This is a genomic window from Haloarcula salinisoli (assembly GCF_019599405.1).
In the GTDB taxonomy this organism is placed as follows: domain Archaea; phylum Halobacteriota; class Halobacteria; order Halobacteriales; family Haloarculaceae; genus Haloarcula; species Haloarcula salinisoli.
On sequence record NZ_RKLQ01000001.1, the window covers coordinates 1,436,733 to 1,542,809 of the forward strand.

The window sequence follows — 106,077 nt, forward strand, 5'->3', positions numbered from 1 at the left end:
CCAGCGTCGTACTCCTCGGCCGCGATGAGGATTGGCTGGGTGTGTTCCGTCTCGATGAGCACGGGTGCGCCGTGGGCCAGCTGGAGCGCTCGTGCGCCCAGTTTGCGGGCCTTCTCGTATCGGCTTTCCTGTGCGTTCATTGATAGGGAGCGACGATGTCGACCAGGTCTTTGTGCGAGACGAGCATCCGGCGACAGCAGTGTCGCTCGACGCCGAGCTCGTCGAGGACCATCTCGGGGTCCTCGGGCTCTTCGGCCTCGCGGGTGCGGGCCTTGAACTCCTCCCAGTGCTCGCCGACAACGTTACCGCACGTGAAACACCGGACCGGTACCATCATATCCTGATCACCTCAGCGGTAGGATTTCTGGTAGCGGGCCCGAGCGCCGGGACCGCCCCACTTCTTGGGTTCGGACTGGCGCACGTCGTTGACCAGCAGCGAACGGTCGAACTCCATGAACGCGTCGCGGAGTTCGGCGTCGTTGGTGAAGTCGACGAGGCCGCGGGCGATGGCGGTGCGGGCCGCGTCGGCCTGCCCCATCACGCCGCCACCCTCGACGGAGACATCGACGTCGATGTCGTCGCGAAGGTCCTCGTCTGCGATGCGGAACGGCTCCAGCATCTTCAGCTGAGCCAGCTCCGGATCGACCAGTTCGACCGGCTGGGAGTCGATACGCACGCGACCCTCGCCCTCGCGAATCGTGGCGCGAGCGACGGCGGTCTTCTTTTTGCCAGACGTGTTCGTTACCATGTCTTGTTCGCTCCGAGTGTCTCGCTCACTTCCGCGAGCGTGACGAATTTGATGTTCGAGAGTCGGTCCAGCGACGTTCCCGAAAGCACTTCGCCGTCCTCGTCGTGGTGGTTACCCACGTAGACACGGACGTTCTCGAACGCGTCACGGCCACGCTGCTTCTTGTGGGGCAGCATGCCGCGGATGCAGCGTTTGAGGATGCCGTCCGGTCGCTTGGGGTAGAAGTACGCGTTGTCGTCGCCGATGTCGACGCGCTTCTTGTACTTCTCCTTGATCTGCTCTTCGCGGCCAGTGATGACCGCGCGTTCGGCGTTGATGACGGCCACGGTCTGGCCGTCGAGCGCTTTCTCGGCCACCTGCGAGGCGACCCGGCCCATGATACAGTCGCGGGCGTCGACGACGACGTCGGCGTCGAACTCGGCGACGCTCATCGAATCACCCGGACGTGAGAGCCTTCTGGGTTGTTCTCGATTGCCTGTTCTAGCGATACAGCCTCTCCGACCTTGTCGATCTTCGTCTCGGCGGTTCCGGAGAAGTCGACGGCGGCGACGGTGACGTCCTTCTGCAGGACGCCGGAGCCGAGCACCTTGCCCGGAACGACGACGGTCTCGTCTTCCTGTGCGTACCGCTCGATGCGGCCCAGGTTGACTTCGGCGTGTGTACGCCGCGGCTTCTGCAGCCGTTCGGCGACGTCGCCCCAGACTGCGCCGCCCGAGTTGCGGGCGGCCGACTTCAGGTCGGCGATGAGACTACTGAGTCTCGGATTCGTCTTGCTCATAGGGTTCCTCCTTGGGAGTAAAAGTGCAGGGAGCAGGATTTGAACCTGCGGACCCCTACGGGACAGCGCCCTGAACGCTGCGCCGTTGGCCAAACTTGGCTATCCCTGCTCGCATTAGTTGGTTCTTGATGCCCCGTAAAACCCCTTTCGGTCCTCGCGCTCGGGGAGCGGGCGGTCATCGGCGTCGAAGGGGTGTTTCGGGACATTGGCGTTACAGTTGGACCGCGTCTTTCAGCTCTGTCGCACGGTCACGTAGCGTCTCGACCGCGCGAAGCAGGAGTTCGTCGGTGGTAAACGAGCCGTCGGTCTCGACGTGGAACACGAACGCGTTCTCGACGTCGGTGACCTCGACCTCCTTGCCCGGATACCGCTGGGTGAGGTCGTTCCCGAACTCGTCGGTCGGGACGAGGTCACCGTCCGCGGCGTCGGGGTCGGCGGCGTGCTCGGCTGCACCCTCCTCGATGACGCCCCGAAGGATGTTGGGTTCCTCGTCCTCGAACTCGCCCGTGTCGCCGACGACCTCGACGCGCTGAAGGTGTCGGTAGCCGACGGCCACGCCGCCCTGGTGTTTGGCGTGTTCCTTCCCCGTATCGAGGACGGCGTCGGCCTCGACTTCGAGGCGCTGGCCGTCTTTCAGGTCGATGATGGGGATGTTGTCGTCGGCGGGTTCCACCAGCGCGTCACCGGAGACGAGGTCGCTGGAGTAGGCCGTGTTCGGCCCGTCGACGGACAGCGACAGCGTCACCTCGTCACCGAGCTCGAAGTCGTCGAGGTCGGTGGAAAGCGGGACCAGCCCCAGTCGGAGGCCGATCTGCTCGTTGAACATCACGCTGGTGTTCTCGATGACGCGGACGGTGTCGATGCTGAACGTGGGCACGTCGGCCACCATCGCCCGGCGGATACCGTTGGCGAAGGCCGGCGTGATGCCACGCACGAGCACGAGCGACTCCCGCTCGCCGCGTTCGACGAACTCAACCTCGTAATCCTGTGTCATTGGTTAGAACCCGGAGTTCTTGGGTGCGCGGGTGCCGTCGTGGGGCGTCGGGGTGACGTCCTCGATGCGGCCGATTTCGAGGCCGGCGCGAGCCAGCGCTCGGATGGTGGCCTGTGCGCCCGGCCCGGGGGACGTCTGCTGGTTCCCACCGGGACCACGGACGCGGACATCGACACCTTCGACGCCGCGGTCGAGAGCCTTCTCGGCGACGACCTCGGCCATCTGCATCGCAGCGTAGGGCGACGCTTCGTCGCGGTTCTGCTTGACGACCGTCCCGCCGGAGCTCTTCGCGAGCGTCTCCGCGCCGGTCTGGTCGGTGATGGTGATGATGGTATTGTTGAACGATGCGTGAACGTGGGCGATACCCCAGATGTCGTCAGGTGCTTCGCTCATTCTTGGGCCTCCGCGCGCTCAGGATGCAGTTCGTCCGACAGCGAGCTGTTCTCGTCGAAACCGACCGAGCTCTCGACGGCGACGTCGACCTTCATCGACGGTCGGGTGACGCGTGCGTCGTCGAGCTCGATGTGGCCGTGGACGATGAACTGTCGCGCCTGCTCGGGCGTGTTCGCGTAGCCCTTGCGGTAGACGACCGTCTGGAGCCGGCGTTCGAGGACGTCGGTGACGTCAAGCGACAGGACGTCGTCGAGCTGGTCCTGCTCGTTCAGGATGCCGTAGCGCTTGAGTCGGGCGAGGAACTCCTCGGCCTCGAGGTCGGTCCCCTCGGTGCTACCCAGCAGTTTCCGGGCCTCGCGGCGGTAGCCACGCAGCTCGGACTGGGCGCGCCAGAGCTCTTCCTTGTTCTTCAGGCCGTAGCGGCCAAGCAGGTTGCTCTCGTCGGCGATTCGCTCGCCCTGGTAGGGGTGGTTCGGCGTCTCGTAGAACTTCGTGTTGGAACCGAGCGCCATTATTCGTCATCCTCCTCTGCGGCGGCTTCCTCTGCCTGTTCTTCCTTGATGGCCTCGACGTTGACGCCGATGGTCCCCTCGGTACGACCGGTGGACTTCGTGCGCTGGCCGCGGACCTTCTGGCCGCGTTTGTGGCGGACACCGCGGTAGGAGTCGATCATCTTCATGCGGTTGATGTCCTGCCGACGGGTGAGCTGGAGGTCGTTACCCGTCTCGTGGGTGGTCTCACCGGTGAAGTAGTCCTTCTGGTGGTTGGTCATCCACTCGGGGACGTTGTCGGCGAAGTTCTGCACCTGGTCGACGACCTCGTCGATGACGTCGTCGTCCAGCTTGCCGAAGACCGCGCGGCGGTCCACGTCAGCGCGCTGGGCGATGATGCGGGCGGCGCGGTGGCCGATGCCGTTCAGTTCTGTCAGTGCTCGCTCGACGGACTTCGTGCCGTCGAGGTCTGTCTGTCCGATGCGAACGAAGTAGCGGATGTCCTCCTCCTCATCCACGTCCTCGCCCGCGTCTGGGTCTTCTGCACTCATATGTTGGTGGTTGGGTGAGCGTCGTGGCTGGGATTCGAACCCAGGAGGCTGTACGCCACAGAGTTAGCAACCCTGCGCCTTGGGCCAGGCTTGGCTACCACGACACGCTTGCTTGATACTCGCGCCCGCAGCACACGGACTCGGGAGCCGGTCCCCCTACACGAGTCTGTTCGTACGTATCTCGGGGTTGTATTTAAACGCAACGAAGGGCCGCGGGCGCGTCAGGGCGGGCCATGAGTCACCGTGTCAAAACCCAGTTGTGGGCGACGGACCTACCGGACGTATGGACGACAGTGCGACGGTCGACCCGACCGACAGGGAGACACTCCGGGGGCATCTTGAACGCTTTGCCACCCCCGATAGCGTAACAGCGGACGCTGATGGGACCCTGACCGCCCGCTTCAGTTCGTCAACGTACGTCTCGATAGACCCCGAGGGACACGTTCGAACCGGGATGCCGCTGCACGCCTTCGACGGGCCCGCCGAACGACTGCATTTCGACCACGGTGATGGCGAACTGCACGTCGCGACGGCCGAGGAAGCTATCAGTTACACGTTCCGGCGACCGTAGTCGAGAGACGACCCGGGAACGGTGTACTGAGTGCCGACCCGGGCCGGCGTAGACGGCTAGCAGTCGGCCGAAACCGACTCGAACACCGCAGTCAGGGGTGCTGTCTCCGATGGCTCACACACCTTGATGCGGCCATCCCCCGAGACAAAGACGTTCCAGCCAGAGAGACGGAGACTGAGAACGCCACAGGTGTCCGGCGCCGAATTCGATAACAATCGGTCGAACGCTTCGAAGTCAATTTCCTCGGAAAGCGGTGTGAGTTCCATCGGGTCGACGCCCTCGGCGGCAGCCACCGCCTCGACAATCGCCATCGACGGCGGTTGCCGACTGCCCGTCCACTCGGTTTCATAGACAGGCGTGCATCTGCACTGAGCGGGGTCATTATCTGTAGTCATAGCTACCTGTTCGTCGGTCGCCATATAAAAACTCTCCTCCATTCTAATCGAGTATGGCAGCTGATAGCGGTGGGCACGGTAGCCCTCGACCAGCTGTTGTCTGGCCCACTAGCGTCGGCGACACCGCCCGTCTCAGTCGTCGTCCGCGGCCAGCGGTTCCTCGACCGGCCCACGCTCTATGTACTCCTCGTTGACGACCCACTCACCGTCGTCGTTCTGGACCATGTACTCCCCGTAATAGGGCACCCGGTTGGCGACGGTCTCGCGGAACGTCTCGCGGATTTCGGCTTTCGTCATCTCACCCATCGACCGGAGGTCGTCCGTGCGATTGAGACACCCCTTCAGTTTGCCGTCGTGGGTCACGCGCACGCGATGGCAGTTGTCACAGAAGTCGGTGTTCTCCACGGGGTCGACGATTTCGACCATCCCCTCGCCCGACCCGTCGTCGGCGCTCACCCAGTAGCGCTTGCGGTCGTGCATCTCCCGTACCTCGATGCGGTCGGCCTGTTCGGCCAGCCAGTCGTGGACCCGCTGGATGTCGATGGCCCACTCCGGGCGGCCGACGAGTTCCGGCATGTATTCGATGAGCTGGAGCCGGAGCCCGTCGTTTTCGGCGACGTGGTCGACCATCTCCGGAACGTACCCCGCGGTGGGTTCGAAGACGACCATGTTCAGTTTCACCGGGTCCAGCCCGGCATCGAGGGCCGCCTCGACGCCCTCGATGACCTGCTCGTAGGCGCCACTCTTCGTTATCTCGGCGAAGGCCTCCTGGTCGATTGCGTCCTGGGAGACGTTCACCCGGTCGAGTCCCGCGTCGACGAGGTCCGGCGCGCGCCCCGGCAGGAAGGTGCCGTTCGTGGTCATCGACACCTCCATCGCGTCTGGCGTCCGGCGGATTATCTCCTCCAGGTCGCCCCGGAGCATCGGCTCGCCGCCGGTGAACTTGACGGCCTCGACGTCGAACTCACGGGCGACCTCTAAAAAGGCGACCACGTCGTCGGTCTCCATCTCGTGGTCCTGGGCCTCCATCGGCCCGCGCGTGTCCCCCAGCCCCTCGTTGTGACAGTAGACACAGTCGAAGTTACAGCGGTCTGTCAGGGAGACGCGGACCTGTGACACCTCCCGCCCGTGGTCGTCCTCTAGCACACTCGCCCGTACTGCGCCCAGCGTCATAAAACGTCACAACAGTACCAAATCTGTCCCCACTCCCACGTGGCGGCCACGACCGCTCGCTTGTTCGTGAACCATTACCCTGCGGTCGGAGCCGTCTCACTGTGTTCGACGGCTCCCTGCTCGCGGGTCGTTCCTCCCCGCTCGCATTGACGAGATGACTCCCTGCGGTCGTCATCTCGCTTCCCACGTCACAATCCTTATCGCACCTCCACGGCCTACCGGAGGTATGAACGAGCAGGACGTCCGTGAGCGGCTCCGGGCGGTCGAGGACCCGGACCTGGGCGACGACATCGTGACGCTGGGCCTCGTGAACAGCGTCGAGATAGATGACGAGGAGATACGCATCGACCTCGCGCTCGGTGCGCCCTACTCACCGACGGAGACGGGGATGGCCAACGCCGTCCGCGAAGCGCTGGGCGACCTCGACCGGCGCATCGACCTCTCGGCGAGTGTCGACCGCGGGGTCAGCGAGGAGGAAGACCCCCTGCCGAACGTCAGGAACGTCATCGCCGTCGCGTCCGGGAAGGGCGGTGTCGGCAAGTCGACTATCGCCGTGAACATCGCGGCCGGACTCTCGCGTCTGGGCGCTCGCGTCGGCCTCTTCGACGCCGACGTCTACGGACCGAACGTGCCGCGGATGCTCGACGCCGACGAGTCCCCCCAAGCCACCGAAGAAGACGAGATAATCCCGGTGGAAAAGTACGGGATGAAGCTGATGAGTATGGACTTCCTCGTCGGCAAGGACGACCCGGTCATCTTCCGCGGGCCGATGGTCGACAACGTCCTCACACAGCTCTGGTCGGACGTCCTCTGGGGGACCCTGGACTACATGATAGTCGACCTGCCGCCGGGCACCGGCGACACGCAGCTGACGATGCTCCAGCGGGTCCCCGTCTCCGGGGCCGTCATCGTCACCACGCCACAGGAGGTCGCGCTGGACGACGCTCGAAAGGGGCTCCGGATGTTCGGGCGCCACGAGACGCCGGTGCTTGGAATCGTCGAGAACATGTCCACGTTCGTCTGTCCCGACTGTGGCGGCAGCCACGACATCTTCGGCAGCGGCGGCGGCCACGACTTCGCCGACGAGACCGACATGCCGTTCCTCGGCGAGGTCCCGCTCGACCCCAGCGTCCGCGAGGGCGGTGACAGCGGCGAACCCCTGGTACTCGACGACGAGAGCGCGACCGGCGACGCGTTCCGCGAGATAGCCGCCAACACCGCCAACATGCAGGGTATCATCCACCGCAAGCGCCAGTCCGACAGCCGGACCACCCCGGACCAGGCGGCGAAGGCAGACCAGACGGACGAAGAGAGTCAGGCCGAGCAGTAGCCGTCGCTACGGGGGTTCGAGAACTGGATAGAAGACCGATTACGCTTCGACCGGGCGGTTGTACTTGCGCGTGACGTAGCCTGCGATGCGGTTACGGACGCCCTTGGACTCGATGTTCGTGACCTCGGTGACGACTTCCTTGTTGTGCTCGAAGTCGGCGCCGAAGGCGTCTGGGTACTTCTCCATGATGAGTCGCCCTGTCTTCTTGACGTAGGCGGGTTTGATTGCCATGCGCCAATGTTGCCTGCTGGCCTTCAAAAAGGGTTCGACTTCGTGACCGGGCGCGAACGTTTATCACCGGGAACGGGACCAGACGGCCCCATGCGCTGACCAGACGGGTGGCGTGTCCCGCGGTTGTGCGACACCGCACGCCACCGAGCGCCGGTGTCTTACTCCGACACCGCGGTGTCGCCTGTTCGCTACCACTCCGCGTCGACCAGCTCGCGAACGCGGTCGAAAGCCGCCCGTTCGGGCTCGCTCCCGGCCGTCTCGACGACCGACTCGAAGTACGCGAGCCGGGAGAGCAGCTCGTCGCGGTCGTACGCCGGCACGTCCAGTCGCGATGCCGCGACGGTCGCCTCGACGACGGCGGCGTGGCCGCGGTTCGTCGTCGGGACCACGCGCCGTTCGACCCGCGATTCCTCGGGCACGAGCGCCCACTCGACCCACTGTGTCCCGTCGTCCTCGCCGTCGGCCAGCCGCTCGACGCGCACCCGGACCCAGGCGTCGGCACTCGTAAGCACCGGCTCGGACTCCTCGCGGACCGACAGCGCCGCCTCGGCGAAGTCGACCGGGTCCCGCGTGAACTGGACGTACCCCTCGCCGCGCTCGTCGAAGTTCCGCCAGGTTCGGGTTCGTCCCCACGTCGTCGCCGTCACCGGGCCGTCGTCTTCGGGTTCGTGCAGTCCCAGGGCGGCAACGTTCCACAGCTCGTTGGGCCCCAGTGTGGTCACCACGGATTCGGTGACGCCAGCGAGGTCAACGGGCCAGGCCGCTTCGCTCGCGCCAGTCATACCACCAGCCCCCGTTCAAGCGCGACGAACAGTGCGCCGGCCACGAGGTCGGCCGTCGTCCCGGGGTTGATGTCGCGGGCGACCAGTTCCTCCGCCAGCTCGGTGGCATCTTCCTCGCCGTCGAGCACGGCTTGAGCCCGACGCTGTACCTCGGCCGCAGCGTCGGGACTGTTGCGCGTCACGACGAAGGTGTCGACGTCCTCGGCCAGCAACTTGAGGAAGACCCGGGAGGCACGGTCGGGGACCGGCCCGTCGTCGGCAAGCAGCGCCTCGGCAGCTTCGAAGACACGCGCGAACCCACCGGCCCACTCGGCGGCGATACCGTCGACGTCGGCACTCTCGGCCATCACATCGAACAGCGTGAGCCCTTGCGCTTCCAACTCCGGAATCGCATCACTCCCGTGGCGGACGTCCAGCGGCTCCATCCCCTCGGGCGGGTCGTCGACGGCGACGTCGACGTGTTCGAAGGCCCGGTAGAAGGCCGCGGCGTCCGCCACAGTAGTCCCTCGGACCACGCGGTCGACTCCGGCAGGAGTCAGGTCGCCCTCGCCCGCGGCGGCGACCAGCGGCGCGAGCAGGAGCAGTGCGCCAAACTGCGTATTGCCCGCCGACTGGTCGGCCATGCCGGCGACGGCGTGCTCGAATGCCCGCCCCACCGGCTCGCCGTCGGCCGCTAGTCCCAGGCCGGGCCGGGCGCCGACGGCGCCGGCCATGAAGTGCTCGAAGCGCAGGTCGGCGAAGTCCCGTTCGCGGTCGACGTTGCCGGGCTTGGGCGTCCCGGTGACTTCGAGCAACAGCGCCAGTTCGGCGTTCTGGACCGGCGTTCGGTCGCTCATCGCGTGACCTCCTGTGTGAACCAGTCGTCGGTCGCCTCGCGGACGGCGGCCAGCACGGCGGGGTCGTCGCTCGCCCGGCCGACACTCACCGCATCAGCCCCGTATTCGAGATACTCGCGGGCCGTATCGGGCCCGCGGACACCGTTGTTCGCGACGACGAACAGGTCGGTCGCGGTCGCGATATCGTCGACGACCGACTCCGAGTCCATCGCGTCGACGTGGATGGCGTCGGCGCCGGCCTCGTCGATGCAGCGTGCCAGCCGAGGGAGGTCGACACCGGGGACCTCCGCCCGGACCTTCACCGAGACCGCGGCACCGGTATCGGCGGCGGTCCGGACCTGCTCGGCGAGCCTATCCGCGTCCCGCAACAGCGACTCGCCGCCGCCGACGGCGCACATCTCGTCCTGTCGGCAGTGGGCGTTCAGTTCCAGGATAGCGTCGTGGTCCCGGCAGACGCCAGCGGCACGCTCGAGGGGGGCAAGCGTCGTGGAACGGACGTTGAACGCGCCACGGAGCGGGGACTTGTCGAGCGCCCCGAGCTGGGTGTCGACGAATGCTATCGGGTCCGCGGGCAGGAACTCCGAGCGGTCGCGGTCTGTCAACGCTTGGGCGGCCTCGCGCGAGGCCTCGTCGAGCGCGATACCGCCCAGGAAGGCACAGCCGACGTGGTCGGTGGCGGCCCGCGCCCAGTCGGCGTCGGCCTCGCCGCTGAGACTCGCCAGGGCGACCCGCGGGCGGAACATCAGGCCACCTCCGCGAGCGCGTCGGCTACCGTTCGGGCTACGCGCTCGGCGTCGCCCTCGGTCTCCATCGTCGTGTCCGTCCGGACCACGGGACGGTCGAGGGCGGTATCGTCCTCGCCGTCGAGGACGAACGCGTCGGCGAAGGGGTACGCCTCGGCGACCCCGGCCGTACTGGGCTCCCGGCCCACCCCGGCCATCAGGTCGGCGGCAGGTCCGGAGAACACCTCGTTCTCGACGAACGGCGAGACGGCGACGACGGGGGTGTCGGCGAGCGCTCCGGCGACCCCGTCGACGGCGAGCATCGGTCCCAGCGACGTGACTGGGTTCGACGGGCCGACGACGACGGGCTCGGAGAGGGCATCCAGCACGGCCTCGGTCGCCGAGGCCTGGTCGCCGCCGCGGAACTCGACGTCCTCGACGGGTGGTTCGCCGTTGCGACCGACCCACCACTCCTGGAAGTGCATCGGTCCCTGGGGCGTGTGAATCATCGTCGCCACGGGGTCGTCGCTCATCGGCAGGAGCTCGCGGTCGAGCCCGAAGGCGTCTGCCAGCTGCCGGGTCACCTCGGTCAGGGAGTAGCCAGCGTCGAGCAGCGAGGTCCGGGTGACGTGGACCGCGCGGTCCCGGTCCCCGATGTGCATGAACTCCGCGACGCCGGAGAAGCGTCTATATCGGGCGATATCGCGCCCGCTGGTCTGGGCGTCCTCTGGGAGATATTGGGGGCCGGTCGGGAGGTCGGCCGCCGCCGCCAGCCGGTGGAGTTCGTCGTGCGTTGCCGCCGTATCGTCCGCGATACCCCACCACGTCTCCCGGTCGAGTTCGCCGCCGTCCAGAAACAGCACCGTGTCGAGGTCGGGACAGACCAGGTGTCCGCCCAGCTCGATGTCGTCGCCGGTGTTGGCGACGACCGTGGTTCGCTCGGGAGCGAACACGTCGCCGGCACCGGAGAGCAGCTTCGGCGTGCCGGTCCCGCCGGCGAGGAACGTAACCATACGCCGACGTAGGGGAGACGGGCGGTATAAACGTGGCCCTGTGTCACGGGGTTCGTATCAACCGCCTGAGAATCACTGCTGAGAACTGCGCGGGTACACTCAATAGTGTTCACTCTGAGGATGACCTGTTGGGGTCAATCAACCGTGAACGCACACCGATTCGCGCCCGCAGCCCCGGACGAAGCCTACGTCTACGGGGCCTGCACGCCGGGCTGGCACTCGGCCGCCGGCCGCGACGCTGCCATCGACGACTGGGTCGAATTTATGCGATCGGAGGGTATCGAGCGGGTCTGTTGTCTGCTGACTGGCTGTCAACTGGACGACTGCGGCGCCGTGCTGGACCGCTACGCGGCGGCATTCGGTGAGGGGAACGTGTTACACGCACCGGTCCGGGACCACCACCTGGTGCCCGAAGACGTGCTCGTCGAGGAGATACTTCCGTTCCTGGCCGAGAGCCGCGATGTCGAGGAGCCGGTCGTCGTCCACTGTCTGGCGGGTATCGGTCGGACCGGACAGGTACTGGCCGCCTGGCTCGTCTACAACCGAGATTACGGCCCGGAGCGCGCCATCGAGACGGTCACGGACAACGGCCGGGACCCGACGGACGCCGTCAGGATGGGCAACGCGACCGAAGACGAACTGGTGGCGCTGCTGGAGACCGTCGCGCGGCTGTAGGCGGGCGGCATCGGCAGTCGGGAGTACTGTTTTGCCCGCTGCAGGCCAACGGGGAGTATGACCACTATCAAGGACAGTGTCCACGACCACATCGCGGTCGAGGGCGTCGCCGCCGACCTCCTGGAGACGCCACCGGTCCAGCGGCTCCGCCGGGTCAAGCAGCTGGGGACGGTGACGATGGTCTACCCCTCGGCGAACCACACGCGCTTCGAGCACTCGCTGGGGGTCTACCACCTGGCCGACCGCGCACTCTCCCACCTCGGCATCGAGGGACGACAGGCCGAACGGGTGCGGGCGGCGGCCCTGTTGCACGACGTTGGCCACTCTCCCTACAGCCACAATATCGAGGAGATAGTCCACCGGAAGACGGGGAAGTACCACGACGACGTGGCCGAGCTGCTGGACAGGGGTGAGGTCGCTCGTGTGCTGGCGGACCACGACCTCTCCCCGTCGAAGGTCGCCGGGCTGGTCGGGGGCGAGGGGGAACTCGGCCAGCTGGTCTCGGGCGAACTCGACGTCGACCGGATGGACTATCTGGTGCGGGACGCCCACCACACCGGCGTTCCCTATGGCACCATCGACCACGAGCGGCTGGTTCGAGAACTCCGCTTCGTCGAGGGCGACCTGGTGCTCGACGAGGGGAACGTCCAGACGGCCGAGTCGCTGCTGCTCGCGCGGGCGCTGATGAACCCGACCGTCTACGCCCACCACGTCGCCCGCATCGCCAAATCGATGTTGCGTCGCGGGACCGAGCGGCTGCTGCGGGAGACGGACGTGACCGCCGAGAAACTCAGGCGGTGGGACGACTGTGACCTGCTGGTCGGGTTGCGCGAGAGCGACGCCACGAGCGAGTACGCCCGGCGGCTGAGCGAACGCGACCTGTTCAAACGGGCGGTGTGGGCCGAACGGCCGGCCGTGCCCGACGAGCTACTGGCGGCCGACCACGACGATATCCGCGAACTGGAGGAAGAGATAGCCGACGCCGCGAACGTCTCGCCGGCGGCCGTCGTCCTGGACATCCCCGCGGCGCCCTCGATGACGGAGTCGTCCAGTCGAGTGCTCGTCAACGGGGCGGTCCGCCGGCTGGGCGAGCAGTCGACGCTGGTCAACGCCATCCGGGCCGCCCAGACGGACCAGTGGCGGCTGGGCGTGTACGCGCCGTCGGCCGACAGCGAGCGGGTCGGCGAGGCCGCCGTCCGCGAACTCGGACTGGACCTGGACGGGACGCGCGTCCGCGACGTGCGACGCGGTATCCACGCCACCCTCGACGAATTTAACTGAACCAGGCGGAGAGATACGTGTATGATTATCGAGGGTATCGTCCTCCGCGGGCGCGAGTTCGAGCCTGTCGAGGGCCGCGTCGTCGTCGAGGACGGTGAGATAGCCGCCGTCGAGGAAGCCAGCGTCGACGGGACCGCCATCGTCTGCCCGGCCTTCGTCAACGCCCACACCCACATCGGCGACTCCATCGCGAAGGAGGCCGGCGAGGGGCTCTCGCTTTCGGAACTGGTCGCCCCGCCAGACGGGCTGAAACACCGCCTCCTCCGGGCGGCCGACCGCGAGGAACTGGTCGCGGCGATGGCCCGGTCGCTGTCGTACATGGAGCAGTCCGGGACCGGCGCGTTCGTCGAGTTCCGCGAGGGCGGTGTCGACGGGGTGGAAGCCATCAGGGCCGCGCTGGAGGGGCCGGACCTGGAGAGCGTCGTCCTCGGTCGGGAGACGGTCGAGGCGATGGAGCGGGCCGACGGGTTCGGGGCCAGCGGTGCCAACGACGCGGATTTCGTCGCGGAACGCCGGGCGACACGAGAGGCCGGGAAGCTCTTTGGCATCCACGCGGGCGAGGTCGACAGCTCCGACATCAACCAGGCGCTGGACCTCGACCCGGACTTCCTGGTCCACATGGTCCACGCCGAGGAGCTACACATGGACCGGGTCGCCGACAGCGAGATACCCGTCGTCGTCTGCCCGCGGTCGAACTGTACCACCGGCGTCGGCCAGCCGCCCGTCGAGGCGCTGACTACACGCACGACGGTCGCGCTGGGGACCGACAACGTCTTTCTCAACAGCCCGTCGATGTTCCGCGAGATGGCCCTGACCGCGCAGCTGTACGACCTCTCGGCTCGCGAAATCCTCCGGATGGCGACGGTCAACGGCGCCGAAATCGCCGGGATAGACGGTGGCCTCGTCGAGGCGGGCCAGCCCGCTCGGCTCTGCGTGCTCGACGGCGATTCGGACAACCTCTGTGGCGTCCACGACCCGGTGCGGGCCGTCGTCCGCCGGGCTGGGACCGCCGACGTGGAGCGGGTCGTGCTGGCTGGGTAAAGAGTGGTGTGGTAGCACATACCAACTACTATGCTGTCGGCCGGCCTACAGTAGCGTATGTACGACCGGATACTGGTGCCGACGGACGGGTCACCCAGCATGCAGTCGGTCGTGGACCACGCGACGGAACTCGCCGCCGTCCACGACGCGACACTCCACGGGCTCTACGTCGTGGATACCGGCAGCTTCGCCACGCTCCCGGTCGAGACGACGTGGGACGGCGTGACGGAGATGCTGCGGGAAGAGGGCGAACTGGCGCTGTCGGAGTTCACCGAGCGGGCCGGTGACGCACCCGTCGAAACCGCAATCATGAACGGCAATCCGAGCAGCGAAATCGTCGAGTACGCCCGGGAACACGACTGTGACACAATCGTCATGGGAACCCACGGGCGGGGTGGCATCGACAGACTGCTGCTGGGGAGCGTCGCAGAGCGCGTCGTGCGCGCCGCCCCGATTCCGGTGGTAACGGTGCCGATCAGCGAGGGCGAGACGGACGTCGAAGCCGCTCGCTCATAACGGTCGAAGGTGGTCGCAGTCGCCTGCTGCGACGGTGACGCGTTCCTCGCCGGTGTCGACGACGAGCGAGCCCGGATACTCGATGTCGACGGCCTCGCCGACGACCTCGCCGTCCGGGGTGTCGATGCGGACCTCGCGACCGAGTGTCGAGGCGTACTCGCGCCACTCGTCGAGGATAGCCTCGGGGTCGGTGCCGACAGTGTCGAACGTCTCCAGCACCCGCTGGGTGAACCGTCGTCGGTCCACTGGCTCGCCCCGGATCGCCGAGAGACTCATCGCGTCGGCCTCGCTCGGCAGGTCGTCGGGGTCGACGTTGGCGTTGATACCGATGCCGACGACCACCCACGAGACGCGGTCGGCCTCCCCCTCCATCTCCGTGAGGATACCCACCAGTTTCCGCTCCTCGCCGTCGACCTCGACGAGTACGTCGTTAGGCCACTTGATGACCGCTTCGACGCCGGCCTCGCGGGCCGCACGCGTGACCGCGACGGCGGCCGCCAGCGTAAACACCGGCGTCCCCGCCATCGGCACGTCGGGGCGAAAGAGGACCGACAGCCAGATACCGCCACTGGGTGAGTGCCAGGTCCGGTCGAGCCGGCCGCGCCCGCCTGTCTGTTCGTCGGCCAGCACCACGACGTCGGTCGCGCCCTCGCCAGCGAGTTCCCGGGCGCGCGCGTTCGTGCTCGGGATGGCGTCGTGGTACTCTATCTCGAAGGGTGCGTCGAGTTCGTACGCCACGGCCGGCCCGCCGAAATCTGGGACCCCACTGAGGAGGTACCCGTCGTCCTCGCTCGTGATGGTAAACCCCGCCTCCCGGAGCGCCTCGACGTGTTTCCAGACCGCCGCGCGGGAGACGTCGAGTCGCGACGCGATATCCGGCCCGGAGACCGGCCCGTCGGCGATAGCAGAAAGCACCTGCTCGCGTGTCTCGTGCATAGCCCCCACTTTTTCCGGTGTCCTAAAAAACGCGTGTCATCGCGTGCCGGTGTGGCCCCGTTTATGCTCGACCCTGCGGACGAGGGCGTCGGTGTCACCGTCCGTCGCCGAGAGCTCGGCCCCGTTCATCCCCCGGATACCGATGGCGACGACGTAATCCCCCTCGTGTTGGACTTTCGCGACGCTGACGACCACGTCGTGACTGGTCTCGTTATCGTCGACCATCGTCGCGTTGAACACCCGCACGTCTGCCTCTTTCCCGAGCATCGTGACCTGTCGTGTCTCCCGTTCTTCGACGTCGGTCAGGTTCTCGTACTGGTCGAACTGCCCCGAGAACTCCGTCAGGAGGTCCCGCTGTGACCAGTCCGCGACCGGATTCATCTCCTCCCCGAACAGCCGGACCTGGGGCGAGCTGACGACGGCGAAGGCGGCCCCCGGCGAACCGTCCGCGGTCCGGTTGACGTACAGCTCCGCGTGGTTCGAGACCGTCACTTCCCGCTCCTGGCCGGCGGCTTCGACCGACCGTGTGACGTTCTGTGTCTCGGTGGTGTTGTGGGTGTAGGCCAGTTCGTCCGCCTCGTTCACGCTCGCCTCACCAGCGACGAATCTCGTCTCCTCCTGCAGGAGCAACCCCGTACAGCCCGCAACCGACAGGAGCACGCAGACCGCGAGGACCGCACCGGTCCGTCTGAGTCTCATCTTCAGGAACTCTACCGGTGACTGTTATAGGGTTTTTGAGACGCAGATGGAATCGCAGGACGTGACAGCGAGAACGGGTGAACGCGAGGGCGCTACTCGGAGCCGATGACAAAGAGCAGGTCGCCCATGTCGACGGAGTCGCCCTCGCCGATGGCGACCTCGTTGACGACGCCGCCGCGTTCGGCGACGATGTCGTTTTCCATCTTCATCGCTTCGAGGACACAGAGCACGTCCCCGGCCCCTATCTCGTCGCCCTCGTCGACGCTCACTTCGAGGATGGTGCCCTGCATCTCCGCGGTGACCTCCTGGCCCTCCGCGCTGGAGCCGCCACCGCCACCGCCGCCACCGGAGCCGCCACCGCCGGCGCTTGGCCGCTGCGGGCCGTCGCCGCCCGACGTGTCGACGTCGCCGACGTTTATCGGCGGGGCGCCGTGTTCCTCCAGGTCCACGTCGAAGCGCTTGCCGTTGACCTCGACGGTGAACTCCCGCTCGACGACCTCCTCCTCGTCGCCCTCGCTGGGTTCGGTCTCCGTGCCCCACTTCTCCTGGGCGGCCTCGATGCGGGACTTCTCCAGGGTCTCGTCGAGGTACTTCGTCGTGTGGGTGGAGTTGACGAACTCCTCGTCGGTGAGCATCAGCCGGTGGAAGGGGATGACGGTGGGGAACCCCTCGACGTCGAACTCCGCCAGCGCGCGTTTCCCGCGGGCGATGGCCTCGTCCCGGTCGGCGCCGTAGACGATGAGCTTCGCTATCATCGAGTCGTAGTCGGTGACGAGTTCGTCGCCCTGGCGCAGGGCGTCGTCCATCCGGACGCCGATGCCACCGGGTGGGTCGTACACCTCCAGCTCGCCGCTCTGTGCCGGCGCGAAGTCCTTCGCCGCGTTCTCGGCGTTGATGCGGAACTCCATCGCGTGACCCTCGATTTCCACCTCGTCTTGCTCGAATGACAACAGCTCGTCCTGGGCGACCCGTATCTGCCACTTGACGATGTCGATGCCCGTTATCTCCTCCGTGACGCAGTGTTCGACCTGGATGCGGGTGTTCACTTCGAGGAAGTAGAAGTTCGTGTCGGGGCCCAGTACTTCGTCGGGCCCGCGCTCGGGGTCCTCCTCTACGAGGAACTCGACGGTCCCGGCGTTGTAGTACTCGGCCTCCCGAACTCCTCGACGGGCGGCCTCACCGATCTTCTCGCGGAGCTCGTCCGAGAGGGCGGCCGACGGGCCTTCCTCGATGACCTTCTGGTGGCGCCGTTGCAGCGAGCAGTCACGCTCGCCGAGGTGGCGGACATTGCCCTCGTGGTCGGCGATAATCTGGACCTCGATGTGGCGTGGGTTCTCCAGGTAGCGTTCGAGATAGACCGAGTCGTTCGAGAAGTACGCCTCGCCCTCGCGTTTGGCCGATTCGAGTTGCTCCTCGGCCTCGTCGGGGGTGTGGACGATCTTCATCCCACGGCCGCCACCGCCGCCCTCGGCTTTGATGGCGACGGGGTAGCCGTTCTCTTCGCCGAACTCTTTGACCCGCTCGGGGTCCTCGATTGGGTCGGTCCCGGGGACGATCGGCACGTCGGCCTCCTGCATAATCGCCCGGGCTTTCGTCTTCTCGCCCAGCTTCTCCATGGCGTCGCCGGCGGGGCCGATCCACGTGAGGCCGTCGGCGGCTTCGACCTTGCGGGCGAAATCCGCGTTCTCGGCGAGGAAGCCGTAGCCGGGGTGGATGGCGTCGGCGTCGGCCTGCTGGGCCGTCTCGATTATCTGGTCCTGATCGAGATACGAGTCGGCGGCCCGTGCCGGCCCCACGTTGTACGCCTCGTCGGCGTAGCGAACGTGGCCGGCGTGTTTGTCCGCCTCAGAGTAGACCGCAACTGTCCCGATGCCCAACTCGTCGCAGGCCCGCATGACGCGCACCGCGATTTCCCCGCGGTTGGCGACGAGCACCTTATCAAACATACACGCTCATACCGAGACTCGCCTCATAAAACTAGGCGGATTCACAGCCGACCCGGCGACCCACGAGGGTAGCGACCGCCCGGCCGGACACTCACTACAGCGGGATGTTGCCGTGTTTCCGGTCGGGCTGGTCTTTGCGCTTGCCCCGCAGGAGTTCGAGGTCCGAGATGAGCCGCGGCCGGGTCTCAGCGGGTTCGAGCACGTCGTCGACGAAGCCCCGTTCGGCGGCGATGTAGGGGTTGGCGAAGGCGTCGCGGTACTCGTCGATGAGCTGCTGGCGGCGGGCCTCGACGTCCTCGGCGTCTTTCAGCTCGTCGCTGTAGAGGACGTTGACCGCGCCCTGGGGCCCCATCACGGCGATCTCGGCCATCGGCCAGGCGTAGTTCATATCCGCGCCGATGTGTTTCGAGGCCATCACGTCGTAGGCGCCGCCGTACGCTTTCCGGGTGATAACTGTCAGTAGCGGCACCGTCGCCTCGCTGTAGGCGTAGAGTAGCTTCGCGCCGTGGGTGATGATACCGTTTTTCTCCTGGTCCTTGCCGGGCATGAAGCCGGGCACGTCGACGAAGGTGACGATGGGGATGTTAAAGGCGTCACAGAAGCGGACGAACCGGGCGCCCTTCTTCGAGGCGTCGATATCGAGCGTCCCGGCGTTGACCCGTGGCTGGTTGCCGACGACGCCGACCGAGTGGCCGTCGAGTCGAGCGAAGCCCGTGACGATGTTCCGGGCGAAGTCCTTCCCGACCTCGAAGAAGGAGTCTTCGTCGAGGACGCTCCCGATGACCTCGGTCATATCGTAGGGCTTCTGTGGGGCGTCGGGGACGGTGTCGACCAGGCTCTCGTCCCGCCGTTCGGGGTCGTCCCAGGGCTCGACGCGGGGCGGGTCCGCGACGTTGTTCGGCGGGAGATAGGAGAGCAGGTAGCGGATGTCGTCCAGCGCATCCTTCTCGTCGGCCGCGGTGAAGTGTGCGACCCCCGACTCGGTGGCGTGGGTCGTGGCCCCGCCCAGTTCGTCGAAGCCGACCTCCTCGCCGGTGACCGTCTCGATGACGTCCGGCCCGGTGATGAACATGTGGCTGGTCTCCTCGACCATGTAGACGAAGTCGGTGATGGCCGGGGAGTACACCGCGCCGCCCGCACACGGTCCCATGATGGCCGAAATCTGGGGGACGACGCCGCTCGCTTGCTGGTTTCGATGGAAGATATCGGCGTAGCCCGCAAGCGAGTCGATACCCTCCTGGATTCGCGCGCCCGCGGAGTCGTTGAGCCCGATGATTGGCGCACCGTTCTCGATGGCCTTGTCCATCACTTTGCAGACCTTCTGGGCGAAGGCCTCACCGAGCGAGCCGCCGAAGACGGTGAAGTCGTGGGCGAAGACGTAGACGCGCTCGCCGTTGACCTTCCCGTAGCCGACGACGACGCCGTCGCCGGGGACGTGGTTGTCCTCCATGTCGAAGTTCGTCGAGCGGTGCTCCCGCAGCGCGTCTATCTCGACGAACGAGCCGTCGTCGAGGAAGTAGTCGATACGCTCGCGTGCGGTGAGTTTCCCCTTCTCGTGTTGGGACTCGATACGCTCCTCGCCACCGCCCTTCTCGGCCGCTGCCTTGCGCTCGCGGAGGTCCTCGATGCGGTCCTCGTGGCTCATCTGGTATCACCGTACTGGGACCTGTTCATGTCCCTTCCGTAGGGGCCGGGTGAGAAAAGCGTTGCCCGGGGTCGGAATCGCTACTCGGTCCCGAAAAACGGGCTGCGTGGGTGGGTGAGCGCGAACACGAGCACCGCAGCGACGACGAACGCGGCTCCCAGCACAGGCAGTTGCCCCCACGGGAGTTCGACCGGCTCGGGGCCGAAGCCGAACGCGGGGTCCGCCCGGGTCTGACCCAGTAGCAGCCAAACGCCGATTGTGAAGAGGACTGTCGGGACGTATCTGTGTGCTATCTCTCCGGGCCCCGAAGTCCGGGTCGGTGTCTGCGTCACGGGGTCAGCCGCGCTGGTCTCGGATTCCGAGTCGGACCCCTCGTACCACCCGGCGTACCACCCAACATACAGCACCACGACACCGAGTGCAGCGACGGCGATTCCGGCCTGTCGGTTCCCAACGGGGAGGTCGAGCCACGCGGAAGGGACAAAAGACAGCACAATTCCGGCAATGATGAGGAGTGAGGGGAGGTTACCGAGCGCCGAATCGAGGACCTTCATACCGCAGGGTTTCGCGCGGATTAATGTAAATTGTGCGATAGTACTTGGACGGGCCGGACGAGCGTCTCTCCAGCGTCGAACTGTAGCATCGAAGCGGAACAATGGCCGAAACCGTCGGAGTTTTGCCGACCTCCCCCCTCACACCGTCCGTGAAGAACATCACGGCAACACTGCACAACCCCTTTGGCTTCGAGGCGCCGTGTGAGCCGTTCGTCCCGGGGTACGGTGACGCCAACGCCGACTTCCACGTCATCGGTGACAACCCCCGCGTCCACGGCGGGACCGACTCCGGCATCCCCTTTACCGGGACACCGGCCGCCGAGCGGCTCCAGGGGGCGCTCGTGGCGGGCGGCTTGCTCTCCGAGACCGGCACACCCCCGACCGTCGAGAAGACGTACCTCTCCTATCTGTACATGTGTGGAGACCGCGACCCGACCGAGGGCGACTACGCGGACCACGAGCCGCTGCTGGATACAGAAATCCGGGCCATCACCTCCCACGTCCTGTTCCCGGTCGGCGAGCGGGCGACGAGACACGTCTTCGCGAACATGACCCCCGAGCGCGCCGACGACGTCGATATGGAACGGCTCCACGCGACGGAGGTCCGGGGCAGCGGCTGGCTGGTCTACCCCATCAAGGAGCCGGCCGACTGGACCGACGCCGACGAGGACGCGCTGGTAGCCGCGCTGACGGCCCTGCTGGCGACGGACTACCGACAGGAGGCGGAGCTCGGACGGTTCCTGCCCAACGACGACGTCTGGCGGGTGCGGTGAGCCAGGGTCACGGCTCGAGGGCGTCTGGGGTCAGCGGCTCCGAGTGCACGCGGTAGTGTTCGTAGCGCCGCTCGGCCCACTCCCTGACCGCGTCGTCGGTCGTATCGACCGAGGCCTGCACCACGCCCCGGTCGTCCCGGACCAGAATGTTGACCACGTCGTCAGCGATGGTAACCGCCACCGGGATGTCGTCCTCGGCCACCCGGACGCCGGCCGACGGGGCCGAGACCACGCGGCGAAGACGTTCCCGGAGCGTATCGTCGGCGACCAGTGAGTCGACGGCGCCCCGCGTCAACACTGCCTCGAACTCCTGGTCTCCGAGCCGGTCCGCGACGACCGAGAGGCTCTGGTCGTTGAGGGCATGGGAGAAGGCCGTCACCGACGCCGCCTCCCGCATCAGTCCGAGCAGTCGCTGGAGCGGCGCGTTCGGCCGCGTCTCGGAGGGCGTGACGATTGTCGCCTCGGCCAGGTGGCGGAGGTCGAAATCCATCGACTCGGTCGGCAGGTACGCGACCACGTCGCGCAGCTCTCGCTCGGCCGCCATCACGTCAAGGAGGGCCCGAAACCCCTCGGCGACGAGTCGACCGGTCGCCGTCGCAGCGTAGGCCCCCTCGGTCCGCCGGACCCACTCGCGGTCCTCGAAGTCGCCGAGAATCCGACCCAGCGTCGCCTGTGAGGCCCCCGTCGTCTCGGCCAGCTCGGACCGACTCCGGCGACCCTCCGCGAGGGACTCGAGCACGGTGACCCGGTTGGGCGAGAGCGCGAGGAACTCTATCTCGGAAAGCGTCTCCTCCATACCGCTCGGTGACCGGCCCGATACAAACCGTTTTCGTGTCGTGAAATCCTTGCACGCCATGAAATCGAGGGGGTAGGCTGTTAGTTCTCGGTCGACGTGTAAGGATTTCTGAACGGACCTATACCGTTGCCCACCGTAGGAGGAAGTACAATGGAACAGTCGCCCTCACTCGGTTTCCTGGTGAAGTATCCCAGCCCTTCCACCCACATCCTGGAGGTAGTATAATATTGGTATCACGAAAAACCATCCTGCTCGGTGCGCTGGTGAGCGTCCTCTTTGGCGGGACCTTCGTCGCAACGAAAGCGGGATTGGCACAGTTCCCGCCGCTGCTGTTCGTTGCGCTTCGTTACCACGTCGCCGCGGTCGTACTGGGAGCCTACGTCCTCCTCACGCGCTCGGGCGCAGCGCTGCGTCCGGGGCGAGACGATATCGCCGGCATTCTCGCGACCGGCCTCGTCGTACTCGGCCTGACGAACGCGCTCCTGTTCGTGGGCCAGGCGGACGCGACCAGCGCCGTCGGTGCCATCCTCTTCAGCCTCAACCCGATTCTGACGCCCGTCTTCGCCGCCGTGTTGCTGGCCGACGAGCGGCTCTCCCCGCGGGGCGCGGTCGGGCTCGCCGTCGGACTCGTCGGCGTCGCACTGGTCGTCGACCCCGACCCGGCGATGTTCACCGACGGTGGCATCGGCAAGCTGTTGCTCTTTGGCGGCGCGGTCACCGGCGCGCTGGGCAGTGTCCTCATCCGCCGGAGCGGCGGGACCCTCGACAGCACCGTCCGAACGGCGTGGGGTCTGCCGGTCGGTGCGGTGTTCTGTCACGCCCTCAGCCTCGGCGCGGGCGAATCCGTCGCCGCGATTCAGTGGGGCCTCCCGGCCGTGCTCGCACTCGGGTACGTCGGCGTCTTCGCCGGGGCCGTGGCCTACGTGGCCTACTTCGGGCTGCTCGACCGCGCCGGCGCGACCCACGGCAACCTCGTGTTCTACGTGGTCCCCGTCGTCTCGACGCTGGGCGGGTGGGCGCTGCTGGGCGAGACTATCGCACCGATGGCCGGCGTCGGCTTCCTGGTCGTCTTCGCCGGGTTCGCTATTCTGGGCAGCGAGTCCATCTCCCTGCCGTTCTCGGACGAACCGCCCCGTCGTAACACCGACTACGTCGACGCCGACTAGTCAGCCGGGCGAACCTTCTTAGTATTGGCCAGTGAACATACTGCCATGGACTGCAGAGTTGTCGTCGAGGCTGCCGTCCCGGTTTACGACGTGGGCACGGCCGACGAGGCCGTCCGCATCGCCATCTCGAAGACTGGCGAGATGCTCAACCCGGACCTGAACTACGTCGAGATCAACATGGGTGAGCGCGTCTGTCCCCACTGCCACGAGCAACTCGAACCGGCCTTCATCGCGGCCGACGAGAGCCTCGTCGCGCTCGAACTGGAGATGACGGTGTTCAACGTCGAGCGCGACGAACACGCGTCCCGCATCGCGCGCAAGGAGATCGGGCAGCGACTGACGAACATCCCTCTCGAAATCGTGGAGATAGAGCGGCTACCCGACGAAGAAACGGACACGAGCGAGGAAAGCGAGGCGTCGAAAGGGGACGTACTCCCCGAGTTCGAGGAGCTTATCGACGAGTGACCTCTGGCTACGCGGGTAGCTGACGGAAGTGGAGAAATCGAATCTTAGTCCGCGGCGGCAGAAACCGGCTCTTTCTCCTCGGCGGTCATCTCCGAGGTGATACCGTTCGCGATAGCAAAGACGGCGGCCTTGTGGTCTGTCTTCGACTTGTGAATCGATGTCGGCTTGACGCCCAGTTCGGCGTACTCGTCGTGTTCCACCTCGGAACCCGACTCCGCTTCGTAGTGGTTCTGTACTTGTGCAAGCAGGCCGTGAAGGTGAATAAGCTCCTGCTTCTTCATGGTCACCCTCTGCTAGAAACCGAGGGGTTATAGTACTACTCTGAGGAGGGTTAACACACTTCCCCAACATGATAGAACGTGAAGAACAGGGCCGGAGATGCCGGAAATCAGGTGCCGGCTGGGAACCCCCTCCGAGCCTGAAAGGTTTTTCAGGACTGCCCGACGACCCCCGTGTATGGACTACGACGACATGCTCGACAGAGCGGCCAGCGAGACCTCCGAGGTTACCGGCACGGACGAACGACTCTCCGTCCCTGACCCGGACGTCCGTCAGGAGGGGTCGGTCACCGTCGTCGAGAACTTCCAGACGCTGTGTGACCGCCTCGGCCGGGAACCGACGCATCTGTTGCAGTTCTTCCAGCGGGAGGTCGGCACCAGCGGACACATCGACGAGAGCGGGCGTGCCCGGATAACCGGCGCCTTCGACGCGGGCCGCATCGGCGACGCTATCGAGGCGTACGTCGATGGGTTCGTCCGCTGTTCGGAGTGTGGCCTGCCCGATACGCGACTGGAGAAAGAAAACGGCGTGACGGTGCTGCGATGTGAGGCCTGCGGTGCCCAATCGGCCACGCCGAGCGAGGACTAGAAGCCGACTTACTGCAGTCCTTTTAACGTCTGTAGGTCGTGGTCTGTCCGGGTGAACACGGCGAGCCGACGGCTCGCGTGACAGTTCGGACAGTGGTAGACAGTGTCGTGGGTCGGAAGCTCCGAAGGGGCCGACTCCCAGTCCTTGTCACACTCCGGACAGCGCAGTCGCACATAGGCTTCTTCCATGTGTAACATTGACACTCACGGGAAATCACTAAAAGATTCCGTCGGCAGCGGTACCGAGACTACGCCGGAACGTCGTCGGCTTCGAGCAACTCCTTGTAGCGGTTCCGGATCGTGACCTCGGAGATGTTGGCTACGTCGCTGACCTCGCTCTGGGTTACCTTGTCGTTGGTGAGCAAGGCGGCCGCGTAGACGGCTGCGGCAGCGAGCCCGACCGGCGACTTGCCCGAAAGCAGGCCGGCCCGACGGGCTCGCTCGATGAGTTCCCGGGCTCGGCGCTCGGTCTCGTCGGTGAGGTCGAGGTCTGACACGAATCGCGGGAGGTACTGCTCGGGGTCGGCGGGCTGGACCTCGAGGTTCAGCTCCCGGACGATGTAGCGGTAGGTCCGTGTAAGCTCCATCTTATCGACCCGTGAGACGACGGCCATCTCGTCGAGCGACCGGGGGCTGCCTGCCATCCGTGCGGAGGCATACAGTGCAGCCGTCGCCACGCCCTCGATAGAGCGCCCCGGGAGCAGGTCGTCTCCCAGCGCCCGGCGGTAGATGACGCTCGCGGTCTCGCGGACGTTCTGGGGCAGCCCCAGCGCCGAGGCCATGCGGTCGATCTCGCCGAGGGCCTGCTTGAGGTTGCGCTCCTTGGAGTCACGGGTGCGGAACCGCTCGTTCCACGTGCGCAGGCGCTGCATCTTCTGACGCTGCTCGCTGGACAGGGAGCGCCCGTAGGCGTCCTTGTTCTGCCAGCCGATGTTGGTCGAGAGCCCCTTGTCGTGCATCATGTTCGTCGTCGGGGCGCCGACGCGGGACTTGCGGTCGCGCTCGGCGGAGTCGAAGGCGCGCCACTCCGGGCCGCGGTCGATGCTGTCCTCTTCGATGACGAGCCCGCAGTCCTTACAGACCGTCTCGCCGTGCTCGGTGTCCGTCGCGACGTTACCGCTGCACTCGGGACAGACGTCCTGCTGTTCTGTCTCCTGCTCGCTGGTCTCCTCGTTGACCTTCTCGTTCTGTGTTCGTTCCCTCGTGTTGCTGCGTACTGGTGATTCACTCATGATGGTTGGGGACCGGTCTTGCCTTATCCGTAATGTTCAAACATCGCTTACCGATTCTCTCTTACCTTTAGTTAGTCCGAAAAGTATATAAAGATTTCGTAGGTCGTGGTACCGAATCGCACTGCCAGCGACCGGTGGTTCCGAGGCTATCGCTGGCTGCGAACGGCGAGAAGCGCCGCGGCGACGAGCGCCATTAGCGCGACGATACCGGTGAAGCCGGGCCCGGAGCCGCCGGTCGTCTGGACCGCCGTGCCCTCGGTCATCGTCTCCGTCATCTCCTCGGTCATCTGGTCGCCGTCCATCTCGTTACCCATGTCACCGCCGTCCATCGTCTGGACGGTCACCGGTGCGGAGGCCACGACTGCGCCGGGTGCGAAGCTGGTCGCGTACGGACCGTCCGCGCTCCCGCCGCTCTCCTCGAAGGTGTAGGCCTCGTCACCGTCGGTGTCTCGGTGGGCCATCGGGACGAGCGTCGTGTTCTCGGAGAGGGGCTCGTCGAGGGTCACAGTGACGTTCTCGTGCGTGCCCGGGCCGAGGTACATCGACGTGCCGCGGATGCTGTCGAAGGTCGCACCCTCGAGCAGCGTCGCGTCGTGAATCGTCACGAAGCCGCCGTCCTGTAGCGTGACCGAATCGATGGTCACGCTCTCGCCGTCGCTGGACTGGGCCGCAAAGTCGATGTTGGCCTCGACGACGACCTCGGCGCTATCGACAACGGCGCCGTCGGCGTCGGTGTACGGACCGTCGTCCGCGCCGTCACTGGTCACGAAGTCGTACGTATCGTCGCCGTCCGTGTCGAAGTGTGGCATCGCGGTGAGTGCCTGGCTGCTGGTCAGTCGCTCGTCGAGCGCCACCGGGACGTCCTCGTGGACGCCCGCGGCGAGGTACTCGGAGGAGCCAACGACAGCGCCGGTCGGCCCGTGGATGGCGACGAAGCCGCCCTCGCTCATGTCCACGCTGTCGACCACGACGGCGTTCCCGCCGCTGAGCTGGGAGTCCATCGAAACGGTCGCCGAGACCGTCACCGCAGCGTTGTCGGTCACAGCACCGGTGCCGTCGGTGTATGGACCGTCAGCGCTGCCGTCGCTCTCGACGAAGGTGTAGCTCTCGTCCCCGTCGGTGTCCTTGTGGGGCATCGCGACGAGCGTGGTGTCGTTGGTCACCGCGCTGTCGAGCGAGACAGTCACGTCCGTGTGGTAGCCGGCTTCGAGGTACGTCGAGGTACCCCGAACGCTGTCGAAGGTCTCGCCGTCGTTCAGCGAGCTGTCGTGTATCGTCACGAAGCCGCCCTCGGGGACGTAGACGGAGTCGACCGTCACGGCGTTGCCGCCGGTGACCTGGTCGTTCATCGACGCCATGGCATCCTGACCCACCGTCACGGCGGCCGTATCGACGACGGCGCCGTCAGCGTTCGTGTAGGGTCCGTCGGTGGACGTGTTCTCCGGGAAGGTGTAGGCCTGGTTGTCGTCAGTATCCATGTGAGCCATCGGGACCAGCGTGGTGTTCTCGGTCACGGGGTCGTCCAGCGAGACGCGTACGTCCTCGTGGACGCCCGCGGAGAGGTACGTCGACGTCCCGCGGATGCTGTCGAGGACTGCACCCTCGTTGACCGAGGCGTCGTGAATCGTGACGAAGCCGCCCTCGCTCAGGACGACGCGGTCGACGACGACGCTGTCGCCGGTGGTCGGCTGGTCGGACATCGAGACGGTCGCCGACGGGGTGACGGTCGCGCTGTCGACGACCGCGCCGTCAGCGTTCGTGTAGGGACCGTCGACCCCGGCGTTCGAGGCGACGAACTCGTACGTCTGGTCACCGTCGGTCTCCTGGTGGGCCATCGCCGTGTAGCTCCCCTCGCTCACGGGGTCGGTGAGCGTCACGGTGACGTTCTCGTGCGTGCCCGGGCCGAGGTACTCGGAGGTACCCGCGACGCTGCCGAGCGTGTCACCGTCGGCCAGCGACGGGCCGTGGATGGTGACGTAGCCGCCCTCCGGCAGCGTCACCGAATCGACGGTGACGGTGTCGCCGCCGGTGGTCTGGTTCTCGAACGTGACACTCGCTGCGTCGGCCTGCTGTGCCAGTTCGGCGTCGGTTCCGGTCTCGGCCGCAGTCACGCCGGCGAGGCCGGAGGTGACGACGGTGAGTGCGATCAGTGCTGTAAGGATGCGTTTCCGCATACACTCATTTACCGATAGGTTGTAAAAAGGGATTTACCTAACTAGGGCCGGACTGTCACCCAATTTGCGCCAGATTTCCCCAGACGTGTAGCGATTTTTCCGAGCGTGCCGATGGGAAGGTAGACGCTCGGTATCGGATTGGAGTATAAAAATACGAGCGGACGTGGCGACGCGAATTCGGTATCGTTGTCCGTCGGCACTGCTCAATCCTGCGAGCCGCTTCGCGCCCACTGACCATCGCAGCGGCAAGGCCGCTGCTCAGTCCTGCGAGACGCTCCGCGTCTCGCAACCCTCGCGAACGCTCCGCGTTCGCTCAGTCCCAGTGGCCGCTTCGCGCCCACTGACCATCGCAGAGCCTTCGGCTCTGCTCAGTCCCACGTGATCCAGGCCAGAACCGCGAGCGCCACCGTTTCGAAGACGTGCAGCGCCATCATCGCCTGCCAGGCCGGGTCGGGGACAGCGGTGCTGAACCACGCCGAAAGCAGCGGGTCCAGCGAGTAGAAGTACATCGCGATAGCGTTCTCGCCGAGCAACAGCAGGGCAAAGAGGAGGAGCCCGAGCGTGTGCTTCGAGCGGATGTGGTAGTAGTTCCGACCCCACACGTAGATGAGCGCCAGCAGGAGGAGCATATTGAGCCCGACGGCGGCTCGTGCGAGGTCAATCCAGGCGACCATTGTTTCCTCCTTTCCCCCTCCCCCGGATATACTCTTTCCCAAATTCAACCATACTCACACGGATTTCTGTGGCGATTTCCCGAGCGTCGACAGTCCCTCTCATTCCGTACTCTCCATTATCTGTTCGACGGTGTCCCAGTAGTTGCGGACGCGGTCCGTCGGGAGGTACACCGCGCCGTAATCGTCCCCGCTGTCTGTGAGAATGTCGTTTTCCTCCAGCACGTCGAGGTGGTGTCGGACCGTCTTGTAATCGAGGTCCAGCTCCTCGGCCAGTCTGTTCGCGTTACGCGGCCGTTCGTCCAGCGCCCGCAGAATCCGGATGCGGTTCGCTCCGCCCCGCGTACTCGTCAGCACGTACCACAGGACGGCCTCCATCGGTGAGGGCAACTCGGGGTGGCCACGTAAGCCCACCGCCTCTGGGTCGAAACGGACAGTGACACCACACGATGGCCGGAGATATGGGTCGGTTCGCTCCCGCTTCTCACCCAGCGCAGCCACTGTGAACCACACCCGGTAACCAGATTTTAATTCCTGGCGTCTGTCACTTCGGTCGAGTGTCTTCTGCTATGAACAGGAGAGCGTTCCTGACCACGGGCGTCACCGTGACGCTGTTGGCAGGGTGTCTGGAAGGGGACAGCGGGTCCGCTGAAATCGCTATCAGTGGGGGATACGTCGAGCGACAGTCGAGTGGCGTTTTCGAGGTCGTGCTGGAACTGGAGCGAACAGGCGCGAGCGGCGAATACGCCATCAGTATCCAGCTCAGTGACGAGAGTGGAACCATCGTCAGGCGGCAGCTGTCGGACCAGGTAAACGAGGGGACTGACCGATGGAAGGCGACAAAGCGGATAGACCTCGCCGATATCGACGGAGTCAGTGAACTCGGAGCGGCGTACGAGGCGACCGCACAGGTGAAAGACAGTGACGCCGACACAGTGGAGTTGGAGAGACGCGAATCGTACGGAACCAGTTCGTCGGCCCGGCAAAGCGCGACGAGTGATGAGTAGGTGCGCCTCAGTCGGTGTCCAAGCCCGGGAGTGCGCTCCGTACGCTCTCGTACCAGTAGAGAAGGCGCCGCCAGCGTGCCGACGGCGTCCGCCCCTGAGGGAAAAGGCGGACAGTGGCGGAACTCTCAGGCGACCCGTTGGCCGCTTGCACCCCGGTCGGGCGACGACTGGCAGCCAGCCACACCCAGCCGTCTCAGTGGTCGGCGTCGTCGCTACGCCCGGCGTCTTCGGGCGGTCCGCGTCCCTCGCCGTCACCACGGCCGAACGGGGCGGCTTCTTCGTAGGCGGTCACCAGCTCGAACTCGGCATCGTCGGTGATAAAGCCCATGGCGAACACCGTCAGCACCTCGCCGTCACGCACTTCGACGTCGGTGGGACCGAAGACGGCCTCGTCGAGGTCCTCGTCGGCACCGGCCGGGAACACCGCGACCGAGTAGGTCCCTGCCTCGGCCTCGACGTTCTCGCCCGCCTCGCCGAACTCGATGTCCTCGGCGAGTGTCAGCACCGTCGCCCCGTCGTCGTCGACGACCCGCACGTCGACAGCGGGGGCGTCGGGCGACGCGTGGACGATACGGACGCGCCCGGTGTCCTCGTCGAGAACGCCGAGACTGTCCTCGTAGATAGCCACGCGGAACTCCTCGTCGCTCACGTCAGGGTCCAGTTCGCCGATAGCCGCGACGGTGTAGTCCTCGCCCTCGAAGGTGACGTCCTCTTGGAAGACGACCGTCTCGGCGTCGTCCGGGTCCTCCGCGTCGCTGGCGCCCGCGATAGTCACCTCGTAGGTGTCCGCGGGCAGTTCGAGGTAGCCGCTCACGGTCGTATAGGGCACGTCGGCGAGGACCTTCTCGTCGTCGACGAACACGTCGACGTTCGGCGCGTCCGGCGAGGCGTGGGCGACCCGCACCTTCGCGTCACCGTCGTCGCCCTGGGCGGCTGCGGTCCCGGAGCCGACCACCAGTACGGCTGTTCCCGCCCCGATACTCCGCAGTACACCGCGTCTTGTTGGCTTCATGATATAACCCAGGAGAACCAAAGGACTGATAGTACGTAAATCATTCCTAGATTCTAACTAGAATTGAGCTCCGTCCGCTCACTGCGTAAATAGGTGTCCCTCGGTCGGCACGTCGAAGAGGCCGATGCGGGCGCCCGCGTCCAGCCACGCGTGCCCGTAGGAGAACGCGGCCAGGGCGTTGACGAGGTCCTCTTCCTCGCGGAAGTGGCGGCCGTCCTCCAGATACGACGTCGCCATCTCCGCACACTCCATGGCGGCGTCGTGCATCGGCGTCCCCTCGGGTGGCGCGATATCGGCGGCGTCGACGGCCTCGGCGAGCAGTCCCTCGTAGCGGTCGGTCTTCTCATCGATGTCGGCTGGCATACGGGAAAAACCCGCGGCGGCGGCCTAATTCTACCGACTCGGCGCTCGTCTGTGCGCCCTCGCCACGACAGCGCAACCTACAAACCGAATCGTACCTAACCGGGAGCCATGACCGACGACGCTATCGAACACCGCCGACTCATCGTCGCGGGGACCGGTATCGCCGGACTCACCGCAGCCATCTACGCGGCCCGCTCGAACAACGACCCGCTCGTCCTGGAGGGCGACGAGCCAGGCGGCCAGCTCACACTCACGAGCGAGGTCGAGAACTACCCCGGCTTCCCGGAGGGACTGTCGGGGCCGGACCTCATCAACAAGATGAAAGAGCAGGCCTCGCAGTTCGGGTCGGACCTGGAACACGGCATCGTCACGGCCGTCGAGGGCGACGAGCGTCCGTTCCGCGTCGAACTCCGGGACGGCACCGTCTACACCTGTGACGCGTTCATCGCCGCCTCCGGCGCCAGTGCCCGCACGCTAGGGGTTCCCGGCGAGGACGAGCTGATGGGCTACGGCGTCTCGACCTGTGCGACCTGTGACGGCGCGTTCTTCCGTGGCGAGGACATGCTCGTCGTCGGCGGTGGCGACGCGGCCATGGAGGAGGCCCACTTCCTCACGAAGTTCGCCGACACCGTCTACATCGCCCACCGCCGCGAGGAGTTCCGCGCCGAGGACTACTGGATCGACAAGGTCGAGAAGAAGGTCGAGTCCGGCGAGATAGAGATTATGCGCAACACCGAGCTGCTGGAGATACACGGCTCCGCCGAGGACGGCGTCGACCACGTCACGCTCGCGCAAAACAACGATGGGTACCCCTCCGAAAACCTCGACGAGGACGGGACCGAGACGTTCGACTTCGACGTCGGCGCCGTCTTCATGGCTATCGGCCACACGCCAAACACCGACTATCTGGAGGGCACGGATGTCGAGCTGGACGAGACGGGCTACATCGTCGCGAAGGGCGGCAAGGGCGGCGGCCAGACCGCGACGGACGTGGAGGGTATCTTCGGTGCCGGCGACGTCGTCGACTACCACTACCAGCAGGCCGTGACGGCCGCTGGGATGGGCTGTAAAGCCGCTATCGACGCCGACGAGTACCTCGAAGACCTGCCCGAGGTCGAGGCGGAGTCCGAAGCCGCCGCGGAAGCCGACGACTGATACTGCAGTTGTAGCCTCGCTTTTCCGCAGGAGCGGTGTACGCTGTGCGTTCTGCTACGATTGGAGTGCGAGACACAGAGCGCGTCGTCGGCACTGCGAAACGACCAGTGTGACGCCCGCTGCCGGCAAGCGACAGTAATAACCGCTTTTATTTCATATTTGAGCCGCCAAAAAATTAATGTGTGCATGAACTGAGTACAACCCGTATGGCACATTGTCCCGGCTGTGGGAACACAGTCTCGACCGCTGGAGACGTTACGTTCACGGAGATGAATGAAGACGAAGGGCTTTCCATTACTTTTGGAATGGATAGCAGTTACTTCATCATGAGTTGCGGACAGTGTAACCGAATGTTGGGTGGCGGCGTCGGATCCTATGGTGCGGGGTAATAATGCACAGTAACGAAACTACGTGTCCCAGTTGTGAGGCGTCAATCACGGCCGACAACGATGTCGAGTTTATCGAAATAGATACAGAGGGGACGGAAATGTTTTCGCTCGGCGCGCCGACGAAGATGTACGTGATTGCCTGTGGGAACTGCGAGGTTATACTCGGCGGCGGCGTCGGTATTGCGAGCTAACCGGCGCAATCGGCCCCTCGGGTGGTACGTACCGCACGAGCGCGGGTCAGTCGGCGCCGCGGCAGTCCACCCACCCACAGGCCTCACAGACCGGGGCGCCGTCCCGGGGGTGCATACGCGCCTCGCAGCGAGCACAGACGGTGACGGTTTCAGTCATCGTCCTCGGTGATGATATCGGCCGACAGCCCCTGGGCCATCTGAATCTCCTTTGAGTTGTTCAGCGTCCAGGCGGTCCGGTCGGTGACGGCCTCGATTATCTCGCGGGCCGAGGGGTAGCCGTTGCCCGATTTCTTCACGCCGCCGAAGGGGAGCTGGACCTCCGCGCCGATACACGGAAGATTCCCGTAGGCCAGCCCGAGTTCGGCGTGGTCGCGGTAGTAGTTTATCTGGCGGTAGTCCTCCGAGACGATGGCCCCGGCCAGCCCGTAGTCGGTGTCGTTCTGAATCTCGACGGCGCGCTCGATGTCGCCGTCGTACGGAAGCAAGGCGACGTGGGGGCCGAAGACCTCCTCTTGCGTACAGCGGAGGTCGGCGTCGGGGTCGGCCTCGTAGACGAACGGGCCGACCCAGTGACCGTCCTCGTGCCCGTCGGGAATCTCGTCGGCGTCTAGCTCTGTGCGGTCGACCAGCACCTCGACGCCCTCCTCGCGGGCGAGGTCGCGGTACTCGGTCACTTTCTCCTTGTGCTCGCCCTCGATGAGCGGCCCCATGAACGTGTCCTCCTGCAGGGGGTCACCCACGGCGACCGAACTCGCCGCGTCGACGAACCGCTCCTTGAACTCGTCGTAGACGTCCCTGTGGACGATGATGCGCTCCGAGGAGACACAGCGCTGGCCGGTGGTCTTGAACGAGGACATCACGGCCGAGTGGACGGCGATGTCCAGGTCGGCTTCCTCGGTGATGACGACGGCGTTTTTCCCACCCATCTCGCAGGCCGCGCGCTTGCCTGACTCGCCGCCGACCGAGTCGGCTATCTGGTGGCCGACTTCGGCCGACCCGGTAAAGAGCACCGTGGGCACGCGGTCGTCGTCGACGATAGCGGCCCCGGCGTCGCCGAAGCCCTGGACCATGTTGAACACGCCCTCGGGGATACCGGCGTCTTCGAACATCTCCGCGACGATCTGGGCACACCAGGGCGTCTGTTCGGCGGGCTTCCAGACGACGGTGTTGCCCTCGACCAGCGCGACAGCCATGTGCCAGTAGGGGATGGCGATGGGGAAGTTCCACGGCGTGATACAGCCGGTGACTCCCCGTGGCTTGCGTCGCATATAGGCGTCCTTGGCTGCGATTTCGGATGGGATGATGTCGCCGCTCGGGTGGCGGGCGTCGCCGGCGGCCCACTCGACCATGTGGGCGGCCTCGACCACGTCGGCTTTCCCTTCGCTGATCTCTTTCCCGCACTCCTTGGTGACGATTTCGCCCAGTTCGTCGGTCCGCTCCCGGAGTTCGTGGTAGACGTCCCAGAGGTACTCCGCGCGGTCGATGCGGGAGAGTTCGCGCCACTCCCCGTAGGCCTCGTCAGCGGCCGCGATGGCCTCGTCGACATCCGCCGGTGTCCCTCGCTGGAACTCGCCCAGTGACTCGCCCGTCGCCGGGTTCTCGCTCTCGAACGTCTCGGTGCTGTTGCCGGTCACCCACTCACCGTCGATGTAGTGTTGGTACGTCTCTGCCATTGGTCCACATACGAACGTCCCAGTCCAAAATACCCGTCCGACCATGGACGGGAACCGAGAATAAGGGGGCATTCGGGCCCACAGGGACCGTTTTTCGGCCCACCCGACCATGGTCGGGTGTAATTTGGTAGACCAACACATGGAAGCACTTACAACGTGAATTGTACCTATGGCCGCGATTGACCAGACCACCACGACGTGGCTCACCCTCGACCTGTGGCATCCGAACTGCTGGGCTATCAAGGCGACCGGAGAGACTACCGGTGGCGTGCTGGCCCACTCCATCTACACCTCGCCGAAGACAGACGGGAACCACAGCGGGAAGGTAAAGGGGCTGTTCACCGCGTTCGCCGACGACGAACCGGCGGTAAACGACCTGCTGGACGCGATTCGGGACTCCGAGCACGCCGGCGAGCTCTCCGAGCTCCAGGAACGCTTCGGACGCGAACGCAACGCCCCCGGGAACGTGGTCCGGGAGTTCTTCCTCGAGTACGACCCCGACGACATGGTGTGTCCGACCCTGCTGGAACACGGCTTCGTCCACAACGCCCCGGTCCGCATCGAGAACGGGCGCGAGGAGTGGCAGGTCTGTTTCGTGGACGAACGCTCCCAGATAGACGACGCGCTGGAGCGGGTTCGCGAGCAGGCCGGCGCGGAGGTCACCGTCGACTCCATCACCACGGGCGAGGCCGCCGCAACCACCGCCCGGGACCAGCGACTCGACACGCTCACCGCCAAACAGCGGGACGTGTTCGAACACGCACGCGAGGCGGGCTACTACGAGTGGCCACGGCAGTGTGACACGCGCGAACTGGCAGACGACCTCGGCGTCTCGAAGACCACGCTGCTGGAACACCTCAGAAAAGCCGAAGCGAAGCTGCTGGACCCGTAGATCAGGAACCGACCACGGCACGGAGCGCGAACAGCGCGTTCTGCTTGCGCTCGCGGATACGCCGGTAGAAGTAGGAGAACCATTTGCTGCCGTAGGGGATGTACTGGTACACCTCGTACTCCTCGGCCAGTTCGAACTGGGCGCTCTCGCGTACGCCCGTGAGCATCTGAATCTCGAAGGGGGTGCCGTGTTCCTCGTGGAGCTCCCTGGCGAGGTCTGTCATCGCGGGGTCGTGGCTCCCGACGGCGATACCGTCGTCGAATTCCTCGAACATGTAGGTCAGGTACTCCCGATACATCTCGTCGACTTTCGACTTCTCCGTGTAGGCAATCTCGGCCGGCGGGTCGTACGCTCCCTTCACGAGTCTGACCTTCCCCGGACAGTCGGCCAGCCGTTCGAGCGTCTCGCCGGTCCGCCTGAGGTTCGCCTGCACGCAGACGCCGACGTTTCCGTCCGTCTCGCGGGCGTGGCGCTCGAAGGCGTCGAGGGTCACGTCGACCGTGTCGTGGTCCTCCATATCGACCCAGACGAAGCAGTCGGCGGCCTCGACGATGCGTGCGAGGTTCTCCTCGAAGGCGTCGTCGCCCACTTCGAGCCCGATCTGGCTCGGCTTGACCGAGATACACCCATCGAGGTCCCGGCGGGCCAGCCCCTCGGCGAGGTCGATGTACGCCTCGGCGTCGGCGTCAGCGTCCGCGCGGTCCTCGTAGTGTTCGCCCAGCAAATTGAGGATGCCTTTCACGCCCCGTGCGTTCAGCTCCTCCACGTGGTCCAGCGCTTCCGCGGCAGTCTCGCCGGCCACGAAGTTGTTCGCTATGGGGGGTATCATACACTGTCACACGCGCCAGACCATCGTATATCCGGACCCTACCAAATATTTCTGACATTTTGTGTTCGAAACCAACGGACAAAGGCCGGAAATCCTCATGAAATTATGCCCGACCGACCATGGTAGGGGCACCATTGAGGCGCATCTATGATGACCATTGAACTACCCATGCGAGAATATACCACGAACGGGATAGACCGACGGACCATGCTGAAACTGACCGGCGGTGTCGGAATCGCCGGCCTGGCCGGCTGTAGTGGTTCCTCAGGTGACGAGGCGTACAACATCGGGATGGTCGACGCCCAGACGGGGTCGCTGTCGGCTTTCGGCGAGCGCAACCAACGCGGGAAAGACCTCGCCCTCTCGGCGGTCAATGAGGTCGGTATCGGCGGCAGCGAGCTACAGGTCACCGTCGAGGACTCCGGCAGCGAGAACCAGGGTGGCATTTCGGCCGCCCAGAAGCTCGTCAACCAGGACGGCGTCCCGTTCCTCATCGGAGCCGTCGGCTCGGGCGTCTCGCTGGCTATCTACGAGAGTGTCGTGGAAGGGACCGACGTGGTCCAGCTTTCCCAGAACTCTACCGGCCTCGGACTGACCGACTTTCCGGAGCTCCTCCGAATGTCACCGCCGGGGAGCACGCAGGCGACCGCCCTCGCGGACATCATCGCCGAGGACGGCTACGACAGCGTCGCGCTCACGTACGTGAACAACAACTACGGCCAGAGCCTGGCCGAGGCCTTCACGAACGCCTGGGACGGCGATGTCGCCTACAACAACTCTCACGACCAGGAACAGCAGTCTTACTCCAGTGTTATCTCGGAGATGAACAACGCCAGCGCGGACGCATGGCTGTTTATCACCTACCAGGCGGAGTTCTCCACGATGGTCAACGAGATATTCTCGAGTGGCTACGAGGCCCAGCTCTACGGCGCGGACTCCGTCTCGGGCGAGAACGTTCTCGAGAACACCCCCGACGGGAGCATGGAAGGGATGAAAATCGTCGTTCCCTCGGCCCCCGTAGAGGAGCAGAACTACCAGGACTTCGCCTCGACGTTCGAGGAGGAGTACGGTCAGGCCCCGACCTCGTGGGCGGCCTACGCCTACGACTGCGTCATCAACGCGGCGCTGGCCATCCAGGCTGCGGACTCCTTTACCGGGGCCGCGCTTGGCGAAGTCGTCCGCGACGTCAGCCGGCCGGAGGGTGAGCAGGTCACCTCCTTCGAAGCGGCGAGCGATATCCTCTCGGACGGCAGTCCGAGCGACGTGGACTATCAGGGCGTCAGCGGTCCCATCGACTTCGACGAGAACGGTGACCCAGTCGGCTTCCTGCAGGTTCTCGAGGTCCAGGACCACAGTTACCAGGGCGTCGACTTCATCAGTTCCTGACCGACCGATGGTACTCGACCTACTCGCCAGCGGGCTGGTCTTCAGCAGCATCATCGTACTCGGCAGTATCGGTCTGTCGCTGGTGTACAGCATCGCGAACTTCGCGAACTTCGCCCACGGCGACACGATGACCATCGGCGCCTACACGTCGCTGGTCACCTTCGGCGCCGTCGGCGGGCTCGGCGGGTCGGTCCTCGGATTGCCCTTCGGCTTTTTCGTCGCGTTGCTCGCCGGCATAGCCGTGGCCGCACTCGTCGCGGTCGTCACGGAGAAGCTCGTCTACGACGGGATGGACCTGGACTCCATCGGGCTGCTCATCGTCTCTATCGGGCTGGCTTTCATCTACCGCGCGGTCATCCAACTGGGCTTTAGCGCCCAGTCCACACGGTACGGGATTCAGGCACTCCGCCCCATCGAGGCGTTGCTGCCGTACGGGGTTCGGGTCACCCAGCACGACGTGGCCATCGTCGTCTCCGCCGCCGTGCTGGTCACCGGCCTGCACGTTCTCCTGCAGTACAGCGACCTCGGCCGGAAGATGCGAGCGATGGCCGACAACCCGGACCTGGCCCGCGTCAGCGGTATCCGGACCGACCGTATCAAGCTGTGGACCTGGGTCATCGGCGCCGGACTCGCCGGTGCCGGCGGTGCGTTCCTCGGGCTGTACAGCCAGCTCACGCCCCGAATGGGCTTTAACCTCCTCTTGCTCATCTTCGCCGCGGTCATCCTCGGCGGCATCGGCTCCGTCTACGGCGCGATGCTCGGCGGCTTCCTCATCGGGGTTATAAACCAGATGACGCCGCTGTTGTCCCAGATAGGCATCCCCATCGGCATCGAGTACGCCGACGCGATAGCCTTCGTCATCATGGTGGTCGTGTTGCTGTTCCGACCGAACGGTATCGCCGGGGAGGCGACCTGAGATGTCGCTCACCACTGACCCGAAAGGGTACTGGACCGACCTCACCGTCGCCGAGAAAGGAGTCTCCGTCGGCGTCGTCCTGTTTGCCGCCGCGCTACTCTTTAGCCTGCTCACCGGCGGGCTCGCACCGACGTACTTCCTCTATCTCGTCGGCCTCGCGGGGATGTACGCGCTGCTCTCGCTGGGCCTGAACTCCCAGTGGGGCTTTTCGGGGCTCATCAACTTCAGCGTCGCCGCCTTCTTCGGCATCGGTGCCTACGGCACCGCACTCGCCAGCGCGAGCGGCTCGCCGATAGCGGGCGGCCTGCCCCCGGTCGTGGGACTGCTCGCCGCGCTGGCGCTCGCGACGATGCTGGCGCTATTTATCGGTATCCCGACGCTCCGGCTCCGGGCCGACTACCTCGCCATCGCCTCTATCGGGCTGGCCGAGGTCGTTCGTATCATCGTCCGTAACCAGGACGACTGGACGAACGGCAGCGCCGGCGTCCGCGGCATCCCGAGCTTCTTCGAGGGGTGGCCGGTCCTGGAGACGCTCCCGGAGACGTTGCCGACGCTCGTCTTTGGCTCCGGGCCCGGTGCCACGGTGCTCAACGCGCCGTTCTGGCAGGCACTGCTGAACGTCGGGCTGGTGCTCGCGTTCGTCGGTCTGTGCTACCTGGTCCTGCGCAGGGCCCACCGATCGCCGTGGGGGCGCGTGCTCCGGACGATTCGCTCCGACGAAGACCTCGCACGCGCGCTGGGCAAGAACACCTACGGCTTCAAGATGCAGTCGTTCGTCCTCGGGAGCCTCATCATGGCGCTCGCGGGCGTCTTCTACGCCCACCTGAACCTCTATGTCAGCCCCGGCGACTTAGACCCCATCACGACGTTCTACGTCTGGGTCGCGGTCATCCTGGGCGGGAGCGGTTCCAACCGCGGCGCGCTCTTTGGCGGCGTCGTCATCGTCGCGATTCGGGAGGGGACGCGAGCCCTGCCAGTGGATGCCGCCCCCATGCGACTACTGTTCATCGGGCTCATCATCGTCTTCCTGATGCGGTTCCGTCCGCAGGGCGTCTTACCCCCACAGAAGGAGCTCATCTGGCCTGGGACCGTCGACGAGACGCCCCAGCAACCGGACTCCGGCGTGCGAGAGACGAAAGCAGGTGAACAATGAGCGAACAGACCACCGACACCCAGACTGCGGCAACGATGTCTAAAGACGACGTGGTGTTGCGCGTCGACAACCTCGTGAAGACCTTCGGCGCGCTCGTCGCTACCGACCACGCCACCTTCGAGGTCGAACGCGGCACCATCACGGGACTTATCGGCCCGAACGGGGCCGGGAAGTCGACGCTTTTCAACCTCATCTCGGGGTTCTACGAGGCCGATTCGGGCAGCGTCTCGGTCAACGGGACCGACGTCACGGGCCAGGAGCCCTACGAGATAGCCGACCACGGGCTGATTCGGACCTTCCAGACGCCCCGCAAAGTCGAGGGGATGACAGTCCGGGAGGCGATGCTCGTCGGGCCGCGCAACCAGCCCGGCGAGTCGTTCCTGAAACTGTTCACCGCCCCCGGTGAGGTCGGCGAGGCCGAATCGAAGAACATGGACGACGTCAACCGAATCCTAGAGGAGTTCGAAATCGACCATCTGGCCACCCAGCCCGCGACGAAGATATCGGGCGGCCAGATGAAACTGGTCGAACTGGCCCGTGCGATGCTCTCTGAGCCCGAAATCCTGCTGCTGGACGAGCCGGCCGCGGGCGTGAACCCCACCCTCAGGAACAAGCTCGCCGAGCAGATTCGCCGGCTCAACGAGCAAGGGACGACGATGTTGCTCATCGAACACGACATGGAGTTCGTGATGAGCCTGGCCGACCCGGTCATCGTCCTCGACCAGGGGTCGGTCCTGATGGAGGGACGCCCCGACGAAGTCCAGAGCGACACCCGTGTCATCGACGCGTACCTCGGATAACCATGACCGGAGACACTACTACGACCCAGGAGACCGCGAGCGCCGAACCGACCGACCACGTCGTCGAACTGTCGGGCGTCGACAGCGGCTACGGCGAGGTACAGGTACTGGACGACTGCTCGCTGCATCTCGACGCCGAGGAGATCGTCTGTCTCATCGGCCCCAACGGTGCCGGGAAATCGACCGTCCTCAAGACGGTGTTCGGGATGTTGACCCCCTGGGAGGGGTCGGTCACGTACCACGGCGAGGACATCGGCGGGATGGCCCCCGAAGAGATCGTCCGCGAAGGCATCGGGTACGTCCCCCAGACGGACAACGTCTTCGGCTCGCTCAGCATCGACGAGAACCTCCGGATGGGCGGGGTCGCCCGCGAGAGCGGCCTCGAACCGGTCATGGACAAGCTCTACGACCGCTTCCCGCTGCTCGACAAGAAGCGCACAGCGAAAGCCAGGACCCTCTCGGGCGGCCAGCGGCAGGTGCTCGCCTTCGCTCGGGCCTTGGTCATGGAACCCGACGTGTTGCTCATCGACGAGCCGTCGGCGGGGCTGGCCCCCAACACCGCCAAAGACGTCTTCGGCCACGTCGAAGCCGTCAACGACCTCGACACGGCCATCCTGATGGTCGAACAGAACGCCACGGAGGGGCTCGGTATCTCCGACCGCGGCTACGTCCTCGACCAGGGGACCGTCCGCTTTGGCGGCGCGGCGGACTCGCTGCTGGACAACGAAGAGGTGTCGAAGCTATATCTCGGCGGATGACCGTCGCTCAGTAACCGTGAGCGGGCTCAGACGATACGCCTTCGCCCTCGGCCCGCTCGCCGCGGCCGCCCTCTGGGGCGTGATGTTCGTCGTCAGCAAGTGGAGCTTCGCGCTCGTCCCGCCGGTGACCCTCGGATTCTTCCGTGTCGCGCTCGGCGCAGCGGCGCTGTGGGTCGGCCTCCGACTCGTCGGCGACCCGGCGACACCCGGTCGCGAGGACTGGCCGGCGCTCGTCGGCCTCGGCGGCTGGGTGACCGTCACCATCGTGGCCCAGTTTCTCGGCACCGAGCTCACGAACGCGAGTCAGGGCTCGCTACTGACGGTGCTGACACCGATTTTCGTGGTCCTCCTCTCTGGGGCGCTGCTGGGCGAGCGCGTCACGAAGACGAAGGCGCTCGGTATCGCCCTCGCTGCTGTCGGGACCGCCGTCGTCGTCGCCGGCCAGTACCACCTGCGTCGTATCGCCGTCGGCAACGCCGCCGGGGTGGCACTGCTCGTCGTGGCGAGTTTCGCGTGGGCCGGCTACACCGTGTGGGGCGTGGCAGTCGTCCGGAAGTTCTCGGCGCTGACCGCCGCGACCTACTCGACCATCGCCGCCACCCCGATGCTCGGGGTACTCGCTGTCGCCGAACTGTGGTATCTGGGTCGCGGTATCGCCACGATACCGCTCAGCGGGCCGTCCCTGCTCTCGGTCGCGTTTCTCGGGTTCGGGTCGACGGCCGCGGCCTGGTACCTCTGGTACAAGGGCCTGGAGTACGTCCCGGCCGGGACCGTCGCCGTGTTCTACTTCCTCCAGCCGGTCGTCGGCACGGCGCTCGCGGCGGCGCTGCTCGACGAGCAGGTCGGCGCGTGGTTCGTCGCTGGGAGTCTCACTATCGGCGCCGGCGTCTGGGTCGTCAGCCGCGAGCGGGCCGACGAGCCAGCGCGGAACCGACACGGCGACGGGAGTGAACTGCGTGAGTGACCCCGAAGGAAGCTGGATGCCCGGACCGTTCGCGACACTCGATAAGTCGGTGCCACCCGGCGTCGGACTCGCCGTCGCCGTCGTCGCCGTCAGTACCGGGGCCATCCTCGTCCGCCTCAGCGACGCTCCCTCGACCGTCGCCGCCTTCTACCGCGTCCTGTTCACGACGCTCCCGCTCGCGGTGATTGCAATCTGGCGCTACCGGAGCGAGTTCGGCCACATTGGCCGTCGTGACCTGCTGTTCGCGACGCTGTCGGGCGTCGCGCTCGCGGTCCACTTCGCCGCCTGGTTCGAGAGTCTGAGCTGGACCAGTGTGGCCGCGAGCGTCACCCTCGTCCAGTCCCAGCCGCTGTTCGTCGCGCTGGGGGCGTGGCTCCTGCTCGACGAGCGGCTGAGTCTCCGCATCGTCGGCGGCATCCTCGTCGCCGTCGCCGGCATGGTGACGATGGCACTCGGCGACCTGCTCACCGGCGTGCTCGTCGGGCCAGCGCCGTTATACGGCAACGCCCTCGCGCTGCTGGGCGCGGTGATGGCGGCCGGCTACGTCCTCGCCGGTCGGTCACTGCGCCAGCGCGTCTCGCTGGTGCCCTACGTCGTGGTCGTCTACAGCGTCTGTACCGTCGTTCTGCTCGCCATCGTCCTGGCACAGGGAGCGCCGCTGACCGGCTATCCGACCCGGGAGTGGCTCCTCTTTGCCGGCCTCGCGCTGGGCCCCGGCATCTTCGGCCACACGGTCATCAACTGGGCGCTCGCGCACCTCCGGTCGAGCGTCGTCTCCGTCTCACTGCTCGGTGAACCCGTCGGCTCGACCCTGCTTGCGTTCCTCCTGCTGTCGGAGGCGCCGACGCTGTTCACCGTCGGCGGCGGCGTCGCCGTCCTCGGGGGTATCGCGGTGACCGCGACAGACAAATGAGCGTCCCCGAGCAGGCTGTCGAACCGGTCCCTCAGCGGGTCGCTTGGCGGCCACGGGGCCGTGTTGCAGCCCCTGGACACGAACCCGACAGACCCTTCTGTCCGGTGGGCGAATCGGGGTGCATGGCAAACGACACTGTCACACTCACCATCGAAGGCGAGGATGACGAAGACGAACTGACCGTGCCGACCGAGCTACTGGACCTCCTGCGAGAGAACGACGAGACGGACCCGGCCGTCGTCGGTGACATCGCGATGTTCGGACTGGCCCAGCGAATCCACGGCGCCGTCCACCACGGCCAGGGCGAGGCCGACCAGGGAATCCAGGACCTCGAAGAGCTCACGCTCGACCTCTTCGAGGAGCGATTTGGCGCCTCCTTCGCCGAGCTGACCGGCCACGACCACTAACTGTCGCTTTCTTCTACGGTCCAGGTCAGCAAGACGCCGTCGTCGACCTGTTCGACCGACTCGAGGGCGAGTTCAGGGAACGACTCGACGAAGCCATCGCCGTCGGCCAGCGTCGGCGCGTCCCGACCCCCGAGTACCTTCGCGCCGATGTAGACGCGGAGTTCGTCGACCAGCCCGGCCTCGAAGAGGCTGAAGATGAGTTCGCCGCCGCCCTCGACCATCAGCCGCTCGATACCCTCACCCTCTAGCTTTGCCAGCGCCGTCGTCAGGTCCACGCGGTCCTCACCGGCCGCCAGGACGTACGCGCCGGCCTCCTCCATCTGTTCGATGAAATCGGTCGGGGCGGCCTCGCTGGTGAGCAGGTACGTCTCGGCGTCGTCGTCCAGTACTGTCGCGTCCGGCGGCGTCCGGATACGCGAGTCAGCGACGACGCGGGCCGGGTTCTTCGGCTCGCGGCGATCGAGTCGCGCCGAGTGACGGTCGGCGTCCTTGACTGTCAGCGACGGGTCGTCTGCCAGCACCGTCCCGACACCGACCATGACGGCGTCGCTGTCGGCCCGGAGCTGGTCCACGCGGTCGAAGTCCTCGCGCCCGGAGATGGCCAGCTGTTCGCGCCGGCGAGAGGCGAGCTTCCCGTCCGCGCTCATCGCGGCATTGACGACGACGTGCATACAGTGGGCCCAGGGAGGTAACGGGAAAACGGGTTTCGGTTCCGCTCGCCTACGCAGTCTCTCGGTCGGGACGCGTGGCCAGTTTCCGGGTGTCGACCGACTTCGTCTCGCCGTCTGCCGTCCGGAGCTTCAGCGTCGCGCCGTCGACGACCAGCTCGTCTACGTCCAGTGTCGCCTCGGTCGTCCACCCCTGGAGGCGGAGCATTCCCGCCTCGTCGATTTCGACGAACGTCCGGGGTTTCTCGACGGCGCCCATGTCCCAGGACTCCCCGCCCAGCGATACCGCCGTCTGGTCGCCCCGCGTCCGTGCGAACACACAGACGTGCTGGCGACGGGGCTCGTCGCCACGGGCGTGGTCGACGCGTTCCCACTCCTCGTAGTCCGCACCGAAGTGAGCGGCCCACAGCTCCAGATACTCGAAGTCGAACCGCTTCTTGCCGTCGTTGTCCCGACCGCTCCGCCAGACGACGTGTGCGTCGGAGGGCTTGGACCCGAACAACCCACCCACGCTATCTCACCCGCCGAGTATCACCGTCTGAAGCCACGGCCAGCGGTCCCCCTGACGCCCGAGACCGCGGACCATCGCTACCAGTAGCTCCCCCCGTCGGTATGTGACCCATACACACGGAATCCGCAGTATCGGATATAAAAACACGGGCTTCCTCAGAGTGGACTGACAGGAGGGACACTGAGCCTTATCGTATATTTGTCAATCTGTAATCCGAGACCGCCCGTACATATTAATGTATTATAGGTATTTTGGGCCATATGCACGAAATAGTTTACACATCCTCCGTCGTGTGGCAAAGTATGCTCACTCTCCACACATCGGACGGCTGAGACAGACCGCCGTCCGCTCGGGCCCCGATGACGGTGGGCCGAGCACGAAAACAGCCGCCGAGACAGACGCAGCCAGTCGGTCAGTCGCAGGGCGCACCGACACCGAACGATATCGCACGTGGTGGCACAGACGCCACCGATACCGCACGCACCGTGTCCGAATCCCAATCCGAACCGATACGACGGAGCATCGAGGTCGAATACTGGGTCGTCGACAGCGACGGGCGACTCACAGAACCGGGTCCGCTCGTCGCTGCCGCCCCGGGCGTCGAACGCGAGTTCGTCGAACCGGTCCTGGAGATAAAGACGACACCCTGTGAGACGACGCCACAGCTCCGGGCGGAACTGTTCGAGCGCATCGGCAAGGTGCTCGCAGTCGCCGACGAACACGACATGGGGTTGGTTCCGCTGGCGACGCCGCTGAACCACGACGAGATAGCGGACCTGCCCAGCGAACGCACCCGGATACAGCAGGAGATTATCGGCTCGGACTTCGAGTACGTCCGCCACTGTGCGGGCACACACATCCACGTCGAACAGATACCGGGGCGTGCCATCGACCAGCTCAACACGCTGGTCGCGATAGACCCCGCGCTGGCGCTCGTCAACTCCGCGCGTCGGTTCCGGGGCCGGCCACTGGCCGACGGCGCCCGGTCGAAGCTCTACCGATGGATGGCGTACGACGGACTGGCCCATCAGGGACGGCTCTGGCGGTACATCGAATCGCGGGAAGACTGGGACCGCCGGCTCCAGCGGCGATACGAGGAGTTCGAGCGGGCGGCACTGGAGTCGGGTATCGACCGGCAGACGTTCACGTCCTCGTTCGACCCCGAGAGCGCGGTCTGGACGCCCGTCCAGCTCCGTTCCGAGTTCGGGACCGTCGAGTGGCGCTCGCCGGACACCGCCCTGCCCAGCAGCGTCGTCGAACTGGCCGACACCGTGGCCAGGACGGTCGAACACCTCAGGGACACCGAGATCCGCATCGAGGGCGACACCGGCCGCGTCACCGACAGCCAGATCGTCCTCCCGGAGTTCACCCACGTGCTGGAGTACGTCAACGCCGCCATCCGCGACGGGCTCGCGTCCGAATCGCTGTGTGGCTATCTCGAACGGATGGGGTTCGACGTCGAGGCCTACGACCCCATCTCCCGCCAGGGGGACGACCGTGGGATGCTGTCGGTGGCCCAGGCACGAGAACGGCGACTCAGCTACGCGGAGCGGCTCGAACGGGACGTGACGGAGGCCCAGTCGATGCGCGCCGACTGACGTCGCTACTCCCGAGTCAGTTGGATGAGTCCCTCCCGCAGCGCCGCCTTGAACCGCTCGTCCAGCGGCATCGACTCCCAGCCCTCGGGCAGTTCCTCGACCGGCAACGAGTCCAGCGACTCGACCAGCGATTCGTGCAGAAACCGGCCGTTCTCGTCGCACTCCCCGCAGGTCCTGATTATCGACCGTATCTGGAAGGGGCGGGTGACGGTCGATTCACAGTGCGAACAGACGTACGTCTCGGTCACTGTGGCACAATACTGTCCCAGCGTACTCCTATGTTGCGCATCCACCTTTTTCTTCGTCGCCTTTCCTCGCACCACGTAGCGGTGCTGCGGGAAGGCTCCTCGAAAAACGTGGGCGAAAAAGGCCGGAATCTCGCTACGCTCGATTCCGGTGAAACCGCGCCTGCGGCGCGGTATGCTACGTTTTCACTCCCACTTCGCGCCGGGGTTCGTCACCGCGCCGTTGGCCGCCGAGCCGAAGTCCCGATGATACTTCGCGAGGATGCCGTTGTCGTACTGCGGTTCGGGGTCGTGGTCCGCCAGGCGCTCCTCTAACTCCTCGTCGGTGAGGTCGACGGAGAGCTCCAGTTCGTCGATGTCGATGGTGATGGTGTCGCCGTCCTCCAGCGCGGCGATGGGGCCGCCGGCGAAGGCCTCGGGCGCGACGTGGCCGATGGAGAACCCACGCGTGGCCCCGGAGAACCGACCGTCGGTAAACAGCGCGACGTCCTCGGCGTGGCCCTGACCGGCGACGGCCGAGGTCACACCGAGCATCTCCCGCATCCCGGGCCCGCCCTGTGGGCCCTCGTTGCGGATGCCGATGACGTCGCCGGACTCGACCTTGCCTTCCTGGACGTACTGCATCGCGCTCTCCTCGTCGTCGAAGATTCGGACGGGCCCCTCGTGGTGGAGGTGGTCCTCGCCGGTGATCTTGATGACCGCGCCGTCAGGGGCGAGATTCCCGGTGAGGATGCGGATGGCGCCCTGTTCGTTCTTGGGTTCCTCGACAGTGTAGAGGAAGTCGACGTCGAGGTCCTCGATGGCCGGCGGGTCGATACGTTCGAGACCCTCGGCCAGCGTCTCGCCGGTGACGGTCATGGCGTCGCCGTGGAGCAGGTCCGCATCGAGCAGTGCCTTGAGGACGACCGGGATGCCGCCGACCTCGAAGAGGTCGTTCATCACGCGAGTCCCGCCCGGCTGGAGGTTGGCAATCTTTGGCGTCCGCTTGCTTATCTCGTTGAACGTCTCGATGTCGAGGTCGACGTCGGCCTCGGCGGCCATCGCCAGCAGGTGCAGGACGGCGTTGGTCGACCCGCCGGTGGCGACCTGGAGCGCGATGGCGTTCTCGAACGACTCCCGGGTGAGGATGTCCGAGGGCTTCCGGTCGTTCTCGATGGCGTCGATGGCGACGGCGCCGGCCTCCTCGGCGATCTCGTAGCGGGCCTCGTGTTCGGCGGGCGCGCCCGAGGAACCGAGCGGTGCCAGGCCGATGGTCTCGGAGATGGAGGCCATCGTGTTCGCGGTGAACATTCCGCCACAGGAGCCCGCCCCGGGACAGGCGTGGCGTTCCATCTCGTCGAGTTCGTCCTCGGTCATGTCCCCGTCGGCGACGGCGCCCACGCCCTCGAAGACGTTCTGGATAGTTATCTCGCGGCCGTCGTGCTCGCCGGGCATGATGGAGCCGCCGTAGACGAACACACTCGGCAGGTCCGTCCGGATAGCGGCCATCATCATCCCGGGCATGTTCTTGTCACAGCCGCCGATGGTGACGAGGCCGTCCATCCGCTCGCCGAAAGAGACCAGTTCGACGGAGTCGGCGATGACCTCTCGGGAGATGAGCGACGCCTTCATCCCCTCGGTCCCCATCGAGACGGCGTCGGAGATAGTGATGGTCCCGAACTCGATAGGCATCCCGCCGGCGTCGTCGATACCCTCGTAGGCCGCGTCGGCGACATCGTCGAGGTGGACGTTACAGGGCGTGATATCCGCGGCGGGGTTGGCGACGCCGACCATCGGCGAATCGAGGTCCTCGTCGTCGTAGCCCATCGCCCGGAACATCGCCCGGGAGGGCGCCTGGTCGGTCCCCTCGGTGACTTCGCTGCTCCGCAGGTTCGGGTCCTTGCCCGACTCCTCGCGGCGTTCCTGCTTGCTCATACACCGTCGAAGGCTACGCGGCGTCTTAAGCGCCGTGACTGACCCGTCGAGATTCGACGTTACTGCGACGGGTGAGGAGTGGCGAGACCATCGCAATACGGAGGCCTATATTGCTGCCCAGAATGTCAAATATTTATCTAGGTGGGCGAGCTACCGCTCGTTACGTGCCGCCCTCCCTTCGCTCAGCCTGGGCCATCGGGACAGCTATCGGTGGGGCCACTGCGCTGGTCGGGGTCTTCCTCACCGGCGCCTTCCTCTCGGCCGTTACTGCGGGGGCCCCTGGTTCAACAGCGCCGTTTACAGAGCTCACAGCGAGAACTGTTAGTCCGCTGCAAGCCACCGTGTGGACCTATTTCGAGCTCAAGGGTGTCCAACCAACCGTTCAGTGGGAGAGCGCGACCATAACCAGGAGTGTTCTCTACGCTTTGACGGGAGAATCGGACACCTACGCCGCTCTGAGAGTCCTCCCGCCTGTACTACTCATGCTCGCCGGGAGCCTGACGGTCGTACTCACAGGGCGGTTATCGGACGGCCCTTCGGATTCGGTGACACCGCTCAGTGGGGCCTACATACTGCTCGGCTACGCACCCCCGCTGCTCCTGTTGCTCTGGGTGGCATCCGTCCCGGTGGTGGGGCCGGATGCGTCCAGATGGGTTCATGTCGGTAATTCAGTGGTCGATGCGGCGTCACTGGCTGGCGTTACCGCTGGACCGGCACCGGTCCCTGCGACGCTGGTCGCGCTCACCTTTCCGGTGTTTTTCGGAGTACTCGGCGGTATCGTGGCCGAAGTCGTCTCGAACACGGTCGAGCGCGAACAGGGGCTATCGACGGAACGGTGACCACGCTCCGAGACGACAAGTCGGGTTCGCTGAACTGACTGGCGCCGCGGTTTGGTACACCAGCGGAGAACGGCTGGCGAAAGCCTCCGGTGACGGTAGGTTCTTTTCCGCGCCACCGCGAACCTCCGGTAATGGCGACGGTCACGACCGCGGCGAGACTGCACTTTGGCTTCCAGAACCTCTCGCTGGCCCACGAGCGACTCTACGGCGGTGTCGGGCTCGCACTCGACGAGCCCCAGCTGGTCGTCGAGGCCGAGCCGGCCGAGAAGCTGGACTGTGACGACGAAGCGGCCAAGCCATACGCCCAGCGGGTGGTGGACGTGCTGGACGTGGCCGGTGCGAAAGTACGGGTCCACGAGCGCTTCCCGCGCCACGTGGGCCTGGGCAGCGGCACACAGCTCGCGCTTGCGACGCTCATCGCCGTCGCACGTGCCCACGACCTGACGGTCGACGCGCGGACGGTCGCACCACAGCTCGGTCGTGGCGGGCGCAGCGGCGTCGGCGTAGCGACCTTCGAGGCGGGCGGGTTCGTCGTCGACGGCGGCCATCCGACCGAGCGGTTCACACACAACCCACCGGCCGAAGGAGACTGGGACGTGCCGCCGGTGGTGGCGAGCCATCACGTCCCAGCCGACTGGCGGTTCCTCCTCGTCGTCCCGGACACCGACCCTGGTCAGAGTGGGAGCGACGAGGACCGCAGCATGCGCACCGCCATCGAGCGGGCCGACCCCGGTATCGCCGACCAGATATCTGCACTGCTCACCCGCCGGTTGTTGCCAGCAATCGCGACGCGCAGCCGGCGTGATTTCGGTGGGGCTGCAGCGCGGCTCGGCCGACTCAACGGCGCGTGGTACGCCGACGAGCAGGGGGGCGTCTACCGGCCACCCGCGGGCAGTATCGTCGAACACCTCGCGGATGCGCCGACTGTCACCGGCGCGGGCCAGTCCTCCTGGGGACCGACGGTGTGGGGCCTGACCGACACCGACGGGATGGGGAAGGCGAAGGAAGCGGGCTACCGGGCGCTGGAGGCCGCGGGCGTCGGCGGCGAGGTCCACGTGGCCGCCCCGCGAAACCGCGGGGCGACGCTCGACGACAGCGGATAACTGTCCCACGGGAGAGAGTGCCGATTATCGCCGGCCAAAATCCGGGCCAAGCGTTTAAGCAGTCACAGTAGCGAAGGCGTGTATGGACCGCATCCCCTTCGGTGTCAAGCAGCTTGATTCCATCATCAACGGGGGCGCGCCGACGGGGAGCGTCGTGTTGCTGTCGGGCCAGGCCGGTGCCGGCTCGCGGGAGTTCATGCACACCAGCGCGATAATCAACGGGATGGCCGAGGAGGACCCCGAACTGTTCGACCTCTACTACGGTGACCCCGCAGAGAAGGCGATACTCCCCGAGGGGGTCCACTACCTCTCCTTCACCGCGAGCGAAGGCCAGCTCGCCGACGAGATGCGGCTGGCGATGGACGACGAGGTGCTCGACGCGGGACTCACCGGTGTCGAGTTTCACGACATGTCCGAGCGGTACTTCCACATGAGTCCGGTGCCCAGAGAGTGGTACGCCGACGAGACGCCGTCGATCAAGGACCTCAGGGCGCGCCACGAACGCGAAGACCTGCTGGGCGCACTGGGGAATCGACTCAGCAACATCGCCCCGAACAACCTCGTCGTCATCGACTCCCTGTCGGACCTGGTGGCGGCGATGGGCGAGGACATCGACTGGGCCGACATCACCTTCCTCGTCTCGGGCATCCAGAAGGCGGCCCACCAGTGGGGCGGGCTCATCCTCCTGCATCTCAACCACGAGACCCTGTCCGCGACGCGGACGGGCCAGCTCTCCGAGGCCGCCCACGGCACCATGGAGTTCGCCTGGGAGTCCGGAGGGTCGACCCGGGCCCGGACGCTCGTCGTCAAGCAGTTCCGCGGCGTCCTCTCCCAGATAGAGGACGAAGATATCGTCCAGTTCGAGACCGAACTCGGCGACGCCGGCTTCGACATCAGCGACGTCCGGAAGATACGCTAGAGGTGCCAGTCTCGTCTCCTGAAATTGGCAGCAAACCCTTAACTATCTCGTCCGTAGAAGGGCACGTAATGGCCAGTGAGTCGACCGACGAGGGGGTGGTCGCCGTCGAACTGCCGCCGGAGCTCGACGAGTGGCTCGACGAGCGCGCGCGGGAACTGGGCGAACCGCGCGAGGAGCTCGTCACGCAGTTGCTGGCGGCGTACCGCACGACGACGGAGCGTGACGGGGGCGACCTGGCGACCGCGCTCGACGTCGAAGCCCGCGTCGAGGACGCGATGCAGGACGAACTCGACGCCGCCGTCGCGGCGGCCGTCGACGACGTCCTCGAAGAACGCGTCGACTCGACAGTGCGTGACCGGTTGCCCGATATCACCGACGCCGTCGAGTCCCGCGTCGAGGGGCGGCTGGACGCGGTCGAGGACGACTTCACCGAGAAGATTACCGACGTTCGCCAGCGGGTCGTCCAGCTCAAACGCGAACTGGACGGCAAGGCGCCCGCCGACCACGACGCCTTCGAGACGGTCGAGGAACTGGACGGGAGCGTCGCCGAACTGAACCGCGAACTCGTCGCGGCCCGTGACGAGTTCGAGGACGATATGACCGCCCAGACAGAGCGCGTCGACGACCTGGAGACTCGCTTCGACGAGTTCGAGCAGCGACTCGACGACACCGAGGAGAAGCTCAAACGTGTCGCCTGGGTCGTCAACGACCTGCGGGACGACCAGGGCGGCCGCGACGCCCACCAGAAGGCCGTCGACCGCATCAAACGCGCCGCCGCACAGGAGGGTATCTCGTCGGCGTCGTGTCAGAGCTGCGGCGAGAAAGTCGAGATCGGACTGCTCACCGACCCGCAGTGTCCCCACTGCAGCTCGACGGTCTCGGACGTCCAGCCCGAGGGCGGTATCATCCGCAAGAAGGCGTCGCTCGTCACCGCCGCACAGCTAGAGGCAGGGCCGACAGATGAGTGACGACGAGCGCGACGACCCGTTCGAAAACCTCGAGGACCCAGCGGACCGCGAGGGCGACCCGTTCGAGCGCCTCGGCGATACCGGGCCGGACGAGACGGCGGGGGAGAGCGACGCCGAGCAGGCAGATGGAGACAGTACGCCAGACGCGCCAGCCGGGACCGGGGGCGACTCGACTACGGACGCCGACGACGAGCCCGCTTTCGAGGAGGAGTTCATCGACGAGGGCGACCCCTTCGAGAGCGGCCCGGGCACGACACCCAGCCCGTCGCCCGCGGGCGGCAGCGGTGCCAGCGAGCCAGTGGAAGACGACACGCTCGGCGGTGACGACCCATTCGCGGGGATGGACGGTCGCGAGGGGGACCCGTTCGGCGAGGGCGAGAGCGCCTTCGAGTCGGTCGACGTCGAGAGCGTCGACGCCGACGAGGTCTGGGAATCGCTGAACGAAGAGCCCGAAACCGCGACTGTCGAGGGCACCCGCTACACCGACGTATCGAAACACCGCTTCTGCGAGCAGTGTGAGTTCTTCTCGAGTCCGCCCAACGCCCACTGTACCCACGAGGAGGCCGAGATAATCGAGTACCTCGATATGGAGACGGTCCGGCTGCTGAACTGTCCCGTCGTCGCCGAGCAGCGCGAGCTCGAAGACGAGGGGTAAGACACTTTTGCGGGGGTCGTCGAATACCGCATATGCAGTTCTGTGACGAGTGCGGGTCGATGATGAAAAAGCAAGACGGCGTGATGCAGTGTACGAGCTGTGATTATACGGCAGACCAGGACAGCGACGGGGATTTCGTGAGCACGGAGGAACAGTCAGGCGACGAGCTCATCGAGACCGAGGAGGGCGACAATTTCGAGGGTAAACCCACTGCCGACGACGTCATCTGTGACGAGTGTGGCCACACCAAAGCGTGGTACACCATCAAACAGACCGGCGCGGCCGACGAGCCGCCGACTCGATTCTTCAAGTGCCAGGAGTGTGGCTACCGCTGGCGCGAGTACAACTGACGCTCCAGCCGGGGTCGAAGTCACCTGAAAGCTTTTACATGTCTCGCCGGTAGCGCCAGCCATGCAGCGCCGCCGCCTCCTCGCGCTCGTCGGGTCGCTGGCCGCCGGCAGTGGCTGTACCGGCTCCGGCGACGACCCGTCGGTCGACAGCACCGTGACGCCGGCCCCGGTCCCGACGGCGGGCGGGACCCGGACCCCCACGCTGGACGGGGACGTCCAGATAACGGCGGCCATGGTCCAGCCAGGCGTCGTCACGGCCGGCGACGACTCCCTCAGCGTCGTCGACGACGCCGGCCAGTACCTTTTCTTCAATCTCGAAGGTGGTGTCCCCGACCGCTCGGCCGTCGAGTTCCGGTTCAGCGGGGCGAGCTACACCCCCGAATCGTTCTACGGCCGGCTCTACCGCGGTGATTTCGACGGTGAGGAGTACGGCGAGAACGGCGGCCCGCTGGTGTTCGCACTCCCGCAGACCGGCGACGGGACCGACGCCGAACTCGCCTGGGGAGACGGGTCGTGGACGCTACCGGAGACCGTGGTCCAGCGACTCGAAGACCCGCTCCCGTCGTTCTCGGTGTCCCTCGATGGGCCTGAGACGGCCGGCGACGGGTCGGACCTGGAGATAACTGTCGGCGTGACGAACGAGGGTGACAGCGCCGGCCGGTACGTCTTCGCGCTCAACCGTCAGGGGCCGCAAATAGCGTCCACCCCGGTGGGTCGTATCGCCGGAGAGCTGGAACCCGGAGCGAGCGAAACGCACACGTTCGACGCTGTCCCGCCCGACGACCGGAACGGGACGGGGTACTTCCTCCAGGTCCCCGGCGAGCGGGATAGCCTGGACCACTACATCGAGCCGGCCGACGACAGCTGAGCGCGGCCGTCCGGCTCACGACGAGACGGCGTCGTCGTCCTTTTTTACGACCTCGTCGCGCTTGCGGTCGACCCAGAGCGCGACGGGCCAGTCCTCTATCCGATAGGGAGCGGCCCCGTCGAGCATCTCCACGCGGGCGACGGGGTCCGACGGCATCGTGACGAGACCCTCGTGGCGCTCGTCGCCGACGGCGTCTATCTTGTGGCGCGCGCCACCGGGGATGTACACTGATTCGCGCGGCTCCGCTTCGAGGACCTGGTGACTCCCGTCCTCGCGTTCGAGCGTGAACCTGGCTTCGCCGGCCAGACAGAGACAGACCTCGTCGAAGGCCGGCGTGTGGGTGTGCCAGTCGATGGTCGCGCCGGGGGCCATCTCGAAGTAGAGCAGTTTAAAATCGTTGGTGATAGCGATCGGGTAGGTCTCGATGTCCTCGCCGCCCTGCTCGAAGTGGTTCGCGGCGTCGGCGTCGATTTTGTACATCGTCTGGTCGGGGAGATGGGTATGGTCGAGCTCCGGTGGTGTGAGGTCCCGGTCGGTCATGACACTGCGAAGATGTTCGAAGACAGTTGACAATTCTTTGGTCGGAGCCATCGGCGAAAGTAATATTCGATAGAGTCCCGAGTGAAACGAACGATGGCAACAATCGAACTGACAACGGGGGACGTCAGAAGTCACGAGCGCATCGAACTCAGGAGCGGTTACGTCGTCGCCTACGAGGGCGGTGACGGACGACACTGGGGTGAGATAGAGCGCGTCTACCCGGTAAGCAGTGTCCTCGAGATAGACCCAGGCGAGAGCAAGATACAGGGCGGGCCCCAGCCGGGAGACGGCATGTCGTTCGTGCCGGAGTGACTCGTCGTCTCAGGCCGAGATAGCGACCCACGCCAGCACGACGATAGCCGCGCCGAGGACAGTCGAGGCGACGCCGTGGGTCCGGAGTTCGTCCAGCAGGTCGTGGGAGTGCTCCTCCAGCGAGCAGACCTCGTCTATCTCGCTGCCGGCCTCGCAGTTGGGGAGGAAGTCCATCGCGACGTGGAGGAAGATACCGGCAGCGAAGCCGAAGATGATAGCGTTGGCAGCCGGGTTGGCCGGGACTGTCACGAGCGCCGACGGGATAGCCGTCAGGCCGACACCGGCTGCGGGGACCAAGAGCGCGGTCGCGGAGTTGTTCTCACGGACCAGTCGGCGGGCGGCGGCATAGCCCGCGGGCCCCTTGTGAGAGACGATAGCCAGCCCGAGCAGGAGGCCGAGCGTCGGCATCGAGGCGTACACCAGTCCAATGATGAGCCCCGCCGATAGCGCGTGGGCGGTGATTGCCGCCGTCGTCGTGTCGAAGCTCGTCTCGACGTGCGTGAGTCGGTGGCCGATGGTGTGGGTCCCGTAGCCGGCGACGATACCCGCGGCGATACCGATACCGCCGATTCGGGGGGTACCGGCGGCGGCGCCCAGCCCCATCGCCTGCGGGACGAGGAACATCGCCGCCGAGGTGACCATCGCGCCGCTCGCGAGGCCGTACCCCCACACGAGTCGATACGGGCTCGTCTCCGTGGCACGGGCGCCCAGCCACGCGCCCAGCCCCATCGCCACGAAGGCGACCCAGGAGATGACGAGCACCTTCCCGGCGCCCCCGGTGACCGCGAGGCCCGACAGGACGAGCAGGACGACGACACTCGCGAACCCGAGAAGTGAGTACTCCCCCGGGTTATTAAAAATAGAGTGGTCGTTAATAGCCATTAATCGATACAACCCTGTTGTTACTAATAAGCCCGTCGGTCCTCGCAGGCCACTGTATCTCGGTGGCCCGGGGAGACGCCTCGTTAACGCGTCGCTTTCCGGTAGTCGCCCCAGTCGAGGACCGTGCCGTCGAGGGTCTCCGCGGATGCGTCCTCCAGCGCCCATAGCACCATTCCGGCCACGTCCCCGGGGTTGCGCCCGCCATCGCCCGAGAGGTCGGTGTCGACCTTTCCGGGGTCGACAGCGCCGACGGTGGCGTCGAGGTCGGCCGCGAAGCCCCGAACCAGCGCCTCCGCAGCGGCCTTCGAGACGGCGTAGGAGCCGTAACCGGGCATCCCTTTCCGAGCGACGGCGCCCGTGGGAACGACCACGCGCGCGCCCTCGGCGAGATGTGGGGCTGCCTCGCGGACGGCGGCGAACACGCCGCGCCCGTTCGTCCGCAAGTGGTCGTCGAACGCGGCGTAGGATTCCTCGTGTAGCGGCGTCTCGCCCGCTGGGCCATGATAGACCCCCGCGCTGGCGACGACGCCGTCGATGGCACCGCCGACTGTCGTCGCCCGCTGCATGAGGTGTTCGACGTCCAGTTCGTCACGCACGTCGGCTCGGACGGCGGTGACCGCACCGCTCCCCTCGTCGATATCGTCTGCGACGGCGTCGAGGGCGTCCGCGTCCCGGGCACAGACGACCGCGTGGCCGCCCGCGTCGGCGACCGCTCGCGCAACCTGTTCCCCGATGCCCCGGCTGGCGCCCGTCACGACAACTGTCGCGTCGTCCATACCGGCGCGTAGGGCTCCAGAAGTATCGCCGTTGTCCCTGCCTGCCCCCGGGCCGGGAGCGAGTTCCCTGTGTCGATTTCACACACCAACCCTGTTTGGCGCGCCTTTATTGTCGCTCCGGGCCCGAGAGAAGGATAATGAGTGACCTGTCCGGAGACGAGGTTGTCGTGGTGGGCGGCGGTTTTGGCGGCCTCTCGGCGGCCTGCTATCTGGCCGACGCCGGTGCGGATGTCCGAGTACTGGAGAAAAACGAGCAGGTCGGCGGCCGTGCCTCCCGGCTTGAGGCCGATGGGTTCACCTTCGACATGGGCCCGTCGTGGTATCTGATGCCCGACGTCTTCGAGCGCTTCTTCGCGTACTTCGGCAAGGAGCCGGGCGATTACTACGACCTCGAACGGCTGGACCCCCACTACCGTATCTTCTTCAAGGACGGCGACCAGCTCGACGTGACCGGGAACAACGACGAGATGCGCGAGCTGTTCGAGTCCTACGAACCCGGGGCCGGTGAGGCCTTCGATGAGTACCTCGAAACGAGCGAGACCCATTACGAGACGGCGATGAACAAGTTCGTCTACGAGGACCGCTCGCGGCTGCGGGACTGGGTCGACCTGGACGTGATGACCGCCGCGCCCATCGGCCTCCAGTTGCTGGGGTCGATGCAGGGCCACGTCGAGGACTACTTCACCCACCCCAAGCTCCAGCAGATAATGCAGTACACGCTCGTGTTCCTCGGTGGCTCTCCGAAGAACACGCCGGCGCTGTACAACATGATGAGTCACGTCGATTTCAACCTCGGCGTCTACTACCCTGACGGGGGTATCGGGGCCGTCGTCGACGCGCTCGTGGAACTCGGCAGGAGCTTGGGCGTGACCTACGAGACCGACAGCGAGGTCACCGAAATCAGCCGGCGCAAGGAGGGGTTCCTGGTCGAGACGGTCACCGGAGACACGTACCACCCCGACGAGGTCGTCGTCAACGCCGACTACGGCCACGCCGAGCGGGAACTCCTGCCCGACCACGAACGGCAGTACGACGACGACTACTGGGAGAAGAAAACGTACGCGCCCTCTGCCTTCCTGCTGTACATGGGCGTCGAGGGCGACGTCGACCCGCTGGCCCACCACACGCTCGTGCTCCCGACCGACTGGGAGCCACACTTCGACGACATCTTCGAGGAGCCCGACTGGCCCGACGAACCGGCGTACTACCTCTGTGTGCCAAGCGAGACCGACCCCTCCGTCGCACCGGAGGGCCACTCCAACCTCTTCGTGCTGGTCCCCATCGCGCCGGGGCTGCACGACGGCGACGCCGTCCGCGAGGAGTACCGCGAGAAGATTCTGGCCGACATCGCCGAGCACACCGGCGTCGACCTGCGCGACCGCATCGTCTACGAGAAGCAGTTCGCCGTCTCCGACTTCGGTGAGCGGTACAACGCCACGGAGGGCACCGCGCTTGGCCTGGCCCACACGCTGCGCCAGACGGCGCTCTTGCGTCCGAACAACCGCTCGTCGGCCGTCGACGGGCTCTACTTCACCGGCTCCTTCACGACCCCCGGCGTCGGCGTCCCGATGTGTCTCATCAGCGGCGAACACACCGCCAAGCGCCTCATCGACGACCACGAATGAGTACCGTGACGGACCGACTCACCAGTGTGCTCCCGGGCGAGGAGAGCCGCCCCGGCTACCTGTTCTGGCTCTCCCGACCCCGCTTCTGGCTCTACCAGGGCGGCCCGGTCGTCGTCGCCGTCACGTACGCCGCCGACGGCCCCGGTGAGCTGTTCTCCCCGCTGGCTATCGCACTCTTTCTGTACTTCACGATTCCGGCGAACGTCTTCCTCTATGGCGTCAACGACATCTTCGACCGGGACATCGACCAGGTCAACCCCAAGAAAGACGAGGGCCGCGAGGTCAGCTATCGCGGGGACCGCGTCGTCGTCGCTGCCATCGTCGCCTCGGGGTTACTTGCCGCCGGGTTCCTCCCGTTCCTGCCCGCCCTCGGCGTCGTCGCACTCCTCGCGTGGGCCGCCCTCTCGATAGAGTACTCCGCCCCGCCGCTGCGGTTCAAGACCACTCCCTTCCTCGATTCGCTGTCGAACGGGCTCTACATCCTCCCCGGCGTCGTCGCGTACGCCGCTATCGAGGGGGTCGCCCCGCCCGCGAGCGCCGTCGCCGGCGCGTGGCTCTGGACGATGGGGATGCACACCTTCTCTGCGATTCCGGACATCGAACCGGACCGCCAGGCCGGCATCGAGACGACCGCGACGTTCCTCGGTACGTCAAACACCTACTACTACTGCGTGATGTGCTGGCTCTCGGCCGCCTTCGTCTTCACCTACACCCACTGGGTGTTCGGCGGTCTCCTGCTCGTCTATCCGGGCCTCGTCTTCGGCATCCTCGCGGTCGGCGTCGACGTCGACGAGGCCTACTGGTGGTATCCAGCGATCAACACGCTCGTCGGGATGGCCTTTACGCTGGTGGGACTCTGGGTGATGCTGTATGGCTGATGGGGTCGCCGACTGGTCGATGCCCGACAACCGCCACGAGGTAGCCGCCCGGCTCGACGCGCTGGTCCGCGAGCACCGCTTTACCATCGCCGTGGTTTTCCCCCTCGTGGGCGCGGTGACGCTGCTTGCCAGCGCCGAGGGCCTGCTCCCGCCGCCGCTGGCGTTCAATCCGTTCTTCGTCCTCTTCGGGACGCTGGTGATGCGACTGCCGCTGGTGGCCGGCGTCGCGCCATTGCTCGACCGGAAGGCGACGCTCGCGCTCGTGGCGCTCACGCTGTACTCCTACGGCATCGAACTCGTCGGCGTGCGGACGGGGTGGCCGTACGGCGAGTTTACCTACGGTGTGGACCTCGGACCGATGCTGTTTGGCGAGGTGCCACTGGGCCTGCCGGTCTTTTTCTTCCCGCTCGTCCTGAACGCCTACCTGCTGGTCCTGCTGCTGTTCGGTGAGCAAGCCGAATCGACACCAGTTCGGCTCCTGGCCACGCTGGCGACCGTGATACTCGTCGACCTCGTGCTGGACCCCGGCGCTGTCGCAATCGGCTTCTGGGCCTACGAGAACCAGGCCTTCTATGGTGTCCCGTGGTCGAACTATCTGGGCTGGCTGCTGTCGGGGGCCGTGGCCGTCCTGCTGTTCGACCTCGGGTTCGACCGGGCCGGACTGCGCCGCCGGCTCGCGGAGTGTGAGTTCATGCTGGACGACCTGGTGAGCTTCGTCCTGCTGTGGGGCGGTATCAACCTCTTCTACGCGAACTGGATACCGGTCGCGCTGGCCGGGCTGCTGGGGGCCGGGCTGTTGAAGACCGAACGCTTCGACTTCGACCTCTCGGAGACGCGCCTGGGCGGCGCCGTCTGGCGGTAACGGCCGGTTCCGGGACCCCGGCAGTTATCAGACTCGCCGGTGAACATCCGCCGATGACAGCCCTGTTTACCCCCCTGGCCCTCCGAGAGACGACGATACCCAATCGAGTGATGGTCTCCCCGATGTGCCAGTACTCCTGTGACGCCCGCGACGGCGTCGCCACGGACTGGCACCGGACCCACCTCACTTCCCGTGCCGTCGGCGGCGCCGGGCTCGTGATGACAGAGGCCACCGCCGTCGAGGCCCGCGGGCGCATCTCCCCCGAAGACCTCGGTATCTGGACCGACGAGCAGGCCGCAGCGCTCGAACCAATCACCGAATTCGTCCGCGACCAGGGCAGTGTCCCCGGCATCCAGCTGGCCCACGCCGGCCGGAAGGCCTCGACGAGTCGCCCGTGGGAGGGCCACGAACCGCTCCAGCCAGACGCTGGCGGCTGGGACGTCGTCGGCCCGAGCGGCGAGCCGTGGCCCTACGACGACGAGGCCCCGGCGACACAGCGGCTCACCCGAGACGACATCGAATCGGTCGTCGACTCGTTCCGTGCGGCCGCCGAGCGCGCACGGGAGGCGGGCTTCGAGGTCGCCGAGGTCCACGCCGCCCACGGCTATCTCCTCCACGAGTTCTGCTCGCCGGTGACCAACGAGCGCGAGGACGGCTACGGCGGCGACTTCGATGGCCGGATACGGCTCACGCGTGAAGTCACGGCTGCGGTTCGAGAGGTCTGGCCCGACGGCAAGCCTGTCTTCGTTCGCATCTCCGCGACCGACTGGCTCCCAGACCGGGAGTCCTGGACCGTCGAGGACTCGGTGCGACTGGCCGACGACCTGGCCGACGTGGGCGCGGACCTCATCGACGTCAGCGGCGGCGGAATCAGCCCGGACTCCTGGCCCGAGAACGCAGGGCCGAACTACCAGCTTCCCTACGCCGAGCGTATCGGGAGCGAGTCCAGTTCAGACATCGCCGTCGGCACGGTCGGCGGAATCACCACGCCCGAGCAGGCAGCGGCCATCGTCGCCAACGACCGGGCGGACCTGACCATCGTCGGGCGCGAACACCTCCGTGACCCGTATTTCACACTTCACGCGGCACAGGCACTCGACGCGACCGACGAAATCGAAGGGCCGCCCCAGTACCGTCGCGCGTTCGGGTTCTGACCGGTCATACTGCCGGCTGTAACAAACTGAAGTACTTCGCCACCCCTGGGTGGCGAATAGCTTTAGGAACGTACAGCCGACAGTATCAGGAGACGGCGACGGCGACCTCGTACGTTCGATTCTGATAGTGCACGTATCGGTTCTCGGCGAACACGGTGTAGTCGAGGTCGCCCGGGATTTCGACTAGCTCCGAGGAGTTGCGGGCCCGCTCGAACAGCTCCTGCTGGGCCGGTGAGAGTTCTTCGAACGCGACAGTCTCGTTCGCTGAGACGTTCCCCTCGGCCGGCTCGACGTCGAGGTAGGCGGCGTGCCGTGTGCGTTCTGCCCGGCGAGACCGATATATATCCCGCCACCGACGACGAGGAACGCCAGCACACAGCCGGCGAGGAGCCACGTTCTCCTGTCCATGTCGGGCGGTAGACAGGCGGTGATAAGTGCTTTCTGCGGGTGTGCGCCGACGGCTGGCTACACCGTGTCGAGGTCGAGGTCGACGGCGAACCAGTTGAGCGCGAGCAGAAATAGGCTCCCGGCGACTGCGGCGGCGGTGAAGGCGAACAGGACCTCGTCGGTGAAGCCGGCGGCCGTCTCCTCTCTGGTCACGACGATGGGCGCTCTGAGCGCTCCCACGACGAGTGCGACGAGAAACGTCATCGTGGCCGGTCGATTTCGGTCGAGGGCGCGACGGACGACCCGCGAGACGGTAAAGAGGCCGACGAACCCGCCCGCGATGAAGGTGACGACGACGGTCGCGTCGGTGACGAGTGTCGCGGACGACCCGCCGGTTACGGGGGAAAGCAACGCGTCGATGAACCGACTGAGCGTGTCCGACATGAACTTGTACTGGCCGAGGATGATGAGCAACAGCGACCCGGAGATACCCGGGAGAATCATCGCGCTGACCGCGACCGCGCCCGCGAGGAAGACGATGAGGAGGGCGTGAGTCTCCAGAAATTCGACGGGGCCGGCGAGCAGGAAGGCGATAGAGAATCCGACGAAACCCGCGACGAGCTGAAACATGGAGTCGAACGAGATTTCACGCAACAGGATGACCGCCGAGACGGCGATGAGCCCGAAGAAGAACCCGAACAGAAGTGCCGGCGCCTCGTCGGCCAGGATACTGACCGCGCGGGTGATCAGCACGACCGCCAGACCGACACCCGCGACGAGCGCCAGCCCGAACCAGCCGTCGACTTCGTCGAAGATGTGCAGCGCCCCTCGGAAGTCGAAGCCGCCGTCCAGCGGCGTCAGGGCTTTCAGGAACGTGACGATGCGCGTGGGCGTCAGCGCGTTTATCATCGCGATGAGCCGCCCGTAGATACCGGCGATGAGCGCGATGGTCCCGCCAGAGACACCCGGAACGGCGTCGGCGCTGCCCATACAGATACCGATAGCGAACGTCCGCGCCCACTCCCGTACCGGCGGCACGGAGCCACTGAGCGTCGGTAGCTTCTCCGGCGACGTTGTCATTGCCCACAGCTACCGCCATGCGGGTGAAATCTCTTGTGGAGTTGACTGCGGTCGTGGTGCGGGCGTCCGGTAACGGCGAAAACGAGCCGTGTTAGCTGGAACTCTCGACGACGAGCACGCCGTTGTGCAGCGTCGCAGTCCCGCTGCTATCGGGGAGGTCGACGTCGATTTCGGTCCGCAACGTCGGCGTGTCGATAGCGACGACAGCGGTCTCGTCGATGCATTCGACGGTCACCTCGTCGTCGGCGAGGGGGTGGAGGTCCGCGGCGACCGTCCACCCGTCGTCGTGGTCGGTGCGAGAGACGTGCAGGTCGTGTTGTTGCTGGGTCGCGTCCATCTGACAGACGATAGTAGGGGCGCTATCGACATAGGGTGGCGGTTGGCAGGCGCCGAAGGCCGACGGGCCACGTGGGTCGTGCGGAGTCCAGCAGTCCCGAGGCTAGCGCTGGTCCGAGAGCGGCCGCCCCCGAGCCGACTCCTCGGCCCCGCCCGCCTCGACCGGTGGGCTGACCGGGACACGGTAACTGCACACGAGCGCCGCGGCGCCGACCACGACCAGCAGGACGTTCGCGCTCGTCGAACTGGCCTGGACGATGTCCAGTGAGTAGGCCGCCCGCGAGGCCGGGAACAGCGGCTGGATACCCATCGGCGTGATGACGTCACCGACGAGGTGAGAAACGACGCCGGCTGCGCCGACCAGATAGCAGACGGCGGGATGTTCGCCACCGAGTCCCGGCGAGCCAACCGCCGGCGCCCGAAAGAGTAGGACGACGAGCACGCCGGCGATCATGGCGGCAAGCAGTGTGTGCGTGACGCCGCGGTGGACCAGCCCCGGCCACACCTTGTCGATGTCGGGGAGCACGGCCAGCGCGAGCGCCACACCCAGACATTCCGTCGCGGCCGCCCGGCGGCCTCGAAGCCTGAACCAGCAGATGAGCGGCGCGAACAAGAGCGCGGTAAGCCCGACGTGACCCGGCGGATACATCGTCTTACTGGTTCGAAAATGGCGGGTTAAGGGTTCGTACCAGGACACGCTTTAATTACCCGGAGATAGCTGTAGTATCGATACCGGTTGACTCCGGTTAAGCGAGACGTAGCTGCCAGGTCCAGCCGGGTAACCACTGGGGCCGTGCAGGTACTACTATCCTAACGCGGTCGAGCGTGTCACTCGCTCCATCCGCAGAGTCACACCGAGAGTCCCATCTACCTGCAAGTAGTCGCTGTCTTCGCCCCACCGATTTATCGGGCTCGCTCGGGGCTGGACCCACAGCTCAGACAGCCACCGAATAATAGCTAGATTGTGACCGTAATCTCGTCCCAGTGCATATGGCAGCTTCCGGCGCGGAATTCGTATGGCTCTCGATACTCCGACGTTTTCAGTCCGTAAAGTCGGAGCGTCTCGACGTCGGTGCCGTTTACGAGATCGAACGTCCCAGTAGTTCCCTCACCGGCCGTCAGGTCGGTGAACGCGACCTCGACCGTCCCGTCGTCCCAGTCAAACGTCAGCGCTGTTTCGATCCAGCGCTCGTACCCGTAGCCGTCGCTCGGCTCGTTCCGCTGTGCAATTTCTGGTTCGTTGATGACGTTCCACTGTGGGTTATTGCTTCCCGTGAACAGTTCGAACTCGCCATCGGAGTTGACCAGCACGAGCCCGCCACCGTTGCTATTACTCGTCTCTCGCCAGTAGTACTTGAGCTCCCGTATCTGGGCTCCGCCGCCGAGTTCGGACGGCGACGCAGTGGCAAGTAGCGACACTTCGTCGTCGGTCTCGACTCCCGCACTGGCGTCGCCGCTGTAGGCGTACGCTTCGCTTCGCCCCCAGCGGTCGTCTTCGACAGTCCACGCGGTGAGCTGGGGGTCCTCGAACCCGAGTGTGAAACTGGTCCGGCTGTCCTCTGCGGCGTCTGTTGTCGTCTCGGTCCCGCCGTCTGGTGTCGTTTCGGTCCCGTCGTCTTCACTACCGTCTTCGTCGGACTCGTCGTCCAAGATACCCAGACATCCCGTCAAGCTGACCGTTCCAATGCCCGCTGCCGACGACAGCACAGTCCTTCTATCCATGCAGTTCCTTCGCAAAACTAATTATATAATTTCTTTGAACTACCGGGAGACTGTTCAGGCTGACGACATAAGATATCCCCAAGCCTGGACCCGGTCACCGTTCCCGGCGATCCACCGCTCGCCGATGTCGTCCCGGTAGTAGCCGTTGGGAACCACGATATCGTCGATGCGGTCGTAACACTGTCGCCGGGCCGCTTGTATCGTCTCGGCTTTCCCGGTCACGACGAGGGGTATCCCGTTCTCCCCGGCCACGCACCATTGGCCCTCGACCATCGAAGGGTCGCAAGGGCCGCCATCGGAGAGACACTTCGCGTCCTCCAGGTGTATGCCGTCGCGGTCAGCCGTCTGAAAGACGACGGTGGCGTTGCGTAAGTTCTCGTCATAGGTTTTCTCGTCGTCGAACGGGAAGGGCGGGAGCACGGCGCGAACGCCGACCTGGAACCCCAGGTGGACCCGCAGGCGGGGGTCCCGACCGTGTGCGAGGTCGTCCAAGAACTGCCCGGTCGGGGAGTCGAAGCCATCTTCCTGTACGGCGATTGTCGGATAGCCGAATCGAGGTGTGAACTCCAGGGGATAGATGCCGCTATCGTTGACGATGCAGTTGCGGTCGATGCTGAGCGTCACGCTGACGACGGTGTGGCCTCCGCTGTAGACTCCCAGTCGAAGTTGTCTGAAGCGCCGCGTCCATCGAAGTTGCTGGCCGCGCTGGCGGTAGCTGCCCGCGGAGTGGGTTGCGTGTGGGCGACAAATCGGTCCGGAACCGGACGCCATCGTAGATAGCTGCAGGAACCTCCACTGGAGGAACTGTTTTACACCGCTTGCCAGAACAGCAGGGTATGACACGCGAGGAACTCGCGACAGCCAGTGACCTGCTCGAATCGGCGGCCGACGACACGGCAAACGACGACGCGGGCGAGCGCCTCGGCGAGCTCGCCGGTCAGCTCGAACGGCTCTCGACTGCCGACCGCGGCCCCGACCACGGTCGACTCGCCCGCATCCAGTCGGCGCTGAACGACCTCCAGAGTAATGACGGGACCGACGTAGCCGAGACTATCGACGACGCCGACGACGCCATCAACGAGTACCGCTCGGACCTCGAAGGAGTATAACGACTAATCCTCGGCCTGCGACTCGTTCGCGACCCGGCGGTCGGCTGCTGGCTCGCTCGCCTCCGGGCCAGCCCGGGAGGCCAGATACTCGACCAGCTCGTCGTCAGAGACCTCCCAGCGGAGCGTCACTAGCCACTGGTTCGTCTCGCCCTCGGTCGTCGACTGCTCGACGAGCTCGACGGGACCGGTCGGTTTCGGTCGTGGCCCGACGAGGTCCGTCCGCCGATGGGAGCCCCGGTCGGTCAGGAGCTCGGTCCGGAGGTCGGCCAGATACGCGACCAGTTCGGCCGGTTCGAGAGATTCGGTCCGCTCGGTGGTGAAATGCGTCGTCGCGCGACCGACGCCGCCCGGCCCGCCCAGCGAGTGCTCACCGATGACCGCGTTGACAACGGCGCCCAGCAGGAGCACCAGCGCCGAGAAGTAGAGGTACGTGACGACGACGATGACTCCGCCGAAGAAGTTGCCCGCGCTCGGATCCGCCACTGAGAGGTACAGCTGGAAGAGTCCTTGCAGCGCCCCCCAGCCGACGGCGGCCACGACGACGCCGGGCAACACGTCGCGGACGCCCAGGTCCGCGTCCGGGAAGACGTAGTAGATGGGGTAGAACGCGACGACGAGCCCGGCGAGCAGCGCGACTGGCGTCAAGAGGTCGCTGAACGGGACACGGTCGGCGAGCCCGCCCAGCACGATGCTGGAGCCGACCATCGCCACGAGCGCGACGGCGAGCGCGACGAAGACGACCAACCCGTCACGGAACTTGTCGACCAGGGAGTTCGTGTCGACGGTCTCGTATATCTCCGAGAACGCTGTGTCGAGTCCGCGGAATATCTTCAGCGTCCCCCAGACCAGCACGAGCAATCCGATGATGGACGCGCCGGCGCCGTTTGTCCCCCCCTGAAGCAGCCCCGTGACGAGCTCCGCAATCGGCCCGGGGAGCCACCCGATTGCACTCTGGATGACCTGCGTCTCCAGCCCGACGCCGACGGCGGTAAACAGGACAAACAGCAGTAACAGCATCGGCGCAAGCGAGATGAACGCGTGGTAGGCCAGGGCTGCGGCCATGAACGTGACGTTCTTTTCCGAGAAGTCCGAGGCGACTCGCTTGCCGAAGTCGATTGCACCGGACTGGGTGACCATGGTCAGATTAGTAGCTTTATTGAGAAGAAATTGTGATGCGACTTCCACGTCCAGTGGTTCCGGAGTTGTTTCTCGCTACGTACCACCGTCACTTCGCGAGGCTCGTGGTCCCTACTCCTCGACCAGCTCCTCGGCCAGCAGCGGCACGAACCTCCGCAATCCACCTTTTTCTGCCTCGGGTGTGCTCACTACGCTCGCACACCACTCGTTGAAAAACGTGGGCGAAAAAGGCCACTCGCGGCGCAACGCGCCGCTCGTGGTCCCTACTCCTCGACCAGCTCCTCGGCCAGCAACGGCACGAACGTGCCGATGTCGGTGACCATTCCCACCGCCTGCGCGGAGCCGCGGTCGACCAGCTGCGTGACGGTGGCGGGGCTGATATCCACACAGACGACCGGCGTCGTGGAGGGGAGGCAGTTGCCGACGGCCACCGAGTGCAGCAGTGTCGAGAGCATCAACACCATGTCGGCCTCGTGGGCCTGCGCTCGGATGGCGTTCTGTGCTTCGACGGCGTCGGTGATGGTGTCGGGCAGCGGGCCGTCGTCGCGAATCGAGCCCGCCAGCACGAACGGGCGGTCGTTGGCGACACACTCGTACATCACGCCGGACTCGATAGTCCCCGACTCGACGGCCGCTTCGATGCCGCCCTCGCGGATGACCTCGCTGATGGCGTAGATGTGGTGTTTGTGGCCGTGACGAGCGTGGTCCAGTGTCTCGGTGTCGACGCCCAGCGACGTGCCATAGAGGTCCCGCTCGATGTCGTGAACCGCGAAACCGTTGCCAGCTGAGAGCATATCGATGTGGCCCTCGCGAACGAGGCGAGCGAGGTCCTCGCGGGCGCCGGAGTGGATGAGCGCCGGCCCACAGACCGCGAGTACGTCCCCGCCCGACTCGCTGGTCTCTCGCATCGCGTCGGCGATCTGGCGGATAGTCGACTCCGAGGGCCGTTCGGCGGAGACGCCGCCCTGCATGAATCCAAAGGTCCCACCCGAGTCCCGCGGTCGTTCCGGCGGTTCGACCCTGATACCGGTGTCGCCCGTGACGACGCGGTCGCCCGCCTCGATGGCGTTCAGGACCTTGGTGTAGGCGCGGGGGCCGTCCGAACCGTCACTCGATGGCTCGGGTTCGACGACGATGGCACAGTCCATCTCCATGTTCTCGACCGGGAGCCACTCGTCCTCGTAGCGGACGAACGTCGGGTGGTTCGTCGTCGAGTAGAAGCCGTCTGGGACCACCCGGTCGGCCGGCGCCCGCTCCAGTGTCGCGTCGGTCGGGTCGGCCGGGTTCGCGCCGTGCTGGTGGAGTTCGTGGACGATGGACTGGAGCGTCTCTGTGTCGTCGGCCTCGACCAGTAACCTGGCGTAGGATTCCTCTTCCTTCCGCCGGCCGATGTCGAACGCCTCCACGGTGAACGAACCGCCCATATCCATCACGATGCTGAAGGCTGTCCCCATCGTCCCGGAGTCGATGATGTGACCCGCCAGTTCCACCTCGCGAGAAACCGTCATGCGTGTGGAATGGTGACAAGACGCAAAGACGGTTGGGGTGGGTATCGAAACGTGTCGGAAAGAGAGAGTCTAGTAATTGCTCCCTTGGGTTATTTCGATTGAGTAGTCCGGCTGAGTGTACACCTTCCTGAGTTCGCGGAGTCCCACGAAAGTCATGACGCCTCCGAACGGCACAGCTATGAATGCTCTCCCGGGGTTATAAAAAGAAAATAGTATGGACACCGCTCCAAACCCGACCACGAATAGCCCGAAGATCGTGCCCAAAACCCGACCTTTTGTCCCATAGACCATTCTACTCATACTGTTGTGTAAATTACTATCTGCATTAATACTTTGTATAAAATATGAAGGAGAAGCGTACAGCGCCACGAGAAGACGACAAGGCCGCTGTAACGGATATGCTGGTTCCGCTACCGGACCGGCGCCCTGCTACCGGGTACGCGAGTCCTCGCGGACCGGACCGTCGGCCAGGCCTGACACCACAGCACCGATACGTCTCCACCCGATACCGACGGTGATGACCCGACGCGGCTACGAGAACGCTGGCTATCGGCGGTTGTTCGACGGCGACGGACTCACCGTTGGGCTCGGCCTGCCACTGACGGGCGTCCGGGAGTCGACGCCGGCCGTCGAGGCCGAAGTCCGGCTGGCCAAACGCGCCGAGTCGCTGGGCTTCGACGGCCTCTGGGCCAGGGACGTACCGACCTTCTGGCCCCGCTTCGGGGACGCCGGCGGGGCCTTCGACACGTGGCCGTTGCTCTCACATCTGGCCGCCCACACCGACGACATCGCGCTTGGCACCTCGAGTGTCGTCCTGTCGCTGCGCCATCCGATTCACGTCGCCAAGTCGGCCGCCACCGTAGACCGGTTCTCCGACGGTCGGCTCGTCATGGGTATCGCCTCCGGGGACCGCGACCCCGAGTACCCGGCCTTCGGCGTCGACCCCGACGAGCGCGGCGAGCGGTTCCGCGAGCGCGTCGCGGCGGTGCGGGCCATCTGGCGCGAGGAGTTCCCCGAAATCGAAGGGTCGTGGGGCCGTCTGGATGGCGAGCTGGACGTCCTCCCGAAGCCGACGACAGAGACGCTCCCACTCCTGCCGACGGGCAACGCCCGCCAGTCCGACGAGTGGATTGCCGACCACGGCGACGGCTGGCTCTTCTATCACCTCCCGGAGTCCACCCTCGAATCGTACCTGGAGCGGTGGCGCGAGCAAACGACCGACAAGCCGTTCGCCATCGCCGTGCGGGTGGCCTTCGCCGAGGACCCGACCGCAGAGCCAGAGCCCCTGCATCTTGGCTACCGCGCCGGTGTCGAGTGGTTCCGCGAGTACTTCCACCGGCTCGAATCGTACGGGCTCGATCACGTCATCGTCGGGCTGGAAGCCGACGACCCACAGGCTGCGATGGAGACGTTCGCGAGTACGGTCCTCCAGGAGCTCTGAGTGACGATACCCTGTGTCCGCGCGTATATCAGGCTCCAGCACGAATCCACGGTATCGTGACACAGTCGAAATCGCTGTACAAGGCCCCCAGAACGACTGTCTCCCAGGACCAGGGGAAGTTCCGCATCCACTTCAACTTCCCCGGCCGGAACCACCCCGACCACGACGACCACGGCTACGGCCCGCTGGCGACGGTCGTCGAGTCGTTCATGGACCCGGACACGCTCATCGGGATGCACCCCCACCGCAACGAGGAGATCATCTCGTGGGTCCCAGACGGGGTAATGCGCCACGACGACCGGCAGGGAAACGAACTGGTCACCGACCCAGACCACCTGCTGGTCATGAACGCGGGCCGGGAGTTCTGGCACGAAGAGCGCACGCTCGCCGAGGACCCGCCGCTGCGGATGTTACAGATTTTCGTCCGGCCACACAGCCTCGGGCTGGAACCGACGATACAGCACGAGCCGATTCCGACGCCGGTCGACGGCGAGTGGCGACACCTCTTCGGGCCAGAGGGGACGACAGCGCCGGCGTACGTCCGGAACCAGGTACACTGCCACGACGTTCGGCTCCCCGAGGGGGCCAGCGTCGAGTTTCCGACGGTCGAGGGCTGGGATACGTATTTTTACGTCTTCGATGGGGCGGTCGCGGTCGCCGGCACCGATTTCGACCGCGCCGAGAGCGGCCTGCTGGTCTCGGGCGGCGAGACCATAACCGCGACGTCCGACGCCGTGGTGGTCGCGTTCAGTATCGACCCGACGGCACCGGTCACGCGACAGGGTACAATCGGCCGCTGAGACGGGCTCCGTTAAACGTGCCCGTGTAAGACCCCTATGGGTCCACCCGTCGGTCGACGGCCCACGACAGCGAGGGGTCTACGTCACAGAGCCGGTCGTAGAACCGCCTGAGTCCGGCCGACTCGGTTTCGGGCAGGACGTGTAGCCGGACGGTGCCGTCCCGGACCGCCACGCGGAACACGTCGGTCGTGTCCTCGTCGCGGACCAGCCACAGCGGCATCGGTAGGTCGTGGAAGTCACCGTAGCGGTACGGGCCATCGGCGAGTATATCCGTGACTACGGCCGCCAGCTCGGGCTCGGTGTGGCCCCGATTCGGAACGAGTTCGAACTCCGTGCCGCCCTCGTACTCGACGCCGCTGCCGTGGGGGTATCGTCGGGTCGGCCGGGCCGGAATCGAGAACGAGGGGTCGCCCGTCATCTGTGTTGTCGTTGGTCGTGATAGCGCTTAAAATCGCGGGCGCTCGACCCAGGTGGCTATCCACCGTGATAACTGGGCGCTTACATTTAAGCGAGGAAATATCATGGTTTATACTATGAGAAGTGACGCCCCCGGGTCATCACTGGTGCTCCACGCTGGGAGCGACGACGGGCTGGTCGGCGACGCGGTCGAATCGCTGGGGACGGACGAAGCGACAGTCCGGGCCGTCGATAGCGAGGCGGCGGCGCTGACCGCGGTCAGAGAGGAGTCGGTGGGGTGTCTCGTCTGCGAGAGCGAGTTCGCCGACGGCGACGGGCTGGAGCTGCTGTCGGCGCTCGAAACGAGCGCGCCGCTGCTGCCGACGCTGTTCCTGACTGACGACCCGTCACTCGGAGACGCGGCGCTTTCGGCCGGCGCGACTGATATCGTGGTCAAACAGGACGGGCTCGACCCGGTGGCGGTACTGGCCCGCCGGCTGGAGAACACACTGTCCCGGGGGCCAGCAGTCACTCGTGACGCCGACGAGGAGGCGGTTGCCCTGCTACAAAGTATGTACGACGTCACGACCGATACGGAGTCGAGCTTCGAGGCGAAGGTCGACCGGTTGCTGCGACTGGGCTGTGAGACGTTCTCGCTGTCGAACGGGTTCCTGACCCGTATCGAGGGCGGGGAGGCCGATGGGAAACAGACCATCGTCCAGTCGCGCGGCCCCCACGAGAAGCTGTCTCCGGGCGAGTCATGCCCGCTCTCGCGAGCCTACTGTCGTGAGACCGTCCGCACCGACGGCCTCCTGGCGTTCGAGGACGCCGTCGAGGCGGGGTGGACCGACGACCCCAGCTACGAGGAGTTCGGCCTCGGGTGTTACATCGGCGGCAAGGTTGTCGTCGACGGGGAGCTGTACGGAACGCTCTGTTTCGCCGACACCGAGCCACGCCAGACGCCGTTCACCGAGCTGGAACGGACCGCAGTGCGTCTGATGAGCGAATGGGTGAGCTACGAACTCGAAGGCCAGCAGGCCCGCGCGGAGCTGGAGCTGAAAGAGCGCGCCATGGACGAGGCCCCAGTGGGCATCCTCATCAGCGACCCCGACCAGCACGACAACCCGGCAGTGTACGTCAACGACCAGTTCACCGAGATGACGGGATATCCGGAAGCCGACGCGCTCGGCCGGAACTGCCGGTTCCTCCAGGGCGAGCGGACCGACCCGGAACCGGTAGCCGAGTTGCGGGCGGCGATAGACGCCGAGCGCCCGGTCTCCGTCGAACTCCGCAACTACCGCCGTGATGGCACCGAGTTCTGGAACCGTGTCTCGGTCGCGCCAATCCGCAACAGCGAGGGCGAGGTGACCAACTACGTCGGCTTCCAGGAGGACGTCACGGAGCGCAAGGAGCACGAACTTGAGCTCAAACTTCGGAACCGAGCGATTTCGGCGGCCCCAATCGGCATCACCATCCACGACACGTCCGCCCCGGCGTTGCCGGTCACGTACGCCAACAGCGGGTTCGAGGCCATCACTGGCTACGAGCCCACGGCCATCGAGGGGGAGCCACTCTCGATGCTGGCGGGCGCTGAGACGGAGCCGGAGCGGGCCGGAGCGCTCGAAACGGTCGGCGGTGAATCGGCCTCTGAGACGCTCCTGCTCTACCGGACGGACGGGTCGCCGTTCTGGGGACGGGTGAGTATCGCGCCGGTCACCGACGAGGACGGGGAGACCACACACGCCGTGGGGTTCCTGCAGGACGTGACCGAGACCAAACAGCACGCCGAGGAGATAGAGCGGCGCCTCGACGAGTTCGGCGACGTTCTCGCCGCCGAGCTACAGACGCCACTGCGGGACGCCCGGTCGCGGCTGGCCGCCGACCTCGACGAGCTCTCCCCTGGGGACCTCAGCGCCGCGCTGGCGGCCATCGAACGGACGGACAGCCTCATCGACGACCTCACCACGGTGCACTCCTTCTCGGTGAAATCCCGCGACGTGTTCGAAACGGACGGGAGCGCGCCGGGGACGGACCCGTGACCGGGAATCGACCGTGGTGGCCTCGCTGGGGCTCGACCTCTCTCTGAGCACCAATGGACCACCTCATCACAGATGTCGTCATCTGCGAGCAAAACCGCACGCGAGCAGAGCTGTACGCACTCTGGCTCGACCAGGTGGACGCGGCGGTCGCGCTGACGGCGCGGGAGGCGGCCGACGCCGTCGATGAGGGGACGGCCGTCGTGGTTCTCGACCAGCGCTTCGCCGGGGAGAAGACGCGGAACCTACTGTCGCTCGTTCGGTCGGAATCGCCGCTCTCCCGGGTCATAGAAACCCGAGAGCGGTCCTCGCCGTTCCCGGAGCTTGGCCTCGACCACCACCTTGTCAAGCCCGTCTTCGAGGCGGAGCTGACCGACCTCGTCGGGACCCTGTTACTGCGGGCCAACTACCATCTGGTGCTCCGGCTCTACTACCAGACGACAGCCCCGCTCCTGTCGCTGCAGAGTCAGACCGAGCCGAACGACGCGGCGGTCGAACAGCGAGAACGCCTCGAGGCCCGGGCCGAACGGCTCAAAGACGTCATCGGGACCTACCAGGCTGCGATGAGCGAAGACGACATAGCGGCCGTCAAAGACGCTGTCAACTACACGCCCGTTCGGAAGGCCCACGATAGCGACACCGATACCGGCAGCAAATACCGGCCAGATAAGTGCTCCCGTTGTCGGGAGCCGTGGAACAGCTCGCCGTCGGAGGGTGGGACCAGAGTCACCAGACTGGGAGCGTACGTCTGGCGGTGTGGTAACTGCGGCCACGTTCAGATGCGTGCCGACCCGAGCCACCAGGACGTCGGGAAGTTCCGCCGCTGACCGACGGTTCCGGGCCCGCGGGTGGTGCGATTTATCCGCACGTGGCCCTTCTGGCCGAGTATGTGTGGCCGTTACAGTCTGTTCGCGCATCCAGCCGACATCGAGGCCCGCTTCGACGCCGCCTTCGACTTCGAGTTCGAGGCCCGCTACAACGCCGCCCCGAGCCAGTCGCTCCCGGTCATCACCGGCGAGGACCCCGACACGATTCAGCGCATGGAGTGGGGCCTGGTGCCGTCCTTTGCGGAGTCACGGAACGACCACGGCTACATCAACGCCCGGGCGAAGACACTCGCCGAGAAGCGGTCCTTTGCCGACGCCTACGAATCGCGGCGGTGTCTCGTACCCGCTGATGGGATGTACGAGTGGGTGGAACAGAACGGTAGCAAACAGCCGTATCGGGTCGCCCTCCCCGACGACGACCTCTTCGCCATGGCCGGGCTCTACGAACGGTGGGAGCCGCCCCAACGCCAGACCGGACTCGGTGAATTCGGTGCGAGTGGCGACCAGGGTGGCCAGGACGAGGTCGTCGAGACGTTCACCATCGTCACGACGGAGCCAAACGACACCGTGGCCGACCTCCACCATCGGATGGCCGTGATTCTCTCCCCCGATGAAGAATCACAGTGGCTCACTGGAGACACCGACACCGTCGCAGACCTGCTCGACCCCTACGGCGACCCGATGCGGACCTATCCGATATCGACGGCCGTCAACAGCCCCAGCAACGACTCACCGGACATCATCGAGCCCGTCGATGGCTAGCGGATGAACTCGTGGGTGTTCGTCTCTTCGGTGAGTTCGCGCTCCGGCTGTGGGCCGAAGGCGTCCTCGTGGATGAACAGATACACCATCAGGACCAGCGCGAAGACGACACTGCCAAGCGAGAGTGGCGTTCGCACACCGGCCAGTAGCGGACCGAAGTAAACGACCACGACACCCGAGAGGCCGAGAAGCGCCAAGGCCAGCCCGAGCTTTCGCAGCTGCGCGACGTACAGGGCGGCCAGTAACAGGGCGAAGCCAACGGTGAGTTTCCCGATACCGATGGCCGTCGTCAGACTCAGCTCGAGTTCGACCACCAGGTCCAGCGTGCCGGCAGCGAGTTGCACCGCGCCGAGCGCTACGAGAAGCACACTGACCCCGTACGCGCGGGCCTGGCCCATCGCCATAGCAACACAATCGGCGGCCCGGCGTAATATCTCTATGGGGCGTTACTGAACCCGACCGAATGCGAGCGTCCCGCTGATGGACTCGATGTAGGCGTTGACGACCTGGCCCTCGCGGGCGCCGGAGACGAAGATGGTATACTTGCCTTTCTCGGCGACACCGTCGCCCTCGCGGCCGGTGCCGGTGATCTTGACCTCGTAGGTCTCGCCCTCTTCGAGCGTGGGCGTGTTCTGCTGGGTGGTGTTGCTCGAACCCTTCGAGACCGGACGGAAGGCACCGCAGGCCTGACAGCGGAGCATGTCCACGCCGTCCTCGGTCTTGAGGACGGTGTCGGGCAGGCCACACTCCGAGCAGGTGACGTACTCGGCGGTGTAGGCGTCGATTGCGGCCTGGAAGTCGGCGATGTCGAAGGAACCGTTGTAGCGAGCCTCGCCGCCGTCGAACTGTCCGTTGGTCCCGAACTCGCGCTGGATGGTGCTGTGGAGGTGCTGGGCGTCCCGGGAGAGGGCGTCGGCGATGGCCTCGAGGTTGGTCAGTCGTGTGAACGCGCCGTCGGTCTGACCCTCCGGCTCCGGGATGGAGAGGCGCTCACCGGCCTCTCGTGGCTGGTCCGGGAGCACGTCGTATGCTCTGTCGAGTGCGGCTTCGTAGTTCATACCGGAAGGACGGGGTTCGAGCCTAAAGGCGTTCCGTGATAGCCCCTCGCACCGACAGTCCGGCGCTACCGAGATGCGTGCGTTCGTAAGCCACTGCAACCGGAGCTAAGTTCCCGATAACAAATCAATTCGTCCCAGTTGCCAGCGGTATGTCCAGATACGGGACACGCAGACGGTTCCTGACCGCAGCGGCAGCTGCCTTCGCTGGTCTCGGCCTCGCCACGACCACCGACGCCGACGACCACCGCACGTTCACCGTTGAGCAGGACGGCGACTGTTACCCGGTGGTTCCGCTCTCGGGTGACGAGCCCGTCGAGGCGTTCTACGAATGGGGGCTCGACGAGCGCTCGTACAGCTCCGAGGGGACCCGGGAGCTACAGGACTCGGAGACGAGCCTCCTGTTTCTCTATCGAGGACCCGAGGGGCTCAGCCTCGTCGTCGTCCACGACGCGGCGGACGACGGGACCCCTGGCGGAAAGGTCACCTTCGAAATCACGGGCATCCCGGGGAGCGCGACCTGGGCGGTCAAGGACGACCTCTACGAGGCCGAGACCAACGTCGACACCTGGGAGGTCAACGGGACCGTTCTGGAGGCAAACGAGAGCACGATAACCGACGACTACAACGCCTCCAGCGAGAACGAGACCGCGGGCGATGGCAACGAGACCGAGCCGTACCAGAACGAGACGGAGGATACTGCCATCGACCAGGGCAAGAACGATACCGCGGGCGATGGCAACGAGACCGAGCCAGACCAGAACGAGACCGCAGCGAGCACGCGAACCGACGAGATAGACTGGTGGTGGACCACTGGCCGGACCGACGGGGGCGCGCTCCGCGGGCTCGCGGTCGACGACCTCGAGCTCCGCATCGAGCCCGCGTTCAACGACGAGGCCGAGCTGGAGGACACGCCGAACGACGGCGAGGTGACGTCGTGGGAGCTGCTCTCCGGCGACCGGGAGGACCCGGACCGGACCGCCCTCGACCTGCGCGAGCCGCTCACACTCCGGACCGGCAGCTGTGACGGCGACACGCCGACGGCCGACGACGCCACGGAGGCGAACGCGACCGACAACTCGACAGGGACCGAGAGCGAGGGCGAAACAACCGACGCGAGCGAAGATGGGGAAGATATCGCAGCGGACAACGAAGATGAGGCGGACAGCGACGAGAGCGAATAGCGGGCGGGGACAAGAGTCGGCTTTCGCGGCCCGCCCGACGGCGTCAAACTGCTGTGGGTCGGTTATTCGAGGTGGTGGTAATCCAGTTCGTAGCCGGTGTCGACGGCGTCCTGGACTTCGGAGCTGGGCTCGGCCACGCCGCGGGTCCGAAGGTCCAGTCCGGTCGGCCCCTCGCTCATAACGATGTTTCGCCGCCAGTCACCGTCGGTCTCGGGGTAGTCCGTCCGGTAGTGTGCGCCCCGCGATTCGGTCCGTTCGAGGGCGGCCCGCAGCATCGTCTCGGCTATCGGGAGGCTAAAGGAGAGGTCGACGGCGAACTCGAACTCCCGGCTCGTTCGGTCCCCGTCGATACGGAGGTCGGCCGTCCGCGCCCGGAGGGCGTCGAGTTCGGCCAGTCCCTCCCGCAGTGACGCTTCGTCCCGGAGGATGCCGGCGTGCTCCCAGAGGATGTCTCCCAGGTCAGCGAGTAGCTCGCGGGCCGTCACCTCGCCCTCGCTGTCGGCCAGTTCCGCGAGCGCGTGGAACTCCCGCTGGGCGAGCGCGCGCTGACTGGCAGTGACGGCCGGCACCGTGTCGTCGACCTGCTCGGCGACGTGTTCGCCGACGAGCTTTCCGATAGCGACGGTCTCGGCCAGCGAGTTCCCGCCGAGTCGGTTGGCGCCGTGGACCCCCGCGACCGTCTCGCCGACGGCGTAGAGTCCGGGGACGCCGGTTTCACCCGTCGAGGAGTCGATGTCGACCCCGCCCATCGAGTAGTGGGCCGTCGGTGCGACCTCCATGGGCGCCTCGGTGATGTCGACCCCGAGCGACCCGAACCGCTCGACCATCGACGGCAGGCGGTCCTTGATGTACTGGTCGTCACGGTGGGAGATGTCCAGATAGACGCCGCCGTTGTCGGTGCCGCGCCCCTCGCGTATCTCCTGGGCGATGGCCCGGGCGACTACGTCACGGGCGTCGAGTTCCATCTGGTCGGGCGAGTACCGTTCCATGAACCGCTCGCCCTCGGCGTTTATCAGCCGGCCACCCTCGCCCCGAACGGCCTCTGTCACGAGCCGCCCGTCCCACTCCTCGCCGTAGCGGGCGCCGACCATCCCGGTCGGGTGGAACTGGACGAACTCGATGTCCATGAGCCGGGCCCCGGCCCCGAGCGCCAGGGCGGGCCCGTCGCCGTTGTTCTCGTCCGCCCGCGAGGAGTGACGGTGGTACAGCGCCGAGGAGCCCCCGGCCGCGAGCACCACGTGGTCGCTCCGGAAGAGCACGAACTCGCCGCTCTCCATGTCGAAGCCCATCGCCCCCGCGACCCGCTCACCGTCGGTCAGCAGCCGCGTCACCATCACGTTGTCCCGGTAGGGAATATCCATCGACTGTGCTTTCGCGACGAGTGTGTCGAGCATCGCCTCGCCGGTCCGGTCACCCACGAAGCAGGTCCGTCGGAACGACTGTGCGCCGAAGTAGCGCTGATTTATTTTCCCGTCCTCGGTCCGGTCGAAGGGCATCCCCCAGTCGGCCAGTTCGCGGATGCGGTCGGGCATGTGCTTCGCCGTCAGCTCGACGGCCTCCGGGTCGTTGATGTAGTGGCCCTCGTCGAGCGTGTCGGCGGCGTGAATAGTCCAGTCGTCCTCCGGGTCGAGGCTCCCCAGCGCGGCGTTGATACCGCCGGCCGCCCACGTCGTGTGGGCGTCCCCGTGGTCGCTCTTGCCGATGACCAGCGGCTCGACGCCGGCGTCGGCCAGGGCTATCGCGGCCCGGGCGCCCGCCGCGCCCGCGCCCACGACGAGCACCGGAACTGACACCGTCTCGTGGTCGATGGGGTCGTCGCGCACAGCCACTGTTTCGGCCGTCTGCAGGCGATCTCGCATGAGCTAACGTAGGGGCTGTACACGGATAAGCCTCGCGCGCGTGCGTGTGATTGAAAATATGAATTCGTGACAGACTCGGCTGTCGGAGCCTCACCCGAACAGCAACAGCGCGTTCGAGACGACGACAGCACACGTCACAGTCGCGAAAAGCGCCAGGAAGACGGCGGCGTTCCGGTCGTCGAGTAGCGCCCAGCCGGCGACCAGCCACGCCATCGCAGCGAACTTCACGAGCCCCAATCCGGCGAGGCCGAACTCGGCGAGCATGGCCGCCATGACGACGTTGCCCTCGCGCAACCCCGCCTCCAGCCCGACCATCGTCAGGACGATGTCGGCTGCGGTGGTCGCGAGGATGAGCGCCCAGAGGACGGCGTGGCTCCGGGTCATGCGCCGCTCCCGGCGCAGCGTCAGGAGCGCGTCGTCGCTCTCGGCAGTGGAGACGACCGGCACTGCCCGACAGCAGGGTACCGAGGCATTTGAGCGCTCGGGTGCAAACGCCGACAGTATCCACACACATATCAACACGCTCGCGCTACCGAAGGTATGGTCCAGATCGACCTGACCACGAGTCAGGAGCAGACCCTGACTGCGCTGGTCAACCAGCACCGCCCGGGGGAGGGGCCAGTCAAGGCACAGGTCGTCGCCGACGAAGTCGACCGCAGCCTCGGTACCATCCAGAACCAGATGCAACGGCTCGCTCAACTGGGCGTCGTCGAGGGCGTCTCCGGGCCGGCCGGTGGCTACGAACCGACCGAGCTGGCCTTCGAGGCGCTCGGACGGGAGCCACTGGACGAGACGGCGGCCGTCACCGTCGCCCACGACTACGAGCGCCTGGACGTGACCGTCGACCGACTCACGTTCACGAGCGTCCACCATCCCGAGAGCTGTCGGGCCGAGTTGCACCTCCAGCAGTCGGTCGCCGACTTCAGCGTCGGGCAGGCCGTCGCCGCGGGACCGCTGCCCCTCTCGGGGCTGGTCGTTGCGGGCACCGTCGAGGCCATCGACGACACGTCGAACACGCTGATTCTGGACATCGCGAAGCTCGAAGCGCCGGTCGAGTCACCGGAGTGAGCGCGCCCGCTTTCGCTACCCGCCGTGTTTTCGGTACCACACCCGCTCGCCGACCGGTGACTCGCCCTCGTCGATATCGAGACGCGAGAGAAAGAGGTCCCTGATAGCGAACGTGACGACCAGTTCGACCGTCTCGCCGTCGGCCGTTGCGACCGTGACCACGCAGTGGCCGTCACGTTCGCCGACAGACTCGATGGTCCCGACCGACCAGCGGTCGACGTGATGGGACGGCTCCCGCGCGTGGATGCGGTCGTGGGCCACTTACCGGCCCCATTCGTAGAACCACCAGACGCTGCCCAGCAGCAGGAGGCCAGCACCGAGGGCGGAGGTCGCGGGTTCAGGGAACACGAACAGAACGAACCCGACGAGCATCATCGTGACCGGCTCGACCTCGTCGAGGTAGTCGCTGAGTACCATACAGGAATCTCGGCCGGCGAGATAAAAAAGCCGTACGCCACTCAGGGTGGGGGCGACTCAGCGTCGTCTCGGGGACGGAACTCGATGGGGAGCTCCTGGACACCGTAGATGAACGCGCTCCGGACCGGCTGGAGCCGCTCACCGCCGGGCCGGACGTCCGCGGTCCGCTCGAAGAGGGCGTTCAGGCCGATTCGAGCCTCCATGCGGGCCAGCGGCGCGCCCAGGCAGTAGTGGGTCCCGCGGCCGAAGCCGAAGTGTGGGTTCGGTGCCCGGTCGACGCGGAACTGGTCGGGCGCGTCGAACACGGCGGGGTCGCGATTGGCCGAGCCGAGCCACGGAACGACGGTGTCGCCTTCCTCGATGCTCATACCCTGGAGCTCAACGTCCCGCGTGGCGATGCGGGCCAGGGCCTGCACCGGCGAGCGGTACCGGAGCACCTCCTCGATGGTGCTCTCTATCGGTGCCTCGCCGGTCCGAACCCGCTCCATCGCCGCCGGGTGAGCGGTCAGACAGCGCATCGCGTTGCCGATGAGGTTCGTCGTGGTGATGTTGCCGGCGACGAGCAACAGCATACAGAACCCCAGCGCCTCCTCGTGGGAGAGTCGCTCCTCGCCCGCGGCCTCGGCGATGACGGAAATGAGGTCGTCTTTCGAGTCCCGTGCCCGGTCTTCCAGTTTCGCCTCGAAGTACTCGGCCAGTTCCTCGCTGGCCTGCTCCTGGCGCTGCCGGAATGCCTCGAGGGCCGCTTCTGAGGTGTCGGTGGGCGTCTCGACGAGCGTCTCCGACCAGCCCCGGAACTGCGGGCGGTCCTCGCTTGGCACGCCGAGCAGTTCGGCGATGACGATGACCGGGAACGGGTACGCGAAGTCGTCGATGAGGTCCATCCGCCCGCCGTCGATAGCGTCCTCGAGCAGGTCCGCGGCGATGTCCTCGAATCGCTCCGCACGCTGTGTGATAGCCCTGGGACGGAACCAGTCCTCGACGACGCCCCGCAACCGGCCGTGTCGCTCGCCGTCGGCGGTCAGCATCGTCTCCAGAATGGGGCTCTGTTCCGCCTCGGGCGGGAGGTCGATGGCGCTGGCCAGCCGTGGGTTCGAGGAGAACGTCTCCGGGTCGTCGAGAATCCGGTCGACGTCCTCGTACCGGAACACGTCCCAGCACTGTCGGTTCTGGTCGTACCGGACCGGTTGTTCCTCGCGCATCTCGGCGTACCAGTCGAACGGGTCCAGCCACGCCTCGCGAGTCGACAACGCCTGCGGGACGCGTTCGAGTGACTGGCCCTCGCCCTCGTCGGTGGGTGCGCTCATACACCAGTTAGAAATTCGATAGGTATCAACGTCCGGTCGCGGGTGGGCAAGGCGCCTTCAGCTGGTAACGAGGTGACTATTCACGTGAGTCGTACTCCTGGTAGATGAGATGGCCACAGGCCTTGCAGTGGGTCGCGTCGGCGTCGTGCGCGCAGAGCCCACAGTCCGGACAGGTGACATCGACCTTGTCTCTGGTGCGCCACTCCTTGACGATTTTCCCGGCCTGCCACGGGATGACGATGATGCCCGCCAGAATCGCGGCGACCGTCACCCACCGTCCGGCCGCCGTCGCGGGGATGATATCGCCGAACCCGACCGTCGAGACGGTGACGACCACGTAGTAGAACGCGTCGCCGAAGGTCTCCACGTCGGGGTTGACCGTCGATTCGACGCTGTAGAACAGGCCAGCCGAGGCGAAAAAGAGGACCAGCACCGTCAGCAGGAGCTTCAACGCCCGCAGCGTGTTGTCGTCGATAGTGCCGAAGAAGAACTCCGCGTCGTCGGTGAACCGATAGAACCGCAACACTCGAATCACGCGGAGGACCCGCAGGAAGCCCACGTTGAACGGGACCGCAGATACCGGCAACGCGACCAGGGCGAACGTCGGGACGATGGCGACGAGGTCGACCATCGTGTAGCCGTTGGAGAACTCGGCCCACCGGTCGGCAGCGGCGTAGAGCCGCAGGGCGTACTCGACCGCGAAGACGACGCCGATAGCGACCTCGAGACGCCACAGGAACGTGGTGGTCGCGGCCGAGACCGGGTACGTCTGGGCGACGTACACCGCGACGAAGACGAGGTTCAAGACGAGAAGCGAGACGTCGATAGCCTTCCCGAGATAGGTCTCGTGGTCCAGCAGATAGAAGCGGACCTGCCGCCGGAAGTCGCTCGTTCCCGTCGAAGGTTCCATCGTACACGTGACTGGAGGAGACAGCTACGTAGGCTCTCGGGTTCGGAGTGACACGGTAAAACGAGACCGGACCGACGAGAGCCCGCTATTCGTCTTCGGTCGCAGTCGCCTGTGCCAGCGCGTCTTCGGGTTCGACCCAGATGACGAACTGGTCGTACTCATCGCGGTCGACGACGCCGTTGATGTACTCGGCGTCGACAGGCGGGTGGTTAATCTCCGACTCGGGGACCGGGACGACCTGGCGGACCTCGTCGACGACCCAGCCGATGGCCCCCTGGTCCTCGAACTGCTCGGGGTCGAAGACGATGATGAGGTTCTGCTCGCCCTCGCCCTCGATGTCCATCATCTCCTTCGGTTCGAGGATGGTCGTTATCTGGCCGCGCAGGTCGACGACGCCGTCGACGAAATCCGGCGTGTTGGGGACCCGCGTGACCGCGTTCCGCTTGACTATCTCCTCGACGTACTCGATGTCGAGACAGTAGTACTCCTCGCCCAGCGAGAACTCCAGGACGCGGACCACATCTTCGGACTGGGTGGCGTTCCCTTCCATCGCCGCGCGGGCGCCGCCCTCGGTGGACTCGACCGACGAGGTGGCCATCGCCTCCTCCAGCAGTTGCTGGTCGGGGAGCTCGACGCCGCTGATGTCGCCGGGTATCGTGCTGGCGCCCGTGGCTCCCGCCGGGACTGCCGGGCCCTCACTCCCCGCCTCGGCGTCGGGAGCCGGGTCGGTGTTCGCTACGCCGGCTGTCTCCGACCCGGCGTCGGCGCCACTCTCGGGGGCCGACTCGCCGCCCATGACCTGGGCCGCGGATTCGGCCGCTCGCTGGGCGGCGGCCTGGGCGTCGCTGGCGTCGACAGCGTCGTCGGAACCGGCCCCAACCGTCGACCCGGTCTGGGATTCGACGGCCTCGGCGGCTTGCGAGGCCGCGCTGGCTGTCGTCGACGACTCCTCGCCGCTCTCGCTCGTCAGCGACGAGAAGCCGGTGTCGTCGGTCGAGGGCTCGCCGGCACTCTTGTCACGGTCCTCGGTCCCACTGGTCGAAGGCTCGTCGGCGACAGAGCCGGCGTCGCCGGTCGACGCCGACGGGGGGTCCTCGCCGTCCTCATTCGGGGTGTCGTCTGTCTGGTCGTCGGTACCTCTGTTGCCTTCGCGCATATTACGGATGCGCTCTGCTCTGTCCATGCGGTCGTCGCTCATGCTGTCACCTTGTTGTAGCCGAACTTCTCGTCGAACCGCGCCGCGATGTCGCTGAAGACATCGGCCATGTCACACTGTTCCTCGGTCCCGAAAATCGACTTGCCCTCGGTGTAGGCCCGCTGGAGGGCCACCCGTTTGCGGACCTGCCAGACCGGGCTGTCGGGGAACGCGGCCTTGAACCACTTCAGCATCGTTTCGGCTTCGGAGGTCGTCTCGATGCGGTTGGCGACGACGCCCAGCATCTCCACCTGGATGTCGGCCTGCTGTTCCAGGGCGACCATCTGGTCCATCAGCAGTTCGATGGCCCGCTCGGAGGTGGCTTCCGCCAGCGCCGGCACGAGGACGTGCTGGGCGGCGAAGACGCCGGTGTCGGTCAGGTTGCCGTAGAACGGCGGCGAGTCGATGATGACGTAGTCGTAGCCCGTCACCGTATCCAGCGCCCGGTCCAGCGTATCGAGCGCGTGGCTCCCGCTGACCATCTCCGGGGTTACGTTGATCGCGAACTGGGAGAGCACCGACGGGTCGATGTCGAGGCCGCGGGCGTCGATACGGGCGATGAGGTCGGCGATGGTCAGCTCGTGTTCCGCCTGCAACATGTCGATGTTGGACGGAACCACGTCCATCTCCTCGTGCTCTATGATAATCTCGGCGAGTACCCCAGGGTCGCCCGTGAGCGCGTCGAACAGCGACGGGGGCTGGGCGTCGTAGGCGTCGACGAGTCCCAGTCCCTCGGTCGCGTTCCCCTGCGGGTCCAGGTCCACGAAGAGGACGTCCCGGCCCCGGTCGCTCAACGCCCCGGCTACGTTGATAGCTACAGTCGTCTTGCCGGTCCCGCCCTTCGCGTTGGTCACGCAAATCCGGGCAGGGCCGGACGTTGAACCCCGGTTCATCGTCGAACTGTCCGAATGTCGGAGGTCGGCCGGTATAAAAATACGCCCCCGATTATCAAACGCGTAACTGGCCGCATGCAGTCGATTCGCCACCGAGCGGCCGTCTGGCGGCGTCTGACGGCCGTCAGACCGACTGCAAGATTTAACTTCGCGTAGTTGAAATAGGGATAGCATGACTATCAACCCGCGCGACTACGACCTGGACGAGCTGCGGAAGATGGCTCGCCAGCGCGGCGAGCGCAACGGCGGGCTGTCCGAGGACGAAGACGTTCCGGACCCGGCCAATCTGGAGATGGGGCTGGAAGACGCCGACGAGGAGATGCTGGCGGGCAGTTCCTTCCGGTCGGGACTGTATCGCGAGTTGCTCCCATTCCTCTCGGGCGAGAGCCAGGAGAAACCGTATCTCGCCGCGTTGCCCGAGACCTACGCCGCCGAGTTCGTCGTCTTCGAGTGGCTGGAGTTCCTGCTGATGCACTCGGGGTACCAGGGCGCCGACGAGGCGCTTGCGTACTACGAGTCCATCGACTGGATCACCGAGGGGGTCCGGTCGGACCTGTCGGACTACCTGCTCGGTATCGACGAGACGGCGACGAACGACAGCAACGACCTCAGCGTGGACGACCATATGCTGAGCCTGGTCTACGTCGCGAAGCTCACCGGCATGACATAACAGGCTATCACGCGGGTCATTATCGGCGCTGATTCTTGACGTGAGGATATATACCGGGGCAGCGACAACTGGCGACCGTATATGAGTGACGACGACGCGGCGGAGGCCGACGAAGCGGAGTCGACGGCCGACGACTCCGCAGAGAGCACGAGCGGGGGGACGGTTCCGGTCGGTGTGAAGCTCGGCAGCACCCGGACTGTCATCGCCCTGCCCGACAACCACGGGACAGAGAATCGCATCATCCGGACGCTGACCTGCATGGCGACCTACGAGGACGCCCTGACCGGTGAGGAGAAGGTACTCTACGGCGAGGAGGCCGCCCGCGAGTACCCCGACCGCGTCGAGTACATGCTCCGTTCGGGCCTGCCCGAAGACAAAGACCGCGCCGAGATGACCAAGACGTTCTTCGAGGCGCTCATCGAGGCAAACGACATCCCCGCAGACAGCGGCGTCGTATACGCGATTCCCACCATCGACAACCCCGCCGGGCTCGAGAACCTGAAATCCGTCATCGAGGACTCGGGCATCGGTCTCAAACTCATGGAGAGCTATCCGGAGTCGCTGTGTGGCTCTATCCCCGCCTTCGGCGACGACCTCGAAGCCATCGACGAGATATTCATCTCCGTGAACATGGGCTCGACGAACCTCGAAGCCTCGGCGTACCGCCGGGGCGAACAGCTCGCCCCCTTCACGACGGGTGCGGTCACCGGCAACGAGGTCGACCGGATGATAGCCAACTACGTCGAGGAGGAGACCCAGGGCCGGGTCAATATCGACACCCAGACTGCCCGCGAGTACAAGGAGGAACACGCCGACTTCCTCGATTTCGAACCCTTCACCGACATCATCCAGCAGCCCGGCGGCGGCACCCACGAGTTCACCATCGAACGGTCGGTGATGGACGCCGTCGACGAGTATCTCGACGACGCCGTCGACGAACTCGCCAACACCTTCCTCCCTGAACTGGCCAACGACTACATGAAGGTGTACCAGCTGGCCCTGGACCGACCCATCGTCATCACCGGGGGGATGGCCTGTATCCCCGGTATCGTCGACGAGTTCGAGGAACGGCTCAGCGAGGAACTGAACCGCGATATCGAGGCGACAGCGGCCGAAAAACCCGACGAGGCGCCCACTGTCGGCGCCCAGCGCATCGCTGCCAGACTCGTCGAGAACAGCTAACGGAGCCAGTACAAATCGACCCGCACCCGACCGTACGACAGTATGCGGGCGGTGTGTGAACCGTTTCAGCTGGTCCCGTTCGAACGCCAGCAGTCGAACCAGCCAACGATTGGTGGGTCGCCGCTTTCCCCGGCCCTCGCTGTCAGCGCCCTGAAAGCGTCCGTGTCGATACGGAGGGCCGACGGCGTCTCGCCGCCCTCAGCCTCCTTGTGCTCTCCCGTGACTCCCTGTCTGAGGCCTGCCATGGCCCACTCTTCGGAGCCCTGATACCTAAAGCCAAGTCAGACGCGCGTCAGTCGGCCAGCAGACCAGTGCGATGCACACGTGGGAAAGAAGATGACGGCGGCCGAATCTTTCCACGGTTGTCAATATTTATCACCGGAGCAGATACATTAATATCTGAATATCAGAATAGATAGGTGAGTATCTTAGTATCTGGTGGTCTACCCGCAACTAATGGGTCGGATTATCAATCTAAATAGCTGGGAAGACGACGAGCTGCCGGACGTGGTCAGCCGGACCGGAGGGGGTGGGTTCCTCTCTACGGGCTATCTCGCGGACGAACCTGCGGTGGCGCTGGTCGAGGACGACGAGACGATGCAGTACGTGCTCACGAACCGGAAACGCGGGGTCACGGTCGAATCAGCCACGGAGACGGCACAGGTCAAACCCGATAGCAGCCATCGGACCGTCGTGGTCGTCACGGACCGCCGGCTGCTTGTCCTCGTGGGGCGTGACGGGGGGGACGAGCAGACCAGTATCGCCCTGTCGACTGTCACCGATGTGGCGGCGACGAGGGGCCGACGGAACGGCGAACTCGCCGTCGAGCGCGACGACGACACGACGTGGCAGATTCCGACCGGGACCGACGGGCTGGACACACTCGCGGCGTATCTCGAGGAGGCGGCCGCCGCTTGGCGGGAGGTCGAAGCGTCCCTTTCGGCAGTCGAGGAGAGGCTCTCGGCGGCGGCCCGGTTCCAGCGGGACGGCGAGTACGACCGGGCGCTCTCGGTGGCGCGCGAGACCCGAGACGCCGTCGAACGCGCCCGGTCGAGGGCTGTGGGGTTCAACAGGGACCACCCCGGGAACGCGCTGCAGGCCCGGAGCCAGCGCGTCGTGGCACAGCGGGTCGCGACGCTCGGGGCCATCCACGTCGCGCGAGCCAGAGAAGCGGCGGGGACGGGCGACCGCCTGTTCCGGGCCGGCAACTACGAGGGCGCACGCGAAGCGTTCGAGCGGGCCCGCGAGGAGTACGATTCGGCACTGACCGAGGGGGAGCGCCGGCTCGAGGACCCCCACGCGATACGCGTCGAGCGCAATCGTGTCGACCGACTGGTCGCGGATATCGACGACTCACCGCTGCCGTCGGCTATCACGGCCGACAGAGCGGCCGTGGCGGCGGAGGACCCGGCCGAGGCCGCCGCCCACTGGGAGACGGCGCTGTCGGGGTATCGGCTGGCACTCACCGCGGCCGAGGGCGACGGCGACAGCCTCTATCGGGGCGACCCCGACCAGCTCCGGGACCGTATCACCACCGTCGCCGAGAGCCTCGCGGCGGCCCAGCGGACCGTCGGCGAGGAGGCCAGACGGGCGGGGGACTGGTACGCCGACGCCGAGCAGTACGAGGCCGCACTGGAGGAGTTCGCGACGGCTGCCGAGGCCTTCGACGGAGCGCTCGAAACGGCGACCGAGAGTTACCGGGACGCGGTCCCACACCTGAAAGCAGACGTCGAGGCACTCCAGCGGCGCATCGACCGGGCCCGGGCCGCACGTGACGGTGAAGACCCCGGGGCGGACCGCATCGAGTCCGACGACGAACCGGCCTACGAAGTCTCGGCGACGCTGGGCGACGTCGAGGGGCCGACGGAGATCGCCGACGCCATCAAACCGCCGACGGCCGACAGCGGTCCGGGACAGACCGTCGAGCGGCTGGAGCGACTCGACGGGCCGGCGGTGACCGGCCTCGTTGCCGAGGCGTTGACCGCGACCGGGTGGGAGACACAGGCCGCCAGTCCGCGGACGCCCTTCGACCTCCTGGCCACCCGCGGCGACGACCGGATGGGCGTGGTCGTCAGCGACGGGGGCGACAGGGCGGCTGTCACCGAGTGCGCACAGGTGACAGGCGCCGCCGGGACCGACGCCGTCATGCTCGCGACCACGAGTCCGGTCCCGGACGACGTCGAACAGACGGCGACGGAGCGAGACGTCCGCCTGCTCGACCGGGAGTCTCTGGCTGCTATCGTGGACTCGCAGGGATTGACCCTCCCCGCGCCGGCACAGTGAGCCGTGCTTACCATGGTCGGCGAAGGTTTATTCTCATGCAAGGAGTATAATTATCTATAATGGACTGTTCCGCCTGTGGTACCAGAATGACGTACAACGACGAGACAACAAAGCTCACGGAGTTCGTCTGTCCGCGCTGTCACGAGACGGTCATCGACTGGAAGTCCGAGGCCCGGGCCGTCCGACTGGCCTGAGACGGCGGCCGGGCAGTTCCGGACATATCGGTCCGTGAGGCAAGCAGAAGCGAGCAGAATCGAAAGCGAACAATTGGCGAGCGTTTTTATATTTGCGTGTTCGAGTGTGTCCAATGGGAGCCCCGCTTCGCATCGGCTGTCTCGTCGACGATGCTGACCCCGAGCAGTCGGCAGCGTACGACTGGTGTGAATCCCGGTTCGACGCGGTGGCCCGCTGTCGACCGGAGTCGTTCGACCCGACCGAGTACGACGTGCTCTGGTGGCACCGTGTCGACCCGGTCGACCCGGCGATGGTGTCCGACGGCGGGCCGCTGTCCGCGTTCGTCCGGGACGGCGGCACACTCCTGCTGACGCTTGCCGCGATGACCGCGGTCGAACCACTGGGGTTCGACGGTGTCGGCCCGGACGCCGTGGGCTGGGCGGAAGTCACCGACCCGACGGGCCCGCTGTGGAAGCGACTCTACGCCGACCACCCGATAGCGGCCGGGTTCGATACGCTCCGCGTCCACACGCGTGGCGCCGGTGTGACGGCCCCGTACGCTCGCTACGAGACAGTCGCCCCCACGGACGGGGACGTGCTGGCCAGCACGGCCCGGGGCGACCACGACGCGGTCGCGGAGCGGTCGGTCGTCTCCTGGCAGCCAGGTGCTGGCCGCGTCGTCGGCATCGGTTCGGCGCTCTCCTTTCGGCAGCCAACCCACGACATCTGCCGGGGCAACCGGGAGACGCTCGTCGCCAACGCTATCTCCTTCCTGGCGAACGAGGAGACGGTCCCGCTCACCGGCCGGCCGAAGGACAGCACGACGCTGTCGGCCATGCGGGACCGACTCGGCGAGGACCCCCACCGGCCGGGCTATCACGTCACCCCGCCCGCGAACTGGCTCAACGACCCGAACGGGCTCGTCCACTGGAACGGCCGGTACCACGTCTTCTACCAGTACAACCCCACCGGCCCGTTCCACGGCACGATTCACTGGGGTCACGCGGTCAGCGACGACCTGGTCCACTGGGAGGACCGCCCGGTCGCCCTCTCGCCGTCGCCCGACGGCCCCGACCGCGACGGCTGCTGGTCCGGGTGTACAGTCGACGACGACGGTGTCGCGACTATCCTCTACACCGGCGGGCGCGGCACCGAACAACTGCCGTGTCTGGCGACCTCGACCGACGAGTCGCTCACCTCGTGGGTGAAAGACCCCGAGAACCCGGTCATCGACGAGTTGCCCGCCGAACCCGAGGTCCTCCGGACCGAGGACTGGGACGGCGAGTTCCGGGACCACTGCGTCTGGCGCGAGGACGGCGTCTGGCACCAGCTCATCGGCGCCGGGATGGAGGGCGGGGGCGGGGCGGCACTGCTGTACGTCTCGACGGACCTGCGCGAGTGGACCTACCGGGGGCCCATCCTGACCGGGGACCGCGACTCGGCGGGGACCGTCTGGGAGTGTCCGGAGCTGCTGAACTTCGGCGAGAGACAGCTGCTGCACGTCTCGAACTACGAGGACGTGATGTACTTCCTCGGCCAGTACGACGACGGCAAGTTCACCGTCGAGCGGCGGGGCAAGCTCGACCACGGCGACTTCTACGCCCCACAGTCCATGTGGACCGACGACGGCCGCACGCTGACCTGGGGATGGGTCCAGGAAGCGCGTGACGTCGGCGCCCAGTGGGACGCCGGCTGGTCCGGGTCGCTGTCGGTGCCCCGCGAACTAACGCTTGCCGAGGACGGCGGACTCCGACAGCGGCCCGCGGCGGCACTCACCGAACTGCGCGGCGACGGCGAGCACCGCGAGAACCTCCGACTGCGCGCGGACGAGGGCCGCGAACTCGACGTACAGAGCCGACAGTTCGAGCTCAAGGCGACGGTGCGACTGGAGGACGCCGACGCCGTCGAGCTTCGCGTGCTTGAGACGCCCGACGGCGAGGAGCAGACGCCGATACGCTACACCGCGGCCAGCGAGGTCGTGGTCGACCGCACACAGTCGAGCACGACGCCGGAGGCGACGACCGACAGCCAGCGGATGACGGTGACACCCTACGACGCGCCGCTGTCGCTCCACGTGTTCGTCGACGGGAGTATCGTCGAGGTGTTCGCCAACCAACGTCACTGTCTCACCAGCCGCGTCTACCCCGAGCGCACGGACGCGACGGGTATCTCGCTGGCTGCCACCGGCGGGACGGCGACGGTGACCGGGCTGGACTGCTGGGAGCTGGACAGCGCCTGGCGCTCGTAGAGTGGCCCTGGCTCAGAGCGTCGTGCTCGTACCGCTGTAGCCACAGTCGTCACAGGCGGCGGTCTCTCGCTCGCCCAGCGTGTAGACGGCGACGTGGCCGCCACAGCGGGGGCAGTTCTCACCAGCCGACGGCTGGCGCGCCTCGGTCAGGACGCGGTCGAACATCGGCGTGGTGTCGCTGCTTGCGATGACCTGCGCGTGGACCGCCGAGGCGGACTCGTCGACGGCGGCGCCCCAGATGAGGACCGCGTCGTCGGGAATCGACGCCTCGATGCCGTCGACGGCCTCCACGGCGGCGGCCAGTGTCAGGTCCTCACCGCCGACGAGGTTGACCAGTATCGACCCGAGGCTGTCGACGTCAACGTATGGCGCCGAAAGCGCCGCCTCGACCGCGTCGACCGCGTCGACCGCCACGTCGCCGGTGTCACGCGCGGTACCGGTGGTGATGGCCGCCGCCGTGCCGCTGCCCAGCACGGTCCTGACGTCCGCCGGGTCCAGGTTGATGACCCCTGGTCTGGCGATAAGCTCGTGGAGCGTCGTCACGACCGACCGGATACCCCGCCGATGGTAGCCCGGCGGGATGACCACGGTCGCGTCGACGGCCGACCGCAAGCGGGCTATCTCCCGTGCCGTCGTGGGGTCCAGTTCGTCCGCCGTCGCGGGCGCCCCCACCACCGCGATGGTCACGCCCTCCCGTTCGGCCAGACGCTCGAGCCACTCGGTCGGCGGGACGGTTCCGTTCGCGAAATCGGTGGCGAAGATGGTGATAGAAGCGCGGTCCTGCGACGGGCTCGGCGGCTCCGAGAGCGCCGTGATGCCGGGGACCATTCCGAGCGTCTCACCGACAGACGCGACGCCGGCGTGGCCGATGACCACCGACTGGTGGTGCTCCAGAACGGCGACGGGTTCTCCTCGCATAGACAGGCTGTACGGCCCGTATGACCCATGCGGACTAAAGTTGAACGGGCGACTGATGGCCAGTTGTCAGGTGAGCGCCACTCCCTACCCTACACCGACACAACTCAGTGACCGTAGCCCCCACGCTGGTCGTCCGCGTGTGCCCGGGCGAGCAGCTCGCGCTCTGTCGGCCCCAGGGATTCGCCCGCCATTGGAATCTCCCAGTGCCCGAGTTTGCCGACGATTTCGGTCCGGGTGCCCGAGACGTCGAGCCGCAGCGTCGGCCCGAGCGTCCCGCCGAACCGTCGCCGCTGCTCGCTTTCGGGGAGGTGGGCAATCTCGTCGAGCGTCTCGCCGGCGAAGTCGAAGTAGTTGAAGAAGTTCTGGACCAGCACCTCCCCGTCGTGGGGGAACGCCATCCACGAGTACGCCTGGAACGGCGCGTTGGGCGGGTTGGTAGCGACCAGGCCCGAGCCGTTGAGCGGGACGTACTCGCCGTGGAGCTCCTCGGCGACGAAGCCATAGAGCGCGTCGTAGCCCGACAGCTCCGGCCCGAAGGTGTGGAGGTGACTGGAGATAAAGAGGTAGTACAGCCCGTCGCGGTAGACGACGTGGGGGCGTTCGAGTTCCTGGTTGACGCCGACGGCGTCCAGCAGCGGCGCTTCGAGTTCCCACGCCAGCGGGTCGCCGGTCGGCGAGTGGGCGATGCCGACGCTGCCGTTGAACTCCTGCTTGCCGGCGTCGCCGTCGAAGAGGTCGCTCCCCTCCGGGACCGGCGAGTTGGCCTCGAAGAGGAGCCACGTCTCGCCCGTCTCGGGGTCCTCGAAGAACCACGGGTCACGGAACGTGTATATCATCGCCCGGGACTGGTCTTCGCGTTCGTACCGCTCGCCGTCGGGGGAGAGGAGTTCGTGGTGGGTCCAGGGCCCACGGAGCTCGAAGCCGTCGGTGGTGTCTACGCGCCCGCCACTGGCGGCGACGATGCGCTGTGAATATGTCAGCTCCTCGGCCCCGTCCGTGCCGGCCGCCGTGTAGAACAGATACACGTCGCCGTCGTCGTACAGCGCTGACCCGGCCCACTGGCGCTGTCCCAGCGCCTCCGAAAACACCGGCCCCGCATCCTGCCACTCGCGACCGTCCGCCGAGTAGAACGCACGGATGGTTGCCACGTCGTGGCGTTTCCCAGGCAGGAGCTCCGCCGGCGCAGTCAGCGAGAAACACACCCGGTAGCCGTCGACCTCGGCGAGCGTGCCGTCGCGCTCACGGAGAAACCACGTGTCCCAGATATGCAGATGGGGCATCTGGTCGGTTTCGGGCGGGTAGAACACCGGCGCGGTCGTCTCCCCGGTTCGTTCGAGACCGGCGGCCTGCTCGCGTGTCCAGCCGGCACGGGCGCGATATCCTGGCGCGCCCTCACCGGGCGAGTGGTCGTTCATACCCCTGTGGATGGGAAGGACCGAAATAAAAGTTCGCAGCGAGTACAACGGCCGTTGTATGTGGTGCGTTCACCGCCGGCCGGACGGTTGTTCGCGAGCGCCCTGGACCCAGCCTCCCTACTTGTCCGCCGAGTCGTTTTCCTCGTACCCGACACCCTCGGGCCCTGTGATGTCGAGCGGGCGAATCCACTCGTACCAGATGAACACGACGCCGAGGCCGTATCCCATCGCCCAGACGGCGCTGCCGACCCACGGATACCCCCACTGGCTCAGCAGACCGTTGGCGAGGCCGGGGACGATGACCACCGCAGCCACGGTCAGCCCGAGGACGATTGTCTCGTTGCGGTTCATCGGCCGCCCCCCGCCGCGTGCCCGATTCGCATACCCCGCCGTATGGGACTGCGGAATTTAGGGGTGGCGTTTCAGCCACATCACGAGCCGGCCGGCAGCGTCGGGAGGACTTCGGCAAAGTGGCCCACAGCGAATCCGTAGCCAACCCATTTTTATCGCAGTATGCCTTACCCCGGATGACGGGAATGTCTCAGAACCACACTGGCCGGCCGTCACAAGAAGACATTGAGTGGTGCTACGACGCCGTCCACAGAGTGTCACGGACGTTTAGCTTGACAATTTCGGAACTCGACGAGCCGATGGCGCGCGATATCTGTGTCGGATATCTTCTCTGCCGTGTCGCCGACACAATCGAAGATGCCGGACACATCCCCCCCGCTGCCCAGTCAGAGCTACTCCGACTCTACAGCCAGACTCTTGACCCGGACGCGGACGCATCGGTTCGAACGTTCGACGACGCCGTAAACGAGTGGCTGCCGGCGACACTGACCGACGACTGGGAGGTCGTCGACAACGCCGCCCGCGCCGTGGGCGTCTTCCGCTCGCTCGATAACCACGCCCTGGAGAGCATCCGCGGACCAGTTCGGGAACTCGTCGACGGAATGGCGATGTTCGTCGACCGCTACGCCGACGAGGGCGGCCTGCGTATCAAGACCCTCGACGAGCTAGAGGAGTACTGCTGGTACGCGGCCGGCACCGTCGGGACACTCGTGACGGCGCTGGTCTCCCACGAAGCCACGCCGGAACAGACCGAGCAGATGGAGGAGAACGCTCGCGCCTTCGCGCTCTTGCTCCAGCTCGTCAACGTCGCCAAGGACGCGGCGACCGATATGGAAGAGGAGAACAACGTCTACCTCCCGCTAGAATTGCTGGACGAGGAGGGGCTGGACCACAGCGACGTCGGGAACCCCGACAACGTCGAGTCGCTGGTCCCGGTCATCGAGCGTGTCACCGCCCGCGCCGAGGGCTACCTCGACGGCGCCCAGACGTGGCTCGAAGCGATGCCCGAGACCCGCGGCAACACGCTCTCGGCGTGGGCTATCCCGTTCTTGCTCGCGGTCGGCACCATCCGCGAACTCCGCGAACGGCCCGCCGATGTCATCGAGAACGGCAACGTCAAGATAACCCGCGACGAGGTCCACGCGGTCTGCCAGCAGTTCATCGGCGACAGCTCGCCACCCATCGGCGACCTGCGGACCCGCATCAGAAAGCAGCCACTCCACGAGTACTGAGGACACTCCCTGAGTTCCCTGCTCAGACGGCTCACTCCCGACATTCCCCCTTTTCGCACACAACGCTGTGAGGACCGGCTGTACAATTCTGTCCGAACGCACAGTCGGCAGTAAGAAGGCACGGCTGGCCGAAGCGTTCGGTATGCCCGAGACGCTCGAACTCCCCAACGGTGACGAGGTAACGCCCGAGGACGTGTTCCTCTACAACGACTACCCCTACCGGCTGGTGTGGCTCGATAGCGAAGACCACGCCTTCGAGCTCTCCCCACTGTACTGGGGCGACAGCGGCATGGACATCCCGTTCCGTGACCGAGAGGCGCTCGTCGACCAGTGGGAACCCGAATCCCGGGGAGTGCTCTCGGCCGAAGAGTGGGCCGACTGGCTCGACGAGGCCAGCGACGACCCCCGCTTCGACGACGAGGAACTCGCCGAACTGGCCGCGGAACTGCCGACCGACTGGGACCACGAGCCCGCGACCGACGACGACGGCGGCCTGCTCGACCGGTTCGGACTCTGAGCATCGCGATGCTGCAACCTATTTAGAGCCCGACGCTCCAGAGCATCGTATGCAACTCCCACTGCTCGCCGGCGGCGCCGGCCTCGTGGTCCTGTTACTGGTCGTCGTGCTCTGGCGGCGCGGGTCCGGGGCCAGCGCGTCGAAGCAGGCCCACGACGCCGCACAGGAGCGAGACCCACCCGTCGAAATCGGTGGGACCTACGAGTTCGGCATCACGGAGTTTACCGACCACCACTCCGGCGACCGCGTCGCCGTCGGCAAGGTCGAGGGGTTCGTCCTCTTTACCGACGGCGTGCCGACGTCGTGTTCGGTCGGCGACCCAATCCGGGCGACGGTCACCTCGTTCAACCGCGGCCACACCTCCGCCGACGCGACCTACGAGGGGCGGGCCTAATAGCGCGAGAAGTTCTCGTCGGGGTAGACACGTCCCTCTGCCAGGTCCACGACGTCGAGCGTCGCGAGCCGATTCAACCGGGCCGCTGCATCGTCTTCGTCGACGCCCAGTTCGACCGCACGAGCAATCACCCGCTCTCTCGTCGGCACGCTCTCGATGAGGCCGTCACTGTCGAGTACCATCTCCTCGGCGATGATTGCCTTCAGGATGGCGCCACGCTCCCGTTTCCCCGGCGTCCTGTCGCTCCCGGTCCACTCGACGCTCATCGTCCCATCGTCGTTGACGTGTGAGACCACGAACCCGTCCGGCAGCGTCTCGGTCAACGCCGCCACCAGTGCTGCCCTGTCGAGCCTGGCGGTAAAGCGGTACCGGTGGCCGTCTTTGGACTGGCCGCTCTGAACCACGTTGGTACCCTCCTGCTCGACGGCCTCGGTGATGGCTGCCGCGAGTCGGTCGCCGATCTCCGTGGCCGTCTCGTCGCGCTCTCGGGTCGCGTCCGCGGCTGCGCCCGCCAGCTCCTCGTACCGTTCCATCCGTTCGTGCAGCGGGGTCTCGCCCATACCCCTGTACTGGGGCCCAGTGAATTACATATTGTGGCAGTGACAGCCGCGAGTGAACGACGGGCAACTTTCGCTGTGTGGAATCCCTGAGGTGCGACAGCCGCACCTGATAGCCTCAAAGATGGGTTGGGGCGGATTCGAACCGACTGAACTTCGCTCGCTACCGCTCGCTCGTTCCGGGGTTCGAATCCTCGTCTCCCATGCAGACGCCGCTGGCTCCTCACGTTCGTTCGTCGCAGTCGGCGTCAGAAATGGGTTGGGGCGGATTCGAACCGCCGACCCTCGCCGTGTGAAGGCGATGTCATAACCGGACTAGACCACCAACCCGCGTCACCTGTTGCTATACGAGGGGCTACTTTAAGAATTGCGTTCCGATTACGCTTCCGGCGCCTGCTTCCCGCGATAGTTCCCGATTCGCTCGCGGGCCTGTCCGATAGCCGTCTCGGCCTCACCCTCGGCTCGCTCCTGGAGTGCTTTCAGGTCGGCTTTCACGGCCTCCAGCCGGCTCGGTTCGGGTTCCTCCTCGGTTCCGGTGAGTTCCCGGAACCGCGCCTCGACCGGCTCCAGCTCTTCTTTGAGGCCCTTGCCTGCGGTCTCGCCGGCGCGCTTGAGGTAGTACCGAGCATCTTCGAAGTGTTTGTTCATATCTGTCCTTTCGCAGAGAACAGATATAGCCTTTGTGGCGTGGCTTGTTACCAGATGTCGTTGTTCTGGACACAAGGCACATATGAGGTGCAGCGGAATCACTCTCCTGTATGCTACAAGCAGAATTCGAGGTCTGTACGGAGTGTGGCAACTTGCACATGGAAGGGGGCGCCGGTCCGGAACACATCGATTCCTGTGCGGTATGTGACGGCCGCCTCGACGACGTGGAACTGGACGACCTCGTCGGTCTGTAAACTGGTCGCGCTACCGTCGCCGGTGTACGAACTGTTTTCACCGGAACAGCGCTAGGTCGGCGTATGTTCACACGGGTGTCGATTCCGACGCCGTTCCAGGTGGGTGCGGTCAACGCCTACGTCGCGGGCCGAACCATCGTCGACCCGGGGCCCGACAGCGAGGAAGCGTGGTCCCGACTACTGGAGGCACTCGAAGCCCGCGAGCTCGCGCCGAGTGACATCTCGCAAGTGCTCGTCACACACCCACACCCCGACCACTTCGGGCTGGCCCACCGGTTCCGGGACGCCGGCGCGCGGGTGCTTGCCAGTTCCGAGGGGGCCGACATCATGCGCGATTTCGGCGCCCGCCTGCGCTACGAGCAGTCCTACTTCACCGATTTCTTCGAGCGCTGTGGTATCTCCAGAGAGACCGCGAAGGCGGTCACACAGCTTCCCGAAGCCTTTCTCCCTTACGCACAGAGCGTCGAGACGGACCGCACCGTCGACGCCGGCGATACCCTCACCGTCGACGACGAACCCCTCACCGTCGACAGCGTCGCCGGCCACGCCGTCGGCGAGCGCATCTTTTCCTACGACCACGAGGGCCGGCGCGAGGCCCTCGTCGGCGACACGGTGCTTGGCGACATCACGCCCAACCCCTTCCTGCAGCCACCGCAAACGGCCGGCGGCGCCCGACCCCGCGTCCTGCCGGCGTTCAACGAGTCGCTCCGGTGGCTCCGCGAACAGAGCCACGACCGCTTTCTGACGGGTCACCGCGAGCCGGTCGAATCACCGCAAGAGCGCATCGACGCCGTCCTCGAGGAGCACGACCAGCGCAGCAGGGAGGTCGCCGACATCGTGGGCGAGGGCGCGACGACACCTGTCGACGTGATGACGGCCCTCTTCGGTGACCTCCCGGCCACGGAGTATTTTGCGGGCATGAGCGAGGCTGTCGGCCACCTTGACGTGCTGGAAGAACGGGGTCGCGTCGAAAAGCGGTCGAGCGGCGGCGTGTTCGTCTACGAGCTACAGTAGCTCGACGGCCCGGAAGGCGACCTCGGAGACGTAGCCGAAGCCGGGAATCAGGAGCACAGTGATGACCGCCGCCGCGACGATGGCGGTGTACAGCCCCGTCGGGTAGGAATCGATGGTCCGCTCGCCCGTGGGCTCCTCTATCCACATCGCCTTGACGACCCGTGAGTAGTAGAACAGCGACAGGGCGCTGTTGATGACCAGTGCGGCCGCGAGCGACCACGCGCTGACGTTCAGCGTCGCCTGGAACAGGTAGAACTTCGAGAAGAACCCACCGCCGATGGGCAGGCCGGCCAGACTGAACAGGAAGACAGTCATCGCCGCGCAGGCGACGGGCGCCTGCTTGCCCAGGCCGTTGTAGTCCTCGAAGCGTCGGCCGACGCCCCAGTACTCCGCCAGCGCGATAAAGAGGAACGCACCGGTGTTCATGAAGCCATAGACCAGCAGGTGGGCCATCCCGGCGCTCATCGAGAGCGACATCCCGTCGCCCGTCCCGGTCAGCGCGGCCAGTCCGATGAGGACGTAGCCGGCGTGGCCGACCGAGGAGTAGGCCAGCATCCGCTTGACCGTCTCCTGGGTCGCGGCGGCGAAGTTCCCGATGAACATCGTCGCGATGGCCAGCACCTGGAAGACGACGAACCAGTCGACCGCCCCGCCGGTCTCGGCCAGCGCGCCGATCGGGAAGGCCACGGCGAAAGCGCGGAACGCGATCACGAAGCCCGCAGCTTTGGAAGCCGAGGAGAGGAACGCCGAGATCGGCGCGGGCGCGCCCTCGTAGGCCTCCGGCGCCCAGAAGTGGAAGGGGACGGCGGCCATCTTGAACGCGAGGCCGCCGATTATCATCACGATACCGACACCGAGGATGGACATCTGGACCGAGGCGCCACTCGACTGTGCCTGGACGCTCCCGTCGACGACGGTCTGGACGGTGCCCGACTGGATGGCCGTCGCGACGGCGTCGAATCGCATGACACCGGTCGCGGCGTACACCAGCGAGATACCGTAGGCCAGCACCGACGACGAGACCGCACCGATCAGGAAGTACTTCAGCCCTGCCTCGACGCTCCCGCGGTTCTTCTTCAGGAAGGCCACGAGGGCGTACGAGGGCAGTGAGACGAGCTCGAAAGCCACGAAGCCAGTCGCCAGACTGTTCGCGGCCGCGAGCAGGCTCATGCCGGTCGCCGACAGCAGGACCAGCGAGTAGAACTCCGCCTGGTAGGCGTGTTCGCGCACGTAGTCCATGCTGGCGAGGGTCACCAGCGCAGTGACGCTCGCGACGATGGTCATGAAGAACAGCGCCATCTGGTCGACGACCAGCTGACCGCCAAAGAGGACGGCCGGACCGGTCCCGCCCTCACCGGTCGGGATGCCGACGCCGCCGTACAGCAGGTACACCGCAGCGGCCAGCGAACCGAGCGAGCCGGCGACGGCGATACCGCCCAGTACAGTGGTGTTCGTCGTATCCGGGTCGACGCTGTCGGCCAGCAACAGTAGGAGTGCCGCTGCGCCAAAGGCGAGTGCGGGCGCGGTAGCCAGCCACGTCGGGTCGACCATCTATGCACCACCTCCGGTGAGTGGGGCAACAGCGTGTTGTATCATGTCCAGCGAGAGGTCGGGAGCGACACCCAGTGCGATGACGAGCAGGAGCAAGACGGCCAGCGGCGCCACGTCGTGGAACGCGGCCCGACCGACCTCGTAGTCGGTCTCCAGCGTGAAGCTGCCAAAGAGGGTCCGCTGCATCGCCCACAGCAGGTAACCCGCGACGATGACGATGCCGAACATCGCCAGCGACGTGAGCACCGGGGCGCTCGCACCCAGCGTGGCCGCGTTGAACGCGCCCTGGAAGATGAAGAACTCGGCGGCGAAGCCGGCCATCAGCGGCAGGCCCATGTAGCCAAAGGCCGCCGCGACGAAGATACCGGCCGTCCACGGCATCCGGTCGGCGAGCCCGGACATATCGCCCACCATGCGCGTGTGGGTCGTGTTGTAGATGACGCCGACCGTCATGAACATCAGCCCGGAGATGAGCCCGTGAGCGACCATCTGGAAGGTCGCACCGCCCATCCCGAGTGGAGTGAAAGCGACCAGCCCCAGGATGACATATCCCATCGACGAGATAGAGGAGTAGGCGACGATGCGCTTGAGGTCACGCTGGGCCAGGGCCAACATTGCGCCGTAGATGACCGAGACGACGCCGACGATGGCCAGCGGGACCGCGAGCTGGCGGGCCGTCGCTTCGAGCATCGTGAAGTTGAACCGCAACAGTGCGTAGGTCCCCATCTTCAGGAGGACACCGGCCAGCATCACCGACACCGGCGTCGGCGCCTCGACGTGGGCGTCGGGCAGCCACGTGTGCAGCGGGAAGACGGGCACCTTCACCGCGAAGCCGATGAACATCAGGACGAACGATATCGTCGCCAGGCTGTAGCCGGCGATGGTCGGCAGACCGGTCGCCGTGCGGAACGCCGTCGCCATCGCGGGCAGGGACAGCGTCGTGACGTCCGTCGCGAACACGAGCGCGAACAGGCCCGCGAACATCACCAGCGAGGCGACGTTCGTGTAGACGAAGAACTTGATGGCGGCGTACTTCCGGCGCGGACCGCCCCACACGCCGATGAGGAAGTACATCGGGATGAGCACGCCCTCCCAGAAGACGAACCAGAGGAAGAAATCCAGCGCGGTGAAGACACCGATGAGACTCACTTCCATCAGGAGCATGAGCCCGTAGAACTGGGACTGGCGCTCGTCGATTGGCGTCCAGGCCGAGACGATGGCCAGGGTGGTCAGGATGGTCGTCAGTGCGAGCAGTGGCATACTGACACCGTCCAGACCGACGTAGTACTGGACGGTGTACTCGCCCAGGTTGAGCCACGGGACCTGCGTCCCGAAGGCGACCTCACCGGGCGAGAGCAAGGCGTTCCCGGCGCCGTTGTAGTCGGTCAGGAACACGTAGTACATGTAGGTCGTCAGCGCGACCGGAATCACGCTGATGCCGGCCGCGAGCTTCCCGGCGACGCGGTCGGGCGCGAGCATGACGATACCCGCACCGAGCAGCGTCACCAGCAGGAGCGTCTCGACCAGCATTCAGAACCACCCCCCTGCGACGCCGAAGACGACGAGCAAGAGCACGAGCCCGAGTGTCAGCAGCGTCGCGTAGTTGCTGACGACGCCGGACTGGATGCGGCGGGCCCGGCGACCGCCAAAGAGGCTCACGGAGGAGACGCCGTTGACGACGCCGTCGACGACGCCCTGGTCGAACTTGTCCATCGCGCGGGCGACCGGGTACGTGAGCCCGGTCGCGAGCCACACCTGATACTCGTCCTGGTAGTAGTTGTGCATGAGTATGGTCTTCGCACCGCCCAGCTTGTCCGTGTGTTCGACCGGCTCGGGCCCGCTGTACAGCGAGCGGGCGGCCAGCAGGCCCGCCAGTGCGAGCCCGAGCGAGATAGCCGCCGAGGCAAGCAGCGTCGCGGTCTCCCCCAGCGGGTAGCCCGCGGCGACGCCGCCCACGTCGTGGAGCAGCTCCTCGTAGCGGACGAGGCCGGTCCCCAGCTGCGCGGGCCAGCCGCCCTCGTCGGGGCCGTGGACCCACGCGTGCAGGAAGTCGATGGGTGCGCCGGTGAGTTCGGCGACCGGCTTCATGTTGATGAGGCCGATCGTCGCGGCGAGCACGCCAAGCACCGACAGGGGGCCCTTGACGTTCCAGCCGACCGAGACCGGGTCACGGGCGATATCGGTCCGGGGCTCGCCGTGGAAGGTGAGATACACCATGCGGAAGGTGTAGAAGCCGGTCATAAAGACCGCCAGCAGCCCGAACGTGTACGCGAGCAGGTAGACCGGACCGAGGCCGTTCGAGCTACCGAACCCGTGGATGAGTGCCTCGTATAGCACCTCGTCCTTGGACCAGAAGCCAGCGAACGGAACGATACCGGCCAGTGCGAGCGAGCCCGAGAGGAACGTCCAGTAGGTCACCGGCATCCGGTCTTTCAGGCCGCCCATGTCCCACATATTCTCGTTGTGGTGCATGGCGATGATGACCGACCCCGCACCGAGGAACAGCAGCGCCTTGAAGACGGCGTGGGTCGTCAGGTGGAAGACTGCGGCCACGTAGCCACCCGAACCCAGCGCGAGCATCATATACCCGTACTGAGAGATGGTAGAGTAGGCCAGCACCTGCTTGAGCTCCTGTTTGACGACGCCCATCGTCGCCGCGAACAGGGCCGTGAAGCCACCGACCAGCGCGATGACCGCCAGCGCGGTCGGCGAGATAGCGTAGAAGCCGTACATCCGCGCGACGAGGTAGACACCGGCCGCGACCATCGTCGCCGCGTGAATCAGCGCCGAGACCGGCGTCGGACCTTCCATCGCGTCGGGGAGCCAGGTGTGCAGCGGGAACTGCGCGGACTTCCCGATGACCCCGCCCAGCACGAGCAGCCCCAGGACCGTGAACCACGCCTGCGGGCCCATGCCGACGGTGTCGAGCATGGCAATCGGTGCGGTGGCACCGTCGACGATGGCCGCCTCGGCCAGCGCCGGGAAGCTCTGTTCGACGACCTGGCCGCCCTCGCGGATGGGAGCAAAGAGGCCGGTGCCGAACGTGGCGATGATGCCCACGACGCCGATGAGGAAGAAGTAGTCACCGAATCGGGTGACCAGGAACGCCTTCTTCGCGGCGCTGGGCGGGCCGTCCTCACGGAACCAGAAGCCGATGAGCAGATACGAACACAGGCCCACCAGCTCGAAGAAGATGAAGGCCATCAGCAGGTTGTTGGCCACGACGAAGCCGAGCATACTCGCCGTGAAGAGGCCGAGACCGGCGTAGTACCGCGGGAGACCAGTCTCGCCCTCGTCGTTCATGTAGCCCAGCGAGAAGATGTGGACCAGGAAGGAGATGAAGGTGACGATGAGCAGCATGAGCGCCGATAGCGGGTCGAGCAGCAGGCCAAAGCGCAGCGCAATAGAGTCCACGCCCGCGACCCACGTGTAGACGAACTCGTTGTAGGACGTGCTCGACCCGACGAAGCCGGCGACGTCGAGCGTGACCCAGATCGAGAGTGCCAGCGACAGTCCCGTCGCCGCGATACCGGCGAGGGCGCCGCCTTTGGGCATCCGGTCGCCCAGGAACAGGGCGACGAGGAACGATACGAACGGGAGCAGGACGATTGCCGGAGCGTATGTGAATGCAGCCATCGTTACCACCTCATCGTCGTCGCTTTGGTTACGTCCACGTCACTGAAGTTGCGGTACAGAACGAGGATGATGCCGATACCGACGGCCACCTCTGCGGCCGCGATGGCCATCCCGAACAGGGCAAAGACCTGTCCGGTGAGGTTGCCGTGCTGGAGCGAGAACGCGACGAAGTTGATGTTGGCCGCGTTGAGCATCAGCTCGACCGACATCAGGAAGATGAGCGCGTTCCGGCGTGTCAGCACACCGAACAGGCCGATACAGAATATCGCTGCCGACAGCAGCAGGTAGTACTCGGCTGCGACCGCCATCACTCCTCACCTCCGTCTGCCGGGGAGGTACCGCCATCGGCGGCGACGGCGTCCGCTGGCTCGTCCGCACCGGAGTCGAGACCGACGTTTTCACCGGCTTCCTCGCGCTTTGCGAGCATCACCGCACCGTCCAGTGCGGCATCGAGGAGGACGCCGATAAGGAGGAACGCGACCAGGAACCCCTCACCGGGGATGGCCGCCTCACCGTCGTCCATGAGCTGGCCCGGTGCGATGTCGAACATCGCCGCGCCCAGGCTTTTCGTTATCGCGGCCCCGTCTGGAAAACCCGCCGGCGCGGGGAAGGAGGCGGTCAGGAACACGACCGCGAGGACGACGAACAGCGCCACGGCGGCGAGTCCGGCGACCAGGCTCCCCTCGGTGTTGAGTCGGGGTCGGTTCGTCATGGCGTCACCTCGATGACGGATTCGTCCTCTCGGGTCAGCATCACGGCGAACGTGATGAGGATGAGGACACCGCCCACGTAGACGAGGATTTGCATCGTTGCGACAAAGGCCGCCATGTTCAGCACGTAGAACACGGCGACGCTGACCAACGAGACGCCCAGTAACAGCGCCGAATGCCAGACGTCACGAACTAACACGACGCCGGCCGCGCTGCCCACTGTCACCAGAGCGAACAGCGCGAACGCGATTGACTCGTACAGTGCCATCTTGGTTGACTCTCTTGGCGGCGGCCCTTTGAAGATTCCTCTTTCGCCTCGCGCGAGCGAGCGCGTGACAGATGCGACAGGACGTGGAACACAGGTTCGAACATCGGATATTCGCGACTATCAGTCAACTCGCCGACACCTGATAGAGCGCCTGAACGGCGTGCTATTTCGATATCTACTTCTGCAATTAAATTAAGATACGTGTCATGGAAATCCGGTCCGTCCAATCCGTCGGAGAGTACGTCGGGACGATGAAGCCCGGCGAGGACTGGCGCGCAGAGCTAGAAGCGATGTACGCGGCTGCGGACGCCGATGCAGCCTGGTTCACCGCCATCGGTGGGGTCACAGACGCGGAGGTGTCGTTCTACGACCAGACGACGTGTTCGTACGGCCCGACGAAGTTCGACGAGCCGATGGAAGTGGCAGCGTGTACGGGCAACGTCGCACAGATTGCCGGCGACGAATCCGCACCGTACGCCCATACACACGCCGTTCTCGCCCGGTCCGACGGCTCCATCGTCGCCGGCCATCTGAACGCGGCAACGGTGTTCGTCGGTGAGGTGTATATGCGCGTTTTCGATACGGAGTTCACCAGGGAAGCGGCCGAGACGCCGGTACTGCAGACCGACGAGTCGTGGGACGAGCGAGTCAACGACGGCGAGCGCGAGACCGACCCGGTCACTGGGCTCCAGCTGTGGCGATAACTGCGCGACCACCGTCGTCGCTCTGAGGCTGTGAGAGTGGCCGACTTCGTCCGTCTACTCTTTTCACCGATGACACCGTGAGCAAAAGTTTATCATGCTTCTAGACATTGGTTCTCACGATGTCGGATTCGTCGGGCGACCCGATACACGTGCTCCACGTCGACGACGACCCGCGACTGTGTGAGCTCGTCGAACTGTATCTGGAACGGGACCGGAGCGGGCTCGACTGTCGCGTCAGGACCGAGACGTCCACGACAGCGGCGTTCGATGCCATCCACAGCGACGGCGCGACCTTCGACTGTGTCGTCTCCGACTACCGGATGCCGGGGATGAACGGTATCGAGTTCCTGGAACGCGTCCGCGAGACCCATCCCGAATTACCCGTCTTGCTGTTCTCGGGCGAGGAGACAAACGAGGTCGCCGCGGAGATTATCAACGCGGGAGTCACCGATTACCTCCGGAAGGGCTACGGCACAGAGCAGTACGCCATGCTCGGTCGCCGCGTCAGGCACGCTATTGATTCGGACGGACAGTTCGACGCGACGCGCGAGACCGAACTCGACGGTGTGGGGGTGGTCGGCCCCGACGGCCACTACCGGGACGCCGACGAGAGCTACGCCGATTGTTACGGCTACGACCCCGAGGAGATACCGGGCAAACACTGGGCCGAACTCCACCCCGACGAGGAAGTCAAACACATCCGCACACACGTCTGGCCCGTCGTCCGGGACGGGGGCAGATGGAGCGGCCACAGCGAGGGGCTCCGGGCGGACGGCACCACGTTCACAGAATCGAAGAAGGTGACGACCCTGGAGGACGGACGCCTCCGCATCGCCGTCTCGGAACTCGACGAGTCTGACGGGTGACGGAAGCTACCGAACCGAAGAGTGGTCGCTACTGGTAGTCCACTTCGCCGTCGCCCTCGCCAACCCGATGCCACCTTTTTCGTCGTCGGGTGACCTCGCCAGCCTTCGGCTCGCTGCGGCCACCACTCCTCGAAAAA

The 106,077-nt window shown here is 65.9% G+C and carries 124 protein-coding genes, 3 tRNA genes and 2 pseudogenes (1 of these 129 cut by a window edge); 55 read left to right on the plus strand and 74 right to left on the minus strand.

Annotation, left to right across the window (positions count from 1 at the left end; all coding sequences use genetic code 11):
* From EGD98_RS07415 to EGD98_RS07465, 11 genes are all read right to left on the minus strand, one after another.
* Positions 1 to 140: the 5' portion of a DNA-directed RNA polymerase subunit K gene (locus tag EGD98_RS07415; RefSeq protein ID WP_135303168.1), read on the minus strand. It extends 40 nt beyond the left edge of the window; only the first 140 of its 180 coding nucleotides appear in the window; the start codon lies at positions 138 to 140; its stop codon lies beyond the left edge, outside the window.
* Positions 137 to 337: a DNA-directed RNA polymerase subunit N gene (locus EGD98_RS07420; protein WP_166970841.1), complete on the minus strand. Its 201-nt coding sequence runs from the start codon at positions 335 to 337 to the stop codon at positions 137 to 139. The genes EGD98_RS07415 and EGD98_RS07420 overlap by 4 nt, the downstream gene beginning before the upstream one ends.
* Before the next feature lie 12 nt (positions 338 to 349).
* Entirely contained in the window at positions 350 to 748 is a 399-nt protein-coding gene (locus EGD98_RS07425) for a 30S ribosomal protein S9 (protein WP_220587703.1), read from the minus strand.
* On the minus strand, positions 742 to 1,179 hold the full coding sequence (locus EGD98_RS07430; protein WP_220587704.1) for a 50S ribosomal protein L13: 438 nt from the start codon (positions 1,177 to 1,179) through the stop codon (positions 742 to 744). Before EGD98_RS07430 ends, EGD98_RS07425 begins: the two co-directional genes overlap by 7 nt.
* Positions 1,176 to 1,526: a 50S ribosomal protein L18e gene (locus EGD98_RS07435; RefSeq protein ID WP_220587705.1), complete on the minus strand. Its 351-nt coding sequence runs from the start codon at positions 1,524 to 1,526 to the stop codon at positions 1,176 to 1,178. The genes EGD98_RS07430 and EGD98_RS07435 overlap by 4 nt, the downstream gene beginning before the upstream one ends.
* A 24-nt stretch (positions 1,527 to 1,550) precedes the next feature.
* Positions 1,551 to 1,635: transfer RNA gene (locus EGD98_RS07440), tRNA-Leu, on the minus strand.
* Between the two features lie 102 nt (positions 1,636 to 1,737).
* Entirely contained in the window at positions 1,738 to 2,520 is a 783-nt protein-coding gene (locus tag EGD98_RS07445; protein WP_220587706.1) for a DNA-directed RNA polymerase subunit D, read from the minus strand.
* Between the two features lie 3 nt (positions 2,521 to 2,523).
* A complete protein-coding gene (locus EGD98_RS07450) occupies positions 2,524 to 2,913 on the minus strand; it encodes a 30S ribosomal protein S11 (protein ID WP_220587707.1) in 390 nt (129 codons plus the stop codon).
* Positions 2,910 to 3,425 (minus strand): 30S ribosomal protein S4, encoded by a 516-nt coding sequence (locus tag EGD98_RS07455; protein ID WP_220587708.1) that lies wholly within the window; start codon positions 3,423 to 3,425, stop codon positions 2,910 to 2,912. The genes EGD98_RS07450 and EGD98_RS07455 overlap by 4 nt, the downstream gene beginning before the upstream one ends.
* Positions 3,425 to 3,955 carry a 30S ribosomal protein S13 gene (locus tag EGD98_RS07460; protein ID WP_220587709.1) on the minus strand — a complete coding sequence of 177 codons (531 nt, stop codon included), beginning with the start codon at positions 3,953 to 3,955 and terminating at the stop codon, positions 3,425 to 3,427. Before EGD98_RS07460 ends, EGD98_RS07455 begins: the two co-directional genes overlap by 1 nt.
* 19 nt (positions 3,956 to 3,974) lie before the next feature.
* Positions 3,975 to 4,059: transfer RNA gene (locus tag EGD98_RS07465), tRNA-Ser, on the minus strand.
* A 179-nt stretch (positions 4,060 to 4,238) separates the two neighbouring features.
* Here EGD98_RS07465 and EGD98_RS07470 point away from each other — a divergent pair.
* Complete coding sequence (locus EGD98_RS07470) at positions 4,239 to 4,526, plus strand: hypothetical protein (protein ID WP_220587710.1); 288 nt, start codon at positions 4,239 to 4,241, stop codon at positions 4,524 to 4,526.
* Positions 4,527 to 4,582: 56 nt separating this feature from the next.
* On the opposite strand, the gene EGD98_RS07475 is transcribed toward EGD98_RS07470, so the two are convergent.
* Positions 4,583 to 4,963 (minus strand): HalOD1 output domain-containing protein, encoded by a 381-nt coding sequence (locus EGD98_RS07475; RefSeq protein ID WP_328762317.1) that lies wholly within the window; start codon positions 4,961 to 4,963, stop codon positions 4,583 to 4,585.
* A 90-nt stretch (positions 4,964 to 5,053) separates the two neighbouring features.
* Positions 5,054 to 6,067 carry a GTP 3',8-cyclase MoaA gene (gene moaA, locus EGD98_RS07480; RefSeq protein ID WP_220587712.1) on the minus strand — a complete coding sequence of 338 codons (1,014 nt, stop codon included), beginning with the start codon at positions 6,065 to 6,067 and terminating at the stop codon, positions 5,054 to 5,056.
* A gap of 253 nt (positions 6,068 to 6,320) precedes the next feature.
* Here moaA and EGD98_RS07485 point away from each other — a divergent pair, with 253 nt between their 5' ends.
* Complete coding sequence (locus EGD98_RS07485; protein ID WP_220587713.1) at positions 6,321 to 7,424, plus strand: Mrp/NBP35 family ATP-binding protein; 1,104 nt, start codon at positions 6,321 to 6,323, stop codon at positions 7,422 to 7,424.
* 39 nt (positions 7,425 to 7,463) lie between these two features.
* Here the strand turns inward: EGD98_RS07485 and EGD98_RS07490 are convergent, their stop codons facing one another.
* From EGD98_RS07490 to cofD, 5 genes are all read right to left on the minus strand, one after another.
* Positions 7,464 to 7,655: a 30S ribosomal protein S17e gene (locus tag EGD98_RS07490; protein ID WP_220587714.1), complete on the minus strand. Its 192-nt coding sequence runs from the start codon at positions 7,653 to 7,655 to the stop codon at positions 7,464 to 7,466.
* Positions 7,656 to 7,843: 188 nt separating this feature from the next.
* Positions 7,844 to 8,437, minus strand: coding sequence for a DUF447 domain-containing protein (locus EGD98_RS07495; protein ID WP_220587715.1), 594 nt, complete (start codon positions 8,435 to 8,437; stop codon positions 7,844 to 7,846).
* Positions 8,434 to 9,273, minus strand: a complete 840-nt coding sequence (locus tag EGD98_RS07500; RefSeq protein ID WP_220587716.1) for a triphosphoribosyl-dephospho-CoA synthase — start codon at positions 9,271 to 9,273, stop codon at positions 8,434 to 8,436. Before EGD98_RS07500 ends, EGD98_RS07495 begins: the two co-directional genes overlap by 4 nt.
* Positions 9,270 to 10,016, minus strand: a complete 747-nt coding sequence (locus EGD98_RS07505; RefSeq protein WP_220587717.1) for a tRNA-dihydrouridine synthase — start codon at positions 10,014 to 10,016, stop codon at positions 9,270 to 9,272. The genes EGD98_RS07500 and EGD98_RS07505 overlap by 4 nt, the downstream gene beginning before the upstream one ends.
* Positions 10,016 to 11,008 (minus strand): 2-phospho-L-lactate transferase, encoded by a 993-nt coding sequence (cofD, locus tag EGD98_RS07510; protein WP_220587718.1) that lies wholly within the window; start codon positions 11,006 to 11,008, stop codon positions 10,016 to 10,018. Before cofD ends, EGD98_RS07505 begins: the two co-directional genes overlap by 1 nt.
* A 120-nt stretch (positions 11,009 to 11,128) precedes the next feature.
* On the opposite strand from cofD, the gene EGD98_RS07515 reads away from it, so the two are divergent.
* The 4 genes from EGD98_RS07515 to EGD98_RS07530 are packed head-to-tail and all read left to right on the plus strand — an operon-like array spanning position 11,129 to position 14,521.
* Positions 11,129 to 11,683: a protein-tyrosine phosphatase family protein gene (locus tag EGD98_RS07515; protein ID WP_220587719.1), complete on the plus strand. Its 555-nt coding sequence runs from the start codon at positions 11,129 to 11,131 to the stop codon at positions 11,681 to 11,683.
* A 57-nt stretch (positions 11,684 to 11,740) separates the two neighbouring features.
* A complete protein-coding gene (locus tag EGD98_RS07520; protein WP_220587720.1) occupies positions 11,741 to 12,964 on the plus strand; it encodes an HD domain-containing protein in 1,224 nt (407 codons plus the stop codon).
* Between the two features lie 21 nt (positions 12,965 to 12,985).
* Positions 12,986 to 14,005 carry an amidohydrolase family protein gene (locus EGD98_RS07525; protein ID WP_220587721.1) on the plus strand — a complete coding sequence of 340 codons (1,020 nt, stop codon included), beginning with the start codon at positions 12,986 to 12,988 and terminating at the stop codon, positions 14,003 to 14,005.
* 57 nt (positions 14,006 to 14,062) lie between these two features.
* The gene (locus EGD98_RS07530) at positions 14,063 to 14,521 is read left to right on the plus strand and encodes a universal stress protein (RefSeq protein ID WP_220587722.1); all 459 of its coding nucleotides are present in this window, start codon (positions 14,063 to 14,065) and stop codon (positions 14,519 to 14,521) included.
* On the opposite strand, the gene EGD98_RS07535 is transcribed toward EGD98_RS07530, so the two are convergent.
* The 5 genes from EGD98_RS07535 to EGD98_RS07555 form a co-directional block, all read right to left on the minus strand.
* Positions 14,516 to 15,457 carry a biotin--[acetyl-CoA-carboxylase] ligase gene (locus EGD98_RS07535; protein ID WP_220587723.1) on the minus strand — a complete coding sequence of 314 codons (942 nt, stop codon included), beginning with the start codon at positions 15,455 to 15,457 and terminating at the stop codon, positions 14,516 to 14,518. The genes EGD98_RS07530 and EGD98_RS07535 overlap by 6 nt on opposite strands.
* Before the next feature lie 36 nt (positions 15,458 to 15,493).
* Complete coding sequence (locus EGD98_RS07540; protein WP_220587724.1) at positions 15,494 to 16,156, minus strand: DUF6517 family protein; 663 nt, start codon at positions 16,154 to 16,156, stop codon at positions 15,494 to 15,496.
* Positions 16,157 to 16,248: 92 nt separating this feature from the next.
* Positions 16,249 to 18,102, minus strand: coding sequence for an acetyl-CoA carboxylase biotin carboxylase subunit (locus tag EGD98_RS07545; RefSeq protein WP_220587725.1), 1,854 nt, complete (start codon positions 18,100 to 18,102; stop codon positions 16,249 to 16,251).
* Between the two features lie 94 nt (positions 18,103 to 18,196).
* Positions 18,197 to 19,747, minus strand: coding sequence for an acyl-CoA carboxylase subunit beta (locus EGD98_RS07550; protein ID WP_220587726.1), 1,551 nt, complete (start codon positions 19,745 to 19,747; stop codon positions 18,197 to 18,199).
* Between the two features lie 80 nt (positions 19,748 to 19,827).
* Positions 19,828 to 20,301, minus strand: a complete 474-nt coding sequence (locus EGD98_RS07555; protein WP_220587727.1) for a hypothetical protein — start codon at positions 20,299 to 20,301, stop codon at positions 19,828 to 19,830.
* A 149-nt stretch (positions 20,302 to 20,450) separates the two neighbouring features.
* Between EGD98_RS07555 and EGD98_RS07560 the strand changes: the two genes are divergently transcribed.
* Entirely contained in the window at positions 20,451 to 21,074 is a 624-nt protein-coding gene (locus EGD98_RS07560; protein WP_220587728.1) for a uracil-DNA glycosylase family protein, read from the plus strand.
* Positions 21,075 to 21,081: 7 nt separating this feature from the next.
* Here the strand turns inward: EGD98_RS07560 and EGD98_RS07565 are convergent, their stop codons facing one another.
* Positions 21,082 to 21,870 carry a helix-turn-helix transcriptional regulator gene (locus EGD98_RS07565; protein WP_220587729.1) on the minus strand — a complete coding sequence of 263 codons (789 nt, stop codon included), beginning with the start codon at positions 21,868 to 21,870 and terminating at the stop codon, positions 21,082 to 21,084.
* Between the two features lie 227 nt (positions 21,871 to 22,097).
* Between EGD98_RS07565 and EGD98_RS07570 the strand changes: the two genes are divergently transcribed.
* Positions 22,098 to 23,036, plus strand: coding sequence for a DMT family transporter (locus EGD98_RS07570; RefSeq protein WP_220587730.1), 939 nt, complete (start codon positions 22,098 to 22,100; stop codon positions 23,034 to 23,036).
* Positions 23,037 to 23,081: 45 nt separating this feature from the next.
* Positions 23,082 to 23,501, plus strand: a complete 420-nt coding sequence (locus tag EGD98_RS07575; protein ID WP_220587731.1) for a DUF555 domain-containing protein — start codon at positions 23,082 to 23,084, stop codon at positions 23,499 to 23,501.
* 44 nt (positions 23,502 to 23,545) lie between these two features.
* On the opposite strand, the gene EGD98_RS07580 is transcribed toward EGD98_RS07575, so the two are convergent.
* On the minus strand, positions 23,546 to 23,782 hold the full coding sequence (locus EGD98_RS07580) for a UPF0058 family protein (RefSeq protein ID WP_220587732.1): 237 nt from the start codon (positions 23,780 to 23,782) through the stop codon (positions 23,546 to 23,548).
* Positions 23,783 to 23,957: 175 nt separating this feature from the next.
* On the opposite strand from EGD98_RS07580, the gene EGD98_RS07585 reads away from it, so the two are divergent.
* Positions 23,958 to 24,368, plus strand: coding sequence for a translation initiation factor IF-2 subunit beta (locus EGD98_RS07585; protein ID WP_220587733.1), 411 nt, complete (start codon positions 23,958 to 23,960; stop codon positions 24,366 to 24,368).
* 8 nt (positions 24,369 to 24,376) lie between these two features.
* Here the strand turns inward: EGD98_RS07585 and EGD98_RS07590 are convergent, their stop codons facing one another.
* The 5 genes from EGD98_RS07590 to EGD98_RS07610 form a co-directional block, all read right to left on the minus strand.
* Positions 24,377 to 24,556: a DUF7836 family putative zinc-binding protein gene (locus EGD98_RS07590; protein WP_220587734.1), complete on the minus strand. Its 180-nt coding sequence runs from the start codon at positions 24,554 to 24,556 to the stop codon at positions 24,377 to 24,379.
* A gap of 59 nt (positions 24,557 to 24,615) precedes the next feature.
* Positions 24,616 to 25,599: a transcription initiation factor IIB gene (locus EGD98_RS07595; protein ID WP_220587735.1), complete on the minus strand. Its 984-nt coding sequence runs from the start codon at positions 25,597 to 25,599 to the stop codon at positions 24,616 to 24,618.
* A 146-nt stretch (positions 25,600 to 25,745) separates the two neighbouring features.
* Positions 25,746 to 27,773: a DUF7282 domain-containing protein gene (locus EGD98_RS07600; protein ID WP_220587736.1), complete on the minus strand. Its 2,028-nt coding sequence runs from the start codon at positions 27,771 to 27,773 to the stop codon at positions 25,746 to 25,748.
* A gap of 368 nt (positions 27,774 to 28,141) precedes the next feature.
* The gene (locus EGD98_RS07605) at positions 28,142 to 28,447 is read right to left on the minus strand and encodes a DUF8036 family membrane protein (protein WP_220587737.1); all 306 of its coding nucleotides are present in this window, start codon (positions 28,445 to 28,447) and stop codon (positions 28,142 to 28,144) included.
* Positions 28,448 to 28,546: 99 nt separating this feature from the next.
* Positions 28,547 to 28,822: an ArsR/SmtB family transcription factor gene (locus EGD98_RS07610; protein ID WP_220587738.1), complete on the minus strand. Its 276-nt coding sequence runs from the start codon at positions 28,820 to 28,822 to the stop codon at positions 28,547 to 28,549.
* A gap of 191 nt (positions 28,823 to 29,013) precedes the next feature.
* Here EGD98_RS07610 and EGD98_RS07615 point away from each other — a divergent pair, with 191 nt between their 5' ends.
* Positions 29,014 to 29,451, plus strand: coding sequence for a hypothetical protein (locus EGD98_RS07615; RefSeq protein WP_220587739.1), 438 nt, complete (start codon positions 29,014 to 29,016; stop codon positions 29,449 to 29,451).
* A gap of 193 nt (positions 29,452 to 29,644) precedes the next feature.
* Here EGD98_RS07615 and EGD98_RS07620 read toward each other — a convergent pair whose 3' ends face one another.
* Positions 29,645 to 30,463, minus strand: a complete 819-nt coding sequence (locus EGD98_RS07620; RefSeq protein WP_220587740.1) for a DUF4397 domain-containing protein — start codon at positions 30,461 to 30,463, stop codon at positions 29,645 to 29,647.
* A 78-nt stretch (positions 30,464 to 30,541) separates the two neighbouring features.
* Positions 30,542 to 30,826 (minus strand): DUF357 domain-containing protein, encoded by a 285-nt coding sequence (locus EGD98_RS07625; RefSeq protein ID WP_220587741.1) that lies wholly within the window; start codon positions 30,824 to 30,826, stop codon positions 30,542 to 30,544.
* Between the two features lie 108 nt (positions 30,827 to 30,934).
* On the opposite strand from EGD98_RS07625, the gene EGD98_RS07630 reads away from it, so the two are divergent.
* A complete protein-coding gene (locus EGD98_RS07630) occupies positions 30,935 to 31,981 on the plus strand; it encodes an NAD(P)/FAD-dependent oxidoreductase (protein ID WP_220587742.1) in 1,047 nt (348 codons plus the stop codon).
* A 391-nt stretch (positions 31,982 to 32,372) separates the two neighbouring features.
* A complete protein-coding gene (locus EGD98_RS07635; RefSeq protein WP_220587743.1) occupies positions 32,373 to 32,561 on the plus strand; it encodes a hypothetical protein in 189 nt (62 codons plus the stop codon).
* A 149-nt stretch (positions 32,562 to 32,710) separates the two neighbouring features.
* Here EGD98_RS07635 and EGD98_RS07640 read toward each other — a convergent pair whose 3' ends face one another.
* Positions 32,711 to 34,234 (minus strand): aldehyde dehydrogenase family protein, encoded by a 1,524-nt coding sequence (locus EGD98_RS07640; RefSeq protein ID WP_220587744.1) that lies wholly within the window; start codon positions 34,232 to 34,234, stop codon positions 32,711 to 32,713.
* 169 nt (positions 34,235 to 34,403) lie between these two features.
* On the opposite strand from EGD98_RS07640, the gene EGD98_RS07645 reads away from it, so the two are divergent.
* Complete coding sequence (locus tag EGD98_RS07645) at positions 34,404 to 35,126, plus strand: helix-turn-helix domain-containing protein (protein ID WP_220587745.1); 723 nt, start codon at positions 34,404 to 34,406, stop codon at positions 35,124 to 35,126.
* 1 nt (position 35,127) lies between these two features.
* Here EGD98_RS07645 and EGD98_RS07650 read toward each other — a convergent pair whose 3' ends face one another.
* Positions 35,128 to 35,955, minus strand: a complete 828-nt coding sequence (locus EGD98_RS07650) for a proline dehydrogenase family protein (RefSeq protein WP_220587746.1) — start codon at positions 35,953 to 35,955, stop codon at positions 35,128 to 35,130.
* A 168-nt stretch (positions 35,956 to 36,123) separates the two neighbouring features.
* Here EGD98_RS07650 and EGD98_RS07655 point away from each other — a divergent pair, with 168 nt between their 5' ends.
* The 8 genes from EGD98_RS07655 to EGD98_RS07690 all read left to right on the plus strand — a co-directional run bounded on the left by EGD98_RS07655 (position 36,124) and on the right by EGD98_RS07690 (position 43,252).
* Positions 36,124 to 37,341 (plus strand): ABC transporter substrate-binding protein, encoded by a 1,218-nt coding sequence (locus EGD98_RS07655; RefSeq protein WP_220587747.1) that lies wholly within the window; start codon positions 36,124 to 36,126, stop codon positions 37,339 to 37,341.
* Between the two features lie 7 nt (positions 37,342 to 37,348).
* Positions 37,349 to 38,257 carry a branched-chain amino acid ABC transporter permease gene (locus EGD98_RS07660; RefSeq protein ID WP_220587748.1) on the plus strand — a complete coding sequence of 303 codons (909 nt, stop codon included), beginning with the start codon at positions 37,349 to 37,351 and terminating at the stop codon, positions 38,255 to 38,257.
* 1 nt (position 38,258) lies between these two features.
* Positions 38,259 to 39,410: a branched-chain amino acid ABC transporter permease gene (locus EGD98_RS07665; protein WP_220587749.1), complete on the plus strand. Its 1,152-nt coding sequence runs from the start codon at positions 38,259 to 38,261 to the stop codon at positions 39,408 to 39,410.
* Positions 39,407 to 40,210, plus strand: a complete 804-nt coding sequence (locus EGD98_RS07670; protein ID WP_236039242.1) for an ABC transporter ATP-binding protein — start codon at positions 39,407 to 39,409, stop codon at positions 40,208 to 40,210. Before EGD98_RS07665 ends, EGD98_RS07670 begins: the two co-directional genes overlap by 4 nt.
* Before the next feature lie 2 nt (positions 40,211 to 40,212).
* Positions 40,213 to 40,968, plus strand: coding sequence for an ABC transporter ATP-binding protein (locus EGD98_RS07675; protein WP_220587750.1), 756 nt, complete (start codon positions 40,213 to 40,215; stop codon positions 40,966 to 40,968).
* A gap of 16 nt (positions 40,969 to 40,984) precedes the next feature.
* Positions 40,985 to 41,932, plus strand: a complete 948-nt coding sequence (locus tag EGD98_RS07680) for a DMT family transporter (protein ID WP_328762340.1) — start codon at positions 40,985 to 40,987, stop codon at positions 41,930 to 41,932.
* 16 nt (positions 41,933 to 41,948) lie between these two features.
* Positions 41,949 to 42,845 carry a DMT family transporter gene (locus EGD98_RS07685; RefSeq protein WP_220588052.1) on the plus strand — a complete coding sequence of 299 codons (897 nt, stop codon included), beginning with the start codon at positions 41,949 to 41,951 and terminating at the stop codon, positions 42,843 to 42,845.
* Positions 42,846 to 42,967: 122 nt separating this feature from the next.
* A complete protein-coding gene (locus EGD98_RS07690) occupies positions 42,968 to 43,252 on the plus strand; it encodes a DUF7545 family protein (protein ID WP_220587751.1) in 285 nt (94 codons plus the stop codon).
* On the opposite strand, the gene EGD98_RS07695 is transcribed toward EGD98_RS07690, so the two are convergent.
* Both EGD98_RS07695 and EGD98_RS07700 read right to left on the minus strand, forming a co-directional pair.
* Entirely contained in the window at positions 43,249 to 43,923 is a 675-nt protein-coding gene (locus tag EGD98_RS07695) for a 2,5-diamino-6-(ribosylamino)-4(3H)-pyrimidinone 5'-phosphate reductase (RefSeq protein WP_220587752.1), read from the minus strand. The two genes, EGD98_RS07690 and EGD98_RS07695, sit on opposite strands and share 4 nt — an antisense overlap.
* A gap of 49 nt (positions 43,924 to 43,972) precedes the next feature.
* On the minus strand, positions 43,973 to 44,431 hold the full coding sequence (locus tag EGD98_RS07700) for a hypothetical protein (RefSeq protein WP_220587753.1): 459 nt from the start codon (positions 44,429 to 44,431) through the stop codon (positions 43,973 to 43,975).
* Positions 44,432 to 44,916: 485 nt separating this feature from the next.
* On the opposite strand from EGD98_RS07700, the gene EGD98_RS07705 reads away from it, so the two are divergent.
* Entirely contained in the window at positions 44,917 to 46,029 is a 1,113-nt protein-coding gene (locus EGD98_RS07705; protein ID WP_328762342.1) for a glutamate-cysteine ligase family protein, read from the plus strand.
* Positions 46,030 to 46,034: 5 nt separating this feature from the next.
* On the opposite strand, the gene EGD98_RS07710 is transcribed toward EGD98_RS07705, so the two are convergent.
* Together EGD98_RS07710 and ilvD are read right to left on the minus strand one after the other, a co-directional pair.
* Positions 46,035 to 46,277, minus strand: a complete 243-nt coding sequence (locus EGD98_RS07710) for a hypothetical protein (RefSeq protein ID WP_220587755.1) — start codon at positions 46,275 to 46,277, stop codon at positions 46,035 to 46,037.
* Between the two features lie 183 nt (positions 46,278 to 46,460).
* Positions 46,461 to 48,188, minus strand: a complete 1,728-nt coding sequence (ilvD, locus tag EGD98_RS07715; RefSeq protein ID WP_220587756.1) for a dihydroxy-acid dehydratase — start codon at positions 48,186 to 48,188, stop codon at positions 46,461 to 46,463.
* Positions 48,189 to 48,352: 164 nt separating this feature from the next.
* Between ilvD and EGD98_RS07720 the strand changes: the two genes are divergently transcribed.
* From EGD98_RS07720 to EGD98_RS07750, 7 genes are all read left to right on the plus strand, one after another.
* Positions 48,353 to 49,027 carry a hypothetical protein gene (locus EGD98_RS07720; RefSeq protein WP_220587757.1) on the plus strand — a complete coding sequence of 225 codons (675 nt, stop codon included), beginning with the start codon at positions 48,353 to 48,355 and terminating at the stop codon, positions 49,025 to 49,027.
* Between the two features lie 131 nt (positions 49,028 to 49,158).
* Positions 49,159 to 50,130 (plus strand): beta-ribofuranosylaminobenzene 5'-phosphate synthase family protein, encoded by a 972-nt coding sequence (locus EGD98_RS07725; protein ID WP_220587758.1) that lies wholly within the window; start codon positions 49,159 to 49,161, stop codon positions 50,128 to 50,130.
* 82 nt (positions 50,131 to 50,212) lie between these two features.
* Positions 50,213 to 51,049, plus strand: coding sequence for an RAD55 family ATPase (locus tag EGD98_RS07730; protein WP_220587759.1), 837 nt, complete (start codon positions 50,213 to 50,215; stop codon positions 51,047 to 51,049).
* A 68-nt stretch (positions 51,050 to 51,117) separates the two neighbouring features.
* Positions 51,118 to 52,017 (plus strand): hypothetical protein, encoded by a 900-nt coding sequence (locus EGD98_RS07735; protein ID WP_220587760.1) that lies wholly within the window; start codon positions 51,118 to 51,120, stop codon positions 52,015 to 52,017.
* Positions 52,010 to 52,672, plus strand: a complete 663-nt coding sequence (locus tag EGD98_RS07740) for a DUF8135 domain-containing protein (protein ID WP_220587761.1) — start codon at positions 52,010 to 52,012, stop codon at positions 52,670 to 52,672. Before EGD98_RS07735 ends, EGD98_RS07740 begins: the two co-directional genes overlap by 8 nt.
* A gap of 32 nt (positions 52,673 to 52,704) precedes the next feature.
* A complete protein-coding gene (locus EGD98_RS07745; RefSeq protein WP_220587762.1) occupies positions 52,705 to 53,022 on the plus strand; it encodes a transcription factor S in 318 nt (105 codons plus the stop codon).
* Positions 53,023 to 53,083: 61 nt separating this feature from the next.
* A complete protein-coding gene (locus EGD98_RS07750; RefSeq protein ID WP_220587763.1) occupies positions 53,084 to 53,890 on the plus strand; it encodes a COG1361 family protein in 807 nt (268 codons plus the stop codon).
* Between the two features lie 15 nt (positions 53,891 to 53,905).
* Here the strand turns inward: EGD98_RS07750 and EGD98_RS07755 are convergent, their stop codons facing one another.
* Positions 53,906 to 54,430: a cupin domain-containing protein gene (locus EGD98_RS07755; protein WP_220587764.1), complete on the minus strand. Its 525-nt coding sequence runs from the start codon at positions 54,428 to 54,430 to the stop codon at positions 53,906 to 53,908.
* 93 nt (positions 54,431 to 54,523) lie between these two features.
* On the opposite strand from EGD98_RS07755, the gene EGD98_RS07760 reads away from it, so the two are divergent.
* The gene (locus EGD98_RS07760; protein ID WP_220587765.1) at positions 54,524 to 54,742 is read left to right on the plus strand and encodes a hypothetical protein; all 219 of its coding nucleotides are present in this window, start codon (positions 54,524 to 54,526) and stop codon (positions 54,740 to 54,742) included.
* A 9-nt stretch (positions 54,743 to 54,751) separates the two neighbouring features.
* On the opposite strand, the gene EGD98_RS07765 is transcribed toward EGD98_RS07760, so the two are convergent.
* Both EGD98_RS07765 and EGD98_RS07770 read right to left on the minus strand, forming a co-directional pair.
* Positions 54,752 to 55,624: a ZIP family metal transporter gene (locus EGD98_RS07765; RefSeq protein ID WP_220587766.1), complete on the minus strand. Its 873-nt coding sequence runs from the start codon at positions 55,622 to 55,624 to the stop codon at positions 54,752 to 54,754.
* An 83-nt stretch (positions 55,625 to 55,707) separates the two neighbouring features.
* Positions 55,708 to 56,400, minus strand: a complete 693-nt coding sequence (locus tag EGD98_RS07770) for an SDR family NAD(P)-dependent oxidoreductase (protein WP_220587767.1) — start codon at positions 56,398 to 56,400, stop codon at positions 55,708 to 55,710.
* 137 nt (positions 56,401 to 56,537) lie between these two features.
* On the opposite strand from EGD98_RS07770, the gene crtD reads away from it, so the two are divergent.
* From crtD to EGD98_RS07790, 4 genes are read left to right on the plus strand one after another with little or no spacing between them, the layout of a single operon-like run.
* Positions 56,538 to 58,025 (plus strand): carotenoid 3,4-desaturase, encoded by a 1,488-nt coding sequence (gene crtD / locus EGD98_RS07775; RefSeq protein ID WP_220587768.1) that lies wholly within the window; start codon positions 56,538 to 56,540, stop codon positions 58,023 to 58,025.
* Positions 58,022 to 58,903: a prenyltransferase gene (locus EGD98_RS07780; protein WP_220587769.1), complete on the plus strand. Its 882-nt coding sequence runs from the start codon at positions 58,022 to 58,024 to the stop codon at positions 58,901 to 58,903. Before crtD ends, EGD98_RS07780 begins: the two co-directional genes overlap by 4 nt.
* Complete coding sequence (cruF, locus tag EGD98_RS07785; RefSeq protein ID WP_220587770.1) at positions 58,896 to 59,765, plus strand: bisanhydrobacterioruberin hydratase; 870 nt, start codon at positions 58,896 to 58,898, stop codon at positions 59,763 to 59,765. Before EGD98_RS07780 ends, cruF begins: the two co-directional genes overlap by 8 nt.
* 53 nt (positions 59,766 to 59,818) lie before the next feature.
* Complete coding sequence (locus EGD98_RS07790) at positions 59,819 to 60,919, plus strand: NADH:flavin oxidoreductase/NADH oxidase (protein ID WP_220587771.1); 1,101 nt, start codon at positions 59,819 to 59,821, stop codon at positions 60,917 to 60,919.
* Positions 60,920 to 61,004: 85 nt separating this feature from the next.
* Here EGD98_RS07790 and EGD98_RS07795 read toward each other — a convergent pair whose 3' ends face one another.
* The 6 genes and pseudogenes from EGD98_RS07795 to EGD98_RS07820 form a co-directional block, all read right to left on the minus strand.
* Positions 61,005 to 61,313 carry a DUF7979 domain-containing protein gene (locus EGD98_RS07795; protein WP_220587772.1) on the minus strand — a complete coding sequence of 103 codons (309 nt, stop codon included), beginning with the start codon at positions 61,311 to 61,313 and terminating at the stop codon, positions 61,005 to 61,007.
* A gap of 71 nt (positions 61,314 to 61,384) precedes the next feature.
* Entirely contained in the window at positions 61,385 to 62,386 is a 1,002-nt protein-coding gene (locus tag EGD98_RS07800; RefSeq protein WP_220587773.1) for a DUF368 domain-containing protein, read from the minus strand.
* 91 nt (positions 62,387 to 62,477) lie between these two features.
* Entirely contained in the window at positions 62,478 to 62,723 is a 246-nt protein-coding gene (locus tag EGD98_RS07805; protein WP_220587774.1) for a DUF7127 family protein, read from the minus strand.
* Positions 62,724 to 62,825: 102 nt separating this feature from the next.
* Positions 62,826 to 63,371, minus strand: coding sequence for a metal-dependent hydrolase (locus EGD98_RS07810; RefSeq protein WP_220587775.1), 546 nt, complete (start codon positions 63,369 to 63,371; stop codon positions 62,826 to 62,828).
* Positions 63,372 to 63,679: 308 nt separating this feature from the next.
* Positions 63,680 to 64,444: a hypothetical protein gene (locus EGD98_RS07815; RefSeq protein ID WP_220587776.1), complete on the minus strand. Its 765-nt coding sequence runs from the start codon at positions 64,442 to 64,444 to the stop codon at positions 63,680 to 63,682.
* Between the two features lie 54 nt (positions 64,445 to 64,498).
* Positions 64,499 to 65,059, minus strand: a pseudogene (locus EGD98_RS07820) (phosphoribosylamine--glycine ligase); the annotation flags it as partial.
* 221 nt (positions 65,060 to 65,280) lie between these two features.
* Between EGD98_RS07820 and EGD98_RS07825 the strand changes: the two are divergent.
* Positions 65,281 to 65,553, plus strand: coding sequence for a DUF7553 family protein (locus EGD98_RS07825; RefSeq protein ID WP_220587777.1), 273 nt, complete (start codon positions 65,281 to 65,283; stop codon positions 65,551 to 65,553).
* A gap of 3 nt (positions 65,554 to 65,556) precedes the next feature.
* Here the strand turns inward: EGD98_RS07825 and EGD98_RS07830 are convergent, their stop codons facing one another.
* The 3 genes from EGD98_RS07830 to EGD98_RS07840 all read right to left on the minus strand — a co-directional run bounded on the left by EGD98_RS07830 (position 65,557) and on the right by EGD98_RS07840 (position 68,498).
* The gene (locus EGD98_RS07830) at positions 65,557 to 66,690 is read right to left on the minus strand and encodes a YihY/virulence factor BrkB family protein (RefSeq protein WP_220587778.1); all 1,134 of its coding nucleotides are present in this window, start codon (positions 66,688 to 66,690) and stop codon (positions 65,557 to 65,559) included.
* 263 nt (positions 66,691 to 66,953) lie between these two features.
* A complete protein-coding gene (locus tag EGD98_RS07835; protein WP_220587779.1) occupies positions 66,954 to 68,198 on the minus strand; it encodes an ornithine cyclodeaminase, nickel-pincer nucleotide-dependent in 1,245 nt (414 codons plus the stop codon).
* A 69-nt stretch (positions 68,199 to 68,267) separates the two neighbouring features.
* Positions 68,268 to 68,498, minus strand: a complete 231-nt coding sequence (locus tag EGD98_RS07840; RefSeq protein WP_220587780.1) for a hypothetical protein — start codon at positions 68,496 to 68,498, stop codon at positions 68,268 to 68,270.
* 217 nt (positions 68,499 to 68,715) lie between these two features.
* Here EGD98_RS07840 and EGD98_RS07845 point away from each other — a divergent pair, with 217 nt between their 5' ends.
* Both EGD98_RS07845 and EGD98_RS07850 read left to right on the plus strand, forming a co-directional pair.
* Complete coding sequence (locus EGD98_RS07845) at positions 68,716 to 69,639, plus strand: LLM class oxidoreductase (RefSeq protein WP_220587781.1); 924 nt, start codon at positions 68,716 to 68,718, stop codon at positions 69,637 to 69,639.
* Positions 69,640 to 69,683: 44 nt separating this feature from the next.
* A complete protein-coding gene (locus EGD98_RS07850) occupies positions 69,684 to 70,439 on the plus strand; it encodes a pirin family protein (protein ID WP_425433349.1) in 756 nt (251 codons plus the stop codon).
* Positions 70,440 to 70,473: 34 nt separating this feature from the next.
* Here EGD98_RS07850 and EGD98_RS07855 read toward each other — a convergent pair whose 3' ends face one another.
* Positions 70,474 to 70,857 (minus strand): hypothetical protein, encoded by a 384-nt coding sequence (locus EGD98_RS07855; RefSeq protein ID WP_220587782.1) that lies wholly within the window; start codon positions 70,855 to 70,857, stop codon positions 70,474 to 70,476.
* A gap of 115 nt (positions 70,858 to 70,972) precedes the next feature.
* Here EGD98_RS07855 and EGD98_RS07860 point away from each other — a divergent pair, with 115 nt between their 5' ends.
* From EGD98_RS07860 to EGD98_RS07870, 3 genes are read left to right on the plus strand one after another with little or no spacing between them, the layout of a single operon-like run.
* Complete coding sequence (locus EGD98_RS07860; RefSeq protein WP_220587783.1) at positions 70,973 to 72,874, plus strand: PAS domain-containing protein; 1,902 nt, start codon at positions 70,973 to 70,975, stop codon at positions 72,872 to 72,874.
* A 53-nt stretch (positions 72,875 to 72,927) separates the two neighbouring features.
* Entirely contained in the window at positions 72,928 to 73,698 is a 771-nt protein-coding gene (locus tag EGD98_RS07865) for a response regulator receiver protein (protein WP_220587784.1), read from the plus strand.
* A gap of 60 nt (positions 73,699 to 73,758) precedes the next feature.
* A complete protein-coding gene (locus EGD98_RS07870) occupies positions 73,759 to 74,460 on the plus strand; it encodes an SOS response-associated peptidase (RefSeq protein WP_220587785.1) in 702 nt (233 codons plus the stop codon).
* Here EGD98_RS07870 and EGD98_RS07875 read toward each other — a convergent pair.
* A complete protein-coding gene (locus tag EGD98_RS07875; RefSeq protein ID WP_220587786.1) occupies positions 74,457 to 74,864 on the minus strand; it encodes a hypothetical protein in 408 nt (135 codons plus the stop codon). The genes EGD98_RS07870 and EGD98_RS07875 overlap by 4 nt on opposite strands.
* A 42-nt stretch (positions 74,865 to 74,906) precedes the next feature.
* A complete protein-coding gene (locus tag EGD98_RS07880) occupies positions 74,907 to 75,518 on the minus strand; it encodes a translation initiation factor IF-2 subunit beta (RefSeq protein WP_220587787.1) in 612 nt (203 codons plus the stop codon).
* Between the two features lie 149 nt (positions 75,519 to 75,667).
* Here EGD98_RS07880 and EGD98_RS07885 point away from each other — a divergent pair, with 149 nt between their 5' ends.
* Positions 75,668 to 76,699 (plus strand): hypothetical protein, encoded by a 1,032-nt coding sequence (locus EGD98_RS07885; RefSeq protein WP_220587788.1) that lies wholly within the window; start codon positions 75,668 to 75,670, stop codon positions 76,697 to 76,699.
* A 62-nt stretch (positions 76,700 to 76,761) separates the two neighbouring features.
* Here EGD98_RS07885 and EGD98_RS07890 read toward each other — a convergent pair whose 3' ends face one another.
* Positions 76,762 to 78,558, minus strand: coding sequence for an L-aspartate oxidase (locus EGD98_RS07890; RefSeq protein ID WP_220587789.1), 1,797 nt, complete (start codon positions 78,556 to 78,558; stop codon positions 76,762 to 76,764).
* A 90-nt stretch (positions 78,559 to 78,648) separates the two neighbouring features.
* A complete protein-coding gene (locus EGD98_RS07895) occupies positions 78,649 to 79,005 on the minus strand; it encodes a DUF5658 family protein (RefSeq protein ID WP_425433343.1) in 357 nt (118 codons plus the stop codon).
* Positions 79,006 to 79,098: 93 nt separating this feature from the next.
* On the opposite strand from EGD98_RS07895, the gene EGD98_RS07900 reads away from it, so the two are divergent.
* Complete coding sequence (locus tag EGD98_RS07900; protein WP_220587790.1) at positions 79,099 to 79,626, plus strand: TrmB family transcriptional regulator; 528 nt, start codon at positions 79,099 to 79,101, stop codon at positions 79,624 to 79,626.
* A 15-nt stretch (positions 79,627 to 79,641) separates the two neighbouring features.
* On the opposite strand, the gene EGD98_RS07905 is transcribed toward EGD98_RS07900, so the two are convergent.
* From EGD98_RS07905 to EGD98_RS07930, 6 genes are all read right to left on the minus strand, one after another.
* A complete protein-coding gene (locus EGD98_RS07905; protein ID WP_220587791.1) occupies positions 79,642 to 79,887 on the minus strand; it encodes a DUF7861 family protein in 246 nt (81 codons plus the stop codon).
* The gene (locus EGD98_RS07910; protein WP_220587792.1) at positions 79,888 to 80,043 is read right to left on the minus strand and encodes a hypothetical protein; all 156 of its coding nucleotides are present in this window, start codon (positions 80,041 to 80,043) and stop codon (positions 79,888 to 79,890) included.
* A gap of 41 nt (positions 80,044 to 80,084) precedes the next feature.
* On the minus strand, positions 80,085 to 81,350 hold the full coding sequence (locus tag EGD98_RS07915; RefSeq protein WP_220587793.1) for a cytochrome P450: 1,266 nt from the start codon (positions 81,348 to 81,350) through the stop codon (positions 80,085 to 80,087).
* 76 nt (positions 81,351 to 81,426) lie between these two features.
* Positions 81,427 to 82,260: an ion transporter gene (locus EGD98_RS07920; RefSeq protein WP_220587794.1), complete on the minus strand. Its 834-nt coding sequence runs from the start codon at positions 82,258 to 82,260 to the stop codon at positions 81,427 to 81,429.
* A gap of 85 nt (positions 82,261 to 82,345) precedes the next feature.
* Positions 82,346 to 83,458 carry a chemotaxis protein CheW gene (locus EGD98_RS07925; RefSeq protein WP_220587795.1) on the minus strand — a complete coding sequence of 371 codons (1,113 nt, stop codon included), beginning with the start codon at positions 83,456 to 83,458 and terminating at the stop codon, positions 82,346 to 82,348.
* The gene (locus tag EGD98_RS07930) at positions 83,455 to 84,348 is read right to left on the minus strand and encodes a ParA family protein (RefSeq protein WP_220587796.1); all 894 of its coding nucleotides are present in this window, start codon (positions 84,346 to 84,348) and stop codon (positions 83,455 to 83,457) included. Before EGD98_RS07930 ends, EGD98_RS07925 begins: the two co-directional genes overlap by 4 nt.
* Before the next feature lie 172 nt (positions 84,349 to 84,520).
* Here EGD98_RS07930 and EGD98_RS07935 point away from each other — a divergent pair, with 172 nt between their 5' ends.
* Both EGD98_RS07935 and EGD98_RS07940 read left to right on the plus strand, forming a co-directional pair.
* Positions 84,521 to 85,018, plus strand: a complete 498-nt coding sequence (locus tag EGD98_RS07935; RefSeq protein WP_220587797.1) for a FlaD/FlaE family flagellar protein — start codon at positions 84,521 to 84,523, stop codon at positions 85,016 to 85,018.
* Between the two features lie 81 nt (positions 85,019 to 85,099).
* On the plus strand, positions 85,100 to 86,200 hold the full coding sequence (locus EGD98_RS07940; RefSeq protein ID WP_220587798.1) for an actin-like salactin: 1,101 nt from the start codon (positions 85,100 to 85,102) through the stop codon (positions 86,198 to 86,200).
* A gap of 65 nt (positions 86,201 to 86,265) precedes the next feature.
* On the opposite strand, the gene EGD98_RS07945 is transcribed toward EGD98_RS07940, so the two are convergent.
* The gene (locus EGD98_RS07945) at positions 86,266 to 86,445 is read right to left on the minus strand and encodes a hypothetical protein (protein ID WP_220587799.1); all 180 of its coding nucleotides are present in this window, start codon (positions 86,443 to 86,445) and stop codon (positions 86,266 to 86,268) included.
* Positions 86,446 to 86,656: 211 nt separating this feature from the next.
* Between EGD98_RS07945 and EGD98_RS07950 the strand changes: the two genes are divergently transcribed.
* The 3 genes from EGD98_RS07950 to EGD98_RS07955 all read left to right on the plus strand — a co-directional run bounded on the left by EGD98_RS07950 (position 86,657) and on the right by EGD98_RS07955 (position 90,905).
* Positions 86,657 to 88,483 carry an MCP four helix bundle domain-containing protein gene (locus EGD98_RS07950; protein ID WP_220587800.1) on the plus strand — a complete coding sequence of 609 codons (1,827 nt, stop codon included), beginning with the start codon at positions 86,657 to 86,659 and terminating at the stop codon, positions 88,481 to 88,483.
* Between the two features lie 59 nt (positions 88,484 to 88,542).
* A complete protein-coding gene (locus EGD98_RS21015; protein ID WP_268899122.1) occupies positions 88,543 to 88,677 on the plus strand; it encodes a hypothetical protein in 135 nt (44 codons plus the stop codon).
* 113 nt (positions 88,678 to 88,790) lie between these two features.
* The gene (locus EGD98_RS07955) at positions 88,791 to 90,905 is read left to right on the plus strand and encodes a GH32 C-terminal domain-containing protein (RefSeq protein ID WP_220587801.1); all 2,115 of its coding nucleotides are present in this window, start codon (positions 88,791 to 88,793) and stop codon (positions 90,903 to 90,905) included.
* Positions 90,906 to 90,917: 12 nt separating this feature from the next.
* Here EGD98_RS07955 and EGD98_RS07960 read toward each other — a convergent pair whose 3' ends face one another.
* The 3 genes from EGD98_RS07960 to EGD98_RS07970 all read right to left on the minus strand — a co-directional run bounded on the left by EGD98_RS07960 (position 90,918) and on the right by EGD98_RS07970 (position 93,589).
* The gene (locus EGD98_RS07960) at positions 90,918 to 91,823 is read right to left on the minus strand and encodes a hypothetical protein (protein WP_220587802.1); all 906 of its coding nucleotides are present in this window, start codon (positions 91,821 to 91,823) and stop codon (positions 90,918 to 90,920) included.
* Positions 91,824 to 91,927: 104 nt separating this feature from the next.
* Complete coding sequence (locus EGD98_RS07965) at positions 91,928 to 93,238, minus strand: glycoside hydrolase family 68 protein (RefSeq protein WP_220587803.1); 1,311 nt, start codon at positions 93,236 to 93,238, stop codon at positions 91,928 to 91,930.
* 117 nt (positions 93,239 to 93,355) lie between these two features.
* Positions 93,356 to 93,589: a DUF7996 family protein gene (locus EGD98_RS07970; RefSeq protein ID WP_220587804.1), complete on the minus strand. Its 234-nt coding sequence runs from the start codon at positions 93,587 to 93,589 to the stop codon at positions 93,356 to 93,358.
* Positions 93,590 to 93,774: 185 nt separating this feature from the next.
* Between EGD98_RS07970 and EGD98_RS07975 the strand changes: the two genes are divergently transcribed.
* The 3 genes from EGD98_RS07975 (at position 93,775) to EGD98_RS07985 (ending at position 95,732) form a co-directional block, all read left to right on the plus strand.
* Positions 93,775 to 94,821 (plus strand): phytoene/squalene synthase family protein, encoded by a 1,047-nt coding sequence (locus tag EGD98_RS07975; protein ID WP_220588056.1) that lies wholly within the window; start codon positions 93,775 to 93,777, stop codon positions 94,819 to 94,821.
* 142 nt (positions 94,822 to 94,963) lie between these two features.
* The gene (locus EGD98_RS07980; RefSeq protein WP_220587805.1) at positions 94,964 to 95,338 is read left to right on the plus strand and encodes a hypothetical protein; all 375 of its coding nucleotides are present in this window, start codon (positions 94,964 to 94,966) and stop codon (positions 95,336 to 95,338) included.
* A 49-nt stretch (positions 95,339 to 95,387) separates the two neighbouring features.
* The gene (locus EGD98_RS07985; protein ID WP_220587806.1) at positions 95,388 to 95,732 is read left to right on the plus strand and encodes a TRAM domain-containing protein; all 345 of its coding nucleotides are present in this window, start codon (positions 95,388 to 95,390) and stop codon (positions 95,730 to 95,732) included.
* Here the strand turns inward: EGD98_RS07985 and EGD98_RS07990 are convergent.
* The 3 genes from EGD98_RS07990 to EGD98_RS08000 form a co-directional block, all read right to left on the minus strand.
* Positions 95,729 to 96,292, minus strand: coding sequence for a hypothetical protein (locus EGD98_RS07990; protein WP_220587807.1), 564 nt, complete (start codon positions 96,290 to 96,292; stop codon positions 95,729 to 95,731). The two genes, EGD98_RS07985 and EGD98_RS07990, sit on opposite strands and share 4 nt — an antisense overlap.
* Before the next feature lie 252 nt (positions 96,293 to 96,544).
* A tRNA-Val gene (locus tag EGD98_RS07995) sits at positions 96,545 to 96,619 on the minus strand.
* 48 nt (positions 96,620 to 96,667) lie between these two features.
* The gene (locus EGD98_RS08000; RefSeq protein ID WP_220587808.1) at positions 96,668 to 96,937 is read right to left on the minus strand and encodes a DUF7553 family protein; all 270 of its coding nucleotides are present in this window, start codon (positions 96,935 to 96,937) and stop codon (positions 96,668 to 96,670) included.
* Positions 96,938 to 97,047: 110 nt separating this feature from the next.
* Here EGD98_RS08000 and EGD98_RS08005 point away from each other — a divergent pair, with 110 nt between their 5' ends.
* Positions 97,048 to 97,191, plus strand: a complete 144-nt coding sequence (locus EGD98_RS08005) for a hypothetical protein (protein WP_220587809.1) — start codon at positions 97,048 to 97,050, stop codon at positions 97,189 to 97,191.
* Positions 97,192 to 97,254: 63 nt separating this feature from the next.
* Positions 97,255 to 98,205 carry an MBL fold metallo-hydrolase gene (locus tag EGD98_RS08010; protein ID WP_220587810.1) on the plus strand — a complete coding sequence of 317 codons (951 nt, stop codon included), beginning with the start codon at positions 97,255 to 97,257 and terminating at the stop codon, positions 98,203 to 98,205.
* On the opposite strand, the gene EGD98_RS08015 is transcribed toward EGD98_RS08010, so the two are convergent.
* The 6 genes from EGD98_RS08015 to EGD98_RS08040 are packed head-to-tail and all read right to left on the minus strand — an operon-like array spanning position 98,197 to position 104,370.
* Entirely contained in the window at positions 98,197 to 99,756 is a 1,560-nt protein-coding gene (locus EGD98_RS08015) for an NADH-quinone oxidoreductase subunit N (protein ID WP_220587811.1), read from the minus strand. The two genes, EGD98_RS08010 and EGD98_RS08015, sit on opposite strands and share 9 nt — an antisense overlap.
* Complete coding sequence (locus tag EGD98_RS08020) at positions 99,757 to 101,286, minus strand: complex I subunit 4 family protein (protein ID WP_220587812.1); 1,530 nt, start codon at positions 101,284 to 101,286, stop codon at positions 99,757 to 99,759.
* On the minus strand, positions 101,287 to 103,392 hold the full coding sequence (gene nuoL / locus EGD98_RS08025; protein ID WP_220587813.1) for an NADH-quinone oxidoreductase subunit L: 2,106 nt from the start codon (positions 103,390 to 103,392) through the stop codon (positions 101,287 to 101,289).
* A 2-nt stretch (positions 103,393 to 103,394) separates the two neighbouring features.
* Positions 103,395 to 103,700, minus strand: coding sequence for an NADH-quinone oxidoreductase subunit NuoK (nuoK, locus tag EGD98_RS08030; protein WP_220587814.1), 306 nt, complete (start codon positions 103,698 to 103,700; stop codon positions 103,395 to 103,397).
* Complete coding sequence (locus EGD98_RS08035) at positions 103,700 to 104,104, minus strand: proton-conducting membrane transporter (RefSeq protein ID WP_220587815.1); 405 nt, start codon at positions 104,102 to 104,104, stop codon at positions 103,700 to 103,702. The genes nuoK and EGD98_RS08035 overlap by 1 nt, the downstream gene beginning before the upstream one ends.
* Positions 104,101 to 104,370: an NADH-quinone oxidoreductase subunit J gene (locus EGD98_RS08040; protein ID WP_220587816.1), complete on the minus strand. Its 270-nt coding sequence runs from the start codon at positions 104,368 to 104,370 to the stop codon at positions 104,101 to 104,103. The genes EGD98_RS08035 and EGD98_RS08040 overlap by 4 nt, the downstream gene beginning before the upstream one ends.
* 206 nt (positions 104,371 to 104,576) lie before the next feature.
* Here EGD98_RS08040 and EGD98_RS08045 point away from each other — a divergent pair.
* Together EGD98_RS08045 and EGD98_RS08050 are read left to right on the plus strand one after the other, a co-directional pair.
* Positions 104,577 to 104,969, plus strand: a pseudogene (locus EGD98_RS08045) (PPC domain-containing DNA-binding protein); the annotation flags it as partial.
* A gap of 224 nt (positions 104,970 to 105,193) precedes the next feature.
* Positions 105,194 to 105,940 (plus strand): response regulator, encoded by a 747-nt coding sequence (locus tag EGD98_RS08050; protein WP_220587818.1) that lies wholly within the window; start codon positions 105,194 to 105,196, stop codon positions 105,938 to 105,940.
* The last annotated feature ends 137 nt before the right edge of the window (positions 105,941 to 106,077 follow it).

Excerpts from the sequence above, each read along its gene's own strand:
- EGD98_RS07790 (WP_220587771.1), top strand. The coding sequence starts at position 59,819 with ATGACAGCCCTGTTTACCCCCCTGGCCCTCCGAGAGACGACGATACCC.
- EGD98_RS07845 (WP_220587781.1), top strand. The coding sequence starts at position 68,716 with ATGACCCGACGCGGCTACGAGAACGCTGGCTATCGGCGGTTGTTCGAC.
- EGD98_RS07945 (WP_220587799.1), bottom strand. The coding sequence starts at position 86,445 with ATGGCAGGCCTCAGACAGGGAGTCACGGGAGAGCACAAGGAGGCTGAG.
- EGD98_RS07580 (WP_220587732.1), bottom strand. The coding sequence starts at position 23,782 with ATGAAGAAGCAGGAGCTTATTCACCTTCACGGCCTGCTTGCACAAGTA.
- EGD98_RS07545 (WP_220587725.1), bottom strand. The coding sequence starts at position 18,102 with ATGTTTGATAAGGTGCTCGTCGCCAACCGCGGGGAAATCGCGGTGCGC.
- EGD98_RS07870 (WP_220587785.1), top strand. The coding sequence starts at position 73,759 with ATGTGTGGCCGTTACAGTCTGTTCGCGCATCCAGCCGACATCGAGGCC.
- EGD98_RS07610 (WP_220587738.1), bottom strand. The coding sequence starts at position 28,822 with ATGGAGGCCGTCCTGTGGTACGTGCTGACGAGTACGCGGGGCGGAGCG.
- EGD98_RS07865 (WP_220587784.1), top strand. The coding sequence starts at position 72,928 with ATGGACCACCTCATCACAGATGTCGTCATCTGCGAGCAAAACCGCACG.
- EGD98_RS07970 (WP_220587804.1), bottom strand. The coding sequence starts at position 93,589 with ATGAACCGCAACGAGACAATCGTCCTCGGGCTGACCGTGGCTGCGGTG.
- EGD98_RS07640 (WP_220587744.1), bottom strand. The coding sequence starts at position 34,234 with ATGGCAGAGACGTACCAACACTACATCGACGGTGAGTGGGTGACCGGC.
- EGD98_RS07635 (WP_220587743.1), top strand. The coding sequence starts at position 32,373 with ATGCACAGTAACGAAACTACGTGTCCCAGTTGTGAGGCGTCAATCACG.
- EGD98_RS07985 (WP_220587806.1), top strand. The coding sequence starts at position 95,388 with ATGCAACTCCCACTGCTCGCCGGCGGCGCCGGCCTCGTGGTCCTGTTA.
- EGD98_RS07800 (WP_220587773.1), bottom strand. The coding sequence starts at position 62,386 with ATGACAACGTCGCCGGAGAAGCTACCGACGCTCAGTGGCTCCGTGCCG.
- EGD98_RS07930 (WP_220587796.1), bottom strand. The coding sequence starts at position 84,348 with ATGAACCGGGGTTCAACGTCCGGCCCTGCCCGGATTTGCGTGACCAAC.
- EGD98_RS07770 (WP_220587767.1), bottom strand. The coding sequence starts at position 56,400 with ATGGACGACGCGACAGTTGTCGTGACGGGCGCCAGCCGGGGCATCGGG.
- EGD98_RS07430 (WP_220587704.1), bottom strand. The coding sequence starts at position 1,179 with ATGAGCGTCGCCGAGTTCGACGCCGACGTCGTCGTCGACGCCCGCGAC.
- EGD98_RS08010 (WP_220587810.1), top strand. The coding sequence starts at position 97,255 with ATGTTCACACGGGTGTCGATTCCGACGCCGTTCCAGGTGGGTGCGGTC.
- EGD98_RS07855 (WP_220587782.1), bottom strand. The coding sequence starts at position 70,857 with ATGACGGGCGACCCCTCGTTCTCGATTCCGGCCCGGCCGACCCGACGA.
- EGD98_RS07840 (WP_220587780.1), bottom strand. The coding sequence starts at position 68,498 with ATGAGTAGAATGGTCTATGGGACAAAAGGTCGGGTTTTGGGCACGATC.
- EGD98_RS07470 (WP_220587710.1), top strand. The coding sequence starts at position 4,239 with ATGGACGACAGTGCGACGGTCGACCCGACCGACAGGGAGACACTCCGG.
- EGD98_RS07900 (WP_220587790.1), top strand. The coding sequence starts at position 79,099 with ATGGTCCAGATCGACCTGACCACGAGTCAGGAGCAGACCCTGACTGCG.
- EGD98_RS08020 (WP_220587812.1), bottom strand. The coding sequence starts at position 101,286 with ATGCTGGTCGAGACGCTCCTGCTGGTGACGCTGCTCGGTGCGGGTATC.
- EGD98_RS07425 (WP_220587703.1), bottom strand. The coding sequence starts at position 748 with ATGGTAACGAACACGTCTGGCAAAAAGAAGACCGCCGTCGCTCGCGCC.
- EGD98_RS07600 (WP_220587736.1), bottom strand. The coding sequence starts at position 27,773 with ATGCGGAAACGCATCCTTACAGCACTGATCGCACTCACCGTCGTCACC.
- EGD98_RS07835 (WP_220587779.1), bottom strand. The coding sequence starts at position 68,198 with ATGACGGTTTCTCGCGAGGTGGAACTGGCGGGTCACATCATCGACTCC.
- EGD98_RS07435 (WP_220587705.1), bottom strand. The coding sequence starts at position 1,526 with ATGAGCAAGACGAATCCGAGACTCAGTAGTCTCATCGCCGACCTGAAG.
- EGD98_RS07615 (WP_220587739.1), top strand. The coding sequence starts at position 29,014 with ATGAACAGGAGAGCGTTCCTGACCACGGGCGTCACCGTGACGCTGTTG.
- EGD98_RS07975 (WP_220588056.1), top strand. The coding sequence starts at position 93,775 with ATGTCTCAGAACCACACTGGCCGGCCGTCACAAGAAGACATTGAGTGG.
- EGD98_RS07565 (WP_220587729.1), bottom strand. The coding sequence starts at position 21,870 with ATGGAGGAGACGCTTTCCGAGATAGAGTTCCTCGCGCTCTCGCCCAAC.
- EGD98_RS07625 (WP_220587741.1), bottom strand. The coding sequence starts at position 30,826 with ATGCCAGCCGACATCGATGAGAAGACCGACCGCTACGAGGGACTGCTC.
- EGD98_RS07675 (WP_220587750.1), top strand. The coding sequence starts at position 40,213 with ATGACCGGAGACACTACTACGACCCAGGAGACCGCGAGCGCCGAACCG.
- EGD98_RS07595 (WP_220587735.1), bottom strand. The coding sequence starts at position 25,599 with ATGAGTGAATCACCAGTACGCAGCAACACGAGGGAACGAACACAGAAC.
- EGD98_RS07965 (WP_220587803.1), bottom strand. The coding sequence starts at position 93,238 with ATGAACGACCACTCGCCCGGTGAGGGCGCGCCAGGATATCGCGCCCGT.
- EGD98_RS07530 (WP_220587722.1), top strand. The coding sequence starts at position 14,063 with ATGTACGACCGGATACTGGTGCCGACGGACGGGTCACCCAGCATGCAG.
- EGD98_RS07815 (WP_220587776.1), bottom strand. The coding sequence starts at position 64,444 with ATGGATAGAAGGACTGTGCTGTCGTCGGCAGCGGGCATTGGAACGGTC.
- ilvD (WP_220587756.1), bottom strand. The coding sequence starts at position 48,188 with ATGAGCAAGCAGGAACGCCGCGAGGAGTCGGGCAAGGACCCGAACCTG.
- EGD98_RS07805 (WP_220587774.1), bottom strand. The coding sequence starts at position 62,723 with ATGGACGCGACCCAGCAACAACACGACCTGCACGTCTCTCGCACCGAC.
- EGD98_RS07500 (WP_220587716.1), bottom strand. The coding sequence starts at position 9,273 with ATGAGCGACCGAACGCCGGTCCAGAACGCCGAACTGGCGCTGTTGCTC.
- EGD98_RS07620 (WP_220587740.1), bottom strand. The coding sequence starts at position 30,463 with ATGAAGCCAACAAGACGCGGTGTACTGCGGAGTATCGGGGCGGGAACA.
- EGD98_RS07655 (WP_220587747.1), top strand. The coding sequence starts at position 36,124 with ATGCGAGAATATACCACGAACGGGATAGACCGACGGACCATGCTGAAA.
- EGD98_RS07750 (WP_220587763.1), top strand. The coding sequence starts at position 53,084 with ATGCAGCGCCGCCGCCTCCTCGCGCTCGTCGGGTCGCTGGCCGCCGGC.
- EGD98_RS08000 (WP_220587808.1), bottom strand. The coding sequence starts at position 96,937 with ATGAACAAACACTTCGAAGATGCTCGGTACTACCTCAAGCGCGCCGGC.
- EGD98_RS07485 (WP_220587713.1), top strand. The coding sequence starts at position 6,321 with ATGAACGAGCAGGACGTCCGTGAGCGGCTCCGGGCGGTCGAGGACCCG.
- EGD98_RS07730 (WP_220587759.1), top strand. The coding sequence starts at position 50,213 with ATGGACCGCATCCCCTTCGGTGTCAAGCAGCTTGATTCCATCATCAAC.
- EGD98_RS07460 (WP_220587709.1), bottom strand. The coding sequence starts at position 3,955 with ATGAGTGCAGAAGACCCAGACGCGGGCGAGGACGTGGATGAGGAGGAG.
- EGD98_RS07455 (WP_220587708.1), bottom strand. The coding sequence starts at position 3,425 with ATGGCGCTCGGTTCCAACACGAAGTTCTACGAGACGCCGAACCACCCC.
- nuoK (WP_220587814.1), bottom strand. The coding sequence starts at position 103,700 with ATGGCGGTCGCAGCCGAGTACTACCTGCTGCTGTCGGCAGCGATATTC.
- EGD98_RS07780 (WP_220587769.1), top strand. The coding sequence starts at position 58,022 with ATGAGTACCGTGACGGACCGACTCACCAGTGTGCTCCCGGGCGAGGAG.
- EGD98_RS07695 (WP_220587752.1), bottom strand. The coding sequence starts at position 43,923 with ATGCACGTCGTCGTCAATGCCGCGATGAGCGCGGACGGGAAGCTCGCC.
- EGD98_RS08005 (WP_220587809.1), top strand. The coding sequence starts at position 97,048 with ATGCTACAAGCAGAATTCGAGGTCTGTACGGAGTGTGGCAACTTGCAC.
- cruF (WP_220587770.1), top strand. The coding sequence starts at position 58,896 with ATGGCTGATGGGGTCGCCGACTGGTCGATGCCCGACAACCGCCACGAG.
- EGD98_RS07880 (WP_220587787.1), bottom strand. The coding sequence starts at position 75,518 with ATGAACTACGAAGCCGCACTCGACAGAGCATACGACGTGCTCCCGGAC.
- EGD98_RS07420 (WP_166970841.1), bottom strand. The coding sequence starts at position 337 with ATGATGGTACCGGTCCGGTGTTTCACGTGCGGTAACGTTGTCGGCGAG.
- EGD98_RS07830 (WP_220587778.1), bottom strand. The coding sequence starts at position 66,690 with ATGGTCACCCAGTCCGGTGCAATCGACTTCGGCAAGCGAGTCGCCTCG.
- EGD98_RS07535 (WP_220587723.1), bottom strand. The coding sequence starts at position 15,457 with ATGCACGAGACACGCGAGCAGGTGCTTTCTGCTATCGCCGACGGGCCG.
- EGD98_RS07725 (WP_220587758.1), top strand. The coding sequence starts at position 49,159 with ATGGCGACGGTCACGACCGCGGCGAGACTGCACTTTGGCTTCCAGAAC.
- EGD98_RS07910 (WP_220587792.1), bottom strand. The coding sequence starts at position 80,043 with ATGGTACTCAGCGACTACCTCGACGAGGTCGAGCCGGTCACGATGATG.
- nuoL (WP_220587813.1), bottom strand. The coding sequence starts at position 103,392 with ATGGCTGCATTCACATACGCTCCGGCAATCGTCCTGCTCCCGTTCGTA.
- EGD98_RS07690 (WP_220587751.1), top strand. The coding sequence starts at position 42,968 with ATGGCAAACGACACTGTCACACTCACCATCGAAGGCGAGGATGACGAA.
- EGD98_RS08035 (WP_220587815.1), bottom strand. The coding sequence starts at position 104,104 with ATGACGAACCGACCCCGACTCAACACCGAGGGGAGCCTGGTCGCCGGA.
- EGD98_RS07550 (WP_220587726.1), bottom strand. The coding sequence starts at position 19,747 with ATGAGCCACGAGGACCGCATCGAGGACCTCCGCGAGCGCAAGGCAGCG.
- EGD98_RS07515 (WP_220587719.1), top strand. The coding sequence starts at position 11,129 with ATGACCTGTTGGGGTCAATCAACCGTGAACGCACACCGATTCGCGCCC.
- EGD98_RS07575 (WP_220587731.1), top strand. The coding sequence starts at position 23,082 with ATGGACTGCAGAGTTGTCGTCGAGGCTGCCGTCCCGGTTTACGACGTG.
- EGD98_RS07920 (WP_220587794.1), bottom strand. The coding sequence starts at position 82,260 with ATGGAACCTTCGACGGGAACGAGCGACTTCCGGCGGCAGGTCCGCTTC.
- EGD98_RS07960 (WP_220587802.1), bottom strand. The coding sequence starts at position 91,823 with ATGCGAGGAGAACCCGTCGCCGTTCTGGAGCACCACCAGTCGGTGGTC.
- EGD98_RS07935 (WP_220587797.1), top strand. The coding sequence starts at position 84,521 with ATGACTATCAACCCGCGCGACTACGACCTGGACGAGCTGCGGAAGATG.
- EGD98_RS07605 (WP_220587737.1), bottom strand. The coding sequence starts at position 28,447 with ATGGTCGCCTGGATTGACCTCGCACGAGCCGCCGTCGGGCTCAATATG.
- EGD98_RS07745 (WP_220587762.1), top strand. The coding sequence starts at position 52,705 with ATGCAGTTCTGTGACGAGTGCGGGTCGATGATGAAAAAGCAAGACGGC.
- EGD98_RS07630 (WP_220587742.1), top strand. The coding sequence starts at position 30,935 with ATGACCGACGACGCTATCGAACACCGCCGACTCATCGTCGCGGGGACC.
- EGD98_RS07475 (WP_328762317.1), bottom strand. The coding sequence starts at position 4,963 with ATGGAGGAGAGTTTTTATATGGCGACCGACGAACAGGTAGCTATGACT.
- EGD98_RS07810 (WP_220587775.1), bottom strand. The coding sequence starts at position 63,371 with ATGTATCCGCCGGGTCACGTCGGGCTTACCGCGCTCTTGTTCGCGCCG.
- EGD98_RS07505 (WP_220587717.1), bottom strand. The coding sequence starts at position 10,016 with ATGTTCCGCCCGCGGGTCGCCCTGGCGAGTCTCAGCGGCGAGGCCGAC.
- EGD98_RS07585 (WP_220587733.1), top strand. The coding sequence starts at position 23,958 with ATGGACTACGACGACATGCTCGACAGAGCGGCCAGCGAGACCTCCGAG.
- EGD98_RS07955 (WP_220587801.1), top strand. The coding sequence starts at position 88,791 with ATGGGAGCCCCGCTTCGCATCGGCTGTCTCGTCGACGATGCTGACCCC.
- EGD98_RS07490 (WP_220587714.1), bottom strand. The coding sequence starts at position 7,655 with ATGGCAATCAAACCCGCCTACGTCAAGAAGACAGGGCGACTCATCATG.
- EGD98_RS07520 (WP_220587720.1), top strand. The coding sequence starts at position 11,741 with ATGACCACTATCAAGGACAGTGTCCACGACCACATCGCGGTCGAGGGC.
- EGD98_RS07950 (WP_220587800.1), top strand. The coding sequence starts at position 86,657 with ATGGGTCGGATTATCAATCTAAATAGCTGGGAAGACGACGAGCTGCCG.
- cofD (WP_220587718.1), bottom strand. The coding sequence starts at position 11,008 with ATGGTTACGTTCCTCGCCGGCGGGACCGGCACGCCGAAGCTGCTCTCC.
- EGD98_RS07450 (WP_220587707.1), bottom strand. The coding sequence starts at position 2,913 with ATGAGCGAAGCACCTGACGACATCTGGGGTATCGCCCACGTTCACGCA.
- EGD98_RS07445 (WP_220587706.1), bottom strand. The coding sequence starts at position 2,520 with ATGACACAGGATTACGAGGTTGAGTTCGTCGAACGCGGCGAGCGGGAG.
- EGD98_RS07540 (WP_220587724.1), bottom strand. The coding sequence starts at position 16,156 with ATGAGACTCAGACGGACCGGTGCGGTCCTCGCGGTCTGCGTGCTCCTG.
- EGD98_RS07660 (WP_220587748.1), top strand. The coding sequence starts at position 37,349 with ATGGTACTCGACCTACTCGCCAGCGGGCTGGTCTTCAGCAGCATCATC.
- EGD98_RS08015 (WP_220587811.1), bottom strand. The coding sequence starts at position 99,756 with ATGGTCGACCCGACGTGGCTGGCTACCGCGCCCGCACTCGCCTTTGGC.
- EGD98_RS07555 (WP_220587727.1), bottom strand. The coding sequence starts at position 20,301 with ATGAAGGTCCTCGATTCGGCGCTCGGTAACCTCCCCTCACTCCTCATC.
- EGD98_RS07825 (WP_220587777.1), top strand. The coding sequence starts at position 65,281 with ATGACACGCGAGGAACTCGCGACAGCCAGTGACCTGCTCGAATCGGCG.
- EGD98_RS07885 (WP_220587788.1), top strand. The coding sequence starts at position 75,668 with ATGTCCAGATACGGGACACGCAGACGGTTCCTGACCGCAGCGGCAGCT.
- EGD98_RS07670 (WP_236039242.1), top strand. The coding sequence starts at position 39,407 with ATGAGCGAACAGACCACCGACACCCAGACTGCGGCAACGATGTCTAAA.
- EGD98_RS07915 (WP_220587793.1), bottom strand. The coding sequence starts at position 81,350 with ATGAGCGCACCCACCGACGAGGGCGAGGGCCAGTCACTCGAACGCGTC.
- EGD98_RS07525 (WP_220587721.1), top strand. The coding sequence starts at position 12,986 with ATGATTATCGAGGGTATCGTCCTCCGCGGGCGCGAGTTCGAGCCTGTC.
- EGD98_RS07925 (WP_220587795.1), bottom strand. The coding sequence starts at position 83,458 with ATGAGCGACGACCGCATGGACAGAGCAGAGCGCATCCGTAATATGCGC.
- EGD98_RS21015 (WP_268899122.1), top strand. The coding sequence starts at position 88,543 with ATGGACTGTTCCGCCTGTGGTACCAGAATGACGTACAACGACGAGACA.
- EGD98_RS08050 (WP_220587818.1), top strand. The coding sequence starts at position 105,194 with ATGTCGGATTCGTCGGGCGACCCGATACACGTGCTCCACGTCGACGAC.
- EGD98_RS07650 (WP_220587746.1), bottom strand. The coding sequence starts at position 35,955 with ATGATACCCCCCATAGCGAACAACTTCGTGGCCGGCGAGACTGCCGCG.
- EGD98_RS07990 (WP_220587807.1), bottom strand. The coding sequence starts at position 96,292 with ATGGGCGAGACCCCGCTGCACGAACGGATGGAACGGTACGAGGAGCTG.
- EGD98_RS07755 (WP_220587764.1), bottom strand. The coding sequence starts at position 54,430 with ATGACCGACCGGGACCTCACACCACCGGAGCTCGACCATACCCATCTC.
- EGD98_RS07760 (WP_220587765.1), top strand. The coding sequence starts at position 54,524 with ATGGCAACAATCGAACTGACAACGGGGGACGTCAGAAGTCACGAGCGC.
- EGD98_RS07685 (WP_220588052.1), top strand. The coding sequence starts at position 41,949 with ATGCCCGGACCGTTCGCGACACTCGATAAGTCGGTGCCACCCGGCGTC.
- EGD98_RS07590 (WP_220587734.1), bottom strand. The coding sequence starts at position 24,556 with ATGGAAGAAGCCTATGTGCGACTGCGCTGTCCGGAGTGTGACAAGGAC.
- EGD98_RS07740 (WP_220587761.1), top strand. The coding sequence starts at position 52,010 with ATGAGTGACGACGAGCGCGACGACCCGTTCGAAAACCTCGAGGACCCA.
- crtD (WP_220587768.1), top strand. The coding sequence starts at position 56,538 with ATGAGTGACCTGTCCGGAGACGAGGTTGTCGTGGTGGGCGGCGGTTTT.
- EGD98_RS07860 (WP_220587783.1), top strand. The coding sequence starts at position 70,973 with ATGAGAAGTGACGCCCCCGGGTCATCACTGGTGCTCCACGCTGGGAGC.
- EGD98_RS07765 (WP_220587766.1), bottom strand. The coding sequence starts at position 55,624 with ATGGCTATTAACGACCACTCTATTTTTAATAACCCGGGGGAGTACTCA.
- EGD98_RS08040 (WP_220587816.1), bottom strand. The coding sequence starts at position 104,370 with ATGGCACTGTACGAGTCAATCGCGTTCGCGCTGTTCGCTCTGGTGACA.
- EGD98_RS07665 (WP_220587749.1), top strand. The coding sequence starts at position 38,259 with ATGTCGCTCACCACTGACCCGAAAGGGTACTGGACCGACCTCACCGTC.
- EGD98_RS07645 (WP_220587745.1), top strand. The coding sequence starts at position 34,404 with ATGGCCGCGATTGACCAGACCACCACGACGTGGCTCACCCTCGACCTG.
- EGD98_RS07735 (WP_220587760.1), top strand. The coding sequence starts at position 51,118 with ATGGCCAGTGAGTCGACCGACGAGGGGGTGGTCGCCGTCGAACTGCCG.
- EGD98_RS07940 (WP_220587798.1), top strand. The coding sequence starts at position 85,100 with ATGAGTGACGACGACGCGGCGGAGGCCGACGAAGCGGAGTCGACGGCC.
- EGD98_RS07495 (WP_220587715.1), bottom strand. The coding sequence starts at position 8,437 with ATGACTGGCGCGAGCGAAGCGGCCTGGCCCGTTGACCTCGCTGGCGTC.
- EGD98_RS07980 (WP_220587805.1), top strand. The coding sequence starts at position 94,964 with ATGCCCGAGACGCTCGAACTCCCCAACGGTGACGAGGTAACGCCCGAG.
- EGD98_RS07875 (WP_220587786.1), bottom strand. The coding sequence starts at position 74,864 with ATGGCGATGGGCCAGGCCCGCGCGTACGGGGTCAGTGTGCTTCTCGTA.
- EGD98_RS07890 (WP_220587789.1), bottom strand. The coding sequence starts at position 78,558 with ATGCGAGATCGCCTGCAGACGGCCGAAACAGTGGCTGTGCGCGACGAC.